The organism is Streptomyces sp. CAU 1734, assembly GCF_039888735.1.
GTDB lineage: Bacteria > Actinomycetota > Actinomycetes > Streptomycetales > Streptomycetaceae > Streptomyces.
In genome coordinates this window covers 1-115,343 of sequence record NZ_JBDQQP010000001.1, presented here as the reverse complement: position 1 = coordinate 115,343, position 115,343 = coordinate 1, and the positions used below count along the sequence as shown (strand labels likewise).

89 protein-coding genes and 2 pseudogenes (1 of these 91 running past the window's edge) are annotated in these 115,343 nt (G+C 71.2%); 54 read left to right on the top strand and 37 right to left on the bottom strand.

Annotated features, from left to right (window positions below):
* Nucleotides 1–236: the 3' portion of a mobilization protein gene (locus AAFN69_RS00455; RefSeq protein ID WP_347726185.1), read on the top strand. The gene continues 1,465 nt to the left of window position 1, outside the view; only the last 236 of its 1,701 coding nucleotides appear in the window; its start codon lies beyond the left edge, outside the window; its stop codon occupies nucleotides 234–236.
* A gap of 3 nt (nucleotides 237–239) precedes the next feature.
* Here AAFN69_RS00455 and AAFN69_RS00450 read toward each other — a convergent pair whose 3' ends face one another.
* The 6 genes from AAFN69_RS00450 to AAFN69_RS00425 all read right to left on the bottom strand — a co-directional run bounded on the left by AAFN69_RS00450 (nucleotide 240) and on the right by AAFN69_RS00425 (nucleotide 8,578).
* Nucleotides 240–1,337, bottom strand: a complete 1,098-nt coding sequence (locus AAFN69_RS00450) for a hypothetical protein (protein ID WP_347726184.1) — start codon at nucleotides 1,335–1,337, stop codon at nucleotides 240–242.
* A gap of 77 nt (nucleotides 1,338–1,414) precedes the next feature.
* A complete protein-coding gene (fxlM, locus tag AAFN69_RS00445) occupies nucleotides 1,415–3,496 on the bottom strand; it encodes a methyltransferase, FxLD system (protein ID WP_347726183.1) in 2,082 nt (693 codons plus the stop codon).
* Between the two features lie 22 nt (nucleotides 3,497–3,518).
* On the bottom strand, nucleotides 3,519–4,751 hold the full coding sequence (locus AAFN69_RS00440) for a lanthionine synthetase C family protein (RefSeq protein ID WP_347726182.1): 1,233 nt from the start codon (nucleotides 4,749–4,751) through the stop codon (nucleotides 3,519–3,521).
* Nucleotides 4,748–7,720, bottom strand: a complete 2,973-nt coding sequence (locus AAFN69_RS00435) for a lantibiotic dehydratase (RefSeq protein WP_347726748.1) — start codon at nucleotides 7,718–7,720, stop codon at nucleotides 4,748–4,750. Before AAFN69_RS00435 ends, AAFN69_RS00440 begins: the two co-directional genes overlap by 4 nt.
* A 177-nt stretch (nucleotides 7,721–7,897) precedes the next feature.
* Nucleotides 7,898–8,077 carry an FxLD family lanthipeptide gene (locus tag AAFN69_RS00430; protein WP_347726181.1) on the bottom strand — a complete coding sequence of 60 codons (180 nt, stop codon included), beginning with the start codon at nucleotides 8,075–8,077 and terminating at the stop codon, nucleotides 7,898–7,900.
* Between the two features lie 54 nt (nucleotides 8,078–8,131).
* Nucleotides 8,132–8,578: an ATP-binding protein gene (locus AAFN69_RS00425; protein WP_347726180.1), complete on the bottom strand. Its 447-nt coding sequence runs from the start codon at nucleotides 8,576–8,578 to the stop codon at nucleotides 8,132–8,134.
* A gap of 231 nt (nucleotides 8,579–8,809) precedes the next feature.
* On the opposite strand from AAFN69_RS00425, the gene AAFN69_RS00420 reads away from it, so the two are divergent.
* Both AAFN69_RS00420 and AAFN69_RS00415 read left to right on the top strand, forming a co-directional pair.
* The gene (locus AAFN69_RS00420; RefSeq protein WP_347726179.1) at nucleotides 8,810–10,093 is read left to right on the top strand and encodes an XRE family transcriptional regulator; all 1,284 of its coding nucleotides are present in this window, start codon (nucleotides 8,810–8,812) and stop codon (nucleotides 10,091–10,093) included.
* Nucleotides 10,090–10,629 (top strand): GNAT family N-acetyltransferase, encoded by a 540-nt coding sequence (locus AAFN69_RS00415; protein WP_347726178.1) that lies wholly within the window; start codon nucleotides 10,090–10,092, stop codon nucleotides 10,627–10,629. The genes AAFN69_RS00420 and AAFN69_RS00415 overlap by 4 nt, the downstream gene beginning before the upstream one ends.
* 61 nt (nucleotides 10,630–10,690) lie before the next feature.
* Here AAFN69_RS00415 and AAFN69_RS00410 read toward each other — a convergent pair whose 3' ends face one another.
* The 3 genes from AAFN69_RS00410 to AAFN69_RS00400 are packed head-to-tail and all read right to left on the bottom strand — an operon-like array spanning nucleotide 10,691 to nucleotide 19,534.
* The gene (locus tag AAFN69_RS00410) at nucleotides 10,691–13,690 is read right to left on the bottom strand and encodes a DUF499 domain-containing protein (RefSeq protein ID WP_347726177.1); all 3,000 of its coding nucleotides are present in this window, start codon (nucleotides 13,688–13,690) and stop codon (nucleotides 10,691–10,693) included.
* 55 nt (nucleotides 13,691–13,745) lie between these two features.
* Nucleotides 13,746–16,496, bottom strand: coding sequence for a DUF1156 domain-containing protein (locus AAFN69_RS00405; RefSeq protein WP_347726176.1), 2,751 nt, complete (start codon nucleotides 16,494–16,496; stop codon nucleotides 13,746–13,748).
* The gene (locus AAFN69_RS00400) at nucleotides 16,493–19,534 is read right to left on the bottom strand and encodes a helicase-related protein (RefSeq protein ID WP_347726175.1); all 3,042 of its coding nucleotides are present in this window, start codon (nucleotides 19,532–19,534) and stop codon (nucleotides 16,493–16,495) included. Before AAFN69_RS00400 ends, AAFN69_RS00405 begins: the two co-directional genes overlap by 4 nt.
* 1,047 nt (nucleotides 19,535–20,581) lie before the next feature.
* Here AAFN69_RS00400 and AAFN69_RS00395 point away from each other — a divergent pair.
* On the top strand, nucleotides 20,582–21,349 hold the full coding sequence (locus AAFN69_RS00395) for a hypothetical protein (RefSeq protein ID WP_347726174.1): 768 nt from the start codon (nucleotides 20,582–20,584) through the stop codon (nucleotides 21,347–21,349).
* A gap of 269 nt (nucleotides 21,350–21,618) precedes the next feature.
* On the opposite strand, the pseudogene AAFN69_RS00390 reads toward AAFN69_RS00395, so the two are convergent.
* A pseudogene (locus AAFN69_RS00390) lies at nucleotides 21,619–22,540 on the bottom strand (NAD(P)-binding domain-containing protein).
* A 99-nt stretch (nucleotides 22,541–22,639) separates the two neighbouring features.
* Here AAFN69_RS00390 and AAFN69_RS00385 point away from each other — a divergent pair.
* The 5 genes and pseudogenes from AAFN69_RS00385 to AAFN69_RS00365 all read left to right on the top strand — a co-directional run.
* The gene (locus tag AAFN69_RS00385; RefSeq protein ID WP_347726173.1) at nucleotides 22,640–23,080 is read left to right on the top strand and encodes a helix-turn-helix domain-containing protein; all 441 of its coding nucleotides are present in this window, start codon (nucleotides 22,640–22,642) and stop codon (nucleotides 23,078–23,080) included.
* A gap of 50 nt (nucleotides 23,081–23,130) precedes the next feature.
* Nucleotides 23,131–23,499, top strand: a complete 369-nt coding sequence (locus AAFN69_RS00380) for a BlaI/MecI/CopY family transcriptional regulator (protein ID WP_347726172.1) — start codon at nucleotides 23,131–23,133, stop codon at nucleotides 23,497–23,499.
* The gene (locus tag AAFN69_RS00375) at nucleotides 23,496–24,392 is read left to right on the top strand and encodes a M56 family metallopeptidase (protein WP_347726171.1); all 897 of its coding nucleotides are present in this window, start codon (nucleotides 23,496–23,498) and stop codon (nucleotides 24,390–24,392) included. The genes AAFN69_RS00380 and AAFN69_RS00375 overlap by 4 nt, the downstream gene beginning before the upstream one ends.
* A 1,456-nt stretch (nucleotides 24,393–25,848) precedes the next feature.
* Nucleotides 25,849–26,970 carry a PLP-dependent cysteine synthase family protein gene (locus tag AAFN69_RS00370; protein ID WP_347726170.1) on the top strand — a complete coding sequence of 374 codons (1,122 nt, stop codon included), beginning with the start codon at nucleotides 25,849–25,851 and terminating at the stop codon, nucleotides 26,968–26,970.
* Nucleotides 26,967–28,217, top strand: a pseudogene (locus tag AAFN69_RS00365) (MFS transporter); the annotation flags it as partial. The gene AAFN69_RS00370 and the pseudogene AAFN69_RS00365, both read left to right, overlap by 4 nt.
* A gap of 42 nt (nucleotides 28,218–28,259) precedes the next feature.
* Here AAFN69_RS00365 and AAFN69_RS00360 read toward each other — a convergent pair.
* The gene (locus AAFN69_RS00360; protein ID WP_347726169.1) at nucleotides 28,260–29,297 is read right to left on the bottom strand and encodes an NlpC/P60 family protein; all 1,038 of its coding nucleotides are present in this window, start codon (nucleotides 29,295–29,297) and stop codon (nucleotides 28,260–28,262) included.
* A 305-nt stretch (nucleotides 29,298–29,602) separates the two neighbouring features.
* Between AAFN69_RS00360 and AAFN69_RS00355 the strand changes: the two genes are divergently transcribed.
* The 4 genes from AAFN69_RS00355 (at nucleotide 29,603) to AAFN69_RS00340 (ending at nucleotide 40,486) form a co-directional block, all read left to right on the top strand.
* Nucleotides 29,603–30,487, top strand: a complete 885-nt coding sequence (locus tag AAFN69_RS00355) for a hypothetical protein (protein ID WP_347726168.1) — start codon at nucleotides 29,603–29,605, stop codon at nucleotides 30,485–30,487.
* 19 nt (nucleotides 30,488–30,506) lie between these two features.
* Nucleotides 30,507–33,668: a hypothetical protein gene (locus AAFN69_RS00350; RefSeq protein WP_347726167.1), complete on the top strand. Its 3,162-nt coding sequence runs from the start codon at nucleotides 30,507–30,509 to the stop codon at nucleotides 33,666–33,668.
* A gap of 244 nt (nucleotides 33,669–33,912) precedes the next feature.
* Nucleotides 33,913–39,090 carry a hypothetical protein gene (locus AAFN69_RS00345; protein WP_347726166.1) on the top strand — a complete coding sequence of 1,726 codons (5,178 nt, stop codon included), beginning with the start codon at nucleotides 33,913–33,915 and terminating at the stop codon, nucleotides 39,088–39,090.
* A gap of 1,183 nt (nucleotides 39,091–40,273) precedes the next feature.
* A complete protein-coding gene (locus AAFN69_RS00340) occupies nucleotides 40,274–40,486 on the top strand; it encodes a DUF4287 domain-containing protein (protein WP_347726165.1) in 213 nt (70 codons plus the stop codon).
* Between the two features lie 28 nt (nucleotides 40,487–40,514).
* Here AAFN69_RS00340 and AAFN69_RS00335 read toward each other — a convergent pair whose 3' ends face one another.
* Nucleotides 40,515–40,925: a hypothetical protein gene (locus tag AAFN69_RS00335; RefSeq protein WP_347726164.1), complete on the bottom strand. Its 411-nt coding sequence runs from the start codon at nucleotides 40,923–40,925 to the stop codon at nucleotides 40,515–40,517.
* A 336-nt stretch (nucleotides 40,926–41,261) separates the two neighbouring features.
* Between AAFN69_RS00335 and AAFN69_RS00330 the strand changes: the two genes are divergently transcribed.
* Nucleotides 41,262–41,747, top strand: a complete 486-nt coding sequence (locus tag AAFN69_RS00330) for a DUF1269 domain-containing protein (RefSeq protein ID WP_347726163.1) — start codon at nucleotides 41,262–41,264, stop codon at nucleotides 41,745–41,747.
* 6 nt (nucleotides 41,748–41,753) lie between these two features.
* Here the strand turns inward: AAFN69_RS00330 and AAFN69_RS00325 are convergent, their stop codons facing one another.
* From AAFN69_RS00325 to AAFN69_RS00315, 3 genes are all read right to left on the bottom strand, one after another.
* Nucleotides 41,754–43,868 carry an ABC transporter ATP-binding protein gene (locus AAFN69_RS00325; protein ID WP_347726162.1) on the bottom strand — a complete coding sequence of 705 codons (2,115 nt, stop codon included), beginning with the start codon at nucleotides 43,866–43,868 and terminating at the stop codon, nucleotides 41,754–41,756.
* A gap of 387 nt (nucleotides 43,869–44,255) precedes the next feature.
* On the bottom strand, nucleotides 44,256–45,956 hold the full coding sequence (locus AAFN69_RS00320; protein WP_347726161.1) for a bifunctional 3'-5' exonuclease/DNA polymerase: 1,701 nt from the start codon (nucleotides 45,954–45,956) through the stop codon (nucleotides 44,256–44,258).
* 102 nt (nucleotides 45,957–46,058) lie between these two features.
* Complete coding sequence (locus AAFN69_RS00315; RefSeq protein ID WP_347726160.1) at nucleotides 46,059–46,454, bottom strand: maltose acetyltransferase domain-containing protein; 396 nt, start codon at nucleotides 46,452–46,454, stop codon at nucleotides 46,059–46,061.
* A gap of 244 nt (nucleotides 46,455–46,698) precedes the next feature.
* Between AAFN69_RS00315 and AAFN69_RS00310 the strand changes: the two genes are divergently transcribed.
* The 7 genes from AAFN69_RS00310 (at nucleotide 46,699) to AAFN69_RS00280 (ending at nucleotide 54,613) form a co-directional block, all read left to right on the top strand.
* Nucleotides 46,699–47,271 (top strand): lipoprotein, encoded by a 573-nt coding sequence (locus AAFN69_RS00310; RefSeq protein ID WP_347726159.1) that lies wholly within the window; start codon nucleotides 46,699–46,701, stop codon nucleotides 47,269–47,271.
* A 345-nt stretch (nucleotides 47,272–47,616) separates the two neighbouring features.
* Nucleotides 47,617–48,519 carry an ABC transporter ATP-binding protein gene (locus AAFN69_RS00305; protein WP_347726158.1) on the top strand — a complete coding sequence of 301 codons (903 nt, stop codon included), beginning with the start codon at nucleotides 47,617–47,619 and terminating at the stop codon, nucleotides 48,517–48,519.
* Nucleotides 48,516–49,265, top strand: coding sequence for an ABC transporter permease (locus AAFN69_RS00300; protein WP_347726157.1), 750 nt, complete (start codon nucleotides 48,516–48,518; stop codon nucleotides 49,263–49,265). Before AAFN69_RS00305 ends, AAFN69_RS00300 begins: the two co-directional genes overlap by 4 nt.
* A gap of 7 nt (nucleotides 49,266–49,272) precedes the next feature.
* A complete protein-coding gene (locus AAFN69_RS00295; RefSeq protein ID WP_347726156.1) occupies nucleotides 49,273–50,547 on the top strand; it encodes a sensor histidine kinase in 1,275 nt (424 codons plus the stop codon).
* Nucleotides 50,540–51,178 carry a response regulator transcription factor gene (locus tag AAFN69_RS00290; protein ID WP_347726155.1) on the top strand — a complete coding sequence of 213 codons (639 nt, stop codon included), beginning with the start codon at nucleotides 50,540–50,542 and terminating at the stop codon, nucleotides 51,176–51,178. Before AAFN69_RS00295 ends, AAFN69_RS00290 begins: the two co-directional genes overlap by 8 nt.
* Nucleotides 51,179–51,294: 116 nt before the next feature.
* A complete protein-coding gene (locus AAFN69_RS00285; RefSeq protein WP_347726154.1) occupies nucleotides 51,295–52,407 on the top strand; it encodes a DUF2786 domain-containing protein in 1,113 nt (370 codons plus the stop codon).
* A 139-nt stretch (nucleotides 52,408–52,546) separates the two neighbouring features.
* Entirely contained in the window at nucleotides 52,547–54,613 is a 2,067-nt protein-coding gene (locus AAFN69_RS00280) for an FUSC family protein (RefSeq protein WP_347726153.1), read from the top strand.
* Between the two features lie 82 nt (nucleotides 54,614–54,695).
* Here AAFN69_RS00280 and AAFN69_RS00275 read toward each other — a convergent pair whose 3' ends face one another.
* Both AAFN69_RS00275 and rpmB read right to left on the bottom strand, forming a co-directional pair.
* Nucleotides 54,696–55,214 carry a hypothetical protein gene (locus AAFN69_RS00275; RefSeq protein ID WP_347726152.1) on the bottom strand — a complete coding sequence of 173 codons (519 nt, stop codon included), beginning with the start codon at nucleotides 55,212–55,214 and terminating at the stop codon, nucleotides 54,696–54,698.
* A gap of 150 nt (nucleotides 55,215–55,364) precedes the next feature.
* Entirely contained in the window at nucleotides 55,365–55,601 is a 237-nt protein-coding gene (gene rpmB / locus AAFN69_RS00270) for a 50S ribosomal protein L28 (RefSeq protein WP_347726151.1), read from the bottom strand.
* Nucleotides 55,602–55,702: 101 nt separating this feature from the next.
* On the opposite strand from rpmB, the gene rpmG reads away from it, so the two are divergent.
* The 4 genes from rpmG to AAFN69_RS00250 all read left to right on the top strand — a co-directional run bounded on the left by rpmG (nucleotide 55,703) and on the right by AAFN69_RS00250 (nucleotide 58,439).
* Nucleotides 55,703–55,867: a 50S ribosomal protein L33 gene (gene rpmG, locus AAFN69_RS00265; protein WP_347726150.1), complete on the top strand. Its 165-nt coding sequence runs from the start codon at nucleotides 55,703–55,705 to the stop codon at nucleotides 55,865–55,867.
* Nucleotides 55,868–55,873: 6 nt separating this feature from the next.
* Nucleotides 55,874–56,125: a type B 50S ribosomal protein L31 gene (locus AAFN69_RS00260; RefSeq protein WP_347726149.1), complete on the top strand. Its 252-nt coding sequence runs from the start codon at nucleotides 55,874–55,876 to the stop codon at nucleotides 56,123–56,125.
* A complete protein-coding gene (locus AAFN69_RS00255; protein ID WP_347726148.1) occupies nucleotides 56,122–57,300 on the top strand; it encodes a GTP-binding protein in 1,179 nt (392 codons plus the stop codon). The genes AAFN69_RS00260 and AAFN69_RS00255 overlap by 4 nt, the downstream gene beginning before the upstream one ends.
* Before the next feature lie 896 nt (nucleotides 57,301–58,196).
* Complete coding sequence (locus tag AAFN69_RS00250; protein WP_347726747.1) at nucleotides 58,197–58,439, top strand: DUF397 domain-containing protein; 243 nt, start codon at nucleotides 58,197–58,199, stop codon at nucleotides 58,437–58,439.
* A 215-nt stretch (nucleotides 58,440–58,654) separates the two neighbouring features.
* On the opposite strand, the gene AAFN69_RS00245 is transcribed toward AAFN69_RS00250, so the two are convergent.
* A complete protein-coding gene (locus AAFN69_RS00245) occupies nucleotides 58,655–59,176 on the bottom strand; it encodes an ATP-binding protein (protein ID WP_347726147.1) in 522 nt (173 codons plus the stop codon).
* Between the two features lie 323 nt (nucleotides 59,177–59,499).
* Between AAFN69_RS00245 and AAFN69_RS00240 the strand changes: the two genes are divergently transcribed.
* The 3 genes from AAFN69_RS00240 to AAFN69_RS00230 all read left to right on the top strand — a co-directional run bounded on the left by AAFN69_RS00240 (nucleotide 59,500) and on the right by AAFN69_RS00230 (nucleotide 62,666).
* The gene (locus AAFN69_RS00240; protein ID WP_347726146.1) at nucleotides 59,500–60,399 is read left to right on the top strand and encodes a helix-turn-helix transcriptional regulator; all 900 of its coding nucleotides are present in this window, start codon (nucleotides 59,500–59,502) and stop codon (nucleotides 60,397–60,399) included.
* Nucleotides 60,400–60,497: 98 nt separating this feature from the next.
* Nucleotides 60,498–61,955: an aldehyde dehydrogenase family protein gene (locus AAFN69_RS00235; protein WP_347726145.1), complete on the top strand. Its 1,458-nt coding sequence runs from the start codon at nucleotides 60,498–60,500 to the stop codon at nucleotides 61,953–61,955.
* Nucleotides 61,956–62,120: 165 nt separating this feature from the next.
* The gene (locus AAFN69_RS00230) at nucleotides 62,121–62,666 is read left to right on the top strand and encodes a DinB family protein (protein ID WP_347726144.1); all 546 of its coding nucleotides are present in this window, start codon (nucleotides 62,121–62,123) and stop codon (nucleotides 62,664–62,666) included.
* 46 nt (nucleotides 62,667–62,712) lie between these two features.
* Here the strand turns inward: AAFN69_RS00230 and AAFN69_RS00225 are convergent, their stop codons facing one another.
* Nucleotides 62,713–63,465: a VOC family protein gene (locus AAFN69_RS00225; RefSeq protein WP_347726143.1), complete on the bottom strand. Its 753-nt coding sequence runs from the start codon at nucleotides 63,463–63,465 to the stop codon at nucleotides 62,713–62,715.
* A gap of 60 nt (nucleotides 63,466–63,525) precedes the next feature.
* On the opposite strand from AAFN69_RS00225, the gene AAFN69_RS00220 reads away from it, so the two are divergent.
* Nucleotides 63,526–64,167: a PadR family transcriptional regulator gene (locus AAFN69_RS00220; RefSeq protein ID WP_347726142.1), complete on the top strand. Its 642-nt coding sequence runs from the start codon at nucleotides 63,526–63,528 to the stop codon at nucleotides 64,165–64,167.
* Between the two features lie 17 nt (nucleotides 64,168–64,184).
* On the opposite strand, the gene AAFN69_RS00215 is transcribed toward AAFN69_RS00220, so the two are convergent.
* Together AAFN69_RS00215 and AAFN69_RS00210 are read right to left on the bottom strand one after the other, a co-directional pair.
* The gene (locus tag AAFN69_RS00215; protein WP_347726141.1) at nucleotides 64,185–65,618 is read right to left on the bottom strand and encodes a glutamate decarboxylase; all 1,434 of its coding nucleotides are present in this window, start codon (nucleotides 65,616–65,618) and stop codon (nucleotides 64,185–64,187) included.
* A 555-nt stretch (nucleotides 65,619–66,173) separates the two neighbouring features.
* Nucleotides 66,174–66,542 carry a YbjQ family protein gene (locus tag AAFN69_RS00210; protein WP_347726140.1) on the bottom strand — a complete coding sequence of 123 codons (369 nt, stop codon included), beginning with the start codon at nucleotides 66,540–66,542 and terminating at the stop codon, nucleotides 66,174–66,176.
* 230 nt (nucleotides 66,543–66,772) lie between these two features.
* On the opposite strand from AAFN69_RS00210, the gene AAFN69_RS00205 reads away from it, so the two are divergent.
* Complete coding sequence (locus AAFN69_RS00205) at nucleotides 66,773–67,486, top strand: DedA family protein (protein WP_347726139.1); 714 nt, start codon at nucleotides 66,773–66,775, stop codon at nucleotides 67,484–67,486.
* A gap of 78 nt (nucleotides 67,487–67,564) precedes the next feature.
* On the opposite strand, the gene AAFN69_RS00200 is transcribed toward AAFN69_RS00205, so the two are convergent.
* Both AAFN69_RS00200 and AAFN69_RS00195 read right to left on the bottom strand, forming a co-directional pair.
* Complete coding sequence (locus AAFN69_RS00200) at nucleotides 67,565–69,352, bottom strand: threonine/serine exporter family protein (RefSeq protein ID WP_347726746.1); 1,788 nt, start codon at nucleotides 69,350–69,352, stop codon at nucleotides 67,565–67,567.
* A 164-nt stretch (nucleotides 69,353–69,516) separates the two neighbouring features.
* On the bottom strand, nucleotides 69,517–70,011 hold the full coding sequence (locus tag AAFN69_RS00195) for an inorganic diphosphatase (protein WP_108151010.1): 495 nt from the start codon (nucleotides 70,009–70,011) through the stop codon (nucleotides 69,517–69,519).
* 191 nt (nucleotides 70,012–70,202) lie between these two features.
* On the opposite strand from AAFN69_RS00195, the gene dacB (AAFN69_RS00190) reads away from it, so the two are divergent.
* The 6 genes from dacB (AAFN69_RS00190) to folE all read left to right on the top strand — a co-directional run bounded on the left by dacB (AAFN69_RS00190) (nucleotide 70,203) and on the right by folE (nucleotide 78,007).
* Complete coding sequence (gene dacB, locus AAFN69_RS00190) at nucleotides 70,203–71,591, top strand: D-alanyl-D-alanine carboxypeptidase/D-alanyl-D-alanine-endopeptidase (RefSeq protein ID WP_347726138.1); 1,389 nt, start codon at nucleotides 70,203–70,205, stop codon at nucleotides 71,589–71,591.
* A 213-nt stretch (nucleotides 71,592–71,804) separates the two neighbouring features.
* Entirely contained in the window at nucleotides 71,805–72,935 is a 1,131-nt protein-coding gene (locus AAFN69_RS00185; protein ID WP_347726137.1) for a zinc-dependent metalloprotease, read from the top strand.
* A 256-nt stretch (nucleotides 72,936–73,191) separates the two neighbouring features.
* Nucleotides 73,192–74,349 (top strand): tRNA lysidine(34) synthetase TilS, encoded by a 1,158-nt coding sequence (tilS, locus tag AAFN69_RS00180; RefSeq protein WP_347726136.1) that lies wholly within the window; start codon nucleotides 73,192–73,194, stop codon nucleotides 74,347–74,349.
* Between the two features lie 85 nt (nucleotides 74,350–74,434).
* Nucleotides 74,435–74,974 carry a hypoxanthine phosphoribosyltransferase gene (gene hpt, locus AAFN69_RS00175; RefSeq protein WP_347726745.1) on the top strand — a complete coding sequence of 180 codons (540 nt, stop codon included), beginning with the start codon at nucleotides 74,435–74,437 and terminating at the stop codon, nucleotides 74,972–74,974.
* 263 nt (nucleotides 74,975–75,237) lie between these two features.
* A complete protein-coding gene (ftsH, locus tag AAFN69_RS00170; RefSeq protein WP_347726135.1) occupies nucleotides 75,238–77,277 on the top strand; it encodes an ATP-dependent zinc metalloprotease FtsH in 2,040 nt (679 codons plus the stop codon).
* A 124-nt stretch (nucleotides 77,278–77,401) separates the two neighbouring features.
* Complete coding sequence (gene folE / locus AAFN69_RS00165; RefSeq protein ID WP_347726134.1) at nucleotides 77,402–78,007, top strand: GTP cyclohydrolase I FolE; 606 nt, start codon at nucleotides 77,402–77,404, stop codon at nucleotides 78,005–78,007.
* Nucleotides 78,008–79,130: 1,123 nt separating this feature from the next.
* Here the strand turns inward: folE and AAFN69_RS00160 are convergent.
* The 6 genes from AAFN69_RS00160 to AAFN69_RS00135 form a co-directional block, all read right to left on the bottom strand.
* Entirely contained in the window at nucleotides 79,131–79,619 is a 489-nt protein-coding gene (locus AAFN69_RS00160; protein ID WP_347726133.1) for a DUF3180 domain-containing protein, read from the bottom strand.
* Nucleotides 79,620–79,666: 47 nt separating this feature from the next.
* Nucleotides 79,667–80,254, bottom strand: a complete 588-nt coding sequence (gene folK, locus AAFN69_RS00155; protein WP_347726132.1) for a 2-amino-4-hydroxy-6-hydroxymethyldihydropteridine diphosphokinase — start codon at nucleotides 80,252–80,254, stop codon at nucleotides 79,667–79,669.
* The gene (gene folB / locus AAFN69_RS00150) at nucleotides 80,251–80,610 is read right to left on the bottom strand and encodes a dihydroneopterin aldolase (protein ID WP_347726131.1); all 360 of its coding nucleotides are present in this window, start codon (nucleotides 80,608–80,610) and stop codon (nucleotides 80,251–80,253) included. The genes folK and folB overlap by 4 nt, the downstream gene beginning before the upstream one ends.
* Before the next feature lie 186 nt (nucleotides 80,611–80,796).
* The gene (locus tag AAFN69_RS00145; protein ID WP_347726130.1) at nucleotides 80,797–81,261 is read right to left on the bottom strand and encodes a nuclear transport factor 2 family protein; all 465 of its coding nucleotides are present in this window, start codon (nucleotides 81,259–81,261) and stop codon (nucleotides 80,797–80,799) included.
* Nucleotides 81,258–82,097, bottom strand: coding sequence for a dihydropteroate synthase (folP, locus tag AAFN69_RS00140; protein ID WP_347726129.1), 840 nt, complete (start codon nucleotides 82,095–82,097; stop codon nucleotides 81,258–81,260). Before folP ends, AAFN69_RS00145 begins: the two co-directional genes overlap by 4 nt.
* A gap of 9 nt (nucleotides 82,098–82,106) precedes the next feature.
* Entirely contained in the window at nucleotides 82,107–84,011 is a 1,905-nt protein-coding gene (locus tag AAFN69_RS00135; protein WP_347726128.1) for a phosphatidylglycerol lysyltransferase domain-containing protein, read from the bottom strand.
* A gap of 145 nt (nucleotides 84,012–84,156) precedes the next feature.
* On the opposite strand from AAFN69_RS00135, the gene AAFN69_RS00130 reads away from it, so the two are divergent.
* Nucleotides 84,157–85,266, top strand: a complete 1,110-nt coding sequence (locus AAFN69_RS00130) for an alpha/beta hydrolase-fold protein (protein ID WP_347726127.1) — start codon at nucleotides 84,157–84,159, stop codon at nucleotides 85,264–85,266.
* 53 nt (nucleotides 85,267–85,319) lie between these two features.
* On the opposite strand, the gene AAFN69_RS00125 is transcribed toward AAFN69_RS00130, so the two are convergent.
* Entirely contained in the window at nucleotides 85,320–86,474 is a 1,155-nt protein-coding gene (locus AAFN69_RS00125; protein WP_347726126.1) for a betaine/proline/choline family ABC transporter ATP-binding protein, read from the bottom strand.
* A gap of 128 nt (nucleotides 86,475–86,602) precedes the next feature.
* Here AAFN69_RS00125 and AAFN69_RS00120 point away from each other — a divergent pair, with 128 nt between their 5' ends.
* The 4 genes from AAFN69_RS00120 to AAFN69_RS00105 all read left to right on the top strand — a co-directional run bounded on the left by AAFN69_RS00120 (nucleotide 86,603) and on the right by AAFN69_RS00105 (nucleotide 90,513).
* A complete protein-coding gene (locus AAFN69_RS00120; protein ID WP_347726125.1) occupies nucleotides 86,603–87,388 on the top strand; it encodes an ABC transporter permease in 786 nt (261 codons plus the stop codon).
* Complete coding sequence (locus AAFN69_RS00115; RefSeq protein ID WP_347726124.1) at nucleotides 87,389–88,123, top strand: ABC transporter permease; 735 nt, start codon at nucleotides 87,389–87,391, stop codon at nucleotides 88,121–88,123.
* Between the two features lie 42 nt (nucleotides 88,124–88,165).
* Nucleotides 88,166–89,134, top strand: coding sequence for an ABC transporter substrate-binding protein (locus AAFN69_RS00110; protein ID WP_347726123.1), 969 nt, complete (start codon nucleotides 88,166–88,168; stop codon nucleotides 89,132–89,134).
* A gap of 149 nt (nucleotides 89,135–89,283) precedes the next feature.
* On the top strand, nucleotides 89,284–90,513 hold the full coding sequence (locus AAFN69_RS00105) for a hypothetical protein (protein WP_347726122.1): 1,230 nt from the start codon (nucleotides 89,284–89,286) through the stop codon (nucleotides 90,511–90,513).
* A gap of 87 nt (nucleotides 90,514–90,600) precedes the next feature.
* Here the strand turns inward: AAFN69_RS00105 and AAFN69_RS00100 are convergent, their stop codons facing one another.
* Together AAFN69_RS00100 and AAFN69_RS00095 are read right to left on the bottom strand one after the other, a co-directional pair.
* Nucleotides 90,601–91,743 carry an NADH-quinone oxidoreductase subunit D gene (locus tag AAFN69_RS00100; RefSeq protein WP_347726121.1) on the bottom strand — a complete coding sequence of 381 codons (1,143 nt, stop codon included), beginning with the start codon at nucleotides 91,741–91,743 and terminating at the stop codon, nucleotides 90,601–90,603.
* Nucleotides 91,744–91,803: 60 nt separating this feature from the next.
* A complete protein-coding gene (locus AAFN69_RS00095; protein ID WP_347726744.1) occupies nucleotides 91,804–92,763 on the bottom strand; it encodes an SAM-dependent methyltransferase in 960 nt (319 codons plus the stop codon).
* Between the two features lie 108 nt (nucleotides 92,764–92,871).
* Between AAFN69_RS00095 and AAFN69_RS00090 the strand changes: the two genes are divergently transcribed.
* Together AAFN69_RS00090 and AAFN69_RS00085 are read left to right on the top strand one after the other, a co-directional pair.
* Nucleotides 92,872–94,074, top strand: a complete 1,203-nt coding sequence (locus AAFN69_RS00090) for a sensor histidine kinase (protein ID WP_347726120.1) — start codon at nucleotides 92,872–92,874, stop codon at nucleotides 94,072–94,074.
* A 46-nt stretch (nucleotides 94,075–94,120) separates the two neighbouring features.
* Entirely contained in the window at nucleotides 94,121–94,828 is a 708-nt protein-coding gene (locus AAFN69_RS00085; protein WP_347726119.1) for a response regulator transcription factor, read from the top strand.
* A 938-nt stretch (nucleotides 94,829–95,766) separates the two neighbouring features.
* Here AAFN69_RS00085 and AAFN69_RS00080 read toward each other — a convergent pair.
* Nucleotides 95,767–96,957, bottom strand: coding sequence for a beta-eliminating lyase-related protein (locus AAFN69_RS00080; RefSeq protein WP_347726118.1), 1,191 nt, complete (start codon nucleotides 96,955–96,957; stop codon nucleotides 95,767–95,769).
* A gap of 127 nt (nucleotides 96,958–97,084) precedes the next feature.
* Between AAFN69_RS00080 and AAFN69_RS00075 the strand changes: the two genes are divergently transcribed.
* From AAFN69_RS00075 to AAFN69_RS00030, 10 genes are all read left to right on the top strand, one after another.
* Nucleotides 97,085–98,269, top strand: a complete 1,185-nt coding sequence (locus tag AAFN69_RS00075) for a DUF2520 domain-containing protein (protein ID WP_347726117.1) — start codon at nucleotides 97,085–97,087, stop codon at nucleotides 98,267–98,269.
* Entirely contained in the window at nucleotides 98,266–99,276 is a 1,011-nt protein-coding gene (panC, locus tag AAFN69_RS00070) for a pantoate--beta-alanine ligase (protein WP_347726116.1), read from the top strand. The genes AAFN69_RS00075 and panC overlap by 4 nt, the downstream gene beginning before the upstream one ends.
* Nucleotides 99,273–101,009, top strand: a complete 1,737-nt coding sequence (locus tag AAFN69_RS00065; RefSeq protein WP_347726115.1) for an L-aspartate oxidase — start codon at nucleotides 99,273–99,275, stop codon at nucleotides 101,007–101,009. The genes panC and AAFN69_RS00065 overlap by 4 nt, the downstream gene beginning before the upstream one ends.
* Before the next feature lie 2 nt (nucleotides 101,010–101,011).
* Complete coding sequence (nadC, locus tag AAFN69_RS00060) at nucleotides 101,012–102,019, top strand: carboxylating nicotinate-nucleotide diphosphorylase (RefSeq protein ID WP_347726114.1); 1,008 nt, start codon at nucleotides 101,012–101,014, stop codon at nucleotides 102,017–102,019.
* A complete protein-coding gene (locus tag AAFN69_RS00055) occupies nucleotides 102,019–102,816 on the top strand; it encodes a type III pantothenate kinase (protein WP_347726113.1) in 798 nt (265 codons plus the stop codon). The genes nadC and AAFN69_RS00055 overlap by 1 nt, the downstream gene beginning before the upstream one ends.
* A gap of 480 nt (nucleotides 102,817–103,296) precedes the next feature.
* Nucleotides 103,297–103,953, top strand: a complete 657-nt coding sequence (locus AAFN69_RS00050; protein ID WP_347726743.1) for a hypothetical protein — start codon at nucleotides 103,297–103,299, stop codon at nucleotides 103,951–103,953.
* Between the two features lie 13 nt (nucleotides 103,954–103,966).
* Nucleotides 103,967–104,140, top strand: a complete 174-nt coding sequence (locus AAFN69_RS00045) for a hypothetical protein (RefSeq protein ID WP_347726112.1) — start codon at nucleotides 103,967–103,969, stop codon at nucleotides 104,138–104,140.
* A 356-nt stretch (nucleotides 104,141–104,496) separates the two neighbouring features.
* Nucleotides 104,497–105,213, top strand: a complete 717-nt coding sequence (locus AAFN69_RS00040; RefSeq protein WP_347726742.1) for a BlaI/MecI/CopY family transcriptional regulator — start codon at nucleotides 104,497–104,499, stop codon at nucleotides 105,211–105,213.
* A 9-nt stretch (nucleotides 105,214–105,222) separates the two neighbouring features.
* Nucleotides 105,223–105,744, top strand: a complete 522-nt coding sequence (locus AAFN69_RS00035) for an amino-acid N-acetyltransferase (RefSeq protein WP_347726111.1) — start codon at nucleotides 105,223–105,225, stop codon at nucleotides 105,742–105,744.
* A 177-nt stretch (nucleotides 105,745–105,921) separates the two neighbouring features.
* Nucleotides 105,922–106,257: an Lsr2 family protein gene (locus AAFN69_RS00030; protein ID WP_347726110.1), complete on the top strand. Its 336-nt coding sequence runs from the start codon at nucleotides 105,922–105,924 to the stop codon at nucleotides 106,255–106,257.
* A gap of 20 nt (nucleotides 106,258–106,277) precedes the next feature.
* Here AAFN69_RS00030 and AAFN69_RS00025 read toward each other — a convergent pair whose 3' ends face one another.
* On the bottom strand, nucleotides 106,278–106,919 hold the full coding sequence (locus AAFN69_RS00025) for an SCO3374 family protein (RefSeq protein WP_347726109.1): 642 nt from the start codon (nucleotides 106,917–106,919) through the stop codon (nucleotides 106,278–106,280).
* A gap of 431 nt (nucleotides 106,920–107,350) precedes the next feature.
* Between AAFN69_RS00025 and AAFN69_RS00020 the strand changes: the two genes are divergently transcribed.
* Nucleotides 107,351–109,876 carry an ATP-dependent Clp protease ATP-binding subunit gene (locus AAFN69_RS00020; RefSeq protein WP_347726108.1) on the top strand — a complete coding sequence of 842 codons (2,526 nt, stop codon included), beginning with the start codon at nucleotides 107,351–107,353 and terminating at the stop codon, nucleotides 109,874–109,876.
* Nucleotides 109,877–110,083: 207 nt separating this feature from the next.
* Here the strand turns inward: AAFN69_RS00020 and AAFN69_RS00015 are convergent, their stop codons facing one another.
* From AAFN69_RS00015 to dacB (AAFN69_RS00005), 3 genes are read right to left on the bottom strand one after another with little or no spacing between them, the layout of a single operon-like run.
* A complete protein-coding gene (locus AAFN69_RS00015; protein WP_347726107.1) occupies nucleotides 110,084–113,107 on the bottom strand; it encodes an NACHT domain-containing protein in 3,024 nt (1,007 codons plus the stop codon).
* Entirely contained in the window at nucleotides 113,104–113,496 is a 393-nt protein-coding gene (locus AAFN69_RS00010; protein ID WP_347726106.1) for a trypco2 family protein, read from the bottom strand. The genes AAFN69_RS00015 and AAFN69_RS00010 overlap by 4 nt, the downstream gene beginning before the upstream one ends.
* Before the next feature lie 41 nt (nucleotides 113,497–113,537).
* Nucleotides 113,538–115,154, bottom strand: coding sequence for a D-alanyl-D-alanine carboxypeptidase/D-alanyl-D-alanine-endopeptidase (gene dacB / locus AAFN69_RS00005; protein WP_347726105.1), 1,617 nt, complete (start codon nucleotides 115,152–115,154; stop codon nucleotides 113,538–113,540).
* Nucleotides 115,155–115,343 lie beyond the last annotated feature (189 nt).

Below are 115,343 nucleotides of genomic sequence, written 5' to 3'. Positions count from 1 at the left end.
CTGGCCATGATCCGGATCGGTTGCTCCGGCAGGCCACCGATCAGCGTGCCCTGGATGACGCCCGCCACCCCGCCCGAGTGCTGACATGGCGCGTACAGCGACTCAGTACAGGTCAGGCGCCCAGTAGCCGAGACCGTGTGGCTCGGGTACGCAGTACCGCCAAACCGAGTAGCGCTCCGTCTCGTCCAGCAGAGTTCATCCCGCCACAGCCGTCGGCGCCGGGGCGCCGACGCTGATCATCAGGGCACGAGGCTATCCCGGATCACCTTGTCGCTGGCGCGTAGGGCCGCTGTCAGTTCGCCGTGCAGATGATCCGGGATGGCTCCGGCTCCCAGAGCGCAGGCCCTGACCAGGGCGCGGCAGTTCTGGGCTTCCCGATCTGTGGCCAGGGCGAGGAAGAGAGGGTGGGCCAGGACCTCGCGGGCCGCGTAGCCGTCCTCGGCTTCGGTCGTCCTGCGGTGGAGGGCTTGCACCATGCGCTGCGCGGCGGGTGTTTCGGCGGGACCGACCGCGTCGAGAATGGTGAGACCCAGCCGGATGTCGAAGACGGTCATCCCAGGTTCCGGCGACCGCTGAAGGTAGGCCGTGATCAGTTCTGCCAGGTGTTCGTCGCATGCCTGCTGGGCGTCGCGGCGGCACAGGGCGGTCAGACACGCCGTGACGAGTTGTTCCCACGGATCGCCGGGCGTCGTGTCGTGGAAGAGCGCTGCTGCCGATGCCGTGTCGCCGGAGACGAGGGCGGCCAGTACGGCGACCTGGCGGCCGTCGAGCATCCGCTTGCCGACGCCTCGGTGCGACTCGATGTGCGTCAGGGCCTCGGCCCAGCGGCCGGCGATGGTCAGGGTACGGGTGCCGTCGGCAAGGAGTACCCGCCAGAGCCACGCGCGGACCTCTTGGCGGTCGGCTTCGGTCGCCGTGAGGTCCGCCGGTATCCCGACGCAGTCGAAGCGGGCGTGCGCGCCTGCCTCGACGGCTCCGTACAGGTCGAGCAGTCGTTGCCGTCCTTCGTCGGCGCGGCCGGCGCGGATCTGGAGGCGGGCGAGGTTGACGACGGGTTCGAGTCCTCGGATCGTGCTCATCCCTGGCAGCGGACAGGCATGGAGGTACGCGGCAGCGTGCTGGTGGCACAGCTCGCGCGCCAGGTCGGGAAGGCCGAGGTCGGAGGCGATGAGCGCGGCCTGGTTGTAGACGGCCGATGCCAGGCCCTGGTCGGCCTTCCGTACCGCGGTGTCGGCCAGATCGGCGAGCGCGCGGATGCGTTGGGGCAGGGGCAAGCAGGCGGGGCGGAATCGGGCGACGAGCGGGAAGCGCTGGGCTGTGGGTCCGTGCGGGTCCATGGGTCCCCCGGGGCGTGGTTCGGCGACGGTGCCCGCCCGCCGTAGGCCGACGGGCACCGTCCTCCATCTGTCGGTTGTCACCGCCAGTCGACGACGATCCGGTTCAGCGGGGTGTCGAGGGCGAAGAGACCGGGGCACTGTTCGATGGGCGGGGCGTCGAGAGGCTGGATTTCGAAGGTGGCTTCCCGGCCGCGGTACTCCCGGTCCCAGGTGCGGATGGCGTCGGCGACCGTCGCGGCCAGTTCGTCGCTGCCAGGGCCGTGGCCGATGACGCCGAACTCCCAGAGCTTGCCGCCCTCCGGGGTCCTCTTCTCCAGCAGCCGCCGGGCCAGATAGGTGACGGCGCCCTTCTCGACGGCCGCGGTGGACGAGGGGTACGGGTCCTCGGTGAGCAGCCCGCCCTTGGCGCTCTGAGGGAAAAGCATCCGGATCAGGCCGGAGGGCAGGGAGCAGGTGAGGAACAGCTCCATCCACTCCGGCGACTCCATGGCACGGACCGTCATCCCGGTCCATTCCGCGGTGCGCGGCTGCTCCAGAACGCGAGTGAGGGCATCGGCGTCAATGTCCTGGCTGGCGGGGGCCTGGAGCCGGACAGTGCCGTCGGCGCCGAGCGGGATGATACGGCGGTCGTCGTCGGCGATGCCCCGCCGGAGCGGCATGAAGGTGTTCATCTCGCTTCCGAGCGACACCCACCGGCCGTCGCGCTGTTCGTACGCGATGGAGCGGGCGACGCTGCCCTTGAGGCGCTGGGGGACGAGGAGCCGTCCGCCGGGGGCGAGCTGTTCCAGCCAGGCGTGCGGCACGCCGTGCGCGCCGACGGTCGCGATGATCCGGTCGTACGGTGCGCCCTCCGCGTATCCGAGGGCTCCGTCCCTGGTCACGGCCTCGACGTTGGTGATCCCGGCTGCGGCGAGATGTTTGCGGGCTCCCTCCACGAGGTCGTCGTCGACATCGAGGGTGGTGACGTGGCCGGCCTCGCCGACCAAGTGCGCGAGAAGTGCGGCGTTGTAGCCGCTTCCGGCGCCGAGTTCGAGGACGCGGTCGCCGGGACGGACGTCGAGCTGGTCCAGCATGAGGGCGACGACCCCCGGCTGGGAGGCGCAGGAGATGGAGGTGCCGTCGGTGTCGTACTTGATGTGCACCGGCGCGTTGGCGTAGGCGTCTTCGAGCGACGCGTCGGGCACAAACGCATGACGGGGGACGGCCCGCAGGGCGTTCTCGACGGCTGCGGTGCGGGCGTGTCCGTTCGCCCGGATCCGGTCGACCAGGGCGTTCCGGAGGCGCTCGGCCTCCGCCGAGTCGGCGGTGATCGTGTCGGTGTTCACCGCGCCGACGCTATCGACGTCCGCCGCTGCCCCGCTGGGCGACGCGGTGTTGTCACTGGTTCCCATGACTACCTCTCGTGCGATGTTGAACAGAGCGCTCTGATCGTCCCGGAGGAGACCGGCGCGGTTGGCGTGGAAGATCACGTGGTGGGCGAGTACCGCCCGCAGGCCACGGGTGAGACCACCGTGGTCCGCGAGATCGGCGAGCGCCGCCCCCGTCCCCTCGAAGGCAGTGACCCATTCGCCCTGCTTGTGGAACGGGCCGCCTGGGTGGCAGAGACCACGGGCGTCGGCCGTCATCAACTTCCGTACGGCGGGAGCAAGCTCGGCGACGCGTTCGGCTGTCAGCGGATCGGTGGCCGCTCGAAGGGCGGCGACCTTTGACCAGACATCCCCCTGCTCGAACCAGTCGAGCCCGGCACCGCGCAGCATGGCGCTCACCAGAAGGACGACGGTCTCTCGCCGCCCCAGGTGCTTCGGGCCCGGCTGGTATGTCAGCAGGTGGTGGGAGTCGCTGTGGAACAGTTCGTGGGCTGCGTCCATGGCTGCCCGGCCGCCGAACGCGTCGGTCTCGGGCTCGTACTTACCGGTCCGCCACGATGCTACTGAACCCTCACCGACCAGGTCGTCCAGCAGCGACTCCATGACTGAGGCCGTTTCGTCGGCGCGGTATCGGAGGGGCCAGGGCTGCTTGTTCATGAACCACCAGCCGGAGAGCTGCCCGGCCGCCTCGGCGGTGATCAGTGCTGGGGCGAGGCGTTTGGCGATGACGAGCTGGGCGCGTGAACGGTCGACGAAGGTGATGTTGTGCTGTTGCCAGCGGTCGGAGGGCATCGGGGTCCTTCGATCAGGCGGATCAGGCGATGAGAAGGCAGGAGTCCCAGGCGGATCGGGGCGGGGTGGTGGTGCTGGGCGCGATGAGCGCCAGGGCGACACCGGCGGCACCGTCGAGCAGGCCAGGATCTCCGCTCCCGAGCGCTGCGCCCGGTGGGTGGATTTTGTCCAGGAGCGCCGGGATCGCGGCGCGTATCCGGTCTGCGGTCGTGGCATGGGCGTCGTCGGCGACACGGGCCGCCAGGTGGGCAAGCCCTGCGAAGCCGTGGCAGAGGCCGTCGTCCGTGATGACCTTGAGCTGATCGGAGTCAGTGAGAGCGGCCACGAGGGCGTTCTCGGCCTCGATCCGGCGGTGGGTGTCGCCAAGGGCGAACGCCGCGAGCTGCTGAGCACGGGCGAGGCCAGCGGCCCCGTAGCACCACGACGGTCGCCGGCGCGTGGACGGGGTGAGGCGGCCGGTCCGTAGTTCGTCCCGAGTGATCCAGTACGGCCATGCTGGGCCGTCGTCGGCCTCCCAACGGTCCAGCCACGCCAGGATGGTGCGCATCGCCGTGTGGTGCCCGCTCACGACGGTGCCGCGCCGGGCCGCCAGGGCCAGAAGTGCGAGTACGCCGCCTATGCCGTGCGCCATGCCGCGGTTGGCGTGACCGCCGGGGAAGCGGTCGTCCGGCTTGCCTGAGGGGCCGGTCTCCGTCCACCAGCCGGGCAGGGTCTCGCTCTGGTCGGTCAGCGGTTCGGTGAGGCGTACGCAGTAGTCGAGCACGGCACGCGTCGTGGTGCCGTCGGGACTGCGGCGCAGAAAGCAGGCCCCGTATCCGGTGAGCCCTCGGATGGCATCGAACTCGGCGAGCTGCGGCAGGCGCCCGGCGTCGATACGGCGGTGGGCGGCGTCCAGGCGACGGCTGACGTCGATCAAAATCTGCTGGTCCATTGAGTCCAGGGCGCGTTGGTAGGACCCGGGGAGTTGGTCCGCCGCGCAGGCGAGGGCATGGGCGAGGGCGGGCAACCCGTAGAAGGGGTGGCTGTCGGGACCGCTGGTGAGGGGTTGCCGGGAGGCGGCGGCGAGCCAGTCGTGAGCGCGTTGCCATGGTCCGAGGCCCCGCGCGGCCCGTTCGATGTGCAGGAGTGCGATGCCGGGAGGGCCGTAGGCCAGGTGTTGCCCGTACGCAGGCATGGCCCAGGACCGGGGCACATCGGGATCGGCGAGCTGGGACGCGATGGCGTCGACCAGGCCAAGGGCAGGGTGGGTGATCATGACGGCCTCCCCTTTGTACGGGCGGTCCAGGCGAGAGCGGCAGCGCGCGCCAGGTAGAGGCACACCTCTTCCTCGGGGAAGTTCACCGCGACATGCCGTACGAAGTGGACGTGCAGGAGGGACGTCAGAACGTCATCGACGGCGATGCCCTGAGTGTCCGGGCCCGGCAGATGGGGCCGGTAGGCGGCAAGGGCCGCGTCCCGTTCCGCCCACCCGGACACGATGGCGTCCCCGCCCGGGACTTTGCGAAGCGCCGCCCAGTTGTCGCGGGGGTCGGCCAGTCGTACGGCCTCCGCGAACTGCGGGCGCGGTACGGGTGCGGGAGCCGTCGGTTGAATGTGATCGACCAGCCACCGCATCCCGGCTTTCGTGCTGCCGAGGAAGGCGGAGACGATGGCGACGGAGTGCGCCGCCACCAGGGCACGTTGGCGGAGACGCTGCCGCTGCGCGAGCTGCGCCACCACGGCGCGCGAGTCGGTCCGGAAGACATCCTCGGCAGCGTCCCACGCCGCTCCGGAACCCCAGCGGCCCATCTCGCGGTACGAGGTGGGATAGCGCAGATCGGCCAGCAGGCCAGCCTGGCGCAGTTCGTCGGCCCACTCACTCACCGTACGGGCGGTCTCGCCGAAGGCCCCCGGATGGGGAAGGGCGATACGGAGGCGGAGGTGCTGGGCCGGGTCGCGGAAGCGGATGAACCACCAGGGTGGGTTGCCGAGCCGCTCCAGCAGGCCGGGCAGGTGCTGGGCGAGCACGACGTCCTGGCGGCGGGCATCCCCGTACAGGGCGGCCAGGAGTACGGAGGAGGCTGCCGGCGGCTGCATCTGCGCTGGTGAGAGGGAACGAGCCGGGGTGGGGGCGGGTAAGGACGGCCACGCCGTCGGCCGTACCGCCTTGAGCGGCAGGACCACCTCGTGGGCACGTCCACCGCACCAGCCGTACCCCTCCGGGGCTTCGACCAGCACGGCGATGTGCGTCCGGTCGAGGTGCTCGCGGAGCAGCGTTCGGTGACCGGGCTCGTCGAGGTCGAGGAAGAGGTACTGGTCCCCCTCCACGAGATAGACCTGCCGCGGCAGCCGCCGTCGGACCCGCCAGTCGGATAGGGCCGCATCCCACTCGGCACCGCTGGCCAGCTCCGAGGATTCGAGTCGCCAGCGCGCCGGAGCCAGCACGGTACGTCCGTAGCGGAGACGCGGAAGGAACGGCATCGCCGCGGCTATGCCCCAGTCGAACACGGTGACCTGTGCGCACTGGGCCCGGGACAGTTCGGTGAGCAGCCGCACTGGCGGTGGGGTGTGCGTACGCAGGTTCAGCGCGTTCATCCCCACGGCTTCGACACGGTGGCCCCGCCCGGGAGCGGCTAGGTACATCCGGCGTCCGTCGCACGCGACCGCGAGCTCGTCGAGGGTGAGAACGCCCAGGCCCGGGGCGCGATGCTCCTGGAGGCTGATCACGGTGGGCAGGACCTGAGGCGTACGAGTGACGTGGGCGCTTTCGGGGAGGAGCGGCGGGAAGGAGAGCTGCGCGGGCACGGTGTCGCTGTCCGCGGTCGGGAGACCGGCCAGCTCGGCGCTCAACGCCTCGCGATCACCGGGCTCCAGCACACCGAGGAAGCGGCCCGTGGAGACACCGGCCCCGCGTGACACGCTCACGATCTCCAGCCGGAACCGCCCGCGCCGCAACTCCTCCAAGCCGGCCGAGTGCACCCGTACGCCCACTTCCAGGTGTGGTGGGACGCGCGGTTCGTCGGGGCCCACGTCGAGAGCGCCGATCAGTTCGTCGGTGAGGACGACCTCCTCCTGGCCTTCGAGCGCGGCCTGCTGCGCCAGGCGTACGAGTGCGTCGTCCCGAGCGGAGCCCCGAGGCCGGCGCGCACCGGCCGGAGTGCCCGGGTAGCCGTCGGGATAGCCGATGCCGCTGTCCGCCACGACCTCCTTGAGAGGCACCATCGTGCCGATGCCATACCGCTCGTAGAAGCGCTGGTGGTACTCACCCCAAGCAGCGGTTCCGTACGGGCGGACGCTCAACTGGGTCAGGACGAGCGTGGCACGTTCGACTTCGCGGGCCACCGCCTCCGGCAGGACGAGCTTGGCGTTCAGCCGTAGGTCGAACGCGATGGGGTGGCGCTTCCCGTCCGGCACGAGTTCCCGCATCCGCGCGGCGGCTCTGTCCCGACTGCCATGCGTGGAGCACTCGCTCAAGGCTGACCGGATCGTGCGCAGCTCGGCCACCGTCTTCGAGATCCGTGCAATGCTCTCGGCTTCAACGGCGTCGAGCTGGTCGAGGAGGTACCCGAGAGCGTCGGTCTCCGTACTCGGGGCGTGCAGGCTGGTGATCAGTACCCGCCGTTGGATCAGCTCCGCCAACAGCCGGCGAGTCTTCTCCGGCCCGGCCTCGGGAAACTCCGCTTGGAGCTTGCTCAGAAGCATGCCCATCCTGATCGGTGCCTCGGCCGCAGTGAGGGCCGCCTGCACTGGTGCGGTAAGGGCCAGCGATGCCTCGACAGCGCGGGTCTCGTCGCCTCGGTCATCAGACTGAAACGGCACGATGAGCCGGTCCCCACGGATCAATGCGGTGCTGTTGGCGACAACGGCCAGTCGTTCGAGCAGCTCCGCGCACGACTCCAGCCGCTGTACGACCGTGGCCAGCCACTCGGCCCCGGCCCTGCCGACGAGCACGTGCTCCTCGCCCCAGCCCGCACTTGCCCGTGACCTGAACGTCGCGGTGGTTACACCGGCGAGCAGCCCAAAAGGAGTCGCTCGGTGCTGGGCCCGCAACAAATATCGGATCACGGAAAACACCGCGCGCCGGAGAGCCCGTGGATCGGGCCGTTGAGCTGTGCACAGGCCCTGCACTTGCACGGCCAGGGCAGGGCTGGAGTGCTGCAAGGTCTCGGCGAAGTCCTCGTCCGCCAAGACTGCACGCAGCCAAGCCGCATGATTTGCTGTGGCATCGGGCAGCCCGTCGTCCAGGTCGGGCCACGGAGGGACCGCCAGCGACGGCTGGGCGACGGCGCGTACGAGGGCGGTCCTTCCGGCGCGAAACGCCGCGGTCACGGTAACCACCGACTACCTCCGCAGGGTGCGGGAACGGGCGGCTGGTGCCGCCGCATCAAGGCGGCGGCACCAGCCGAACTGGTCACAGACAGGTCAGGCGACGTTGGTCGTGCAAGCACCACAGGTGGTGCCGCAGTTGTCGTCGGTCAGGTTGACCAGCCCAGCCGGGTCGGCGATCTCGACGAGGGAGACGTCCAGGTCGAAGCCGTCCGACGCCTCCCGTGCCTGGGGGCGGACCTGGGTGAGACTGGGGACCACGATGTTGCGCGTCATGGTGACTACCTCCTTGTTTCGTGGGTTCACTGATTGATGCAGCCGACGGGTCGTTCATCTGTCGCTGGTGAGCTGAAGCTCGGCCCAGACCTCCTTGCCCCATGGGCACCTGTCCGAGCCGTACAGGTCATAGCCCCAGCAGTCCGACACCGCGTCGATGAGGAGCAGGCCGCGGCCCGACTCATCACAGTGGTCTGCGTGGCCGGCGGCGGGCAGACGCTCCGGTTCCCAGTCCACGACGCCGACCCGGACTCGCGACGCGCTCGGGCGTCCCACGGTCAGACGGATGTCGTGGCACGAGGTGTGCTTCGACGCGTTCGCAATCAGCTCCGTGACGATCAGCACGGCACAGTCGGCGAGTTCATCCAGGCACCACGCACCGAGTACACGCTGGACGAGCTTGCGGCAGGTCTCAGCGGTGGACGGCTGGCACGGGATGGTCTGGCTGTAAGCGGGGCACCCGACACGGGCGGCATGAACAGGTGTGTTGAGACTCGTCATGGGGATGGAGCCTTCGGGTTGTCTCGGCGCCCGGTCCGCCCCTTGCGATATGTGAGCGTGCGGACCGGGCCGTCAACAGCCGCCCGGGATGGTGGGCGGCTGACACCAAGACAACCCCTTCTTCCGTTCGGCTGATTAGGACCATCAGACATGCGCTCAACGGGCCGACCTAGGGCGATTTGACCCAGCGTTTACCTGACGATCGGGCGACGCGAGCGCTACCGTGCCGGGATGGATGCCACGCGCAACACCGTTCTTGAGGCGTGGATGGCCGAGCACGGCTACAGCTCCAACAGCCTCGCCGACGCTGTGAACAGGTCCTTAGAGCAGTTGACCGGAAGGTCCGGAGGGCTCGACGGATCATCCGTCCGGGGCTGGAAGGCCGGCCGTGTGAAGTGGCCGAAGTCGGCCACCCGCAAAGCGCTTGAGGACATCGCCGGTCTGCCCGCCACCGCTTTAGGGTTCGTTCCACGGGGCAGGACTCCGTCGGCCCTGGTTCCACCGCAGCAGGAGGACCCTGACATGAAGCGCCGCACACTCGTCGGCGGGCTCGCGACGGCCGCCGTCGCCGCGGCCTCACCCGGCGCCGCGTCGCCACGCAGAATCGGCATGAGCGACGTCGACCGTCTCCAGAAGCGCTTCGCCGAGATCATCGCCAGCGACCACCGTCACGGCGGCCAGCTCGGTATCGAACAGCAAGCCGCCGCCCTCGCCGACGAAGCGCTGAATCTCCAGAATGCGGGAAGCGCCACCCAACGCGTACGCAGCAACCTGTACGCCTCCGCAGCAGCATTCCGCTCCTCGGCAATGTGGGCCGCCATCGACGGCCGTCGCTACGACGACGCCAAGACCCACATGCGGGAGGCCCAGACCCTCGCCGAGATGTCCGGAGACCAGGCGATCAAGTTCCGCATCTGGAGCCACACCGGAACCATGTACCGACACCTCGGCCGCCCCGCAGACGCACTCGCCGCGAACGACGTGGCCCGCAACCTCTTCCTCACCCGACGCGACCCCCTGTTCGCATCCCTCGGCCTGGCCCGGCAGGGAGCCATCCTGGGCACAGCCCAGGACCGCAGCGGCATGCGTCGAACATTCGACCAGGCGCAGGAAGCCATGCTGCGCTCCGACCCCACGGACTACCGCCCCGTCTGGATGCTCGCCTTCTACGACCAGGCCGAGCTGGACTCCCTGGCACTGTCCGCAAACCTGGCCCTGGGCGACTACCCGACCGCCGAATACCACGCCCACCGCTGCCTGGCCGCACTCCGCCCCCACATGATCAGATCCCGCGCCATCGCGACAACCCGCCTCGCCCACGCCCAGCTCGCCCAAGGGGCTGCGGACGCCGCCACGGCCACCGCGATGAAAGTCCCCACCGACGTCGCCACCCACCACGCCCGGGTAGCACGCATGCTCCAGGAGTTCGGCGCCGCCCTGCGCGCCACCGCCCCCGGCAGCACCACCGCGCAGACCTGGACCGAGCACGCCGCCACCTGGAGGACCACCGCATGACCACGGCCCCCACCATCGAACTGCGCACCTTCACCACCCTCGACCCCGTCCGCGGCGACCTCCTCGACGTCTACGCCGACGTCCGCGCCCCACTCCTCCACCTGCCGAACTACGCGGTCACCACCTTCGGCGAACGCCTGGACCGCCACGGCACCGAACCGGGCTTCGTCGCCGTCCTCGCCTACGCAGACGAAGAACCGGTCGGCTACGCCTACGGCAACACCATCGAACGAGGCGACCGCTACTGGCAGCGCATCACCCCGGAGCCGGCCGAGAAGTACACCGAGCGCCCGGCCCTGGCCCTGAAAGAGATCGGTGTTCGTCCGGCCTGGCGAAAAACCGGCACGGCCCGCCGCATCCACGACGCCCTCCTCGCGGCCAGCGATGAGCCGTACGTGACGCTGATGGTCAACCCGACCGCTGGCGACGGAAAGGTCCACGCGCTATACCGATCATGGGGATACGAAGACATCGGCGCAAGTCAGCCATCAGCGGCTTCGCCAGTACTTACAGTGATGATCCATTCCATCCGCTGATTGGCCGCACGAAAAGAAATCCTCAATTTGGCAAGCAACCCTCCACCGGTAGGTGGTCTCGTCAGATCTCCTTGAACGTCCCGCTTATGCCGAGTTCTTCCAGGCGCTGCTGGATCTGTTCCGCTTCATCGGACTGTATGACCAGCTGGAGCGTGCCCTGCAGATAGCTGATCTGTCTTTCGTCCAAGGCTATGTAGAACGCCCTGAAGAGTGCAGCAAAACCGTCGGCGCTGTCAGTGTTGGCCAGAAGGTTTTTGGTGAACGAGAAGGCGACCTGCTGGTCCCTGACCTGCTCCCTTTTCGATGATTGGTCCGAACTCTGCCTATCGGCCTCCCGCTGCTGGGGCACGCTCTGCTCTTCGGACCCCGGGCTGTCTCGCTTGCGCGTCGAGCCGTTCTCGACGGAATCGTCGGCGCTCAAGGAGCATTGACCTTCGTGAGCTGGTTGGTCGCAGTCAGTACACGTCTTGAGCTGTGGCTTGGCGAGGCGCAGGCCCGTGCTTGCGAGGTTGACCTGTCCGGGTGCTGTGACCTCAACCTCGGTGCCCGCTCCGTCGACGATGCTCAGCAGGCCCTGGTTGGCAGCGTCGTAGATCGCCTGCTGAAGGTCGCGGTCACCTCCGTACAGCAGCGGCAATCGTGGGGCGCTGTAGAAGGCGGATCGGATATCGGAGAGGGTCTTGCCGTAGTCGTGGTCGCGAAGGTTGTGAAGGAGAGCCTTGGCACTGAACTGGCCAGTGTCGAAGACCTTGTCCCGAGCAGCGAGGCCTTTCCAGACGAGCATGCCGTCGAGGGCGGTGATGTTGTCCTTGTCGAATGTGAGTTGGTCGAGATACCGCTCGCCGTCCGGGTCGGGCTGGGCCAGGTAGGCGACATGCTGGTACGCCCGCTTGAGCGCCCTTTCCAGCTGAGTCTTGGCCTCGGCGAGCTCCTTGGCGCCGATAGCCTTGAGTTCGTCGTCGTTCTGAATTTCGGGCGCCTGCAGGGCCTTCTGCCTCGCCAGATACTCCACCGCCAAGTTCCTTGCAAGGGCGCGCTGCTGGGTGTTCACCACGGCGTATACCGCGCTGCTGGCCCACTGGACGGGGAGCTGCTGCGCACCTTGCCCGAGCCCCATGGCGACGGTGAGTGCCTCGAGGGTCGGCTTCTCCATGCCGTTGCGCAGGCTGTATTGCGCCGGGTCGAGGACGATGAGCCGGGTGGTGTAGGCGGTGTCCAAGCCGGCCGTGGCGAGGACGTCGGCGGGAGCACGCTGAGGGTCAGCCGGGACGAACTGCAGGTCGCGGAATGGGCCGCTGCTGGCCAGCCTCTTCGCGATGTCGGCGATGACCTGGTCGCGTTCTGCCTCGGTGATGGTGCGCCGGATGTTCTTCACCAGCATGCGGTGGGTGAGCCGGGTGGAGAGGAAGTAGCGGGCCGGCTTGTTGTTGCCCTGACCGGGAGTGATGTCGAGCGCGCTCATCCCTTGGTTCGGATTGACCAGCTCATCAACGACGCTATCGGCGTCAGTGACGGTGTACGTGGCCTCCGGCACGCTGGTGGCCGCCTTGACCTCAGGAGCACTGGCTCCACGGCCCCGCCCCGGGCGCAGGGTGCCGACGACACTCGCCAGGAAGATGAATGTGGCCGCCCGCTCAGCCGCGCGGGGATTGTTCGTACCCCAGGTGCTGGACTGTCGCTCGAGGTCCTGGCGGCGCGCGGCGCCTGACGAGCCGTCGTGGTTGATGACCTCGATCTCGGCCAGACTCCGATAGTTCGCGATGGTGCGGTCGTCCTCCACCAGACCACTGCCCAGGAGCGCCTCTCGGACGGTGCTGTCCGACAGCGGCAGGTCTCCGGGCCCAATGAGCGCCGGCACCCACTCGCCTGCCCTACCGCGTTGCTGCAGTGCATATACCGTGGCGGCGAAGATGCGGATCGTGGACCGGACTCGTTGAAATCCGGTGACCTTGCTCCACTCCGACTGCGCCAGGCTCATCAGCATGGGGTGGAAAGGGTAGCAAGATGTCATCTCTGCACGCCAGTTGCGGCGCCACGCAGCTCCGATCGGGTCCCAGACCTGCTTGCTCCAGGTCTTGTCCGTCAGCGCCTTTTCGTAGAGCGCAGCAGTCGCAGCGAGGACCTCACCGGCGGGTTCAGCGTCGAACAGCCGTCGGCGGAGGATGTCGGCGAAGTCGCCCACGCCGGTCACGGTGGTCGGCAGGCCGTTGCGGTCGAGCAGGCTATTCAGGTCGTCGCGGCGGGCTTGAGCGTCAGGCGAGAGCGCGGTCTTGTCGATGTCGGAGGCGATCATTACGACCAGCATCGCGACATGAGAGACATCATTGACGACATCGAGGAGAGCCCGTAGGAACGCCATGTCCTGGGCCGCCAGGTCGGTCTGGTTTGCGCCGTCCAGTCCGTTGCCGATGTAGTCGAGCACCTCGTCGACGATGATCAGAACGGGTCGGTTCACGGCGCCGATGGCCTCAGCGATCTTGTGCTTGTCGCTCCAGAACCGCCGGTAGCGCTCGAAGAGGGTGTAGTCCCTGGAGAATAGACGCCACAGGAAACGCTCGTAGAGGTTGACTGCTGGCCCGTCGAGCTCTTGTACCCCGGCCCCTGGGGTCATGTTGTCGCAGGGCAGTACGACGACATGCGGACGTCCGAGGCCGTCGGCAAGCGGGTTGCCGATTCTTGCCCTCGCGCGCTCGGTTACCTTTTTGCCGAGCTCGGTTCCCAGCAGTGCCCTTGGATTGGCGGCCAGATGGTAGGCGCCGATGCACGCGTGCGACTTACCGCCGCCCATGCCTTGGTCGAGCCGGGTGACCGCTCGCGCTTTCAAGTAGTCGTCGCCACCACCGATGCGGACTGCGATTTCCGTGAGCAGGTCAATGAGCCGTTCGGTCGGGTGCGTGATGTCACCGTAGTAGTGGGCGTCTGCATAGGGCGGCCGGTCCGCTCCCGTGGCGTGAACGGCTCGAAACAGCGACATCTGTACGTCATCGATCTGCCCGGAAGCGCTGTGGATCTCCTGGCGGAGCTTGAGTGCCTTCCACCACGGCGTCACGTTGGTCGTCATGGCTGCTCTCCTGGGCTGGTGGACACGAGGATCATGGGGGTGGTGTTGGTCGTCATCACGTGAGCCGCAACTCGGCGTCGTCGATGAGTTGGAGCTGGGATTTTTCGTAGTTGTTCGCAGCGACTGCCTCGGTGGCACTGACTACGCCGGCCCGGTTGCGCAGCACGCGGGTGAAGCGGACTGCGTCTGGGTCGTTGTCGGGCAGTCGGTCCGCGAGGAACTGGACTGCGGCCCATAGGAAGGTGTCGTCGGGTGTGTGCTCGGCGTCCGCCAGTACCTGACCCATGGCCTGCAGGCCGTCCTCCGAGGCCGCTGCGAGCGCGAGGGCGACGTCGATGACGGTTGAATCCCCGTCGATCTTGCCCTTGTAGTCGCGGGCAGCGATGAATCGCACACCCTTGTCGGCATCAGGGACCAGGTCGCGTATCGCTGCGAGGTCGAGCGAGGAAGCTAGAGCCTGCCAGCGCAGTTCGGACTTCGCCCGGATCTGGCGGTTGTAGAGAGTGATCCACCACAACGCGAACCGCGTTCGAGCGTCGAAGGTCTCCAGAGGCTGGTGGTTGATCTCGACGGCCATGGCTTCTTGGACTGCCGCTCGCGCCAGCGGAAGAAACGTGTAGATGTCGACGGGCTCGCCCTTGGCGTCGAGGACCTCGCTGTATCGACCGACTACCTCCATGGCCGGTCCGGCAGCGGCCATCAGCATGTCCGCAGGGGCCAAGCCCCACCGCTCCCAGTCCGGGTAACGCTGCTTGATCTCTGCCTTGATCTCGGCCTCGACCGCGCCCTTGCGCCCGGGGGTTCGTCCGGGCGCCATGGGGCGGCACGTCATGGTCAGGGTGGTCTCGATGTTCGCCTTGCCCTGATGGTTGCTGGCCTCGGTGTTCGCAGGCCAGGACCCTGTCATCACCAGGCCGGCCTTCTCGATGGCCGTGAGTAGGCGCTGCCAGACCTCCGGGTCTCCGGATCCGAACACGATGGTCACCAGCCCGTCGTCGCGGACCACGCGACGCATCTCGCCGAACGCCCGGGCGATCATCGTGTCGTAATGCTCGCGAGTTCGGTGCTCGTTAGGCGCCTCTCCTCGGACCCGCTTGACGATGATCTCTTCCGATTTCTCCTGGCAGCCGTGTTCGTCGGAAGTGACGACGAGCTCGGGCCAGGTGCTGTGCAGGGCGCGCTTCAGCCAGGCGTAGATCAGATCGGAGGAGTCGGCATACGCGATCATCTCGTCGTACGGCGGGTCAGTCACCACAGCGGTGATGGACGTGTCCCGCAGGTTCATCGACGTAGCGGACCCCCGCGTCACGTTGACCGGCGTCCCCTGGATGTCGGTCATCAGGTTCGAGAGCGTCGACAGGCTGCTTTTACACAGTGACGACCACGACCCCGCACCGGTGCCGATTCCTACTTCAAAGAAGTCCTGTGAAAACGTGATTGATCCCTGATTTGCATATATGTCGTGAACCCCTGCGCGACTGATGTCGATCGTGCACCCACGGGTAGCCCGCCGAAGCTTCCGGGCGACGACCGACGCGGCGTATCCGCTAAGCGCTCGGGCATAGTCAGAGCTCACCCCTGCCTTGTGTATGAGCTCGTCGGCAACCTCGGCGATGGACCGGGTGAGCATGACGAAGGCCAGGGTCTGCCGATCGCACATGAAATCGCCGTAGGTGCGCGCCCCGTATATGGACGGCCCGATGATGTTGTTGTTGCCCGGCGCGATCCGTTCGTCTGGCACGGCACGCAGAAACGGACTCGGGTCGGACAGTGCATGTAGTGCTGCGGGCGCTGCGGCGACAGCTGTGAGCTCCGCCTCGGTGGGCTCCCGGTACTCCTTGCCTGAGTCGTCCGAGTGGTCGGCCACCACCAGGAGCATGTCTGTGGCGCGCCTCTCGTCGGTGAGTCGTCGATGCACATCGAGCGGGTGCACATGACTGCAGAAGGGGCAGATCGCAGACTTCCCCGGCAGCGTACGACCCTCAGCCGTACGAGCACGCGTCAGTGTTGGAGTGCGCCTTGGAGGGCCCTCGTGCACCACCGCAGCGCAGGTGCCGGCAGCCGGGTCGGCTTCTATGTAGAACGACTGGCCGGGATCCATGACAGGCGGAGCGCCCTTGCGACCGCGCTTCTGACTCCGCCTTCGCAGCTCGTACGAGCCGACCAGAGGAAACCGGTTGCCGCACTCCTGGCACGGTATGGCGATGGCCCACAGATACCCCCAGGGCCGTTTGCCGTTGACCTCGGGGTAGTAGTCCGACATGGCTGCCGTCCAACGGCGTCCCACCTCATCGAGAGTCGCGCGCACGTCAACAAGCAGCCTGGGGCGGTCGTCGTAGAGGGTGTCGCTTTCCTCGGCAAACGGCAGACTTGGCTCCTGTGACCAGTCCCGGAGAGGGAAGTCTGTGAGGAGTGTGCCAGCCAGTACCGCGACCGGGCTGTAGTCGACACCGTGGGCCTCAAGCCCGAGCCGCCCCGCTTCGAGCGGGATCATTCCGCGCCCGCTGAACGGGTCCAGGACTGATGCGCCCCCAGGGTTCGCCTTGAGGATCTCGTCGTGGAGCATCTGCCAGGCGCCGTAGCGCCCGGACATGGCCCTGTGTACTAGCTCTTGAAGGCGCTGTTGCTCAGCCTGATCCTCCGGCCAGGGCAGCAGCGAGCAGACCACCGCAGCCTTGGCCTGTGCGACTGGACGCTTTGCGAACCACGGAAACAGCCCGATCTCGGTCGCACCGCTTCCCCATCCCGCTGAACTATTCGCCGATACCTCGGCACAGGGGAACCAGCGTTCAATCATTCGGGTCATGCGTTGCTCCCGGGGGCGTTCTTGAGGCTGCTGCCCGGGACACGGAACACCGCGTTCCCGGTCATGACGTTCGCGAAGAGGGTGGCGGGGTCTTGGTAGGCGCCGAAGAATCGGCCCTTGCCGTCGGCGCACTGGTCGACGACGTAGAGCCAGTACTCCTTGCGGTGCTGGGTCGCGATGAGGACTTCGTTGCCTGTCATCCGGATGCCGTCGCCGGCCGCGCTGCCGAGCACGCCCTTGACCTCGACATGGCGAACCTGGCTGTGACGGCGGGCCTCCAAGTCGTAACCGCGGCCCTCGGTGTGAACGTCGGCCACCGTCCAGCCATCCTCTTCAAGGAGCTGCTGCACGCGCCGCATGGAGACCAGCTCGGCGTCGATCTCAGCCTGGACGCTCATGTCGGCGGTGGCCAGGACCCGGATTCGACCCACGTGCTTGGGTTCGGTCAGCTGCACGTCAGCGAGCCGCTCGAGTTCTTCGAGCCGCTGAGCGGTCTGGGTCTGAAGCCGGTGCCGCAGTTCAAGGCGGGCACGACGGTCATCGATACGGTCGGTCAGGCTTAGCGGCAGGTTAGTCAGATCGCGGCGGGCCTGGGCGAACCAGTCGGTGCGCACCCTCCGGTGCTCGGCGACGGTTGCGGCGGCCACCTCGCGCGCCGCTGTGAGCGCGTGCCCCTCCCGGGCCGGATGCGGTGAGCCGCCGTTCTCGTCGGTGGGCACGAGGTTGGCCAGGGACTCCCATCGGACCGGGCGGGCATTGCCGCTGTCATCTACCTTGATCAAGGTGGCCCATACGCTGGCGCGCTTGCCATTGCTTTCGGTCATCGTCGCCTCGTACGCGTACAAGTCGTACGGGGTGAGGCTGGTGGGGTCGGATGCGGCGCCGGACCGGTACAGGTCCTCGGCCAGGTTGTGCTCGGCTGTGTTGATCAGGTCGCTGAAGCCGGGCTCACCGGGGCCAAGGGTGACAGTGTCACCGATGTCGATGCTCTCCGAGGCTTCGCGCACCACGTCCCCGCTGGTGGCGACGTGAACCTCGTTTCGTCCGCCCAGAGTGGCCGGAAACGTGGCCTTGCCACTCAGGGAGAGTCGCCGGAACCCGGGCCCGGCTGCGGTTGGAGCGGACTTCAGCACGCCGGCTGCCGCGAGCCGGTCGAGGTATGCCTCGACGATGGCCGGGTTGATGCGTGCGAACAGATCACGCTGAAGCAGTGTCAGTGCGGCGACCGCGTCCACCTGGCTGGCCAGACGTCGCTCGTTGTCCCGAACCTTCCGGGCTGCCCGGCTGAGTTCCTGCGCTTGGACCGCCTGGGCGGCGTCGATGGCCTGCTGCTTCTTCAGCTCGTCGTTGCCATAGAGGTCCGACAGCCACTTGTCGTAGTCGACGCCAGTGATTTCGGCGACCACCGAGAGGCTGTCGAACATCTGGCCGCGCAGCTCGTTCGCAGCCGTAACAAAGTTGTCCAGGAGGCGGAGCAGGGTCTTGCCTTCCCGGGTGTCGGTGGCGACCAGGTTGTAGAGGTAGACGTCGCGCTGCTGACCGACGCGGTGGATGCGTCCCATCCGCTGTTCGAGGCGGACCAAAGACCACGGGATGTCGTAGTTCACGAGCACGTGCGCGGCCTGCAGGTCGATACCCTCGTTGCCAGCGTCAGTGGTGACGATGATCTGGAATTCGCCGCGCATGAATGCCTTACGCACTGCGTCGCGCTCGGTCCTTCCTTGGCGGCCGGAGTAGAGCTGGGCCGTGTATCCCTGGGCCTGGAGCCGCCGGGCGATCCACTCGGCCGAGTCTGCGTACTCGGTGAAGACAACGGCCTGTTCACCGTTCCCAGGGTGAATTCTGTGCGCGCCCATGCAGTCGTCGGTGAGCCGCTTCCACTTCGACGGCTGCCAGTGGGAGTCGCTGACCGTTGCTTCGATCTGCTGCAGAAGGCTGTTAATCGCGGTCCGCTCAGCCCTGGTCGAGGCTGAAACCGTGTGAATCACCTTTGCCTCATCGACCTCGGCCTCGTCACCGTGATCCTCGCGGTCGGCGATCAACGCCGCCTCCGCCTCGCTCATCGCCCCCATGTGCTCATGCCGCCGGCGTAGCGTCTCAGCCAGTGCGTAGAGACTGGAGGCTGCTCGCTTGGCATAGACCATGCGGGCAAGCGGCTGCGCCACCGGGGGGAAGAACCGGTCGACCATATCTAGGGCTGCTCTGTAGAAGCCATACTCGGTCTGCGACAGCGGGACGCTGTGGTTGCGCGCGGTGCGTCCCTTGAACAATCGGGTCGTGCCGTCGTAGTCAACCAAGTCCTCCTTCATTCGCCGCAGGAAGTGGATGGGGCCCGGGCGCAGCGCACTGAGCTCGATGTTGGGGTCGTTGCCCGGATCCGGGTAGATCTCTGGGTCGACCAGATGCAGCAAGTGTCGGAAGAGCCACTCTTTGCCCCGGTGCGGCGTTGCCGTCATCAGCAGCGCCCGAGGGGTGTTCTTGGCCAGCAGCCGTCCGACCTGGTGGAATCCGGCGGCAGTCGGAGTCAATCGGTGCGCCTCGTCGAAGACGACCAGATCCCAGCCAGCTTTGTCCGGCCGGATGGCGTCTTGCACTGTGGGGTTAACCGCTGCCAATTCCAGCGACACCACCCACAGGTCGTTGGAGTTGAGAGCGTCCTCCCGCACCGTGGCCGAGGTCAGCTGTCGCAGCCCACCGCCCAGCAACCGCTGGAAGTCGTCGACCCACTTGGTGGCGAGGTTCGCCGGGCACACGATGATCGCCCGCTTGATCAGGCCGAGCCTCTGCATCTCACGTAGGTACAAGCCGGCCATGATGGTTTTGCCGGTACCCGGCTCGTCACAGAGGAGGAAACGCAGCAGCGGTTGGGGGAGCATCGCTCCGTAGACGGCAGTCGTCTGGTGCGCGTACGGCTTCAACGGCGTGGCTGCCATCGCACTTGACTCGGCGTTGGTCGCCGCGGCATTCATCCACTGGGTCCACATCGCGGCCAGCACACGGGCGGAATCAGCTCGCCCGTCGCTGACGAGAGGTCGCACGGTCTCAGTATCCCCGGCTACCAGATTCACTTCGTGCCGACGGTCATCGTCATCGACCAGGATGAGATCCCATGACCCCGAGTGGTCTCCGGGCAGGGCGAACCTGACTGTGGCGAACTCCGGGACGCCGACGGCTCGGACCCGTACCCGCTGGCCGCGCTCAAACATGCCTTGGGGCTGCATGGTTATGCGTCTGCGACAAGGTGCGCCGGAACCCAGCTGATGAGACTGGCCCCAAGCCAACCCGCTGGACGTGGACAAGCCATGCCCTGGTTCCTCCCCCTCGGCCCCCATGGGTCCCCAACCTGGGCCGACTAACGGGTGATCAAATTACCGTAGCCAACTGATAGTTCCAATACGCAGAACATGAGGATGGCTACTTAGCGACGGTTTCTAGCCAACCAAGTCTGGATCGCGTCCAGATGGGCCTCAGAGAAGGTCATAGTGACGCCCTTCCCTCAGTGAGGCAGGCGCCTGATGTTGTCGCGGAGCCATCGTTCCCTGACGCGGAGGACCTCGGCAGCCTCGGGATGGGTGTAGCGATGCTTCGGGCCGCCTTCCGGCAAGTCCGTTTCACTTCCCATTGGTCGCCTTCCTGGCCCGCCTGGCCTGCGCGGACAGGAGGGCGAGCCTCGCGTGGTGCGCCTTGCGCAGCGACTGGGCGGCGTCATCGATCTGCTTTGGCGTACCCGTGGGGTGGAGTTTTCGAGCCTCGCTCAGAAAGCGGGACTCGCGATTTGCGTGCCGCTTCGGTGCGGGCGGGACGGTCTACTGTGTTTGCCCAGCCGAGGTGGGCAGCGAGGCGACTGCGAAGCGAACGTTCCGTGGGGTCCACCACCGTTGGGCCTTCTTAACCGATCTTCTGTGGTGGATGGTTCCTTGTGAGGTCGCAGCACGGGCCTGATGGGCAGTCGGATCACGCTTTAGGGTGAAGGGTCGATCGTTGCGTCACGGGTTGTGTGTTCGGTCCTGTATCTTCCCCGTCGGCCGCACAGGCGCACTAGCCTTGTAGGCCCCCGTACGCGTCGTGCCCTCCGAGGGGAATCGATGGCCAAGCTCACTGATGAGCAGAAGGCGAAGCGTGCAGCTGCGCGAGCGCGCCGCGAGGCTCTTGCCGTCGAGGAGGAGGATCGCCGGGACACCGAGCGGCGTGAAGCATGGGCGCGTGAAGGTACACGGCTCACCTGGGACGAATACAAGGCTGGGGTGCCATGTCGGGGATGTGGCGAACCCATGTATGACGGCTTGGGGAGCTGGCCGGGGCTCATGTACCTCACCGAAGAGGAGAAGCGCGACTACGACGTCATGGAAGAGCGGTTCCGGGAGCTGCACCCAGACTGCAAAAGTGGCCGCTGGGGCACAGGCGGGTCGCGCGTGAGGCACTGCTGTCTATGCTGTCCGCCGCCACCGATGGGGCCGGCGCAGATCGAGAAGCTCACTCGACTCTTTCAGACCTTCCCCTCCGCCGAGGACCGCAAGAAGGACCTGGATACCTGGGAGCTGATCCTCACCTGCGATCACGTAACCACCTTCATCCAGCACCGGGAGAACACCTACGTTCGGCGAGTGGTCGACTGCCCGGAGTGTCAGACGCGGCGCGGGGTTGTCGAGAGCAAGCGGCTCGGACCCGCATATACCGACGATGGTGTGGAGGCAGCCCGGAGTGAGGTGAAGCAGGCACGTGTTATTGCCGAGCTGACCAAGGCGGAGGAGCAGCTCCGCCGCCAGCAGCAGCGTGCTGCTGCTACGAGCAGCCGGATCGAGGAGCTCCAGAAGCAGCTCAGCCCGACTGCCCGGGACGACGGAATTGCGTGAGCGGTGCGTGAGCGGACTGGGTGGGACAGGGTGGATTGGGTGGCACGTGGGGGCCGGGCCGTACATTGCTGACCTGGGGAAACGGGATTTTGTAGCACCGCCCGGCACCAGTCGGGATGATCTTGTGGGCCCTCGTAATGCGTAGGTCTCGGGTTCGAATCCCGAAGGCGGCTCTGAAGAACCTCAGGACTCACTCGCCGTGACCTGGGGTTTTTCGTTTTTCCGGAGGCGATGGCCGCCGCGGGAGGCCACGTGGGTCGGAGGCCGGGTCAGGCGGCCGGGTCCGTTCGCAGCAGTTCCGTCAGGCCCGTCACCCCCTCGTCGCCGCGGCCCGCAGCGGCCCGGCGTTTCATCAGGTCGAAGTAGGGGGTCAGCAGTTCGGGGCTGACGCCCTGCTCGCGCGCCGTGCCGGTGAAGGTCTTGACCCCCGCCACCTGCATGGACAGCGAGGCGACGACATCCTCGCCGTGCTCCCCGCTCTCCAGCCGGCCGGAGAATTCGTGGACCGCGGCGGACATCGATGTCAGCCAGTCGGCCAGTCTCGGTGCGAAGTCCTTGAGCGCGATGCCCTCCTCCCGGTGGACCAGTGCGAAGGCGTGGGTGATGCCCGCGAGCGCGCCGTACATCCCGCTCAGCAGGGCCACGTCCTGGAGGGCGGCGTGTCCGGCGTCCGGGCCGGTGAATTCCGTGCCGAGCGGGATGGCCAGCGTGTCCCGGTGGGTGTCGAAGACCTCCCGCGACCCGCTGTAGAGGACATGGCCGCCCGCCTCCGGGACGCCCGCCATCGGCGGCACGGCCATGATCCCGCCGCTCAGGAAGCGGGCCCCGCGGGCCCGTGCCCACGCGTCGCGGGCCCTCGCCTCGCCCGGAGTGCCGGTGGTGATGTCGATCAGGTCCTTGCCGGCCAAGGCGGTGTCCTCCAGCGTCCGGCCGACCGATGCGTCGTCCAGCAGGCAGGTGACGACCAGAGTGTTCGCCGCGACCGCCGCCGCGGGGCTCGGCGCGAGGGCCGCGCCCTCGGCCACCAGGGCGTCCGCCCGGCTCGCCGTGCGGTTCCCAGACGGTCACCGAGCAGCCGGCGGCGAGCCAGGCGCGGGCCAGTGCCGTGCCCATGCGGCCGAGGCCGAGAATCGAGAGTGACGGGGCGCAGGTGCAGGAAGGTGAAGTGGTCTCAGAAGTGTTGTGGGACATGACGATCAGGCTGGCCGCACCGCCCGGTGGCGACAAGTACCCACTTTGAAGTGGGTGGTTTCCCCGAGGTGGGCGTCCACTTCGGGGAGGCGGACGACGATGGTGACCGTGGGCAGGCCGGGCGGGCCGGATGCGTACCACTGCGGGATCGACGCGGCCATGGATGTGACCGGCGGGAAGTGGAAGGTGCTGATCCTGTGGGCCCTGGAGGGGAGCCCCCGCCGCTTCGGCGAGCTGCGCCGGATGCTCCCCGGTGTCACGGAGAAGGTCCTCACCACTCAGCTGCGCGAGCTGGAGGCGGACGGAGTGGTGGTCCGTGAGGCTTATGACGAGGTCCCGCCACGGGTCGAGTACGCGCTGACCGGTCCCGGCGCCGCCCTCGGGGACGCGCTGGTGCCGCTCGGCCGTTGGGGGCGGGCGCATGTGCTCGGGCAACCGCCGTTGTACGAGGACGAGTCCCGGGCGGGGAGCCCGGCCGGGCACGCCGGGGGCGGCACCCCCGGCGACTACGATGAGCAGCCACGGAAACCGGGGTCTTGAGAGTCGCATCCATACCCTCGCATCCATACCCGGAGTCGAAGGGAGCCGGCATGCGACAGCTCGGTGAGCTGGAGGCGGAGATCATGGACCGGCTCTGGGCCTGGGGCCGGTCCGCGACGGCCCGAGAGGTCCGGGACGATCTCAACCGGAAGCGGCCCATCGCGTACAGCACGGTCAAGACCGTGGCCGACATCCTCTTCACCAAGGGCCTGCTCAGCCGCGAGAAGTACGGCCGGGCCTGGGCCTATCTGCCCACCTGCAGCCGTCAGCAGTACACGGCCGCCCGGATGCAGCACGCCCTGGAGGGCAACCCCGACCCCGCGGGGGTGCTGCTGAGCTTTGTGGAGCAGATCTCGGCCGATGAGGTGCGGGCGCTGCGGGCCGCGCTGCGGTCCGCCAAGCGGCCGGGCGGTTCGTGATCACCGCGGTCGCCCTGGCCGGGTACGCCCTGCTCCTGGGCGCGGTGGTGCCGTACGCCCTGGCCAGGGCCCGGTGGGCGCACCGGGCACCCGTGGCGGCCCTGCTGGCCTGGCAGGGGCTGACGCTGGCCTTCGTGGTGACCGCCGCCCTCGCCGCGTACCACCTGGTCCTCTCCGACCAGCATGTTCACGATGGTCTCACCGGACTGCTCAGCGCCTGTGGTCTGGGCGCGGGAGCCCCCGCCGCCCCCGCCCCGGGCGCCGGCGCGCTGGCGGCGCCCGCCGCGATGGTGCTCCTCCCGCTCGGCCGGCTGGCCCACACGGCGTGGCAGGCGCGCCGCGAACGGCGGAGCCATGCCGGTCTGCTCGCCATGATCGGTACGGAGTCGGCCCGTTACGGGGCCACCGTCGTGGAGTACCCGGTTCCCGCCGTGTACTGCCTGCCCGGCCGGGACCGCCGGATCGTGGTGACGCGGGGCGCCCTGGAGGCGCTGAGCGGCGAGCAGTTGAGGGCGGTGCTCGCCCACGAAGAGGCCCATCTCCGGGGCCGGCACCATCTGCTCCAGGTCGCGACCAAGGGCTTCGCCCGCGCCTTCCCCGGTCTGCCGCTCGCCCGCCTGGCCAGGGAACAGACCGCGCTGCTCCTCGAAATGGCCGCGGACGACCGCGCCCTGCGCTCCCATTCGCGTACGGCGCTGGCCTCGGCCATGTGCGAGGTCGCGGCCGGGCGGGCACCGCGCGGCGCGCTGGGCGCGGGCGGCCAGAGCGTACTGATCCGGCTGCACCGCATTCTGACCCCACAGGCCGGCGCGGGCCGGGCCGCCTGGCCCGCCGCCGCCGCGTCCGTGGCGGCACCGCTGCTGCCACTGCTGCTGACCTGTGGGCCCGTCTGAGGGAGTCGCGACCCGGCGCCGTACACCTGCCGGTCCACCGCCGGTGTCCCGGGCGGAATGCGACGGGAAATGCCCGGTGTCCGACCGAAAATTCATCCATCCGAACCTTTCCCGCCGACTGGGCGGCTGAATTCCGGACATCCGGGAACCATGCGCCCCGGTAAAGATATTGACGGTCCGTCATGCGGGGCGGCGTTTTCCCATCGCGTGAATGAGGCGCTAGGATCACGGCATGATGACAGTCCGGTCTCATCGGCATGCAGGAAAGGCCCGTTCGTCAACGGGTCCGCTGCGCCTGGCCGGACTGGCTCTTCTGCTCATCGGTCTGCTCTGGGGGCATGGAAGCGCGCCGAAGAGTTCCGCGGTGAGCGCCGCCCCTCAATTCCCCGCCGTGTCCGCCACCCTCACCGCATCCGCCGCCGATGACGGCGGTACGGGCGGCGCGGTCATGCGCCCGCCCCACTCCGGCGCGCACGGACCGGCCCACTCGGCGCATCAGGGGCCGGGGCACCCGGCACACGAATGCGCACCCGGAGCGGACTCGCGGGGAGTCGTCGTGGAGGCGCCCTGCCCGGCCCCTTCCGCCGGTGCGCCTGCCGCCTCCCGCCGGGCTGCCCCGGGCGGGTTCTCGCAGGCCACCGGGCCGGCCGCCCCGCCGGCGGCGCATTCCGGAGCACCGGCCGTACTCAGGGTGTAGACGGCCGGGCGGATTCCGGACGGCCCCGTGCCGCCGCGACCGAGGAGCCCCTGAGGCCCGCGCCCCCGCACACCCCGCCCCCGCCGTGTTCCGGCGGACAGCTCGCCCCTCCCCGGGCTGTCCTCCCCCGCACCGCGCCGCCGCGGATATCACCGCCGCCGCCCCGGGCCGGGAATGCGACTGCCCTGTGAAGGACACATGTACCGCCTTCCTCCCTTTCACCCCGTACGCCGGAAGCGGCCCGCCCCGGGCCGATTAGTGGCCGGAATTCTGGGCTTTCTCCTGCTCGCGGCGTTCCACTGTTCGTCCCCTTTCCTCCCGGCCGGTGATTCGCCTTCCGGTATGCCCGCACATCCCGTCGGACATGCCGATACCGCCGGCCCCGAGGGCATCTCCGCCGCGGCTGAATTCACTACACACCATTCCGCGGGCGACCCCGCGCATTCACATCACCACGGCGCCTTCGACTGTGCCTTCCCCGGATTCGTTCCGCAGGCTCCGGGCGAGACACGGTCCGCACCGGAGACGGCTCCGCCCGCCGCCGCCACGGACGCCGCCACGGACGCGGGTACGGCCGCGGGTACGGCCGCGGAAGCCGGCGCCGTACCGCCGAACCGCGGCAGACCCCATCTGTCCGGATCCGGCCGCGCGACCCTCACCGCCGTCTGCCGGTGGCGCATCTAGGCCGCTCGCCCGCGCAGCCCGCACGGCTGCCCCTCAGCGAGTACCCGACGCGCACCACCGAACGAGAGCGAAGCCATGCATTCCCCCATCACCGATACCACCCCTCCCGCCCGCTCGGCCCTCTCCGGGCTGGTCGGCAACACCCCGCTGCTCCGTATCTCCGAGCCACTCGCCCCGGCCGGGCGCGGATTCTGGGCGAAGCTGGAGGGCTTCAACCCCGGCGGCATCAAGGACCGTCCCGGACTGCACATGGTCGAACGCGCCCGGGCCCGCGGCGAGCTGCGGCCCGGCGCCCGCATCATCGAATCCACCAGCGGCACCCTCGGCCTGGGCCTCGCCCTCGCCGGCATGGTCCACGGGCATCCGGTCACCCTGGTCACCGACCCCGGCCTCGAGGCGTCCATGACCCGGCTGCTGACCGCGTACGGCGCCCAGGTCAATGTGGTCTCCGAGGCGCACCCCACCGGGGGCTGGCAGCAGGCCCGCCGCGACCGGGTGGCCCGGCTGCTGGAGCAGCATCCGGGAGCCTGGTGCCCCGACCAGTACAACAACCCCGACAACACCAGCGCCTACACACCGCTCGCCCTCGAACTCGCCACCGAGCTCGGGCACATCGACGTCCTGGTGTGCAGTGTGGGCACCGGCGGACACTCCGCGGGCGTCTCCCGTGTGCTGCGGCAGCTCTACCCCGAGCTCACTCTGGTGGGCGTGGACACCATCGGGTCCACCATTTTCGGCCAGCCCGCCCGCACCCGGCTGATGCGCGGGCTGGGCTCCAGCATCCACCCCCGCAATGTCGCCCACGACAGTTTCTCCGAGGTGCACTGGGTGGCCCCCGCCGAGGCGGTGTGGGCCTGCCGTCAACTCGCCGGCTCCCACTACGCCACCGGCGGCTGGAGCGTCGGCGCGGTCGCCCTGGTGGCGGGGTGGCTCGCCCGGACGCTGCCGGCGGAGACCCGGACGGTGGCCGTCTTCCCCGATGGCCCGCAGCGCTATCTGGGCACCGTGTACGACGACGACTACTGCGCCGCGCACGGTCTGCTCGACTCGCCGCCGGCCTCCGAACCCGAGGTGATCGGCCGGCTGGACGAGAAGGAGGTCACCCGCTGGACCCGCTGCGCCACCGTGGTGGATCCGCTCTCCCTCCCGGCCTCAGCGCGGGACGACGTCAAGGACACGAGGGGCGAGGACGGATGAGGGGGACCATCGCACAGGTCCGCACATACGAGCGGAGCGTGCAGCTGCTGATGGTGAATCAGTTCACCATCAATCTGGGCTTCTACATGCTGATGCCCTATCTCGCGACCCATCTGGCGGGTCCGCTCGGGCTCGCGGGCTGGATCGTCGGACTGATCCTCGGAGTGCGCAATTTCAGCCAGCAGGGCATGTTCCTGTTCGGCGGGGCGCTGGCCGACCGGTTCGGCTACAAGCCGATGATCATTTCCGGAATGGCGCTGCGCGTCGCCGGGTTCGCCACCCTCGGGCTGGTGGACTCCGTCCCCGCGCTGATCGCCGCCTCCGCCGCCACCGGGCTGGCCGGGGCCCTCTTCAACCCGGCCACCCGGGCCTATCTGGCGGCGGACGCGGGGGATCGCAGAGTGGAGGCGTTCGCCCTGTTCAACGTCTTCTACCAGGCCGGAATCCTGCTGGGGCCGCTGGTGGGCATGGTGCTGACCGGGGTCGGATTCCGGGTCACCTGTCTGACGGCGGCGGGGATATTCGCCGTGCTGAGCGCGGTGCAGATCCGGGCGCTTCCGGCCCGCCGGGGCGGTGACGCGCGGGAGCGTCCGGACGGCCGGCGGGAGGGGCTGCTCACCCAGTGGCGCGGCATTCTCGCCAACCGGCCCTTCATCCTCTTCTCGCTGGCCATGGTCGGCTCGTATGTGCTGACCTTCCAGGTCTATCTCGCGCTCCCGCTGGAAGTGCGGCGCCTGGGAGGGGACGGGCGGTTCGGCACGGTGGCGGTGGCGGTGCTCTTCGCCGTATCGGGGCTGAGCACCATCGCCTTCCAGACGAGGATCACCGCCTGGTGCAAGGCACGGATGACACCGGGCGCCGCGCTCTCGCGGGGTGTGCTGATCATGGGTGCGGCGTTTGTGCCCCTGCTGGCGGCGACCGCGCTTCCGGTGCCGGACGCCGGCCCGGGCCGGTGGCTGACGGCCGCCGTGCCGCCCGCGCTCGCCGCCCTGCTGCTGGCGCTGGGGACGATGATCGCGTACCCCTTCGAGATGGACACCATCGTCAGGCTCTCCGGGAACCGGCTGGTGGCCACCCACTACGGGCTCCACAACACCATCTGCGGCATCGGGATCACCCTCGGGAATCTGCTCACCGGGGCGGCGCTGGACGCGTCCCGGGCCGCCGGGATGTCCGCACTCCCCTGGCTGGCGCTGATCGCGCTCGGCCTCGGCTGCGCCGCCGCCCTCCTCGGGCTGGCGCGCACGGACCGCCCGGCCTCTCCCGAGCCCGCGCCCGGGGCCCGTACCTCAGATGCGTACGCCCCACATGAACGGCATCCCGCTCCGGGCGATCGACTCGTAGCGGACCTGCGCGCCCGGCTTGGGGGAGTGCAGGATCTGCCCGTTCCCGGCGTAGAACCCCACATGGCTCAGGTCGGTGCGCATGATGATGAGGTCGCCCGGCTTGAGCGCGCTCAGCGAGTTGATCCTGGTGCCGATCTGGGCCTGGGCCTGTGACGTACGGGGAATGGAGACATTCGCCTGCTTGAACGCCCATGAGGTCAGCCCGCTGCAGTCGAACGAGCCGGGACCCGTGGCCCCCCAGACATAGGGCATCCCGACCCGGCTCTTGGCCGCGTTGAAGGCGGCGGTGGCCCGCTGGGTGGCACCGGCCTCATTGCCGAGGTCGGCACGGTCGCTGTCCCGGTTCGCCCGCTCCTCCTTGGCGGCCCGCTCGGCCCGCTCGGCGGAGGTGAGGGAGTTGAGCAGCCGCTGCGCCTTCGCCAGCTTGTCCTGGATCTCCCGCTTCTTGTCCCCGAGCTCCTCGCGGGTCTCGCGCAGCCCGTCCAGCTTCCGGGTGGCCTGCGTCCGCTGCCGCTGGAGATCGAGCTGCTGCGACCGGTACTGCGCCAGCTCGGACGCCTGCTGGGCGCTGAGGTTGTCCAGCGCGGAGGCCCGGGCGAGGTACTCGTCGGGATCGGAGGAGAGCAGCAGCTGCATGGAGGGGTCGAGCCCGCCGCTGCGGTACTGGGCCGCGGCGATCGAACCCAGCCGGTTCCGGAGCTGGTTGAGCCCGTCCTGCTGGCGGGCGGCGGACGCCTGGAGGTCCCTGACCTGCTTCTGGAGCCGCTCGGCGGACTCCTTGGCTCCGTTGTACTCCTCGGTGGCCTGGGTGGCCTCCTCGTAGAGCCGGTCTATCTGCGCCTGGGTCCCCTTCTTGGTGGGGTCCGGCAGGGGGTCGGCCGAGGCCGTCTGCGCCGACACGGCGACGGCCGCGGCGGCTGTCGCGGTGATCACGGACGCGTACACGGGACTGGGCTGTTTGGCACGACGGTGGGACGCCACGGTGCTGGGCTCCTTATTCCTCGACCGCCGGCCGGGAGGATCCCGCCGCCCCGGCCCCGGCCAGGAGACACGGACGCGGCGGCACCTCCGCCGCCACCCGGGAGGGTGTCCGGCTTCCGGGGAAGACTAATCCGCTTAGCTGTTTGGATTCAACCGCCGGCCGCGATGACCGGCGGCGGGAGGGAAGGGAATGAAGTGACGGAAGGGCACGAAGAGAGTCCGATACCCGGCGGAACCCTGTCCGGATCCGCCCCCCGGCATCGACAACAAGCCTATAATTCTCGGGCATTGACGGGGGGAACGGCATGACCGAAGTAGTCCTGTGCCACGGCATCGGATACCAGTTCAAACACCGCGAGACAGCTCTCACCGACTGGTACGAGGCGCTGCGCCTGGGCATGACGGACACCATCGTGCCCGTGCCCGCGCCCGAGCGGGTCGACGCCGTGTTCTACGGCAACTGCTACCGCAGCCGGAATGCCAAGGGAACCATCCCCGAGGACGAGTTCGCCGGGATTCCGCCCCTGCGCGCCGGGGATGTCCGCGACCCCTGGGAGAAGCGGTTCCTGGAGGTGCTGGCGGACGGGGCGGAGGATCCGTCCCCCGGCGGCGAAGGACCCAAGGGCAAGGGGCCCAAGGGGCACACCCAGGACTTCCTGCGGAAGCTGGAGGGGTCGGACCGGCTCGGCAGGCCGCCGGCCAGGGTGGTCATCCATCTGGCCCGCCAGGTGCGCCGCTATCTCGACGAGAACGACACGGTGCGGGCCTGCGCCCTGGAGCGGTTCCGGCGGGTGGTCACCCCCGAGACCCGGGTGATCATCGGGCACTCGCTCGGCTCGGTCGTCGCGTACGAGGCGCTCTGCGCCCACCGCCGCGACTGGAATGTCGACACCTTCATCACCCTCGGGTCGCCGCTCGGAATCCGGGAGATCCAGGACCGGCTGCTGCCCGGGCTGGAGCCCGACGGGCGCCGCGAGTGGCCCAAGGTCAAGCGGTGGATCAATGTCGCCGCCGAGGACGACCCCGTCGCCCTGGTGAAGGAGCTGGCCCCCGCCTTCGGGGACCGGATCGAGGACCGGTCCGTGGTGAACTCGGGGATCGGCCGGATCATTCTCGGCGGCCACAACGCGCTGCGCTACCTCACCACCACCGAGGTGGCCGAGGGAGTCGCCGACGCCCTGAGGCGCTGAGGTGCCGGGGGAGACACCCGTGCCGTACGAGGGTCCGTCCGGGCAGGTCGCGTCCGGGCAGGTCGCGTCCGTGAAGAGCCCGACCGGGCGGGGTTCCTCCGGGAAGGGTTCGTACGGGCAGGGCTTGTACGGGGAGAGCGCGGTCCGGCGGTCGGGCCGGGTCGCCCTCGTGGCCGGGACCGGCACCTTCGCCGAGGGGTTCGACCCCCTGTGGCGGGTGCCGGACGAGCTGCGCCTGATGCGGGCCGTGTTCACCGAGACCGCCGAGCTGTCGATCCACCCCGAGTCCCGGCTCAACCCCACGGTCGCCGAGCTCAGACACGGGCTGGAGCGGGCCGTCACCGGCGGCGACGCCGGGATCCCGCCCGATGTGCTGGTCTTCTACTACTCGGGCCACGGAGTCATCCACGACGAGCAGTTGTGGATAGCCGCCGCCGACAGCAGACTGCGGCAGCGCGCCACCCAGCTCACCGTGGAGGACCTGGTCTCGCTGCTGATCCGGGCCGAGGCCGACAGCCCCCGCGAGATCGTCGTCCTGCTGGACTTCTGCTTCGCCGGCATGGCCGTCGAGGTCTTCGACCGGGAGCTCGCCCGGCTGCGCGCCCAGGGCCGCTGGCTGCCCGTCATCACCGTCATCGCGGCCGTGGAGCGGACCGACCAGGCGCAGCAGCTCCACTTCGCCTCCTCCCTCGCCGCCGCCCTGCGCAATCCGCCCGCCGGTGAGCAGCAGCCCTGGATCGGCCAGCAGGAGCTGTACAAGGAGCTCGAACGCCGGATGGGGGATCTCTCCGGGGTTCCCGTGCCGGTCCGCAACATGCTGCCCGCGGGGGAGAGCCGGGCCTTCCCCAATCCCCGGTACGAACCTCCCACCGTGCGCCGCCCGCAGGAGGAGGGGCCGGGCACCGGCTGGGCGTTCTGCGGACGCGCCGCGGCCTCCCGGCGGATCGTCGCCCACCTCACCTCCGAGACCGCGCGGCCGGGCGGGCTCGCGGTGACCGGGGCCGCCAGCCGGGGCAAGTCGGTGCTGCTCGACTGGGTGCACACCGCCTCCTGCGGCGAGCCGCTCACCCCCGGCCCCGGGGCCCCCGAATTCCCGCCGGAAGGCTGTGTCGATGTACTGGTGGACGCCCGGGGCATGCCCGTGACCTCCGTCGCCCGGAAGCTGGCCGCCCACTACCGCACCGGCACGAAGACCGATGTGCCGGGCCTGGTGGCCGCCCTCGCCGAGCTCCCCGGGCCGCTGCGGATCTGTGTCGACTCGGTCGAGGCCGCGGCGGACGAGGACGAGCTCGTGGGGGAGCTGCTCGAACCCCTCGGCCGGATCCCGGGGGTACGGCTGGTCATGGCCTGGAGCCGGGTCCTGCCCGGGTTCACCGGGGAACAGCTGGCGCTGGACGGACCGGAGTTCACCGAGGACGGCGATATCGCGCGCCTGGTGCAGCAGATCCTCTGCCATCGCCGGGACTCCCGGTGGGGCGGGGTGGGGCGCGAGGCGATCACGGCCGTCGCGGAGGCCGTCGCCGAGGCCGCCGGCGGATCCTGGCTCCAGGCGTATCTCTTCGCGATCCGCCACAGTCCGAGCGATCCCGCGGTTGTCGGAGTCTATGCGGAGCGTTCCTCCGCGCAGCTATTCTTCGAGAAACTGGAGTCGCTCGACGCCGATGGAGTCGATCCGGACGACCACCGGTGGGCCAGGGATCTGCTGCTGCCGGTCGCGTTCGGCCAGGGGGGCGGCCTGCCGGCCGACGGCGAGTTGTGGGCCGCGGTCGTACGGGCCTCCGGCCGGCCGAAGGTGGGCGAGTCCGACCTGAAGCTGCTTCAGGAACTGGCCGGTGAGTTCCTCGCCGTCCCGGAGGACGAGATGCACGGAGCCGGCTGGCGGTTCGAGCGTGCGCCGATCGGCCGCTATCTGGTCCAGGCGGCCGAGGCGCCCTCCGTGCATGCCGCCTTCGTCCGCGCCATGTGCGAACGGCTGCCGACCCGCTCTCCCGGCTCCCACGACTGGTCCGCCGCCGACCGCTACACCCGTGACCACTTCCCCCTCCACGCCTGGCTCGCCGGGGTGCTCGACTCCTATCTCGACGATCCCGAGTTCGTCCTCGCCATGAACGCGGAGACGCTGCGCCGGGCCCTGATCCGGGCCTCGGACCACCCGGACGACAAGGCGGGCCGGGTGCGTTCGCTCTGCGAGCAGCTGTACGGGACCAATCGCTGGGACGGGCACACCCTTTCCCGTATCGCCCTCCTCGCCCAGATCCACTCGCTGGGCGAACTGGCCGTCCGGGCCGCCGAGTGGACCTCCGGCTGGCGGCCCTCCCTGGTCGAGCGCCATCCCTCCGCCGCCGTCTTCTGCGTGGACGAGTCCACCCTGCTCACCGCGACCGACTACGGCTTCTGGCGGACCGGCCGGGGCACTCCCGAGGAGGCGCGGGCGCCCGGCTGGTCCCGGCTCGGCACACCCGGCCGCTCCCCGGTCACCACCGCGTCCGTCATCGATCTCGCCGGGCGGCCCTGTGTCTTCGCCGGGCAGATCGACGGTTCGGCCTGGATCCAGAGCCTGGACGACAACGGCGGATTCAAGGTCATCGACGGCCTCGGCCTCAACTGCCGTCTCGTCACCTGCGCGCAGTCGGGCGGCGGGCTGCTCATCGCCGGCACCGAGGGCTGGCAGTGGCGGGAGGCCAAGGTCACCGGGGCCGTCGTGCCGCGCGTCGGGCGCCGGCTCGGCGGCGCGGCCACCGCCCGGGTGGGCGACACCGATCTGGTGGCCGGGATGACCGCCACCGATGTCAGCGTCTGGCGCTCGGACGGCGAATGGCTGCGGACCTTCACCCCGCCGCAGGGCCAGGCGCTGAAGGCCATCGCCGCCGACAGCGCCGGCGTCTTCACCGGCGCGGGCGACGGCACGGTCCGCCGCACCCCCTGGAGCGGACACGGCGGCCGGCAGATCGCCACCCACAGCGGCCCGGTCGCCGAACTGCGCGTGCGCGCCGGGCGCCACGGCCGGGTGCTGGTGAGCACCGGGCAGTACGGCGACATCCAGCTGACCCCGCTGGACGGCGGCGGGAGCACCCCGTACAGCCTGGAACTGGGCATCGGCGTCAATTCGGCCGACCTCAGCCCCTCGGGCGACCGGGTTCTGGTGGGCACGGATGCCGGGGTGGTCGACATCACCCTCTGATCCTCCGAGCCCTGTGAACCCTCCGACCCCGGTGAGCCGCGCGTCCTGTGAGCCCCGCAAGCCCCCGTGGACCCTCCGTATTCCGTGAATCCCGCGGGCACCGCGGGCCCTTCGAACTCTCCCATTCCGCCGCATACCGCCGGGCGGCGGCACCCTCCCAGCGCCGAGACCGCTGCCCGGGCGCGGCGACCGCTCTGTCAGCAGTGACGGGCGACCGAACGACCGCACAGCCGAGGAGAACATCGTGACGGCAGAACAGCTCCGCCCGCGCCCCGCCCGCGACGGGAGCGCCACCGCCCAGGAGCTGCGGATGGCCCTGCACGCCCTGGCGACCGTCGTCGCCGGACCGCAGCCGCCGGACCCGGCGCGCACCGAGCAGCTGCTGAGAACCGTGATCGACACCGGGCGGCGCTCGCTGCGGCACGGGCCGCTGCCCGTGCGCCCCTTCGAGTACGAGGGCGAGAAGCGGCGGCTGATCGGCCCCGGCGCCCTGCTGGCCGACTACCTCGATCCGGCCTCCGCCGACTCCGGCTCCGCCGCCCCGGCCTCGCTCTCCGCCGGACTCGACGGCGAACTCCTCGGCGAGCTCTGCGATCTGCTCACCGCCGGGGAGGACGAGGCGCCCGGCACGGCCCCGGGGGAGTACGAGGAACCCCCGGCGCACATCCCGGAGCAGCGGACCGGATCCCCCGACACCCCCGCCACCGTCCAGCTGCTCCTCGAACCCGTCGCCGACTGGACGGTGACCACCCGCGCCGGTGTCGTCTTCGGCTCCGGCGCGGACGACAGCCCCCGGCCCGGGTACAGCGCGGTGCGCGCCGCCTGGAGCGCGCTGCCCCCCGCCGTCGTCGGCGAGATCGAGCGGGCGCTCGATGTCACCCGCGGGTTCATCGCCGACCTCGGCCGCCCCCAGCCGCCCCGGGTGACCGCCGATCTCGACCCGGACGGTGTGCTCAATCCCTCCGTCGTCGCCCCCGGCGCCTGCGCCGCCGCGCTCGCCCTCGGCTATCTGGCCCGGGAGGCGGAGCTCCCCACCCCCACCGCACTGCGCGTACTGCCCGTCGCGGGCTGCTCGGACGACGGCGCGTGGACGGTGTACCCCCGGCTCGGCGGGATCCACGAACCGGTGGCGGCGGACGGCACCGGCATTCTCTGGCGCGACGAGGACGGCTGGCGGATACGGACCGGCGGCGAGGTGCGCGCCGACGCCGACCCGTCACTCGCCGGCGCCGCCCGGCTGCTCTGGGGCGAGAGCTGGGACGATGCCCGGCGCCGCTGGGCCCGGGACACCCTCGCCACCCACCAGTGGGAGATCCTGCACCCCGCGGCGTCGGCCGCGGACGGCACGGACTGGCTGCGCGGCGACGGACACCCCCTCGTCGAACTGGAGCACACCGGCTGGCTCGCGGACCGGTTCGCCGAACGGCCGCTCGCCGGGGTCATCCAGTCCGGCACCCGCAACAGCGGAAAGTCGGTCTGCGCCCGGCAGCTCACCGCCCGGCTGGAGGCGGCGGGCTGGCGCACCGTCGTCATCTCGCCCACCCGCCATCAGCTGCCCGACCCCGACGACCTGCCCCGTATCGTGCGGGCCGCGCTCTGGGCCACCGACACCGACAGCGGCGGGCGGACCCTGGTCGTACTGGAGGATCTGTACGCCATCGGCGGGGGCGACATCGGACAGGCGCTGTCCTCGCTCCGCCGGCTCAAGATCGGCGTACTCGCCCTCACCCGTTATGTCGGCGGCGCCACCACCGACTGGGACAACCACGGGGTCACCGCGTATGTGACCCAGGTCCGGAACGAGGACCGGCGCGCGCTCGCCGACCGGCTCGTCGCCGAACACCCGGAGGTGTACGGACTCCCCGGCGAGGAGCGCATCTCCCTCGCCGTCGAGGCATGCCAGGGCGATCTGCGCGTACTGACCGATCTGCTCCGGGCGGACGCGGAGGAGATGGCACCCGGGGAGACGGCCGCCGGGCAGGCCGAGGGGGCCGACGGCGGGCCGGCCGCCGCCCCTGAGCCGGACGGAGCCGTGGCCTCCGTACCCGCCCAGCGGTCGTCCGGCCCGGGGCGGACCGGCGGGGCCGCCGAGGGGCTGCTGCGGCGCCAGGCCGCCAGGGTCCGCGGCACACTCGGCCCGGACGAGATCTCCGCCGTCCGCATGCTGGCCGCCGTGTCGATGCTGGACGAGGCGGTGCCCGACGCCTATGTGAGCACCCTCTCCGGCACCGCCCGGCGCTCCCTGGGCGTGGCCTCATCGGGCGGGCTCACCCAGATCGCCAGCCGGGTCCGCGCCGAGGCCGTACTGGCCGAGTTCAGCCCGAGCGGCACCGGCGGTCTGCTCGCGCACACCGAGGAGTATCTGGTCCGGCTGCTCGCCGACGACCACCAGGAGCGCGTCCGGGCGCTCATCGTCAACTGCGCCACCTACTCGCCCGAGCGGCTCTCCGAACTCCTCGACCGTCCCGCCCTGCGGGCCGCCGTCATCGACTGGGCCTCCCGCGCCCATCCGCCCACCGCGCTGGGGCTGCTGCGGCTCTGCAAGAAGCACAACGAACCCACCTGGATCGCGGCGGCGCTGCCCGGGGTCATCGCCCGGATCCCCGACACGCCCGCACTGACCGTGAGCGAGCTGACCACCGCCCTCAAGGTGCTCTGGGACTTCCAGTACTGGCTCCCGGACCCCTCCGTGACCAGCACCCTCTTCACCTGGGCCGGCACCGGCGGGGGGCTGGACGCCGTACTCGGCCGGGCCTCCACCATCTCCGAACGCTATGGGCTCAGCAGGGCCCTGCTGCGGCTCGCGGGCGACGACACCGCACCCCCCGAGACCGTCTGCTCCTGGCTGGAATCCCGGGCCGACGCCCTGATCCGGGCCGCCGACCCGCGCAGCCAGTCCGACCTCAGCCACATCCGGCGGCTCGACAACGAACTCTTCCACCGCACGAGGGAGGCATGGGACGCCGCCGAGCCCGAGCCCCGGGTCTACCGCAGCCCGCCCCGCCCGCTGCTGAAGCCCGCCCAGGAACTCCTCTCCCACCACCCTACCCATGACACCCCGCTCGGCGCGGTGCTCTCCTGGATGGCCCTGCGGCTGCACTTCGACGGCGGCGCGGACTGGAACAGCCTGATCCAGTCGTACGAGGGCCAGATCCGCTCCGGACTCGCCCGCGCGGACGCCATCCAGATCAGCACCGCCCTCGCCGATCTGGCGCGGATCAACCGCGGCCTCTGCAACCGGCTGCTCAACCGCCTCAGGCCCGCCCGGCTGCTGGCGCTGACGCTCAAGGCGGCGTCGCCGGCCGAGGCGGCGATCCTCATCGACACCGTCCGCAACATCCACGGCGCCACCGTGAAGTCCCTGCTCTACCGCACCTCCGGGACCGGCCTCGTCGCCGACGCCGGCCTCGTCCGCGACCTCGCCCGGACCGTCGACAGCCTCGACGACGGCCGCGGCGCGGGGATGCTGCTCAGCGCGGCCAGCCGCGCCGACGACCTCTACCGGGACACCAAGGAGGGATTCGCCTACCGGCTCAGCCGCGAGCTGGGCGCGGACTTCGCCCGGCGCATCCTGGAGAACGAACGCCGGCCCTCCGTGGCGTACCACCTGCTGCACGGATTGTGGGAGGCGGGCGCCGACTACCGGGGCGACCTGGAGGAACACGCCCTGCGGCTGGTGGTCTCCAGCCTGCGCGCCCAGCGCGGCGCCGCCCGCCCCTGGGGGCCGAGGCTGGCGATGCTGCTCATCGAGGACGACTACTTCGGCCAGGACTTCCTCGCCCGGCTCGCCGGGCTGCTCGAATCCCAGCTCCTCTGCTCACGGATGGTCAACCCCGGCATCGACCCGCAGAGCATGGTGTACACCCACCGGCTGGCCCTCGCGATCGACCCGGGCATCGGAAAGGAGTTCGGCCGCCGGATCTCGCTGGACCGCGCCGTGCAGGGCATGATCTCCGACCACGCCTCCCATGTGGCGCAGAAGCTCCGGATCATCGCCGAGACCCTGCGCACCGGCGGCCACCGCGACGCGACCGCGATCGTGCTCAAGGAGCTGTCCCGCGCGGACCCCGGCCGGGACTGGGCCAAGCTCATCCGGGACAGCCGCAGGACCGGCTCCTTCACCGACACCCTCACCAATCTGCGCAAACTCGACCCCTCGGCCGCCGCCGTCGCGGTGGAGCGGCTCACCCACGACAACGGCCAGAAACTCACCGACGCGCAGGACCGGCTGGTCAGCAGCGTGATCGAGCCGGCACTGACCGCGGATCTGCTCTCCGCCCTGGACAAGTGCGTCCCCGGCACCGGCCGGAAGTCGCTGGAATCCCTGCGCGCGATGGGCAGCCGCTGGCGGACCTTCCGGGAGATCTTCGGGCATGAGCAGGACCCCATCCTCCAGGGGAACATCGGCCGCCGGCTCGCCCCGATGGGCCTGATGCCGCGGGAGGAGCGGATCAGCTGGATGAAGAACCTGGTCAACAGCCGCTGGGCGGTCACCCTTCCGCTGATGGCCGGTCCGCGCGCCATCGAGGAGGTACTCACCCTGAGCTATGTCTGGGAGCCGCTCTGGGGGGAGCAGCTGGCCGCCTGCATCGATGACGGCAAGCTCTTCCGGCGCCTGGATCTCGCCATGCGGCCCGATCTGCGGGTACTGCCCCGGCTGATCACCATCATGCGGCTGACCGGCCGGCAGGACATCGTCGACCGGATCGCGGATCTCCTCGCCTCCAAGGAACCCCGGATCCTGGCCGAGTCGCTGGGGCTGGGTGACGGGGTGCGGCTGCTGCGCTCCCTGCACCACGCCGACGAGCCGGTGGACCTCTTCGCCCCCGCGCTGGGGGAGCTGCTGGCGAAGACCGCGGACCGCGCCCTGGTCGTGAACCCGCGGGGGCACTGGGCCACGATCGGCTGGGCGGCCCAGCTGCTGACGGAGACAGGGTACGGGCACTGCGTCCCCGATACGCCCCCGGCGCTGGCGCCCAACACGGTGCCGCATGCCGCCGCGATCTCCTGGGCGGCGACCTGGCTGCCGGCCGGCGACTGGAGCCGGCGTGCCCTGGAGGAGTCACTGGCCGAGGTCGAACGCGCCGGGGTCGACCCCTGGCATCCCCAGGAGACCGGCATGGCCCTGATCGCGGCGGCCCGCTCCGGCCGCCTCCCCTCGGACGCCCCGCTCGACCCGCTCTGGTACTCGGCGACCGGCGGCACACCCGATCTGCTCACCCTGCTCTGCCGCGAGGCCCTGAAGACCCCCCCGGTCAGGGAGTACCTCGCGACTCCGCCGGTCGCGGATCAGCTGCGGGCGGTGGTCTCCGCGCCGGGCGCGGGGGTGCGGCTCTGCCGCCAGGAGCTCTCGTCGCTGGTGTCGCGGCTGTGCCCGGAGGTGGAGCCGGAGGAACGAGCCGGGGGGACACTGGACATCTGAGGCGCGGGTGCCTCCGGCGGGGCCGGATCTTGTGCACCCTCGCCCCGTGGTGCGGGTGCCTCCGGCGGGGCGGGGTGTGGTGCGCCCTTGCCCGGGGTGCGGGTGCTCTTCCGGGGCTCCGCCCCGGACCCGGCGCCTCAATCGCCGGCGGGGCTGAGTTTGGTGCTGCTGTCTGTTGGTGCGGGCGGTGTCGCGTCCTCGCCCGCGTCGTTCGGGTCGCCCGGGGTGCGGGTGCTTTTCCGGGGCTCCGCCCCGGGCCCGGCGCGGGTGCCTCCGGCGGGGCGGGGTGTGGTGCGCCCTTGCCCGGGGTGCGGGTCCTTTCCCGGGGCTCCGCCCCGGCCCCGGCGCCTCAAACGCCGGCGAGGCTGAATTTGCTTGCTCTCGTTCGCGGGTGCGGGTCGGTGTGGGGGCGGTGTCGCATCGTCGCTTGTGTTGTTCGGGTTGCCGGGGGTGCGGGCTTTCAGACGCCTTCGGCGCCTTGCGGTGCCTCGGGGTCTTGTCCAGCCCGGTCGTGTCCGGTGCGCGGGTACGGGGCGGGACGCCTTGCCCTATGGCGGCCCGGGGGTCCTCCGGGCTCGACTCCTCAGAGCCGGCGGAACTCGGGTCCTTGCTTTGCGTACCCGGGTCTTACCGCCGGCTCTTCCGGGGACGACCCTGCACACCCCCTCCACGAGCGTTGCCCGATAAGCGGCCCCCCACCGCCCCCGGGCTTGTTCTCGTACGGGAGCGCCCGCCCAGAAGCACCCGCCCACTCTGACGCCCCTCACCCACCCACCCACGGGTGACCTTCCGGACCGGGGTTCCCCGCCTTGTGAAACCGTCCCGGAACGCGCGGACGGGCAAAGCACCGTCATCACGCACTGGGCTTACTCGCGGAAGGGGGGACGCGCAGGAGCGGTACTGGGGCGTCAAGCGTGATTTGTGGCGCACAGGAGAAAGACCAAAACAAGGGCGGTACATGCGCCGTAAATCATGCAGCCCCAGTGCCGAACCGGAGCGGCACCCAACCCGCACCAACAAGCACCCCGCCCGGGGATACGGGCAACCCGCACACACAAGAGCCCCGCCGGCGATTGAGGCGCCGGGCCCAGGGCGGAGCCCCGGACAACGCACCCCGCAAGGCGTCACCCGCACCCCGCCGCAAGCACACCGCACTGTCAGTGGCAGATGCCAGACTCACGGTATGACGGAAACAGTGAAGGGCCCCGCCTCCTACTTCCCCTCGATCGAGAAGAAGCACGGCCGCCCCATCGCGGAGTGGAAGGACTTGATCCGCTCCTCGCCCCTGACCAAGCACATGGAGCTCGTCGCCTGGCTGAAGTCGGAGCACGGCCTGGGGCACGGTCATGCCAATGCCCTGGTGGCGCACACCCTCGCGGAGGACAAGGGCGATTGAGCCGGCGGCGCGGTGCTCCGGGGCGGCGTCAGAGCAGCCGGACGAAGACCCGGGCGCTGTTGTGGAACCGGACGGTCACCCCGGCATAGCCGGGCCGCATGTCCTCCCGCACCGACCAGCGTTCGACGCCCGCGATCTCCGGCGACTGCGCCCGCGCGAGCAGCGCGGCCAGCCATGCCTCGGGTTCGTCGCCGGTCCGCGGCCCGTCGCCGGGCGCGACCGGCTCGCCGTGCACCGGAGTGTCGTCGAAGCCGTCGTGCTTGGCGCCGTCCGGCAGTTGTCCGAGGATCCCCCACTCGGATTCCTCGCCGCCGGTGCCGATGGCCACCCCGCAGGGCACCACGGCACCTCCCGCCTCGGTGAGCAACCGCGCGCCGGTCGCGGCGCCGCTGCTCTCGGCCAGTCCGATGACGAATTCCTGAAACCTGCCCGGACGCATGACAGCCGCTCTTCCCCTTGCCGGATACCCGGCTCTCCCCGGCCGGGCACGGTCAAGGGGATCACCGGTGCGACATCAATTCCGCCGGTGGCCGGGTGAATTCACCCATACGGGTGAGGGCGCGGGACCGGGTGAAGGGGGGGCGGCCGGTCCGGACGCCCTGGTCGCGGGAGCCGATACCGGCGGCGTACAAAATGCGCGAAACGTCCACCGGTGCTGAGATGGTGCCGTGCGACCGCGGCGGCCCGGCACCGAGGCGTGCGGTGCGGCGAGGGATGGCCGCGCCCGCCGTGATCCGCGCGGCCTTCACCGGACCAGCCCCCAGAAGGAGACACCGTGGCCACGCTCACCGCCTGGAAGTTCCCCACCCCCGAGGGCGCAGCCCAGGTGGAGGAGACCCTGCTCTCGCTCCAGAAGCAGAGTCTGATCCAGATCCATGACGCCGCGGTGGTGACCTGGCCCGCCGGAGCCAAGAAGCCGAAGACCAAGCAGCTCCACAACCTCGCCGCCACCGGCGCGCTCTCCGGCACCTTCTGGGGGATGCTCTTCGGCCTGATCTTCTTCGTGCCGCTGCTCGGTGCGGCCGTGGGCGCGGCGGCGGGGGCGCTCGGCGGGTCGCTGGCCGATGTCGGGATCGACGACGACTTCATCGCCGGTGTCCGCAACGAGGTCGAGCCCGGCACCTCCGCGCTCTTCCTCCTCACCTCGGACGCGGTGGTCGACCGGGTGCACGAGTCATTCCCCGCCGGGAGTGCCGAGCTGATCCGCAGCAATCTCTCCAAGGAGGACGAGGCGAAGCTGCGGGACCTCTTCGAGGCCTGAGCCGCCCTACCCGCCCGTGCCCGTGTCCGCGGGGGCGCGCCCCCGCTGCCCGGGTACGGGGGCCGCGCCGTCCTCCTCGTACAGATACTGGCTCGACTGGATCAGATACATCCGGCGGAAGACTCCCTCGGCCGCCATCAGCTCGTCGAACGAACCGCGCTCGCTCACCCTGCCCTCCTCCAGTACGCAGATCTCGTCCGCGTGCCGGACGCTGTGCAGCCGGTGGGTGATCAGCAGGACCGTCTGCCCCTCCGCCGCGAGTGCCCTGATCCGGTCGAAGACCCGCTGTTCGGCCTCCGCGTCCAGGGCGCTGGTGGGCTCGTCCACCACCAGGATCCCGGCATCGCGGTGGCGGGCCCGCGCGATGCCGAGGCGCTGCCACTGGCCCCCGGAGATCTGGTGACCGCCCTTGTAGCCCCGGGCGAGCAGGGTGTCCCAGCCGCGCGGGATGTAGCCCCGGGCGAGCAGGGTGTCCCAGCCGCGCGGGAGGGAGGCGATCGTCTCGCCGGCCCCGGCGTACTCCGCCGCCGCGTCCAGCCGGGCGTCCTCGCAGGGCGCGCCGGGGCGGCCGATCGCCACATTGATCCGGGCGGTGAAGGGCCAGCGGTAGAAGTCCTGGGCCACCACCGCGATCCGGTCGAAGAGCTCGTGCCGGTCGGCCCCGGCCGCGTCCACCCCGTCCCACATGATCCGGCCCGAGTCCGGTGCGTACAGCCCGCAGAGCAGCTTGGCGAGGGTCGACTTGCCGCTGCCGTTGCTGCCGACGAGTGCGATGATCCGGCCCGCCGGGATGGTGATGCTCACCTTGTCCAGCGCCGGCCGCCCGGCGGCACCCGGGTAGGTGAAGGAGACATCCTCGAAGCGGATCGACCGCACCTCGGCGGGGAGCGGGCAGCCGTCCGACGGGATCAGCCGGCGGTCCGCCTCATGGCAGAGCCGCTCCAGATCCGCCACGAACAGGCTCTCCTCGTAGAGGTAGTTGACCTGGACGACCAGCGCCTCCAGATTCGCGGACCCGGTGCGGATGGCGATCACCGCCGTACCCGCCACCGCGAGATCCATGGCGCCCGTCCACAGCAGCAGACCGAGCGTGCCGTACGCGGCGGCCGTGGTGACCCCGGTCCAGCCGGAGGCGACCAGACCGGTGCGGGCCGCCAGGGAGGCCAGCCGGGTCTGCTCCCGTTCGCCGGTCTCCGCCATGGTGCGGAAGTGCCGCAGCAGGAACGGGCCGATGTTGTGCACCCGCACCTCGGGCGCCGCCTGCGCGTCGATCAGCAGCCGCCCCAGCAGCTGGCCGGCGCGCGCGTGCTGTACCCAGGTGTGGAAGGAGACATAGCGGCGGCGGGCGATGGTCAGCGAACTCCAGGCGCTGGGCAGGGTCATCAGCGCGAGCAGCGGCAGCAGCGCGGGGTGCAGCACGGTCAGCACCCCGGCCGCCGCGATCAGCGAGATACCGGCGCCCGCCACCGAGGTACAGAATCTGATCATCCGGCGGGCGGACTCCGCGCCCCACTGCGCCGAGTCCAGCAGCTTGTGGAACTCCTCGTCCTCCACCGCCTCCAGCTCGACCCGGGCCACCCGCTCCAGATACTCCTCGGTGGCCACCCGGAACACCTTCGGCTCCAGCCTGCCCGTGCCCGCCGTGGAGACCGACCGGAGCACCGCGCCGATCAGGGCGGTCACCGCGACCGCGGCGAAGGAGGGGAGCGCGGCGGCGAGCCGGTCGCCGGTGTCACCGCTCCCCAGCAGATGGACGAGGACCTGATTGACCGCGACCAGGCCGACCGCCTGGGCGACCCCGCCGCCCAGCTCCGCTCCCGCGACCCGGCGCAGCGCGCGCGGGTCGGCCCGGTCGGCGAGCCGGATGGTGGAGGCGATCAGCCGCGGCATCCGCGCCACCATGGAGCGGAGATTCAGCTCCAGGAAGGAGCCGCTGTGGCGGCCGTACCCCGAGTCATGGCGGAGGGGCCCGCCGAAGAGCAGCCGCTCGGAGTCGGAGATCTCCTCCGATTCGCCGGACTCGTTCCTCTCCGCGGCGCCGGCCTCGTCGGTCTTCTCGCCCCGGCGCCGTTTCCGCTCCGGTTCCCGCTGATCCGCCGGCCTCGTGCCGCGCTGTTTCATACAAGCCCCGTCTCGGTGTGCCTGTTTCCTGGCGCATGGCCAACGCCGCCGGTCCGCGCCGCGTCACGGCCGATCTCCTGATGGCCGGATCTCCCGATGCACTGATGCACTGATGGTCTGCACGGATGGCCGGGTCATCCGGCGGTGCTCCGCCCGCGCGCCGTCGAGCGCGGGCGCGCGCGGGCCGGGCGGAGGGCTCCGGCACCCGGACCGGCGCGGGCACACCACCGCGCGCCCCGGACCCGGCGCCCCGCACCCCGGACCCGGCGCCCCGGACTCAACGCCCCGCGCCCCGGACTCAACGCCCCGCGCCCCGGACTCAACGCCCCGCGCCCCGGACTCAACGCCCCGCGCTGCGGACCCGGCGCCCCGGGCCCGCCGCCCGGCTCACTTCGCGTCCGCGTAACACTCCACCACCGCCGTGGTGAAGGTGAACCGCACCGGGGTCTCGCCGAAGACGATCCGCCCCGCCAGATCCCCCGCCTCCCCGATCGCCCTCACCACCGCGTCCGCCTCCTCCGCCGGACAGTGCACGATCACCTCGTCGTGCTGGAAGAAGACCAGCTCCGCCCGCATCCCGGCGGTCGCCCGGCGCACCGCGGCGAGCAGCACCAGCGCCCAGTCGGCGGCACTGCCCTGCACCACGAAATTCCGGGTGAACCTGCCCCGCGCGCGGGCGTCGGACGAGGAGTGGCCCGGTACGAAGCCCCGGCCCTCGCTCTCTCCGCCGGCCCCCGGATCCTCCTGTGGCAGGCCCGCCTCGCCGGTGTCGCCCGCGCCCGCCGCCGGGGGACTGGTCCTGCCGAGCCAGGTCCGTACGAGGCGGCCCTCCTCGCCCGCGCGGGCCGCGTCGTCGACATGGGCCACCGCCGCCGGGAAGCGGCGCCGCAGCGCCGCCAGATTCTTGAGGCCGTCGCCCGATGTCTGCCCGTAGACCGCGCCGAGCAGGGCGAGCTTGGCGTGTTCGCGGTCGCCGGAGAAGGCCCGGTCGGAGAGGACCGTGTACAGATCGCCGCCATGGCCCGCGACCTCCATCAGCCCCGGATCGCGGGAGATCGCGGCCAGCACCCTGGGCTCCATCTGGTCGGCGTCGGCGACCACCAGCCGCCATCCCTCGTCCGCGACCACCGCGCGCCGGATCACCTTGGGGAGCTGGAGCGCCCCGCCGCCCTTGGTCGTCCACCGCCCCGAGACGGTGCCGCCGGGCACATAGCCGGGCCGGAACCGGCCGTCGCGCACCCAGTCCTGGAGCCAGCCCCAGCCATGGGCCACCCAGAGTCGGTAGAGCTTCTTGTACTCGATCAGCGGACGCACCGCCGGATGGTCGATCTCCTCCAGCTCCCAGCGGCGGGTGGACCGGATCCGCACCCCGGCCCCCGCGAACGCCTTCACCACCTCGGCGGGCAGATCGGGCCGGACCCGCCGGCCGAAGGCCGCCGACACCTCGTCGGCCAGCTCCGCCAGCCTGCGCGGCTCGCCCCCGCCCGCGTACCGCTCGCCCAGCAGCTCCGTCAGGACCCGGCGGTGCACATCGGCCCGCCAGGGCAGCCCCGCGCGGTTCATCTCGGCGGCCACCAGCATCCCCGCCGACTCGGCGGCGGTCAGCAGCCGCAGCCGCCCCGGATGCTCCGCCGTCTCGTGCCGGCGCAGCTGCTCGCCGTACACCTCCAGCAGGGACTCCAGCGGGACCGGCACGGGCTGCGGCTCGAAGAGCGAGGACTGCGAGCCGGGCTCGGCCGCCCGCTGCGGCGGATCCGGCGGCACCGGCTGGTGCCGCAGCCGGGCCAGGGCCGCCGCCGCGGACCGGGGCTCCCCGAGCCGCCCTTCATGGGCGAGGAGCAGCTGCTCCGCGCACTCGATGTCGTAGCACCGCTCCACCCGCACCCCGGCCGCCAGCAGCCGCGGATAGATCTCGGCCGTGGAGCGCCACACCCATCGCTCCACCCAGGGCCGCGACCGCACCGCCGCCACCAGGTCGGGCTCCGTCACCACCGGGCCCCCGGCCACCCCGCCGGGGCCGAGGGGGACGAGCCGCGCCCCGTCCCCCTCCGCCGCCGTCAGGGCCCAGCGAGCCCGTGGTTCGTTCATGGATTCGAGTCTGTCAGCAGGGTCTGACAATCCCCCGCACCCCGCGCGGGGGCGGCGGCGGGCACCGGGGCGATCGGGCAGACGATCCCCCGCCGGACGCCGTCACCTGTGGTGAGGGGCTCCCACCCGGCCCTTCCGCGCCCGGCGTTCAGCTCGGGCGAGGGTGTGAGGAGCCGCACGTTCGGACCGATCCGCACGTCCGAGCCAATACTGATCGGTGCAGTGTCCAGGAAAACCGCGGTGGAGTTGACAAAGGATACGATCACCGATGGTGATATATGCCCCGTAGTCGCACGGGAACGGCGGCCGGATATTGACGTTCTCGCCGATCGACCCAAACAATTCGGCCAGAATTCCGGCCCGCGCCTCAAAGTGATCGCCGCCGTCCGCGTTGTGAGCCGCGCACAAAGCGAAGCGCCGTTGAGTGTCCTCCGCCAACTCTGGATCGTTTGGTATATACCAATGGCCGTCCAGCATGCGAACCTTGTTCTCGGCCACCTGCTAGCTCCTCAAACTGGTACGGCGCATCGGCATCCCTAGGATCAGCCAAAAACTGTCTGAACTGACACCAGGGCGGAGAACGATGGCACGAAATGTGCACAGAGTCGTGCGGGGATGGGGAGCACGGGTTGTCCCGGCCGCATTGCTGACCGGGCTCGTCGTCAGTTGCTCCATGGACTTCCCGTCGGAACCGAGCGGCCCCCAGGCGACCGGGAGAGGCGCCGAAATAGCGGAGGCCGGCATGTCCTCCCCGAGACACAACCGGGCCCCCGGCGGTGAGGCCGAGGCCGAGGGCGACGGTGACATCCCGGTGGCCGCCGCCGCCCGCGGCGGCTCCGTCGGCGGTCGCGGCTCGGCCTGCTCCCTCCCCGTGATCTTCGACTTCGCCGAGAGCTGGAAACCGCACACCATTCCGAAGCACGACGGCGGACCCGCCCCGTTCACCTACGGATCCGTCTCCCCCGTCTGCGAGATCGACGCCAAACCGGCCGGGCACATCGGCTATCTCCGCGTGTACACCAGCGATTTCAAGGGGGAGAACCCGCGCAAGGCCCTGGAGAACTTCGTCACCGAGAGCAGCGAGAAGGTGAAGGACGCCATGTACACCGAAGTCAGGGCGGGTGCCTTCGACGCCATCGAGGTCGCCTACGTCGACGAGAGTGAACTGCTCGGCCAGGACGTCAGGAACCGGGCGCTCGCCTTCGCGATTCCGCAGGGGGTCCTCGTACTGGAGCTCGGCGGCCTGGACTCCGAGGAGCACAACGCGATGCGCCCGGCGTTCGAGCTGGCGAAGGAGACCCTGAAGGCCAACTGACGGGCCACCGGGGGAACCCGCACCGATCGGCCGGTCCGTCCGGCCGAAAGGGAGAGCGCATACGCCCCCGGTGACCGCACGCAGCAGCAGCCGGCCCCGATCGCCGCCGACCCGATCCGGCCCCGCCCCCCCCGCCGCCGCCCGCCCCCGTACAAAAGCCCGGCCGTGCCCCGGCCCCGCCCGTGCCCCGGCCCCGCCCGCGCGCCTGCGCCGGCCCCCGCGCCCAGCGCCCCGCGCCCGCCGCCCGCACCGCCCGTCGTACCCCGCCATCGGCCGATCGGCCGATGTCCTTTCGAGCGCGAAGGCCGATGCCCGACCCTGTCCCGTCGCGACACCCTCGTACGCATGGCAATCGTCGAAGTCACCGAACTGCGCAAGGCGTACGGGAAGAAGAGGGCCGTCGACGGCGTCTCCTTCGATGTCCGGGAAGGGGAGATCTTCGGGATCCTGGGCCCCAACGGCGCGGGCAAGACCACCACTGTCGAGTGCGTGGAGGGGCTGCGGCGCCCCGACGGCGGCCGTGTCCGTGTCGCCGGGCACGATCCGTTCGCCGAACGCGGCCCCGTCACCCGCATTCTGGGCGCCCAGCTCCAGGAGAGCCGACTGCAACCCCGGATCACCGTCCGCGAGGCGCTCGAACTGTACGCCGCCCTCCACCCGGACCCCGCCGACTGGCGCGAACTCGCCGACCGTCTCGGCCTCGCGGGCCGGCTCCGCACCCGGTTCGCGAAGCTCTCCGGCGGTGAGAAACAGCGGCTGTCCATCGCGCTGGCCCTGGCCGGCAGGCCGCGCATCGTCGTCCTGGACGAGCTGACCACCGGCCTCGACCCGCGCGCCCGCCGCGACACCTGGCGGCTCATCCACGACATCCGCGCCACCGGGGTCACGGTCCTGCTGGTCACGCACTTCATGGAGGAGGCGCAGCGGCTGTGCGACCGGATCGCCCTGATCGACCGGGGCCGGATCACCGCCCTGGACACCCCGGCCGGGCTGATCGGGCGCACCGCGACCGGCACCGCGGTCTCCTTCACACCCTCGGCCCCGCTCGACGCCCGGCTGCTGGCCGGGCTCCCCTCCGTCGCCTCCGTGACGCGCCAGGACGGCCGGTTCGTGGTCAACGGCACGGACGAGACCGTTCACGCGGTGCTCTCGCTGCTCGCCGGGCGGGGCCTCACCGCCCTCCGGCTCCGGGTCACCGAGGCCACCCTGGACGACGCCTACCTCAATCTGACGGGACCGGACGCATGACCACCCTCACCACCTCCGTCGCCGTCCTGCGGGCCGAGGCGCGCCTGTTCCTCCGCGAACCCGCCTCCCTCTTCTGGATCGTGGCCTTCCCCACCCTTCCGCTCTGCGTACTGGGCGCCATCCCCTCCAACCGGGAGCACTCGGCCGGCCCCGGCGGTCTGCGCGTGGTGGATCTGTACGTCCCCGTCGCCGTCCTGCTCGCGGTGCTCATGGCCGGACTCCAGTCCATGCCGCCCGTGCTCACCGGCTACCGGGAGCGCGGCATCCTCCGCCGCATGTCCGCCACCCCCGTACGGCCGAGCTCCCTGATCGCCGCTCAGATCACCCTGCACGGCGCCGCCGTCGCGGTCTCCGCGCTGCTCGCCGTCGCCACGGGGCGGATCGTCTTCGATGTCGCGCCGCCCCGCGAGTTCGCCGGCTTCCTGCTGGCGCTCGCGCTCGCCGCGCTCGCCGGCCTGGCGCTCGGCTCGGTCGTCTCCGCCGTCTGCCGCACCACCCGAATCACCCAGGCCGTGGCCTCGGCGGTGTTCTTCCCCGGGATGTTCACCGCGGGCGTCTGGCTGCCGGTGGCCGCCATGCCCGACACCGTGCGGAACATCGTGACCCTCACCCCGCTGGGCGCCGCCGCCCGTGCTCTCGACGACGCCGCCGCGGGACAATGGCCGAGCTGGACGCATCTGGGAGTCACGGCGCTCTGGGCGGTAGCGCTGATCGCCGCGGCCCGGCGCTGGTTCAAGTGGGAGTGAACACACGATGACGCCGCCGACGGTCGAGGAGCGCTGGGCGCAGTTCTTCCGTTACGGGCCCTACGCCCTGCTGGGCCTCGCCACGCTCCTCGGCGCCGTGGCCGCCCCCCTGGTGATGACCCGCCGGGAGATGTACGCCGCCGGGGTCCTGCTCATCGCCGTACTGGCCGTGCACATCCGGTGGTCCCGGGCCCTGCCGCGGCTGTCCGCGGCGGCCCCGGCCGGCACCGGGCGCCGGGGCGGCCCTCCGGTACTCCCCGAGGGAACCACCGCCGGCCGGGTCCACTTCGTCCTGCGCACCGCCCTCGCGTTCGCCCTGACCTGGCTCAATCCCTTCTTCGCGATCCATGCGTGCCTCGGCTGCTTCGACGCCGTGCACCTGCTGCCGCCGCGCGCCGCCCGGGCCGGGCTCGTGGTCACCGCCCTCACCCTGGCGGGTGCCCAGTCCGGCGGTCTGCCGCCGGACTCACCGGCGCGGTGGCTGGTGCTCGGCGCGATGTTCGTCTTCAACACGGCCCTCGCCCTCGGCCTCGGCCACCTCGCCGCCGAGGAGGCCGAGCGGGCCGAGGAGCGGGCCGGGACCATCACGGCCCTGGAGCGGGCGCTCGCCGAGAACGCCGCCCTCCACGCCCAGCTCGTCCTCCGGGCGAGGGAGGCCGGTGTCGCCGACGAGCGCCGCCGCCTCGCCGCCGAGATCCACGACACCATCGCCCAGGGGCTGGCCGGGATCATCACCCAGCTCCAGGTGGTCGCCGCCGCCTCCGACCGGGACGCGGCCCGCGAACACCTGGACCGCGCCCAGGCGCTGGCCCGGCACTCCCTGGGCGAGGCCCGGCGCTCGGTGCGGAACCTCTCCCCGGCCGCCCTGGAACACGACACGCTCTCCGGGGCGCTGCGGAAGACCGCGGCGGAATGGTCCGAGCGCACCGGGATCACCGCCCGGCTCACCGTCACCGGCACCGAGGAACCGCTGCACGGCGAGGTCGCCGCCACCCTGTTGCGGATCGCCCAGGAGGCCCTGGCCAACACCGCCCGGCACGCCCGCGCCACCCGGGCCGGCGTCACCCTCTCCTACATGGGCGACGAGGTCACCCTGGACATACGCGACGACGGCCGCGGCTTCGACCCCCTCGCGGCGGTGGAGCGCACCGGCGGCGGCGGTTTCGGTCTCGACGGCATGCGCGCCCGCGCCGAACGCATCGCCGGCACCGTCGCCGTCGAGTCCGGGACCGGCCAGGGCACCGCGATCAGCGCCCGGGTACCGTTGGTGCCCCATGGCTGACCGGATCATCACTCTGCTGATCGTCGACGACCACCCCGTCGTCCGGGACGGCCTGCGCGGCATGTTCGCCTCGGATCCCGGCTTCGAGGTCCTGGGCGAGGCCGCGGGCGGCGTCGAGGGGGTGGAGCTCGCCCGGCGCCTCGACCCGGACGTCGTCCTGATGGACCTGCGCATGCCCGCCGGCGGCGGAGTCCGGGCGATCGCCGAGCTCACCCGGCTCGGTGCCCGCGCCGGAATCCTCGTCCTCACCACCTACGACACGGACTCCGACACCATCCCCGCGATCGAGGCGGGCGCCACCGGCTACCTCCTCAAGGACGCGCCCCGCGAGGAGCTGTTCGCGGCGGTCCGCGCGGCCTCCGAGGGGCGCACCGTGCTGTCGCCTGCCGTCGCCTCCCGCCTCGTCGGCGCGGTCCGGAACCCGGCCGGCCCCGGGGCGCCGCTCTCGGCCCGCGAGCGCGAGGTGCTCGCCCTGGTCGCCAGGGGCACCTCCAATCGCGAGGTGGCCCGGGAGCTCTTCATCAGTGAGGCGACGGTCAAGACCCATCTGACCCATCTGTACGGAAAGCTTGGAGTGAAGGACCGGGCGGCGGCGGTGGCCGCGGCGTACGAGCGCGGCATTCTGGGATAGGCCCGCGTGCCGGATGTCCTGTCCACAGCCTGTGGGCGAAAGCGCGGACTCTCCCCCTCCCGTACCACCGCACCCCTTCCCGCCTGCGATGATCGAAGCAGAAGGAGGTGCCGTCGATGACCCTGGTGGATGACGCGTTCGCGGCCGCCCTGTACACGGACGGCGACGCCGGTCTCGACACGGCGGCTTCCCTGCTCGCCGCCGCCCCCGCGGCGGACGCGGAGCTCGCCCGCCGGGGCGAGGAGTTCCTGCGCCGGGCGTGGGAGCGCGGCTGGCAGCCGGCCGATGTCGTGCGCCTGGTCCGCCGGGACCTCGCCGACCATCACGTACGCCTGCTCGCGGCCCTGATCACCGCCGAGACCGGGCGGTACGCGGGTCTCCCGCCGCGCTGGGACGCCCAGCTCGCCGAACTCCCCGCGCCGGAATGGCGCACCGACCGCTTCTCGTACGCCACGGCGGTCCTGGAGCTGTACCGCCTGCTGATCCGCCTCCCCTCCATCGAGGCGGTGGCCCCGCCGCCGGGCGAGGTCTTCGCGGTGCCGGACGGCATCGAACCGCGCATGCTCGCCCGGATACGCGCACTGCTGGCGAAGGCGGAGGCCACCACCTTCCCGGAGGAGGCGGAAGCCCTGACGGCGAAGGCCCAGGAGCTGATGTCCCGCCACAGCGTGGACGAGCTGCCGGCCTCCCCCGACCGCCCCGGTGCCCCCTCCGCCCGCCGGATCGGCGTCGACGCCCCGTACGAGACGGCCAAGGCGATCCTGCTCGACGCGGTCGCCGCGGCCAACCGCTGCCGGGCCGTGTGGAACAGCGCCTTCGGCTTCTCGACCGTCGTCGGTTTCGAGGCGGATCTCGAAGCGGTCGAACTCCTCCACACCTCCCTGCTGGTCCAGGGCACCACCGCGATGACCCGGGCCGAGGCCGGCCAGCGGGCGTCCGGCCGCAAACGCACCAAGACCTTCCGCCAGTCCTTCCTCATGGCCTACGCCGCCCGCCTCGGCGAGCGCCTCTCGGCCGCCGCCGAGAGCGTTCCGGTGGCGCCGGATCTCCTCCCCGTCCTGGCCGGCCGCGACATCGCGGTGACCTCCCGCGCGGACGAGATGTTCCCCCGCACCACCAGCGCCCGGGTCCGGGGCGTCAGCGACGAGGCGGGCTGGGTCCAGGGCCGCGCGGCGGCGGACGGCGCGCGGGTGTCGGGGGAGCGGCGCGCGGTACGGAGGGGGAGTTAGCGGGGCGTACGGAGCGGGCGCCCAGCGACGCGGTACGGAGCGGGCGAGCGGCCTCCGGACCCGCACGGCGCCCCACCATCCATCGCCGAACGGAGTGAATAGCGCCTCATGTCCGCATTGTCGGGCTACTCTCGGCCCCATGACCTGGCTCCGGGCGCTGAAGGAGACCACCCGTTCCGGGTTCACCCTCGAACGGCAGCGGCTCGAACCCCTGGTCGCCCTGCGCGCGGCGGCCGGGCTGGCGATCGTCGTCGGGGCGGCGCTCGCGCTCTTCGGGCCCGCGGTCGCCGTCAGCAGCGCCTTCGGGGCGCATCAGGCGGCCATCGCCACCTTTCAGCGGAGCTGGCGGCCCCGGCCCCTGCTGGCGCTGGCCTCCGGGGGGAGTCTGGCCGTCTCCACCTTCCTCGGATATCTCGTCGCCGGACGGCTCCCGCTCTTCACCGCACTGCTCTTCGTCTGGACCTTCGCGGCCGGGCTCGCCTGGGCGCTCGGCCCCACCGTGGGCATCATCGCCGCGTCCAATGTGGCGATCATGCTGGTCACGATCACCCTCCCCAGCTCCATCGCGACCGCCGCCGGCCACGCCGCGATGATCGCCGTCGGCGGCCTGGTGCAGGCCGCGCTGATCGTGGTGTTCCCGGTACGCCGCTGGGGGGCGCAGCGGGACGCGCTGGCCGACGCGCTCGCGGCCGAGGCCGACTACGCGCGGCGGCTGCGCCAGGACCCGACCGCCTCCTTCGACCCCGAGCCGCTGATGCTCGCCCGCAGCGCCGCCGCCCTCTCCCCCCGGCAGGCCCGGCGCAGACCCGCCGAACTGCACGGCGCGCGCGGGGTCGCCGAGCGCATCAGGCCCGTACTCGCCTCGCTCGCCGATCCGGCCGTCGGGGTCCCCGCCGACGGGCCCGAGCGCGACCGGTGCCGGGAGCTGCTGGGCGCCGCCGGCACCGTGCTCGACGCCGCCGCGCATGCGATCCGGCACGGCGAACCGGTCCGTATCGACCGGCGCATCATGCGCACCCTGAAGTCCCCCGACACCCTGCGCATCCTCAGCGGCCCGCCGCGCCGGGCGGTGATCCGGCTGGTCGCGCTCCTGGACGATGTGGTGGAGGAGGCGGAGGGGGAGGGCACCGGCGAGGGATCGCACCGGGACCGGCCGCCGCTGCGCGAGCTGCTGCCCGGGGCGGTCGCCACCATCCGGGGCGAGTTCCGCCGGGGCCGTCCGGTGCTGCGGCACGCGGAACGCGTCTCGGTGGTCGTCTGCGCCGGATACATCCTCGGCACGGCGCTGCCGCTGGGGCACGGCTACTGGGTGCCGATGACCGCCGTGATGGTGATGCGGCCGGACTTCTCCCAGACCTACGCCCGCTCGGTGGCCCGTTTCGGCGGCACCCTGATCGGCGTCGGGGTGGCCACCGGCATCGTGCAGGCCGCCCACCCCGGCACCTATCTCTCCTGCGCCCTCGCCGTCCTCTGCGCCTTCGGCATGTATCTGGTGACCCGGACCGGCTATGTGGCCGCCCAGGTGTTCACCGCCGCCTATGTCGTCTTCCTGCTCGGCATGGGCGGCGAGGACACCGGGCAGACCGTTCCCGAACGCGTCCTGCTCACCCTCTTCGGCGGGGTGCTGGCGATGGTCGCGTACGCCGTCTATCCGGCCTGGGAGACCCCGCGCCTGCGCCATCGTCTCGCCGACTGGCTGCTCGCGGACGGCCGGTACGCGGCCTGTGTGGTCGACCACTACGCCGTCCCCGCCGTCACGGCGAAGCAGGACATCCGCCAGGCGCTGCTCGGCGCCCGGGACGCCCGGATCGCCTGGCAGGACGCTCTCGCCCTGGCGATCCACGAGCCGGTGCGGAACCGGGGCCTCACCCGTGTCCAGGCCGAGGCGGCGGAGCACGCCCTCGCGCACTTCGGGCGCAGCGCCATGCTGATGGAGGCTCATCTCCCCGAGCACGGCGCGCCCATGGTGCCGGCCGCCGCCGCGCTCTCCGAGGCGCTGCGGCGGGACACCGAACGGGCCGCCAAGGCCGTGCGGGAGCGGCGCCCGCTCCAGTGGGACCGGGTCAAGGCGGCGCTCGCCGAGTGGCAGGCGCAGGATCACGCGGTACTGGAGAGCGGCACCGCGCTGCTGGGCGAGGCGCTGGACGAGCTGGCCGACGCACTGGACGACGGCCGCCGCCGGCGGAATGACGGCGGCGGCCACTGAGCCCGGCGGCGCGGGCGGAAGCGGCGCGGGCCGAGGGGGTACGCGACCGGTCGCGTACCCCACGACATCCCCGCGGGCCCGCCTACTGGGCCGGCAGCGACGGCATCTCCGGGAGGTCCGTCGGGAGCTCGGTCTTGATGTCGGGCATCTCGGGCAGGTCGGGAAGCTGGGGAATGTCGCCGGCCTCGGCCTTGGTCAGCGTGTCCCTGGCCCCCTTGTCCCAGGAGATGACGAGGGTCTTGCCGTCGGCGGACTCGATCGTGCCCATGGTCCGGTCCTTGCTGCCGTCCGCGCACACCATCGTCAGCATCTGCTGTCCGTGGTCCTCCACCCGGCCGCTGCACGCGGTCTTGTCGGCGAGCAGCGCGGCCGTGGTCCCGGTGACGGCGAGGGTGACGGACTTTCCGTCCGTCTTGCCCGTCCAGGTGCCGGCCATGTCCCCGCCGGCTCCGTCCTTCCCCGTCTCCTTCTCCTGGGAGGCGGCCGGGGAGCTCTTGCCCTTCTCGGCGGAGTCCTTGGCGTCATCGCCGCCGCATCCGGTCAGCGCGAGGGCGGCGGCGGTGACAAGTCCGGCCGCGGTCAAGGAAGTACGTACACGCACGAGCAGTCCCCTTGGATCGGTGAAACGACCCGCGTCAAGCTACCAGGGCGTATTTCCCCCTCCCGGGGGATGGTCCGGCGCGTGACCACCCGCCCCGCCCGGCCGGATCCCCAACTCGGTCCGGGCGGGGCGCCGTTCGGCGGGGGTCGGTCAGACCTTCTCCCCGCGGGCGCGGATCCGGGCCACGGCCGCCTCGATCCCGAGGAGGTCGATGGTCTTGACCGCGCGGGCGCTGAGCGTGAGCCGGACATACCGCCCCTCGCCCGGCAGCCAGTACCGCTTGCGCTGGATATTGGGGTCGAAGCGGCGGGAGGTGCGCCGGTGGGAGTGGGAGATGGCGTTGCCGAAGCCGGGCCTCGCCCCGGTCAGCAGGCAGTGGGCGGACATGGTTCATCCCTTTCGTTCCCCGGCGTGCGGCCCTGGACGATCACCAGGGCCCGTCGCCGGAGCCAGTTGTTAATGGAAATCATTTCCATATACTAGCCCCCATGGCACGCAATGAGCTCCGTCCGATCGTCAAGCTCCGGTCCACCGGGGCCACCGGCTACACCTATGTCACCCGCAAGAACCGGCGGAACAACCCCGACCGGCTGACCCTGCGCAAGTACGACCCGGTCCTCGGCCGCCACATCGACTTCCGAGAGGAGCGCTGACCCGTCGTGAAGCCCGGAATCCACCCTCCGTACCGGCCCGTCGTCCTCCGCGACAAGGCCGCCGGATGCGCCTTCCTCACCCGCTCCACCGCCACCGGCGACAAGACCGTGACCTGGGAGGACGGCCATGAATACCCCGTGATCGACGTCGAGATCTCCTCGGCGGGCCACCCCTTCCACACCGGTACCGCCCGGGTCCTGGACACGGCCGGACGGGTGGAGCGCTTCGAGCGCCGGTACGGGCGGGGCCGGGAGTGACCGGCACACCGCCCCCTGCCGCCGGGCCGCTGCCCGTCGCGATCGTGGCGGGGCTCCACGCCGACGCCCGCGCCGAGACCGTGGAACTCCTGCTCGCCGCGGTCCCCGGCAGCGTCGCGCTCCACCACGATCTCCGCGACGCCGCCGAACACGGCACGGTGGTGCGCACCGTCCGCGACACCCTCGGGGAGCGGGACCGCTCCGAGACCGTCCTCGTGGACGACTGCGCCTGCTGCGCTCTCCGCGAGGACCTGGTTCCGGAGCTGCTCCGGCTGGCCGGCGGCGGCCCGGGCGGCACCCCCGTCCGGCTCGCGGTCGTCGAGCTGTGGGACTCCGTCGAACCGCGCTCGACGGCCGAGGTGATCGCGGAGCACGGCCGGGGCGATCTCACCGTCACCGCCGTGATCACCGCCGTGGATCCCGTCCTCGTACTGCCCTGTCTCGGCAATGGCGACGACCTCGCCGACGCCGGACTCGCCGCCGCCCGGACCGACCGCCGCACGGTCGCGGACACCTTCGCCCGCCAGCTGGAGTACCCGCCGGTGCTGGCGGTCGCGGTGCGCGAGGAGGCCGACGGCCGGGATCACGCGCTGCTGCGCCGGCTCCACCCCACCGCCCGGCGGATCCCGCTGGACGCGCCCGGGGAGCTGGCCCGGGCCGCCTTCGCCGGATTCGACCCGGAGGCGGCGGCCGCCGCCCAGCACCCGGCCTCCGCGCTTCTGCCGCAGAACGCGGCCGGCCACGGGGCCGACACCCTGGTCTGGCACCGGACGCGGCCCTTCCACCCGGAGCGCCTCCTCGCCGCGCTGGAGGCGGTGACCTGTGCCGCGCTGCGCAGCCGGGGGCGCTTCTGGCTCGCGGACCGGCCGGACACCCTGCTGGCCTGGGACGCGGCGGGCGGCGCGCTCTGTGTGGAGAGCGGCGGACCCTGGCTGGCCTCGCTGCCGGACGCGGCCTGGGAGCTGGTCTCCCCGTACCGCCGGGCGGCGGCGGCCGTGGACTGGCATCCCGAGCACGGCGACAGCTGCCAGCATCTGGTCTTCACCTCGCCCGGTCTGGACCGCGAGGCGCTGGAATCGCTGCTGGACTCCTGTCTGCTGACGGACGAGGAGTACGCGGCGGGGCGGGACGCCTGGAAGCGGCTGCCCGCCGCCTTCGACGCGTATCTCTCCTGAACCCGCCGCCGCCGAGGGGCCGTTGGGTGTGAGTCCGGTCACCGGCCGGCGGCCCCGGAAGGGCGTCCGCCGATTCCTTTCGGTCAGATGCGGGCGCCGTTCGGGGCCCGAAACGGGGGCCTGTGTTCCTCTTGTTCCCCCCGGGGCGGCCGGGTCCGGCCGGTCCCCCGTGACAAGTGGGGGAGAGCGCCGCAGAACCTCCCGTGCGGGAGCCGCCGCACGGCGTTCCCTGCGGAGCGCGGCACCGCCCGCCGCCGACCCTGCGGCGGGCCGGCCCGCCCGGGATCCGGTGAGGCGCGTCGCGTTACGGCGCGTGAGGGCCGGTCGCGTCCGGGACCGGGGGCGCGCGGCACGTATGCTCCCGCGCGAATCGGTCTCCGGGCGCGGGGGATTGCGCGCCGGTGATTGCGCTGCGGGAGAGGGCATACGGGAGAGGCGTGCGGGAGAAGGCGCCCGCCCGGTCCGGTCCGCCGATTTCGCCGCGCCCATCGGCGGTGGAGAGCTCTTCGCATACGCCGGTGTCGGCATGGGCGCGGTCCGCCGATTGGCCCCCAACGGCCCTGCCGGTTCGGTGAATTCGGCTATCACGTGGACACTGGATCCACGGACGCGCGCAGTGCGTCTCTTCCTTGTGCGCGAGGGAATCGACCCGGCCGCCCCGGACCGTATGAGAGAGAAACCACTCATCGGGCGGCGGACCGGAGTTCGCCCTCCCTCCCGCACCGGAGCAACGCTCGAACGGCGAGAAACGTCCCTGGTAACGGCTGGAACTGTAACCATGGGAACACCGCGCGTGCACGTGCATATGCGCGTGCTATCGCTTATGCAGACGCACGTGAAACAGAGCTATGATCCGGGACAGTTGACACTTGCACCTTGTACCCCGGGAGCGACTCGTGCACCACGCGTACAACGGCATGGCGGCCACACAGCTCCATGAGGTCGTGTGGCAGAAGAGCAGACACAGCAACTCCCAGGGTTCCTGTGTGGAGTTCGCCAAGCTGCCCGGCGGGAATGTGGCGATGCGGAACTCACGGCATCCCGATGGACCCGCACTCGTCTATACGCCCGCCGAGATAGAGGCGATGCTTCTGGGCGTCAAGGACGGGGAGTTCGACCATTTGATTGCCGGGGGCTGACCCGGATCCGGCGCCGGCCGCCGCGCGCCCGTGGTGACCGGCGCTCCCGGTGAGCCGCCCGTCCGGCGATCCGCCCGCCCGCGCGGAGAACGCGTGGACGCGCGCGGGGAACGCGCGGGGAAGAGAAGCAAGCGGAGTGAGAAGAAAGGAGAAGCGGGCCCGCCCCCCGAAGCCGGGCCCGCTCTCCGGCTCGATGGCCCGGCTGTTCCCCTGTCTCAGCTCAGCCTGAAGAGCGCCCACACGACCTTGCCGTGCAGCGCCCCGGCGAGCGGGTGCCACCCCCAGCTGTCGCTGAAGGAATCCACCAGGAACAGCCCTCTGCCGGACTCGGCCGTGCCCTGGGGATCGGGAAACGCCGAGCCGCCCTTCCGGTCGAAGGGAGTCGCGGATGAACCCGGCCGCTCCGGGCTGGGGTCGCGCACCGCGCACACCAGCCGCTCCGGCCAGCACATCAGATGGAGCCGCACCGGCGAGTCCCGCGTCTCCGGGGAGGCGTCCTCGGGAAGCGCGTGCCGCAGTGCGTTGGTGACGAGCTCGGAGACGACCAGCGAGACATCGTCGAAACGGTCGCCGAGATTCCACTGGGCGAGCGTCGATCTGGTGAAGTGCCGTGCCCCGCGCACCGCTTCGTACCGGGCGGCGAGCGAACAGGAGGCCGAGGTGGAGACCCGTGCGGGATCGATCGGGGGTAGCCCCTGCCGTAACGGCTCTAGCATGGTCGATCCATTCGTCCCCATGCGAGGCACTCCCCGGGAATCGCGGCTGTGGCGCTACAACACGAACGAGCACGCAGGTGCGGCGAGGACCATGGTTCCGAATGCTTTCGGCAGATGCAAGGGCAGATGCACGTGCACGCGACTGGTATGTACCAGTATGAATTGAATACTGGTTATATCTTTCTTTGGGCTCGTCCATGCGATCCCCAAGGGCTTCTCATTTCCGTAACTGAACGAGTACGCCCTGGAGTGTTTTGGTGGCAGAATCCCGCACTTGGGGTCGCGGGGGTGCCTCAGTCTGTAGGTGACCGAGCGAGACGGACTACCGAGACGGATGGCGAAGGATGGGGAGGGTTGGAGTCGTGACCGCAGGCGAGTCGTGGGCCGAAGGGCCGGGTGGGGGTTCCGTGGTGCGGCGCATCCTGTTGGGCTCTCAGCTGAGGAGGCTCCGCGAATCCCGCGGGATCACCCGTGAGGCGGCCGGCTACTCGATCCGCGCATCGGAATCAAAGATCAGCCGTATGGAGTTGGGCCGGGTGAGCTTCAAGGCGCGAGACGTCGAGGATCTGCTGACTCTCTACGGGGTCGCCGACGAAGTCGAGCGCGGCGCCCTGCTGGGCCTCGCCAAGGAGGCCAATGTGGCGGGCTGGTGGCACAGTTACGCCGCCGTCCTGCCGGGCTGGTTCCAGACGTATGTGGGTCTGGAGGCGGCGGCCTCGCACATCAGGATCTATGAGGTCCAGTTCGTGCACGGACTGCTCCAGACCGAGTCGTACGCCCACGCCGTCGTCGCCCGGGGCATGCCGAACGCCGGCCCGGCCGATATCGACCGCCGGGTCGCGCTCCGGCTCGAACGCCAGAAGGTGCTGGTCTCCGAGCGGGCACCCCGGCTGCACGCCATCCTGGACGAGGCGGCGCTGCGCCGTCCGTACGGTGACCGCGCGGTGATGCAGGGGCAGTTGCGGCATCTGATCGAGATCTCCGAACAGCCGAACATCACCCTCCAGGTCATGCCCTTCAGCTTCGGCGGTCACGCCGGCGAGAGCGGCGCTTTCACCATGCTGCGGTTCCCGGAGTCGGACCTGTCCGACATCGTCTATCTGGAACAGCTCACCAGCGCGCTCTATCTCGACAAGCGCGAAGAGGTCGCGCAGTACGAGAAGGCCATGGCCCGGCTCGCGGAGGACAGCCCCGATCCGGCCGAGAGCCGGGATGTTCTGCGTGGTCTACTCCAACTCACCTAGTCCCTCAGTATAGTGACGTCGCATCAGGCATGTGTGTTTTGTGAGGCTCTGACGTCACTGATGTTTCCGGCGTTCTGACGGGTAAGGGATCGGGTCATATGTCCTTGTTCACCGAGCTGGCCTACCAGTACATCGATGGCGAGTGGAGGCCCGGGAGCGGTTCCTGGGACATCATCGATTTCAATCCGTACGACGGAGAGAAACTCGCTTCCATCACCGTCGCCACGGCAGCCGAGGTGGACCTGGCCTACCGCGCCGCCGAACGCGCCCAGCCCGCCTGGGCGGAGACCAACCCGTACGCCCGGCGGGCCGTCTTCGAGAATGCGCTGCGCGTCATCGAGGACCGTGAGCAGGAGATCACCGAGGCGATCATCGCGGAACTCGGCGGCACTCACATCAAAGCCGGATTCGAGCTCCATCTCGCCAAGGAATTCCTCCGCGAGGCGATTCAGCTCGCACTGCGCCCCGAAGGACGGATTCTGCCCTCCCCGGTGGACGGCAAGGAGAACCGTGTCTACCGGCTGCCCGTCGGTGTGGTCGGTGTCATCAGCCCCTTCAACTTCCCCTTCCTGCTCTCCATCAAATCGGTCGCGCCCTCACTCGCGCTCGGCAACGGCGTTGTTCTCAAGCCCCACCAGAACACCCCGATCTGCGGTGGCGCTCTGGTCGGCAAGGTCTTCGAGGAGGCCGGTCTCCCGCCCGGTCTGCTCAATGTCGTCATCACCGACATAGCCGAGATCGGGGACGCGCTGATCAGCCACCCGGTCCCCAAGGCGATCTCCTTCACCGGCTCCGACAAGGTGGGGCAGCATGTCGCCACCGTCTGCGCGGCCAATTTCAAGCGGGCGATCCTGGAACTCGGCGGGAACAGCGCGCTGATCGTGCTGGACGACGCCGATGTCGACTACGCGGTCGATGCCGCGGTCTTCAGCCGCTTCGTGCATCAGGGGCAGGTCTGCATGGCCGCCAACCGGGTGCTGGTCGACCGCTCCGTCGAGCGGGAGTTCACCGAGAAGTTCGTCGCCAAGGTGCGCACCCTCAAGGTGGGCGACCCGGCCGATCCGACGACCCATATCGGCCCGCTCATCAACTCCCGCCAGGCCGACGCCGTCACCACCCTGGTGGAGCAGACCATCGCGGCGGGCGCCACCGCACTGCTGCACGGCGGCTCGGACGGCAATCTGGTGGAGCCCTCGGTGCTCACCGGGATCGCCACCGACTCACCCGTACTCGGCCAGGAGATCTTCGGCCCGGTGGCACTGATCGTGCCCTTCGACGGGGAGGAGGAGGCGATCCGGATCGCCAATGACACCCCGTACGGGCTGAGCGGCGCCGTCCACACCGCCGACATCGAGCGCGGGGTGCGGATCGCCCGGCGGATCAACACCGGGATGATCCACATCAATGACAGCACCGTGCACGACGAGCCGATCGTGCCCTTCGGCGGCGAGAAGCACTCGGGCAGCGGCCGGCTGAACGGCGAGTCGATGATCGAGGCGTTCACCACCCAGAAGTGGATCTCGGTCCAGCACGGCCGCTCGCACTTCCCCTTCTGACGTCCTCCCCCGGCTTCTTCGCGATTGCGCGCTTGAGGGAGTATTTCCCGCCCACGGGCCCTTGAGGACAGCACCTGTCCGCAAGGGCCCGTAGCGTTTGCGGTACCAGAAGGAGGGCGGGAGCCTCTCCTTGAGCGGCTTGAGCCACAGCGAAGGGCGGACACCATGGTCACGCACGTACCCTCCGAGGCCCGCGGCGACGAGCGCGGCGCACTGCTCAACTTCGTCGAGGCCCAGCGCGGTGCGATCCGCCGGTCGCTGCTCGGCCTCACGGAGGAGCAGGCCGCGAGCCGGCCGAGCGTCAGCGCGCTCTCGCTCTCCGGGCTGCTGAAGCATGTCGCCGAGGTCGAGCTGAACTGGCTCCGGCTCGCCCAGCGGAAGCCGAACGAGAACGAGCGCAACCAGGAGAACTGGGGGGACAGCTTCCGTCTCGTCGACGGGGAGACCATCCCCCGGACGCTGGAGACCTGGGCCGCGATCTCCGCCGAGACCGAGGAGTTCATCCGGGCCGTCCCCAGCATGGACGACACCTTCCCGCTGCCGCCGGCGCCCTGGTTCCCCAAGGACACCGAGGTCTCGATGCGCTGGTTCCTCGTCCACCTCACCGAGGAGATCGCCCGCCACGCGGGCCATGCCGACATCATCCGCGAATCCCTGGACGGGAAGACCGCCTTCGAGCTGGTGGCGATGGACGCCGAGGCATCGGCCTAGGATCGCCGCCGGCGAAAGCCGCCGCCCTCCCCGGGCGGCGGCTTCGTCATGCCGTTCCCGGCCCGTCCCGGCGCAGCTCCGCCAGCCGCGCCAGGGCGTCCTCCACCCCCGCCGCCGCGCGGTCCGCCGGGGTCAGCGCCACCCCGGCCGCCCGCGCCAGCAGTTCCGCCGCGAGCTCGTCCTCGCCGAGCCGCCGGGCGATGTCGCCGCGCAGCACCAGCAGCCGCAATTCCTGCCCCGGGGAGGGCTGTCCGGACCCGGTGCGCTCCCGGCCGGACGTCCCCGCCGGCACCCGGTCCAGGATCCTGGCCGCGCCGGGGAGATCCTCCTTCGAGTCCGCGAAGAGATCCGCCAGATGCAGCGCCCGGTCCCAGGGGTCCTTCGGCACCGGCCGGTGCGACGGGTCCTCACTGATCGGCTGGCCGATACGGATCGAATTCCCGGTCGGATCGGTGAGCAGGAACTGCCGCACCCCGTACGACATGTCCTTCAGCGGCCCGATCCGGGGCAGACCGCGCGCCGGGATCCGCCCGTACGCCGCCTTCAGCCCGGCCCGGAAGGTCTCGTACAGCTCGTCGACGGCCCCGGTGGTGACATAGCAGCCGGAGTACGAGCCGGCCGGGTCGTACTCCTTCATGCCGTGGAACTGGAGCTCCACCGTGCCGCGTTCCACGACGGCGTAGGCATAGGGGCTCTTCTGCCGGAAAGTCGTCTCGAAGCCCAGCGCGGTATAGAAAGCGATCACCGAATCGAGGAGTTCGGTGCGACACGGGAGGAGCGGAATGGTCTTCTCGGTCATGGTGTGATGTTAGTCAAGATTGACTAGGATAGTCAAAGTTGAATAGAAGGGATCCGAACGATGTCAGCGATCCGTCTGCTGGTCCTCGGAGCCGTCCGCCGGCACGGGCGGGCGCACGGCTACCAGGTCCGCAACGACCTGGAGTTCTGGGGCGCGCACGAGTGGTCCAACGCCAAGCCCGGCTCGATCTACCACGCACTGAAGCAGATGGCCAAGCAGGGCCTGCTCAGGGCGCACGAGATCGCGCCCTCCACGGCGGGCGGCCCGCCGCGCACCGAGTACGAGCTCACCCCCGACGGCACGGAGGAGTATCTGCGGCTGCTCCGGGAGGCGCTCACGGCGTACGACCAGAAGCTCGACGTGCTCTCGGCGGGCGTCGGCTTCATCGTCGACCTCCCGCGCGAGGAGGCCGTACGCCTGCTCAGGGAGCGGGTGGAGGGCATCCGGGAGTGGCGTTCGTCGGTGACCGAGTACTACACCCCCGAGGCCGGGCCCGAATCGCTCGGGCACATCGGCGAGATCATGAACCTCTGGGTCTCCTCGGCGGACTTCGGGGCGGAGTGGACGCTCGGGCTGATCGCACGCATCGAGGCCGGTGCCCATGTCTTCGCGGGGGAGGGGGAGCAGCCGGCCCTGGTCCTCGCCGAGGGCGAGCCCAATCCCTACGCGACCGGCGAGCGGCACCCGGGGGACTCCGCCTGAGCCGGCCGGCCCGCCGCTCAGTGGTGAAAGGCCGTTGCGCCGGACTCCCGGCCCAGCGGATGCGGCTGGCGCCGGAGTTCCGGCAGCAGCCGGTCCAGATCCTCCATCAGCAGCTCCCCGAGATCGGCGGAGAAACCATTGCGGCAGACCACCCGCAGCACGGAGAGATCCTCCCGATTCGCCGGGAAGCTATAGGCGGGAACCAGCCAACCATGCTCCCGCAGCCGCCGTGAGACGTCGAAGACGTCGAAGGCGGTCACCCCTTCGGCCGTGGTGAGGGCGAAGACGGGCAGCTGATCACCCCGGGTGAGCAGCCGGAACTCCGGGAGCGCCGCGAACTTCGCCGCGAGACCGGTCGCCAGATCCCGGGCGGACTGCTGCACCGCCCGGTAGCCCTCCCGCCCCAGCCGCAGAAATGTGTAGTACTGCGCCACCACCTGGGCGCCGGGCCGGGAGAAGTTCAGCGCGAAGGTCGGCATGTCGCCGCCCAGGTAGTTGACCCGGAACACCAGCTCCTCGGGCAGCTCGGCGGAGGAGCGCCACAGGGCCCAGCCGACACCCGGATAGACCAGTCCGTACTTGTGGCCCGAGGTGTTGACGGACGACACCCTCGGCAGCCGGAAGTCCCAGATCAGCTCGGGATCGACGAAGGGCGCCACCATCGCCCCGGACGCCCCGTCGACATGGACCGGGATGTCGAGCCCGGTCCGCTCCTGGAGCGCGTCCAGCACCGCGCAGACCTCGGCGACCGGCTCGTACGACCCGTCGAAGGTCGAACCGAGCACGGCGATCACCCCGATGGTGTTCTCGTCGCACAGCGCGGCGGCGGCCTCCGGATCCAGATGGAACCGCTCGCCCTCCATCGGCACGAGCCGCGCCTCCACCTCCCAGAAGTTGCAGAACTTGTCCCAGCAGACCTGCACATTGACACCCATGACCAGATTCGGCCGGACCCGGGAGGGATAGCGGTCGGCGTTCCGCTTCGCCCAGCGCCGTTTGAGCGCCAGCCCGGCGAGCATGCACGCCTCGCTCGACCCGGTGGTGGAACAGCCCACGGCGGCGGCCGGATCCGGCGCGTGCCACAGATCCGCGAGCATCGCCACACAGCGCCGCTCCAGCTCGGCGGTGCGCGGGTACTCGTCCTTGTCGATCATGTTCTTGTCCCGGCACTCACCCATCAGGACCCCGGCCTGGGGCTCCATCCAGGTGGTCACGAAGGTGGCGAGATTGAGCCGGGCGTTGCCGTCGAGCATCAGCTCGTCATGGACCAGCCGGTACGCCGTCATCGGCGGCATCGGCCCGTCGGGCAGACAGTGCGTGGGCGGCGCCACGGACATTCCGCCGACCGGGTCCGCCTCCCCGTAGAACGGATTGATCGACAGCCTCCGCCGCTCCCGGTCCCGCCCGGATTCCTGTCCGGTGGGCTTCTCCGCGCCCTGATGCAGTGGCATCCCGTCCTCGCCGCCTCTCCACCCCCCTCAAGGGCCCCCTCCCACGCTCACCCGCCCCACCCCACCCCGCAACCCCACCCGGCCACCCCGTCCCGTGAAACCCGGCCCGCTCGGCACACCCTCCAGCCGCGGCCCGAGAGCCCGGGCCCGATCCGGCACACCCGCAGCCTCGGGGTGCGTCCCCTGCCCGTCCGCGCACCCTCTGCCGGGTCCGGCGCACTCTCAGTGCGGTGCGGCGCACTCCCAGCCCGTCCGGCGTTTGAGGACGGACCCGTACTCCGGGCTCGGGTGACCGACCCTTGTCCGTCCGCGCACCCCCTGCCGGGTCCGGCGCACTCTCAGCGCGGTGCGGCGCACCCCCAGCCCGTCCGGCGCTTGAGGACGGACCCCGCACCCCGGGCTCGGGAGACCAACTCCGCCCGGCCCCCGCCCCGCACCCCCCAGCCCGTCCGGCGCTCGAGGACGCACCCCGCACCCCGGGCCGGGGCGCGAAAACCCAGCCCGTCCGGCGCCTGAGGACAGAACCCCCACCCCGGGCGGCCGGCACGCACCCCGTCAGGGATGCGGCGCGATCACCACCGCCGTCCCATACGCACAGACCTCCGTCCCCACCTCCGCCGCCTCCGTCACATCGAACCGGAACATCAGCACCGCATTCGCCCCCCGCGCCCGCGCCTGCTCCACCAGCCGCTCCATCGCCTGATTGCGCGTCTCCACCAGCGTCTTGGTGAGCCCCTTCAACTCCCCGCCGATCATCGACTTCAGCCCCGCGCCGATCTGGCTGCCCAGATGCCGGGAGCGGACCGTCAGCCCGAAGACCTCCCCGATCACCTGCTGCACCTGATGGCCCGGCACATCATTCGTCGTCACGACCAGCACATCCGCATGCGGCCCCTGCCCGCCGCCGTAGTCCTCGATGCCCATCTTCGTCCGCCTTCCTCCGGAAGCCTCTCCCCGACAGCTTTGTCGCAGCCTCGGCACAGTGCATCCCGAGAGCGCCGTCGCGACGCCCGCGCCGGCCCGCGCGTTGGTAGCTTGGGCGGCGGCCGACCCTCCCGGCGCCGACCCCTCCCGCACCGCCCCCCTCCGCGCCGGGCGGCCGATCGGGCCGATCGCCCGCCCGCCCGCCTCATGACCTCAGGAGCACGGACCTCGTGACCACCCTTGCGCTCGGACCGAGCTGGCTGGACCCGGACTATCTGATCAACACCTTCGGCCTCATCGGTGTCCTGGTCATCGTCTTCGCCGAGTCGGGGCTGCTCATCGGGTTCTTCCTGCCGGGTGACTCGCTGCTCTTCACCACCGGCCTGCTGGTCACCTCCGGCACCCTGGACAGCCTCCCGCTCTGGGCGGTCTGCTCCCTGATCGTGCTGGCGGCGGTCGTCGGTGACCAGGTCGGCTATCTCTTCGGCCGAAAGGTGGGCCCCGCACTCTTCAAGCGGCCCGACTCCCGCTTCTTCAAGCAGGAGAACGTCGAGAAGGCCCATGACTTCTTCGAGAAGTACGGGCCCAAGTCGCTGATCCTGGCGCGCTTCGTGCCCATCGTGCGCACCTTCACCCCGATCATCGCGGGCGTCAGCCGGATGAACTACCGCCTCTTCGTCATCTTCAACATCATCGGCGGCGTGCTCTGGGGGGCCGGTGTCACCCTTCTGGGCGCGGCCCTCGGCAAAATCGACTTCGTTCACCAGCACATCGAGAAGATCCTCATCCTCATCGTGCTGCTCTCGGTTCTGCCCATCGTGATCGAGGTGCTGCGAGCCCGCTCGAAGAACAAGAAGGAAGCGCTCCGGGAGGCCCCGGCCCCCGGCACCGGCGCCGACGGCCACCCCCTCGCGCCGGATGCCGGCCGGTCCGCCCAGCGCTGACCGCCCCGTGCCGGGCGCGTTCCCCGTACTGCCGGTACGGGAACGCGCCCGGCACGGACACCGGACACCGCCACCGGGTCAGAAGCCCCTGGTCCGCTTCGCCGCCCGCCGGGAGGAGGGTTCCTCCGACCCGGCCGGCATCCGGACGAAGAGCCGGGACACCTCACCGCCCAGATTCACCCCGATCGCGATGGCCAGCGCCAGCGCCGCCGCCTTGGAGAGCGAGGCGAGCCCGGTGTTCAGCTCGCCGCGCGCTATCGCCAGCAGACCGAAGTAGGTCGCGCTGCCCGGCAGCAGCGGCCCGATCGCGGCCGTGACATACGGCAGCGCCGAGGCGAAGCGGTACCGCGCCAGCATCTGCCCGAAGGTCCCGACCAGCCCGGCCGCGGCGGCCGTCGCCGCCACCGGGTGCACATCGGCGGTGTTGGCGAGTGCCCCGTAGACGACCCACCCCACCCCGCCGTTCGCCGTCACCAGCAGCACCGTCTCCCGCTCCTGCTGGAGCAGTACGGCGAAACAGAGCGACAGCCCCATCGCCGCCAGCAGCTGCACCTCGGGGCGTTCCACCGCATGCAGCGCCGTCTCCGGGGTGAGCCCCGCGCCCAGCGCCAGCCCGAGATAGAGCACGGTCAGCACCCCTATGACGATGCCGACGATCAGATAGACCACTTCCAGCAGCCGGGCCGCCGCGGTGATGTAGAAGCCGGTGAGACCGTCCTGCACCCCCGCGACCAGCGCCCGCCCCGGGATCAGCGCGAAGAGCCCGCCGGTGATCACCGCCGAGGCGCGTACATCGAGCGGCGAGAGGGTCAGCGCGACCCCCATCGCCGCCGACGGCATGGCCGCCGCCACGAACTGGTAGAACTCCGGCAGCCCCCGCCCGGCGCAGAGCCAGGCCAGCCGGTCGCCGAGCATGGCACTGACCGCCGCGGCCAGGAAGACCAGCACATTGCCGCCCACCAGCACGGCGGCGGCCCCCGCGAGCAGCCCGCTGGCCAGGGTGAGCGCCCAGCCCGGGTAGGGGTGCCGGTTGCGGCGGATCTCCGCCAGCCGGCGGTACGCCTCCTCCAGCGAGATCTCCGTGTCCGGTGAGCTGATGTCGTGGACGAGCCGGTAGACGGCCGCCAGCCGGGTGTAGTCGGTGCCCCGGCGGCGTACGGTCCGGTTGGCCGTCACCGGGTCGTCCACCAGCGACGGCTGATACGTGATCGACAGCAGCGTGAAAGTCACCGTGGGCTCGCAGCGGTCGAGCCCGTACGAGCGGGAGATCGCGAACATCGCGGCCTCCACGTCCTCGGCGCCCTCGCCGCCGGCGAGCAGCAGCTCACCGATCCGGAGCGTCAGGTCGAGCACCCGGGGGACGGCCGGGCCGCCCTCCTCGTGCTTCTGCACCGACTCCGGCACCGGCCGCTCGCCGACCGGCATCCGCAGCATGGTCCGCATCCGGTCCTGCCAGGGCGCGTCCTTGGTCAGCCGGACCACCGGGATGCCGTGCGAGGGGGTGAAGGCGGGCGGCGAGCGGCGGAAGCTGTAGGTGCTCGGCGGCGCGAAGGCGGAACCCTCCTGCTCGGCCGGGGCCTCGGCGGTGGTGCCCGGCGGGGCGGTGAACTCCGAGGTCGGGTGGTCCTCCTCGGGCGGCTCCGGCCGGTCCACCCCGGCCGGCCGGCTGAAGGCGCTGTGCGCCTCGTCGGAGTGCGGCTTCCGGTCCTCCGCCGGGTGCGCGGGGGAGGGCTGGACCTGCGGAGGGCGTGCACCGCCGCCCCCGTCCGCCCCGTCCGCCGGCCCCTCCGCGCGCCGCGCGCCCGGCGCGTCCGCGTCCTGTGGGCCATGGGGGTCCCGTTCCCCCGGAACCTCCGGCTCCGCCACCACGTGCTGCCCTCGCTCCCTCTCGTGTCGCCGGTGTCAGCTCAGTATGTGCGTGGACATGCCGACGTACGACTGGGGGTACTTCTGCCCCGCTCAGGGCGCATGCACCACGGGCGGGACACCTTCGAAGGTGTCCCGCCCGCGGTGTGTTCAGCGGTGTGGCGTCAGTGCGCGCCGCCCTGCGCCTCAAGGCGCTTGTACGAAGCCTCGATCTCGGCCTCGGCCTCGGTGCGGCCGACCCAGTTCGCGCCCTCGACGGACTTGCCCGGCTCCAGGTCCTTGTAGACCTCGAAGAAGTGCTGGATCTCCAGGCGGTCGAACTCCGACACGTGGTGGATGTCGCGCAGGTGCTCCACCCGGGGGTCCGAGGCCGGGACACAGAGCAGCTTGTCGTCGCCGCCGGCCTCGTCCGTCATACGGAACATGCCGATGGCGCGGCACTTGATCAGGCAGCCGGGGAAGGTCGGCTCGTCGAGAATGACCAGGGCGTCCAGCGGGTCGCCGTCCTCGCCGAGGGTGTTCTCGACGAAGCCGTAGTCCGCCGGGTAGCTGGTCGAGGTGAAGAGTCGACGGTCCAGACGGATGCGACCCGTCTCGTGGTCCACCTCGTACTTGTTCCGCGAACCCTTCGGGATCTCGATGGTGACGTCGAACTCCACGGGTGGCTCCTCCAAGATCAACACAATCGGCAGGTCATGCTGTGCCTTCCGGGGGGAAACCCCGGCCCCCGGTCGGGGGTCGCCTGTGGCGACCGGGTGGTGACCGGGGTGCCGTGCTCACGGCAAGACGCAGTTCTGGTGATTAAGTGTCCCTCACGCAGGTGTGTGATCGCGAAAGGGGCTGGTTCGAAGTGCCGGCGATCAGAACGTGGCAGCTCGCGACAGGTGCGGCCACAGTCGGTCTGGCGCTCGCCGCCGGCGCGGTGGCCGCGGCCGGCCCCTGGGAATCCGGACAGCGCCTGGCCGAACGGGAATGGGCCGCCGCACAGCGCCCGGAAGGCACCGACCAGCGCGTTCCCGGACGGAAGCGGCCCGCGCCGGCGCCCAGCGCGCCCGCCGTACTGGCCGGACTCGGCGCCGCCCCGGCCACCGCCCCGGCCGACGCCAAACCCGCCGGACCCGGCGCCGGACTGGCGAAGCTGATCAAGGACCCCGGGCTCGGCCCGCTCCGTACCGCCTCCGTGGTGGAGGTGGCGACCGGCCGCACGCTCTACGCGCGGGAGGCCGGGAAGGCGATGCCGCCCGCCTCCACCATCAAGATCGCCACAGCCGTCGCGGCGCTCACCGCGCTCGGTCCCGACCACCGCATCCCCACCACCGTGGTCGCGGCCGGCCGCCGGATCACCCTGGTGGGCGGCGGTGACGCGAGCCTGGACCGGGCCGCCCTGCGGGCCCTGGCCGACCGCACCGCCCGCGCCCTCAGAGCCAGGGGCGCCGACTCCGTACGCCTCGCCTACGACACCTCGCTGCACCGGGGCAATCCGCTCCACCCCATCGGCATGAACGGGAACCTGGCACCGGTCGTCGCCCTGATGGTCGACGAGGGCCGCGAGGACCCCGACTCCACCGGCTACGGAGCGCGCAGTGACGATCCGGCGGGGGACGCGGCCCGCCTCTTCGCCAAGCTGCTCGGGGAGCGCGGGGTGCAGATCACCGCCTCCCCCGCGCCCGGCCGCCCGGCGCCCGGCTCCCGCCCGCTCGCGGTGGTCCGCTCGGCGCCGCTCTCCGCGCTGGTGGAGCGGATGCTGACCGACAGCGACAACGACCTGGCCGAGGCGCTGGCCCGGCAGACCGCCCGGGCGAGCGGCGAGGAGATGAGCTTCGCCGGGGCGGGACGGGCGGTGCGCGAACAACTGGCACGGCTGAAAATGCCCCTGGCGGGCAGCCGGTTCGCCGACGGCAGCGGACTGAACCGCAAGGACCGGGTCTCGGCCGGCCTGCTCACCGCGCTGCTCACCCGGGCGGCCTCCCCGGACCATCCCGGACTCCGGCCGGTCCTGACCGGACTGCCCGTCGCCGGCTTCAGCGGAACGCTCCGGGACCGATACCCGGGCAGCTCGCCCGGCGCCGGCCTGGTCCGTGCCAAGACCGGCACCCTGACCGGCGTGAACTCGCTCTCGGGCACCGTGGTCGCCTCCGATGGCCGATTGCTGGCCTTCGCCTTCCTGGCGGGCGACACGCCCTCCCGGGACGCCGCGCAGTCCGCGCTGGACCGGCTGGCCGCCTCCCTCGTCTCGTGACGCCTCCGCCCGTCCGGTGACACGCCTCCCGGCTCCTCCGGCGAACCGCCCCCGGAATCCTCACGGCGCCCCGGACCGACACCTCGGCGCCCCCTGGACCAACACCCCCGGAACCAGCGCCGCCGGACCCCTCCCGGGACGCCGCCGGAACCAGGGAAATGTCCGGGACGCAACACCTCACCACCCCCGCGGCCCACCACGTACGGTTGACGCATGACGAGCATCGGTGGTGTCGAGATGGTCGACTGGAACCTCGCGGTGGCGACCGCGACCCGCTTTGTGCGGCCAGGGCCCGAGGTGAGCAAGGACGAGGCACGCGCCGTCGTCGCCGAGCTGAGGCGGCACGCCAGAGCCTCCGAGGAACACGTGCGCGGGTTCACCCGGATGATCCCGGAGAGCCATCAGCCCGAGGACACCCCCATCCTCGTCGTGGACCGGGCGGGCTGGGTCAGGGCCAATGTCGCCGGCTTCCGCGAGCTGCTGAAGCCCCTCCTGGAGAAGATGCAGGAACGCCGCCCCGGCGGCCCCACCGGCGCCGTGCTCGGCGCGGTCGGCGGCAAGGTCACCGGCGTCGAGCTGGGCATGCTGCTGTCGTTCCTGGCCTCCCGGGTGCTCGGACAGTACGAGACCTTCGCCCCCGCCACCCGCGAACTGCCCGCGGGGGCCAACGGCGGCGGACGGCTGCTGCTGGTCGCCCCCAACATCGTGCACGTGGAGCGCGAGCTGGAGGTCGACCCGCACGACTTCCGGCTCTGGGTCTGCCTCCACGAGGAGACCCACCGCACCCAGTTCACCGGCGTGCCCTGGCTCCGGGACCACCTGGAAGGCGAGATCCAGTCATTCCTCGGGCAGACCGATGTCGACCCGATGACCATCCTGGAACGCCTCCGCGAGGCCGCGCAGTCCCTCGCCGGCGCCCGCCCCGAGGGCGAGGAGAACGACAGCGGGAAATCCATCGTCGAGCTGGTCCAGACCCCGGCACAGCGCGAGATCCTCGGTCGGCTCACCGCCGTCATGTCCCTTCTGGAGGGGCACGCGGATTACGTGATGGACGGCATCGGCCCCGATGTGGTGCCCTCGGTCGCCGAGATCCGGGAGAAGTTCCAGCAGCGCCGGGCCCGCGGCGCGAGCCGGCTCGACCTGGCACTGCGCAAGCTCCTCGGCCTCGACGCCAAACTGCGCCAGTACCGGGACGGCGAGCGTTTCGTCCGGGCCGTCGTGGACGAGGTCGGCATGGACGGCTTCAACCGCGTCTGGACCTCGCCCAACACCCTCCCGACCAAGGCGGAGATCGCCAAACCCGCCGACTGGGTGGCGCGGGTGCACCGCAAGGCGGATTCCTGAACACAGGGTGAGCATGCGCCGGCCGCACGCCCGCCGCGCGCCCTCCAAGGGCGGGGAGACGCCCCTTGGAGGGCACAGCATCACCCATCCGAGGGACCCTGGGGCGCAGGCAAGGCGTGCGATGCTCGGAGAACGACTCGGTTCTGTCACCATCGACGCACTCTGAGTGACTGAGCTCCCGTCGCTCTGGTCGCTTCAGCCGGCTTCACCGAGTTCACCCGAGGCACCCCCAACCTCTCCACGAAGGGCACCGGACATGGGTCCCCATCCTGCGGTCGCAGCGATACGCCTGGCGGTCCGCCGCGTACTCCACGACGTACTGAACGAGCACACCCGACACGGCACACCGCGCACCGATCGCACCGACCGGGGCACCAGGCAGGGCCATCCGGCCACCCCCTCCTGCCCCGGCGCCTCCTCCGCCGCCCCCCATGGCGGATCCTCCCCCGGCGGCTCCCCGCTCAGCCCGCCCCCGCCCGGCCCCCTCCCGGGCGCCGGCCCCGACCCCCTGGTGCTGGTGGCCTGCTCCGGCGGTGCCGACTCCATGGCCCTCGCCTCCGCCCTCGCCTTCGAGGCGCGCAAGCTCTCCCTGCGGGCCGGTGCCATCACCGTCGACCACGGCCTCCAAGAGGGCTCCGACCTCCGCGCCGCCGAGGTCGCGGCCCGGCTCACCCTGATGGGTCTCGACCCCGTCGAGGCCATCGCCGTACGCGTCGGACGCGACGGCGGGCCCGAGGCCGCCGCCCGTGACGCCCGCTACGCGGCGCTCGACGCCGCGGCCGAGCGCCACGGAGCCACCGCGATCCTTCTCGGCCACACCCGCGACGACCAAGCGGAAACCGTCCTGCTGGGGCTCGCCCGCGGCTCCGGGATCCGCTCCCTCTCCGGCATGGCGGCCGTCTCCGGCGCCCATGGCCGCTACCGCCGCCCCTTCCTCCAGCTCGACCGGCAGACCGCCCGCAAGGCGTGCATGGCCCAGTCGCTGCCCGTTTGGGACGACCCCCACAACGCCGATCCCGCCTTCACCCGCTCCCGGCTGCGCCACGAGGGCCTGCCCGCCCTGGAGAAGGCGCTGGGCAAGGGCGTCGTCGAAGCCCTCGCCCGTACCGCCCAGCTCTCCCGTGACGACGCCGACGCCCTCGACACCTGGGCCGCCGACGCCGAGAGCTCCGTACGCGACGAGAGCGGGGAGCTGGAGTGCGCCAAGCTGTACGCGCTGCCGCCCGCCGTGCGCCGCCGGGTGCTCCGCCGGGCCGTGATCGATGCCGGGGCTCCCGCCGGGTCCCTCTTCGCCCGCCATGTCGAGGAAGTCGACCGGCTGATCACCGGCTGGCGGGGCCAGGGAGCCATCAATCTGCCCGGCCGCGTCGAGGCGCGGCGGCAGAGTGGCAGACTTGTCATCCGGCAAGGCTGACGCAGCCGCGGCGCGAGCACGGCGGCTGAGGTCGCCTCCGGACACCCCGGCGACAAAGGAAAGCGACCGCGTGAACGAGAAGGACATGGGCACCGACCTCCAGTCGGTGCTCATCACCAAGGAAGAGATCGACGCGAAGCTGGCCGAGCTGGCCGCGAAGATCGACGCGGAGTACGCGGGCAAGGATCTGCTCCTCGTCGGTGTCCTCAAGGGCGCGGTGATGGTGATGGCGGACCTGGCCCGCGCGCTCTCCTCCGCCGTCACCATGGACTGGATGGCGGTGTCGTCCTACGGCGCGGGCACCCAGTCCTCCGGCGTCGTGCGGATCCTCAAGGACCTGGACACCGACATCAAGGGCAAGCACGTCCTGATCGTCGAGGACATCATCGACTCCGGACTGACCCTGTCGTGGCTGCTGTCGAACCTCGGCTCCCGCGAGCCCGCCTCCATCGAGGTGTGCACCCTGCTGCGCAAGCCGGAGGCCGCGAAGGTCGCGATCGATGTGAAGTGGATCGGCTTCGACATCCCCAACGAGTTCGTCGTCGGCTACGGGCTGGACTACGCGGAGAAGTACCGCAACCTGCCCTTCGTCGGCACCCTGGCGCCGCACGTCTACGGCGGCTGACCCGGCCGGCGGCGCACCCGCGGTGCGCCGCCGCCCCGTTGCCCGGAAGCCGCGCGGCGTGCCGCTCGGCACACCGGGGGCACCGGAGCGGCGGGGACGGGAACCAAGACCCCTCTCCCGCCGTTGGAGCATGGGAGGACGGGTTTGTCAGCCGTACCGTGCGGTCACGGTGGCGATGCTGGGGTACCGTCCGAAGAACAGTCTTTTCTCACAGCAGCATTTACCTACGGGCAGGAGGGACGGGGCGAATTCGCTCCGTATGGATGGACGTGAAGCGATACTTCCGTGGGCCGGTCATGTGGATCGTGCTGGCCGTCCTCGCCGTGGTCGTGTTGATGCAGGTCGTCGGCTCGTCGGGCGGCTACAAGTCAGTGGACACCGGTCAGGTCGTCCAGGCGATCGACAAAAACCAGGTCGACCAGGTCAAGCTGACCACCGGCGACGAACAGATCATCAAGGTTGATCTGAAAGACGGCGTCAAGGTCAAGGGCAGCAACAAGATCCAGGCGAGCTACATCGGCACCCAGGGTTCCGACCTCGCCGAGAAGCTCCAGGCCAAGTACGATGCCGGCGACATCGAGAAGGGTTACACCGTCTCGCCGTCGAAGCAGAGCCCGTTCATCTCGGTCCTGCTCTCGCTGCTCCCCTTCGTGCTGATCGTCCTGGTCTTCCTCTTCCTGATGAACCAGATGCAGGGCGGCGGCTCCCGAGTCATGAACTTCGGGAAGTCCAAGGCCAAGCTGATCACCAAGGACACCCCCAAGACGACCTTCGCCGATGTGGCGGGATCCGACGAGGCCGTCGAGGAACTCCACGAGATCAAGGAGTTCCTCCAGGAGCCGGCCAAGTTCCAGGCCGTCGGCGCCAAGATCCCGAAGGGCGTGCTGCTCTACGGCCCGCCCGGCACCGGCAAGACCCTCCTCGCGCGCGCCGTCGCCGGCGAGGCGGGCGTCCCGTTCTACTCGATCTCCGGTTCCGACTTCGTCGAGATGTTCGTCGGTGTCGGCGCCTCCCGGGTGCGCGACCTCTTCGAGCAGGCCAAGGCGAACGCCCCGGCGATCGTCTTCGTCGACGAGATCGACGCCGTCGGCCGGCACCGGGGCGCGGGCCTCGGCGGCGGTCACGACGAGCGCGAGCAGACCCTCAACCAGCTCCTGGTCGAGATGGACGGCTTCGACGTCAAGGGCGGCGTCATCCTGATCGCCGCCACCAACCGGCCCGACATCCTCGACCCGGCACTGCTCCGCCCGGGACGGTTCGACCGGCAGATCGCCGTCGACCGGCCCGACATGCAGGGCCGGCTGGAGATCCTCAAGGTCCACCAGAAGGGCAAGCCGGTCGCCCCGGACGTCGACCTCGGCGCCGTCGCCCGGCGGACGCCCGGCTTCACCGGCGCCGACCTGTCCAATGTGCTCAACGAAGCCGCGCTCCTCACCGCGCGCGGCGACAAGAAGCTCATCGACAACGGCGCGCTGGACGAGGCGATCGACCGGGTGGTCGCGGGCCCGCAGAAGCGGACCCGGATCATGTCGGACAAGGAGAAGAAGATCACCGCGTACCACGAGGGCGGACACGCCCTGGTCGCGGCGGCCTCACCCAACTCCGACCCGGTCCACAAGATCACCATCCTCTCCCGCGGCCGGGCCCTGGGTTACACCATGGTCCTCCCGGACGAGGACAAGTACTCGACCACCCGCAATGAGATGCTCGACCAGCTCGCCTACATGCTGGGCGGGCGCGCCGCCGAGGAACTGGTCTTCCACGACCCGACCACCGGCGCCGCGAACGACATCGAGAAGGCCACGGCCACCGCTCGCGCGATGGTCACGCAGTACGGCATGACCGAGCGTCTGGGCGCGATCAAGTTCGGCGGCGACAACACCGAGCCGTTCCTGGGCCGCGAGATGGCCCATCAGCGGGACTACTCGGAGGAAGTCGCCGCACTGGTCGACGAAGAGGTCAAGAAGCTCATCGAGACCGCCCACAACGAGGCGTGGGAGATCCTGGTCGAGAACCGCGACGTCCTCGACCAGCTCGTTCTCCAGCTCCTGGAGAAGGAGACGCTGGGCAAGGAGCAGATCGCGGAGATCTTCGCCCCGATCGTCCGCCGCCCGGCCCGCCCCGCGTGGACCGGCTCCTCGCGCCGCACCCCGTCGACCCGTCCCCCGGTGCTCTCGCCGAAGGAACTGGCCCTGACGAACGGCGCCACGGCCACCACGGGCGCCACCGGATCCAACGGCTCCACCCCGGCGGAGGCGGCCCCGGCCGCGGAAGCCGTCCCGGAGGAGCGCCCGGAGAGCTGATCCCGGCCGTCCGGGTGCGATCCACCCCGGCCCCGGAATGAATGCGGCGTCCCCCCAGGTTCTAGCCTGGGGGGACGCGGCATTTGCATGGGCGTGGGCCCTGAGCACGAGGAACGAGGCACAGATGACCGACCCGGTGACGCTGGACGGCGAGGGCAAGATCGGCGACTTCGACGAGAAGCGGGCCGAGAACGCCGTGCGGGAACTCCTCATCGCGGTGGGCGAGGACCCCGACCGCGAGGGCCTGCGCGAGACCCCGGCCCGGGTGGCCCGCGCCTACAAGGAGATATTCGGCGGGCTGCGGCAGCGCCCGGAGGACGTCCTCACCACGACATTCGACATCGGCCACGACGAGATGGTCCTCGTGAAGGACATCGAGGTCACCTCCTGCTGCGAACACCACCTCGTCCCCTTCCGCGGAGTCGCCCACGTCGGCTACATCCCGGCCGTCACAGGCAAGATCACCGGCCTCTCGAAGCTCGCCCGCCTGGTCGACGTCTTCGCCCGCCGCCCCCAGGTCCAGGAGCGCCTCACCACGCAGATCGCGGACTCGCTGATGGAGATCCTCGAACCGCGCGGGGTGATCGTGGTGATCGAGTGCGAGCACATGTGCATGTCGATGCGGGGGATCCGGAAGCCCGGCGCGAAGACGATCACCTCTGCGGTGAGGGGGCAGCTCAGGGATCCCGCGACGCGCGCGGAGGCGATGAGTTTGATCATGGCCCGCTGACTCTGCTCGGGCGGGGTTTGGTGACCCTGGCGCGGGGTGGGCGCCGCCTCAATCGCCGGCGGGGCTCCTGTTGGTGCGGGTTGCCCGTATCCCCGGGCTGGGTGCTTGTGTGTGCGGGTTGGGTGCCGCTCCGGTTCGGCACTGGGGCTGCATGATTTACGGCGCGCGCACCCGGTCTTGTTCTGTGCACTCTCCTTTGCGCCACAAATCACGCTTGATGCCCCAGTACCGCTCCTGCGCGTCCCCCCTTCCGCGAGTAAGCCCAGTGCGTGATCACAGTGGTCTGCCCGTCCGCGCGTTCCGAGACGGTTTCACAAGGCCGGGAACCCGGGTCCGGAAGGTCGTCCGGGGGTGGGTGGGTGAGGGGCGTCAGAGTGGGCGGGTGCTTCTGGGCGGGCGCTCCCGCACCAGAACAAGCATGGCTGCGACCGGGGGCCGCTTATCGGGCGACGCCCGTGGAGGGGGTGTGCAGGGTCGTCCCCGGAAGAGCCGGCGGCAATACCCGGGTACGCGATACAAGCGGGCCGGTTTCCGCCGGCTCTGAGGAGTCGAGCCCGGAGGACCCCCGGGCCGAACCAATGCGAAGGTGTCCCGCCCCGTACCCGCGCCCCGGACACGACCGGGCTGGACAAGACCCCGAGGCACCGCAAGGCGCCGAAGGTGCCTGAAAGCCCGCACCCCGGACAACCCGAACAACACAAGCCACGACGCGCACAAGAAGAGCCCCACACCCCGGGACCCCGAACAACACGGGCGAGGACGCGACACCGCCCACGCACCGACCCGCACCCGCGAACGAGGGCGAGCAAAATCCAGCCTCGCCAGCGATTGAGGCGCCGGGTCCGGGGCGGAGCCCCGGAAAGACACCCGCACCACGGGCGAGGGCGCACCACACCCCGCCCCGCCGGAGGCACCCGCGCCGGGCCCGGGGCGGAGCCCCGGAAAGGGACCCGCACCACGGGCGAGGGCGCACCACACCCCGCCCCGCCGGAGGCAGCCGCGCCGGGTCCGGGGCGGAGCCCCGGGAAGGGGCCCGCGCCCCGGGCAGGGGCGCACAAGACTCGGCCCCCGCCGGAGGCAGCCGCGCCGGGTCCGGGGCGGAGCACCCGCAGCCGCCCAGGGCCTAGGCGCGAGCCGCTCCCGCGCCCCCCGCCGCGTCGCCGTCTTCGGGCAGCTTGCAGACCCGCTCGAGGAAGAGCGCCGCGGCGATCACCGCGACCCCCGCCAGGACGGAGAAGCCCGCGAAGATCGCCTGGTCCCGGCGGGCCGGGATGTCCAGCGAGCCGAGCAGGAATACCCCGACGCCCCCGTACATCCCGCTCACCAGCGCGGCGACCAGCGCACTCGCCTGGCCGAAGACCAGCGCGCGGGCCGCCATCAGCGGCTCCACGCCCTTCGCGCCGGGGCGGCGCTCCCGCTGGGCCTTGAGCCGGGAGCGCAGCGACACCGCCGTCGCCAGCAGCACCGCGGCGATGGCGGCGAGGACGATCGGCGCGGCCAGCGGCACGCTCGGCAGGCTCCCGAAGGAGTCCCACAGCCGCGCGCCCGCCCAGGACAGCAGGCCGGCCCCGGCGAAGAGGCCGGCCAGTACGCCGAGCCGTAGTTGCTTCACGGAGAGAGCCGCCCTTCGGTCACAGTGCCCACGCTTGAGGTTAACGACTACTCCGGCAGACGGAGTTCCAGGTCGGCACGGGCGAGTACGCCGTCACGGCCGACCTCGGCCAGCAGCGCGGCGACCGGCCCGCGGCCCGGGAGCTCGGCCTCGGGGTCGATGTCTGACCAGGGCGCGAGGACGAAGCCGCGCTCATGGGCCCGGGGGTGGGGGAGGGTGAGGACCGGGTCGCCGGAGACGACGTCCGCGTACGCCACGATGTCGACGTCGAGGGTGCGCGGGCCCCAGCGCTCGTCCCGTACCCGCTCGAACGCCTCTTCGATGGCGTGTCCCCGCTCCAGCAGGGACTCGGGCGGCAGGGTCGTCTTGATCAGGACGACCGCGTTGAAGTACGACGGCTGGGAGCCGGGCTCGACGCCCCACGGCGCCGTCTCGTAGACCGGGGAGACGGCCTTGACCCGGACACCGGGAGTGTCCTCCAGGGCGTCGATGGCCCCCTGGAGGGTCTCCAGGCGGTTGCCCAGGTTGGAGCCGAGGGAGATCACGGCCCGGCGCGGGTTGGAGAGGGTGACATCCGCCGCGTCGACCTGCTCGACCACGGACGCGGGCACGGGCTGCACGGTGGGGTCGCTCATACTCGGCTCCGGGTGATCGTGACGGTCACATCGTCGAAGGGCACGGTGATCGGCGCGTCGGGCTTGTGCACGACCACCTCGACCTCCTGGACACCGTCGTGTTTGAGGCATGTCCCGGCGATCCGCTCGGCGAGGGTCTCGATGAGATCGACCGGCTCGCCCTCGACGACGGCCACGACCTCCTCGGCCACGATGCCGTAGTGCACGGTCTTCGCCAGGTCGTCGTCGGCCGCCGCCGGGCGGGTGTCCAGGCCGAGCGTCAGGTCCACGATGAAGGTCTGGCCCTCCTCGCGCTCCCGGGGGAAGACGCCATGGTGCCCGCGGGCCTTGAGGCCGCGCAGCGCGACACGATCCACGCGAATCACTCCTGCTGTTGTAGTTCTTGCGGGTATACGGCCGTCTGCCGCGGCTCGTGTCCCGGCCCCGAATCTACCTGCGGGCACGGACACCACCCGCGCGCGGGGCCGCGCGGGCGCGGTGAGCGGCGTGTATCGGCCTCTGCCCGGGGACAGGGCACTCACACCAAGACGGCCGGGCGGTCATCAGGACGAGGGAGAGGGCCCGCTCTCGCCGTCGCCGTCATCGTCGTCGGCGGACTCGGTCAGCACCGGGGAGCCGTGGTGCGACCAGAGCTTCCAGCCGTCCGCGGTGCGCCGGAACACATTGGTGGCGACCACCAGCTGCCCGACGAGCGGCCCGAGCTCGCCGGCCTCCTCGGCGGGCCCGCCGCTGAGGATGTTCTCCGTACAGGTCACCAGCGCGGTGTCGCCCGCGAGATTCACCTTCACATCGGTGAGGAAGAACTGGATGTACTCCGTGTTCGCCATGATCACGGCGTAGGAGCGGAGCACCTCGCCGCGCCCGGAGAGCACCGGCCAGCCGGGGTGGACGCAGGAGATCTCGTCGTCCAGCCAGAGGCCGGAGAGTGTCTCGAAGTCGCCGCGCTCCACCGTCTCGTAGAAGGTGGTGTTGGCTTCCTCGACCAGTTCGATATCGGTACGGCTCACCGGGCGGCCCCGACCGCGCGGGCGACCCGGACCGCGTCCGCGGTGGCCCGTACCTCGTGGACCCGGACGGCCCAGGCGCCCTCGTGCGCGGCGATCGCGGACACGGCGGCGGTGGCGGCGTCCCGCTCACGGGCCCGGGGCGGAGTGCCGTCCTTGGCGAGGACATGCCCGAGGAACCGCTTGCGGGAGGCGGCGACGAGCAGCGGGCGGCCGAGCGCCCGCAGGTCGCTCAGATGGGCGACGAGCGCCAGATCGTGCGCGGCCTCCTTGGCGAAGCCGAGCCCCGGGTCGATGACGATGCGCTCGGGCGGTACGCCGCCGTCCACCACGGCCTCCATCCGGGCGCGCAGCTCGGTGACGACCTCGGTGACGACATCCGCGTACACCGCCCGGCTGTTCATGTCGTGGCTGAAGCCGCGCCAGTGCATCACGACGAAGGGGACCCCGGCGGAGGCCACGGCGGCGACCATGCCGGGGTCGGCGAGCCCGCCGCTGACGTCATTGACGAGTACGGCCCCGGCGGCGACGGCCCGGTCGGCCACCCGGGCGCGCATGGTGTCGACCGAGACGGCGACCCCCTCGGCGGCGAGGCCGCGCACCACGGGGACGACCCGGCGCAGCTCCTCCTCCTCGTCCACCCGGCTGGCGCCGGGTCTGGTGGACTCACCGCCGACATCGATGAGGTCGGCGCCGTCGGCGACGAGGTCGAGGCCGCGTTTGACCGCGACGGTGGTGTCGAACCAGCGCCCGCCGTCGGAGAAGGAATCGGGCGTCACATTGACGACCCCCATCACCCCGCAGCGATCCCACTCGGGCAACCCGCTCAGCGTACTCATACGCCCAGCCTAGGCCCGGGCCCGGACACCCGTGGTTCCCGGCCCGCCCCGCCCGATGTGATCGGGGGCGGGCTCCTGCCGGGGCGGCCGGATGTGGGCGCAGGGCCGGGCCGGGCGCGGGGTCCGGCGGCTCGCCGGGAGGCGGGGGAGGGCCAGGTTCACAAAGCCCTCCGCGCGCATCGCGGCGAGGCCGATGCGCGGCAGATCGCCGCTCTGCCGGAAGACGATGAAACGGGGCTCCCAGCGCGGCTGGAATTTTGCGTTGAATTTGTACAGCGATTCGATCTGGAACCAGCGGGAGAGGAAGACCAGCAGCCCGCGCCAGGCCCGCAGCACCGGCCCGGCGCCGATTTTCTCGCCGCGGGCGAGGGCGGCGCGGAACATCGCGAAGTTGAGCGAGACGCGCTCGACCTTCAGCCCGGGCGCGGCCCGGAGCGCGGCGACGATCAGGAGTTCGTTCATCCCGGGGTCGGCCGAGCGGTCGCGACGCATCAGTTCCAGGGACATTCCGTCACTGCCCCAGGGCACGAAGTGGATGATCGCCTTCAGATCGCCGTGGGGGGAGTCCCCGGCGGTGTCCGGATCGGTCCGGTGGGCGGTGGCGATCACCGCGTCGCCGTCCCGGGGGTCGCCGATCCGGCCGAGGGCCATCGAGAAGCCGCGTTCGGTGTCGGTGCCGCGCCAGTCGGCGGCGGCCCGGCGGATCAGCGCGAGCTCGTCGCCGGAGATGTCATGGGCGCGCCGCACCCGGGTGGTGTAGCCGTTGCGCTCGATCCGCTTCACCATCTGGCGCACATTCCGCATGGCCCGACCGCCGAGCGAGAAGCCGGCGACGTCGACCACCGCCTCATCGCCGAGCTCCAGGGCGTCCAGGCCGGTCTCCCGGGTCCAGACCTCGGCGCCGGTCTCCGAGCAGCCCATCACGGCGGGGGTCCAGGAGTGCGCCCTGGCCTCGTCCATGAAGCGCTCGATGGCGCCCGGCCACGCCTCCACATCGCCGATCGGGTCGCCTCCGGCGAGCATCACCCCGGAGACCACCCGGTAGCAGACGGCGGCCTTGCCGCTGGGGGAGAAGACCGCGGCCTTGTCGCGGCGGAGGGCGAAGTGCCCGAGTGAGTCGCGTCCGCCGTGCCGGGTGAGGAGATCGCGCAGCCGCCGTTCGTCGTCCTCGCTCAGCGAGGCGGTCGGGTGCTCCGGCCGGAAGGCGAGGAAGGCGGTGGTGACGGCGGTGAGCAGGCCGAGCGCGCCCAGCGAGTAGCCGACGGTCCAGGAGACGTCCCCGGTGTAGCGGATGGGGCCCTCCATGCCGACGAGCCCGTACAGCGTGTGCTGGAGCCGGTCCACCAGGCCGGGGCTGCCGGCCGTCTCGCCGGGGTGGGCGCTGACGATCACCAGCCCGAGGCCGAGCGAGCCCGCGCTCATCACCACGAGATTGGCCAGCGCCCGCCACCGGCCCCGCGGGTCCGGCAGGGCCGAGAACTCGCGCCGGTTGGCGAGCAGCAGCCAGAGGGCCGCGAGGGAGATGAGCGCGCCGACGACCGAGTGCCGGTGGACGAACTGCGCGACGGCTCCGGCGGGGAGCAGCAGTACGGCGGCCCGCCACGCGCGGCGCTTGTGGCGCTTGAGGCCGTGGGCGAGCAGGAGCAGCAGCACCCCGGCGCTCAGCGAGAGCGCGGCGGCGAACGGGCCGGTGGCGCCGGGGAGCACCTCGGCGAGGCTGTGCGCCCTGCTGTGCCGGAAGGCGGGGACGACACCGGCGGCGATGTCGATCAGGCCGATCAGGGTGCAGGCCGTGCCCGCGATGGCGGGCACGGCCTCGGGCCGGGGCCCGCGCAGAGCGCGCCGCAGCCGGGTGAGTCGGCGGTTCCATGTCGGAACCAATACTGATTTGTCCCCATCTAGCGTTACAGACATTGCTTCCCGTGGTTCCGCCGGAGGTCGTCCGCAGGGCCGGGAGTGGTCATCCGGCGCGGGACGTTTTGCTCCCTCTAGGACGAATCTCGCCGAAGCCGGGTTCATTCGTTCTCAGAGGATTCTCAGAAAGGGAGATCTTTTCGGTATGGGTCTGACCAGCGGCAAGGTTCTGGTGATCGCCGTCGCGGGCGCCGCGGCCCTCTTCGCGGCCACCGTCTGGCTCTGGCCCCGGCTCGCGGGCCGCGGCCCGCGAGCGGTGGCCGGCCGGATCGGGCTGCTGCTGGCGACCCAGTTGGCGGTGTTCGCCGCCGTGGGCCTGGTGGCCAACAACGCCTATCTGTTCTTCGGCTCCTGGTCGGATCTTCTCGGGCGGGAGCAGAAGCTGGGCACGGTGGTTGACCACACACCCGGAGCGGAACGCATACGAGTGGTCGGAACCGAGCCCCTCGACGTGCCCGGCCCCGGGTGGCCCGAGCGGGCGGGCCGTATCGACAAGACCGTGGTCACAGGGGAGAAGTCGGGGCTCCGCAGCCCGGCGTACATCTATCTGCCGCCCGAGTACTTCCAGCCGCAGTACCGGAAGCGGAACTTCCCCGCGGCGGTGGTGCTGACCGGATATCCGGGGACCGCCGAGAATCTGATCAAGGCGCTGGACTACCCGGCCACCGCACTCGAACAGGCCAGGGCCGGCCGGATGCAGCCCATGATCCTGGTCATGCTGCGCTCCACACCCGCCCCGCCCAGGGACACCGAGTGTGTCGACATACCGGACGGCCCGCAGGCCGAGACCTTCTTCGCGGTGGATCTGCCGGACGCCGTCTCCCGGAGCTACCGGGTCGGCACGGAGGCCCGGAACTGGGGCATCATCGGCAATTCCACCGGCGGCCACTGCGCGCTGAAGATCGCTCTCCACCACCCGGGGCGGTATGCGGCCGGAGCGGGGCTCTCCGCGTACTACCGGGCCGCCGAGGACATCTCCACCGGGGATCTCTTCCACGGCGACCAAGCGCTCAGGGAACGCGCCGATCTGCTGCTGAGCCTCGACCGGCTGCCGCCCCGCGCGTCGTCGTTCCTGGTCACCAGCTCACGCGAGGGCGAGCCCAATCTCCGGGACACCCTGCGCTTCATCGGCAAGGTGCGCCCGCCGGCCAGGGTCTCGTCCATCCTGCTGGACAGCGGCGGGCACAACTTCAACACCTGGCGCCGGGAGATCCCGCCCGCGCTGGTGTGGCTGAGCGGCCGTCTCGGCGCCTGAGAGGGATGCCGGTACCGGGGCGGGAACGGGAGCCGCGGTACGGGGCAGGGGTTCTACGCCTCCCCCGCCGTGGCGATGGACTCCAGCGCCACGGCCGTACGCGGGACGTCCCGCACATCCGCGTCGATGGAGCGCCGCAGCGCCTCGTGCAGCCGCGCCGGGGTGAGGACGCCCAGGAAGCGCCCGCTCCCCTCCCCGTCGGTGACCGCGATCCAGCCGGCGTCGTGCTGGAGCATCGTGGCGAACGCCTGCTTCAGCGAGGCGCCCAGCGGCAGCCGGGCGTCCATCCGGCGGGCGTGCTCCCGTACGGTGCCCTCTCCCCCGGCCCGCGCGGCGGAGAGCCAGCCGTGCAGATCGCCGTGCTCGTCCAGGACCACCGCCCACCGCGCCGACAGCTCCCGGGGCAGCGGATCGTCCAGCCGGATCACGGGCGGCTGCTCCAGATCGCTCTCCTCGATCGGGGTGACGGAGAGCCGCTTCAGCCCCCGGTCCGCGCCCACGAAGTCGGCGACATAGGGGGTCGCGGGGGTGCCCAGCACCGCCGCCGGGGCGTCGAACTGCTCGATCCGGCCGTCTCCGTACACCGCGATGCGGTCGCCGAGGCGCACGGCCTCCTCGATGTCGTGGGTGACGAAGAGGATGGTCTTGCGGACCTGGGACTGGAGCTTGAGGAATTCGTTCTGGAGGTGCTCGCGGACCACCGGGTCGACCGCGCCGAAGGGCTCGTCCATCAGCAGTACGGGGGGATCGGCGGCGAGCGCCCGGGCCACCCCGACGCGCTGGCGCTGGCCGCCGGAGAGCTGTTCGGGATAGCGGTCGCCGTACACCGACGGGTCGAGCCCGACCAGATCCAGCAGCTCGGCGGCGCGCTCCCGCGCCCGGCCGCGCTTCCAGCCCAGCAGATGGGGGACGGTGGCGGTGTTCTCCAGGACGGTCTTGTGCGGAAAGAGGCCGACCTGCTGGATCACATAGCCGATACGGCGGCGCAGTTTCACCGGGTCGATCGCGGATATGTCGTCACCGTCGAGAAATATCCGGCCGCTGCTCGGCTCGATCAGCCGGTTGACCATTTTCATCGTGGTGGTCTTGCCGCAGCCGGACGGACCCACGAGGGTGACCAGTTCACCCTCGGCCACCTCGAAGGAGAGGTCGTCGACGGCCGTCGTCCCGTCCGGATATCGCTTGCTGACCTGCTCGAAACGGATCATGGGTCCCCATTGTGACGAGTGTCGTGTGAAGGGCGTGTTGCCGGCGTGTGGCGGTCGTCGGTGATTGTCAGTGGCCAAGGTTAAGGTCATCAGACATACGTTCGGCATGGGTGGGGAGGAGGGGAAGCATGAGTACGGGGGCGGCGGCGCGGAGCTGTCTGGCGGCCAATGACTGGATCTGCGGCGAGTATCTGCGCACACGGAGCGAGGAGTTGACCGAGGCCACGATCGAGCATGTCTGGATCACCGTGATATCGGTTCTGATCGGGCTCGCCGTGGCATTCCCGCTGGCCCTTCTCGCCCGTGCGAAACCGGCTTTCGCCGGACCGGTGCTGGGGCTGACGACCCTCCTCTACACCATTCCCTCACTGGCCATGTTCTCGCTGCTGCTGCCGGTGTTCGGTCTGTCGGCGGCACTGGTCGTCACCGGCCTGGTGCTCTATTCCCTCACCATTCTGGTGCGGAACATCCTGGCCGGGCTGGAGGCCGTGCCCGCCGAGGCGCGCGAGGCCGCGCGCGGGATGGGATACGGCCCGGCCAGGCTGCTCCGGGAAGTGGAAATACCGCTCGCGCTGCCCGCGCTGATGGCGGGTCTGCGGATGGCCACCGTCTCCACGATCGCGCTGACCACCGTCGGCGCCCTCGTGGGCAAGGGCGGGCTCGGCAATCTCATCGACGACGGGGTGCAGACCACCTTCAAGGCGCAGGTGCTGACCGCGTCGGTGCTCTGTGTGCTGCTGGCGGTGGTGGCGGATCTGCTGCTGCTCGGCGTGCAGCGGCTGCTGACACCCTGGACCCGCATACGCGGCGGACCGGCGGGGACCGTCACGGACGCGCCGGCGGGCGGGCGGCCCGGGCGGCCCGGGCGCTCCGGAGCGCCCTCCGCGCCCGCCCCGGCCGAGGGGGCGGTCTGAGTGGGTGTGATGGCGGACGCCTGGACCTGGCTGACCACGGGGGCGAACTGGTCGGGGGAGAGCGGTGCCTGGAACAGACTGATGGAGCATGTGTACGTCAGCGGGGTGTCGCTGGTGCTCGCATGCGCCATCGCGCTGCCGGTCGCGCTCTGGCTCGGACATCTGGGCAAGGGGGGTGCGCTCGCGGTCAACATCTCCAACGCGGGCCGGGCGATACCCGTCTTCGCGGTCCTCGGGCTCTTCATGCTCACTCCGCTGCGGAGCGCCGGATACACCCCCACCGTCATCGCCCTCGTGCTCTTCGCGGTACCGCCGCTGCTGACCAACGCCTATGTCGGGATGCGCGAGGTGGACCGGGCGGTGGTGGAGGCCGCGCGCGGGATGGGGATGTCGGGCCCGCAGGTCTTCCGCCGGGTCGAGCTTCCGCTGGCGTATCCGCTGCTGATGACCGGGCTGCGGTCGGCGGCGGTGCAGATCGTGGCCACCGCCACCATCGCCTCGATGGTCGGCCAGGGCGGTCTCGGCCGCATCATCACGGCCGGCTTCAACACCTACAACACCGCGCAGGTGGTGGCCGGGGCGCTTCTCGCGGCGGCGCTGGCGCTGCTGGTGGAGGGCGTACTGGTGGCCGTGCACCGGCTGGTCGACCCCCTCCGCGCGGCGTCCTCCCCCGCCCGCTCGCCCGCCGGCGCCGGGCAGCACCACCGAGTACCGCTGAGCACTGAGCAGCACTGAGCACCACCGTGAACCTGTTGGGACCCTGGACGGAGAACCTTGATGCGCATCACCTCTCGGATCGCGGGAGCAGCACTGGCCGCGGCGGCCCTGACGGGGTCTCTCGCGGCCTGCGGCGGCGGTGACAGCCTGGAGAAGTCGAAGGGCGGCGGAAGCGGCGGCTCCGGGGACAAGGGCTCGCTCGTCATCGGCTCCGCGTCCTTCACCGAGGCCAAGGTGCTCTCCGAGCTGTACGCACAGATCCTGGCCGATGCCGGTTACAAGACCTCCATCACCACGGTCAAGAACCGCGAACTCTACGAACCCTCGCTGGAGAAGGGCGAGATCGACATCGTCCCGGAATATGCCGCGACGATTGCCGAATTCCTCAATGCGAAGGTGAACGGACCGAAGGCGCCGGAAGAGAAGCCGGTCGCGTCCGGCGATGTGAAGGCCACCGTCGCCGCACTCACTCAGCTCGCGGAACCGCGCGGACTGAAGGTGCTTCCGCCCGGCGGCGCGGTCGATCAGAACGCCTTCGTCGTGAGCGCGGAATTCGCGGAGAAGAACAAGCTGAAGACGCTTTCCGATCTCGGCGCCTCCAAGCTCAAGGTCCGGATCGCGGCGGGCGACGAGTGCGCGGTGCGGCCGTTCTGCGCGCCCGGGCTGAAGGAAACGTACGGCATTGACGTCACGGGCATCGACCCGAAGGGCGTGGGCACCCCGCAGTCGAAGCAGGCGGTGCGGGACGGCTCCGTGCAATTGGCACTCACCACGACCACCGACGCGGTGGTCGACGGTCTCGTCTTCCTGGAGGACGACAAGAAGCTCCAGAACGCGGACAACATCCTCCCCGTCGTCAATGCCAAGGACGCCGGAAGTCCGGCGATAGCCGCCGCTCTCGGCAAGCTCACCGCCGTGCTGACCACGGAGGATCTCGCGGAGTTGAACCGCAGGGTGGACGCCGAGCGGGCCAAGCCCGAGGACGCGGCCAAGGAGTATCTGGACTCCAAGGGGCTGGTGAAGAAGTAGGAATCGGCATCGGAAACCGCTCCCGGACCCCTTGACAGGCTCCGGGAGCGGTGAAAAAAGAAGGAGTTGTGGTTGGCCGGGCGTTCCCGGTTCCGAGTTTTTCCGGGCCGATATCCCCATCGGCTTCCGCACACGGTAAATTTCGGGCCATGCCACGTGGACGCCACCGCCATTCCCCTCCCCTGCACAGGCTGCTGCCGCCGATCGCGGTCGCCGGAGCGTCGGTGGTCTGCGCCGCCGGCGCGTGGCTGCTGACGGATCCCGTCGTACTGCGGACCCTGGTCGCCGCCGCCGCCGCGGCGGCCGTCACCGGCGCGGTCCTGATGCGCACTTGGGACCGCGCGGCGGGGCTGCGGGTCGCCGATCTGACCCGGGGCCGGGCCAGCGACGCATGGCAGACCGAGGAACGGACGGCCGAGCTGGAGGCACAGCTCGACGACGCCCGCGAGCTGCGGACCAAGGCCGAGGCCAAGCTCCGCACCAAGCGGGTCGAACTCGCCGCCCTCCGCGGTGAGCACGCCGATCTGCTGCGCCGTTACGCCACCGCCGAGACCGAGCGGGCCGGAGTCCTGGAGGACCGCCGCCGTCTCGTCGTGGAGACGGCCGCGACACCCGCGACGGCCGGCGCGTCCGACCCCGCCGGGCGGCCCGCCTCGGATTCCGCCGGGGCGCCCGGCTCCCCGGCCGGTCCCGCGCCGGCCGCTCCGAGGGCGCTGCCCCCGGCCGGGGCCGGCCTCACCGCCGCCGCCTTCCTGCGCGCGGCCAAGGCCCTGGACGATCTCGCGCGCACCGCCGCCGCCCAGCGGACACCGGCGGTCCCCGGGCAGTCCCGCGAGCGCACACCGGCCGTGGCGGCCGGAGAGGCGGATGAGTCGCGGGGGAAGCTCCCGGCGGGCGCCGGGGAGCACACCCGTCCGGCGGCCGCCGTCCCCGCCAGGCGTTCCCTTCCGTCCGCCGAGCGGCCCGCGATCGCGGCACCCGCCCCGGTCACGGGCCCCGACAAGGCCCCCGTCCCCACACCGGCCCCGGCCGCCATCGTTCCGTACGGCCCGGCCCGCCGGCCCGCCCAGTCCAAGCAGGAGGGCGGCTTCGACTTCTTCGGCACCCAGGCCCCCGGCACGGGCGGCGCGGGCGGTGTGGAGAAGGCCATAGAGGCGGCCCAGCAGGAGGATCTGGCCGATGTGGTCGGCGAGGAGGCCCTGGCCGAGCGGCGCCCCCAGGCTCCCGCGGCACCAGCGCCTCAGGCGGCACCCGCGGCACACACGGACCCCGCGCCGCCCGCCGCCCCCGGGGCCGTCGGTGATGTCATCGATCTGACCGCCCACGACGAGACGGAGAAGCTCGACCTGGGCGGACTGCGGAACGCGGTCGGCTCCTGAGCCCCGCCCCGTCCCGTACACACCGCGAGGGCCCGGCCGGAACACATCCGGCCGGGCCCGTCCCGTGTCCGGTCCGAAAAGGACCACCTACTTGTCGATGTCGCCCACGACGAAGAAGAGCGAGCCCAGGATCGACACCATGTCGGCCACCTGAGTGCCCGGCAGAAGCTCGGTGATCGCCTGGATGTTGTTGAACGAGGCCGAGCGGAGCTTCAGCCGGTACGGCGTCTTCTCGCCCTTGGAGACGAGGTAGTAGCCGTTGACCCCGAGCGGATTCTCCGTCCAGGCGTAGGTGTGGCCCTCCGGGGCCTTCAGCACCTTCGGCAGCCGCTGGTTGATCGGCCCGGGCGGCAGTTCCGCGATCCGGTCCAGACAGGCGTCCGCCAGCTCCAGCGCGTTGTGCGTCTGGTCCAGCAGCACCTCGAACCGGGACAGACAGTCGCCCTCCTGCCGGGTGACCACCTTCAGCGTGTTCTTCAGCTCCCCGTACGCCAGATACGGCTCGTCCCGGCGCAGATCGAAGTCGACCCCCGAGGCACGGGCGATCGGGCCGGTCACCCCGTACGCGTGCACCGCCTGCTGTGACAGCACACCCACGGAGCGGGTGCGGCCCCGGAAGATCTCATTGCCGAGCACCAGCCGGTCGTACACATCCATCCGCGACCGCACATCGGCGACCGCGGCCCGGACCCGCCCCGTCCAGCCGGCCGGCAGATCCTCCTTGAGGCCGCCGACGCGGTTGAACATGTAGTGCATCCGGCCGCCGGAGATCTCCTCCATGACGGCCTGGAGCTCCTCCCGCTCGCGGAAGGCGTGGAAGACCGGGGTGATACCGCCCAGCTCCAGCGGATAGGAGCCGAGGAACATCAGATGGTTGAGCACCCGGTTCAGCTCGGCGAGCAGGGTGCGGGTCCACACCGCGCGCTCCGGGACCTCCATGCCGAGCATCCGCTCGACCGCCATCACCACACCCAGCTCGTTGGAGAACGCCGACAGCCAGTCGTGCCGGTTGGCGAGCATGATGATCTGGCGGTAGTCGCGCGCCTCGAAGAGCTTCTCCGCACCCCGGTGCATATAGCCGATGACGGGTTCGGCGTGCTGGATGATCTCCCCGTCCAGGACCAGCCGCAGCCGGAGAACGCCGTGCGTGGAGGGGTGCTGAGGGCCGATGTTGAGCACCATGTCGGTGCTTTCCGCGGCGCCGCCGATGCCGAACGTGGTCTCCGTCATGGAGTCAGTATCCCCCGGCCGTCCGCCGCCGGGTCCCGGGGCCGCCCCTCCCCGGCCGGCTCATCCCGCCGGCGCCGCGACCGGCTGCCGCAGCCAGAGGAAGTCCCCCAGCCCGCCGCCGGCCAGCAGCTCCGCGGCCTCCCCGGCGGCGGAGAGCGCGCGGACATAGCCCGCCGGATCCGACGAGGCCAGCGCGAGCGGCGGGCGCCCCGCCGAGACGCCCAGGGCGCGCAGGGCCTCGCGCTGGGTGGTGATCGAGGCGCCGGGCAGCGCGCAGGCGTCGAGTGCCACATGGGCCGTGATGTCCGCGCTCCCGTCGGGCACCGGCGGCACCTCGCGGCCGGCCCGGAAGCCGGTCAGGGTGCCGAAGAGGGGCCGGCTCCCGGCGGTGTGGGCGTAGTCGGCGGCCACCGCGAGCCCGGACCGCAGACATCCGACCGCCGCCGCCCACGCCTCGTCGCGGGGCCGGCCGATCTCCGCGCGGGCCCCCGGTTCGGCCAGCGGCCACCAGCGCTCCAGCCACCGGGCGTCGGCGCCGGTCACCGGGGGGCCGAGCCGTTCGGTCCCGTCGCGGCGGACCAGCACCAGCCGGACCACCCCGTCCTCGTCCATCTCCGCCACGTCGACCGGCACATTGTCGAGCCACTCATTGGCGAAGAGCAGTCCGTGGACGCCGGAGGGGGGCTCGGACGTCCAGACGATCCGCGGGTCCAGCCCCGGGGGGCGGGCGGCGCGCTCGACCGCGTACGCCCGTACCGCGAAACCGGTCGGCAGCGCGGCGAGCACCCCGGTCAGCAGCTCCCCCCGGCCCGCCCCCATGTCGATGATCACCGGACCGTCCGCCGCGTCCGTTTCCTCCGCCGTGGTCAGCAGCAGCCGGGCGACAGCGGCGGCGAAGAGCGGCGATGCGTGTACTGATGTACGGAAATGTCCTGCCGGACCCTCGGGGCGCAGATAGAAGCCGCCCGGTCCGTAGAGCGCCGATTCCGCCGCTTCCCGCCAGCCGCGCCATTCACACATCTCGTCCGTCACGGTTCCCAGTCTCCACCTTGGGGAGTACGCCTCCGCCGCCCGGATCGCTCTGGCGGTTGACCCCTACACCTGTCGCCTTTCCCTACCCTGGGTTACGTGCAGCGCGTCTATGACTTCATCCGCAGACACCCCACGGGCGTCGACACCTTCTGGGGTGTCGTCCTCCTGGCGCTTTCCCTGCTCGGCGAGACCGCCGACGGGCAGCCCTCCACGGGGGGGAACGGCTGGATCGCGGTGCCGGTGACCCTCGCCATGGCGTCCGTCGTCGCGCTCCGCCGCCGGATGCCGGAGAAGATGCTGCTCCTGGCGGCCTTCACCGGTGTCGTCCAGCTCGTCTTCGACGTCGATGTGGTCCTCGCCAACTTCGCGATGCTGATCATCATCTACACCGTCGCCGGCCACGACACCTCGCGCTGGGCCCGCAGACTCGCCCTCGTCGGCGGACTGCTCGCGGGCCCGCTGGCTCAGCTGCGCTGGCCCGACGACGCGCTCACGACGGGCCAGAAGGTGGCCTTCACCTTCTTCCTGATCGTGCCGTTCGCGCTCGCCTGGGTGCTCGGTGACTCGATACGCACCCGGCGCGCGTACTTCCAGCAGCTGGAGGAACGCGCCACGCAGCTGGAGAAGGAGCGCGAGGCGCAGTCCAAGGTGGCGGTCGCCGCCGAGCGCGCCCGTATCGCCCGTGAGCTCCACGATGTGGTGGCCCACAATGTCTCCGTCATGGTGGTGCAGGCCGACGGCGCCGCCTATGTCCTCGACGCCGCCCCCGACCAGGCCAAACAGGCCCTGGAGACGATCTCCACCACCGGCCGCCAGGCGCTCGCCGAGATGCGGCGGCTGCTGGGGGTGCTGCGCACGGGGGATGACCAGGAGAGCGGCGAGTATGTGCCGCAGCCCGATGTGCAGCAGATCGAGGAGCTGGTCGAGCATGTGCGCACGGCCGGTCTCACCGTCGACTTCCGGATCGAGGGGACGTCCCGGCCGCTGCCGAGCGGGGTCGAGCTGACCGCCTACCGCATCGTCCAGGAGGCCCTCACCAACACCCGCAAGCACGGCGGCCCCGAGGCCGGCGCGAGCGTACGGCTGATCTACTTCGACGACGGCCTCGGGCTGCTGATCGAGGACGACGGGCGCGGTTCGGCGCACGAGCTGTACGAGGACGGCGGCGTCGACGGCAAGGGCCACGGCCTGATCGGCATGCGCGAGCGGGTCGGCATGGTCGGCGGCACCCTGGACGCCGGACCCCGGCCCGGCGGCGGCTTCCGGATCAGCGCGCTGCTGCCGCTGAAGCAGTCGTGATCACCGCCGGGGCGGCCGGGCCCGCCGGACTACGTACCCTGGCGTCATGACCGACGCCACCGCGGGCAGCCCCGCAAATCGCGTAAGAATCATGCTCGTCGACGATCAGGTGCTGCTGCGCACCGGCTTCCGGATGGTGCTCGCCGCACAGCCGGACATGGAGGTCGTCGCCGAGGCGGGCGACGGTGCGGAGGCCATCGACAAACTCCGGCACACCACCGTGGACGTCGTCCTGATGGATGTCCGGATGCCCCGCCTCGACGGTGTCGAGGCCACCCGGCGGATCTGCGCCGAGCCGAACGCCCCCAAGGTCCTCATCCTCACCACCTTCGACCTGGACGAGTACGCCTTCTCCGGGCTCAAGGCCGGGGCCAGCGGCTTCATGCTCAAGGACGTGCCCCCGGGTGAGCTGCTGGCCGCCATCCGCTCCGTCCACAGCGGCGACGCGGTGGTGGCGCCGTCGACCACCCGCCGGCTCCTGGACCGGTTCTCCCCCATGCTGCCCAGCGGCGCCTCCGAGCCCAGGAACAGCGCGGTGGACCGGCTCACCGAGCGGGAGCGCGAGGTCATGATGCTGGTCGCACAGGGCCTGTCGAATGGCGAGATCGCCGGCCGGCTCGTGCTCTCCGAGGCCACCGTCAAGACCCATGTCGGCCGGATCCTCACCAAGCTCGGCCTGCGCGACCGGGTCCAGGTCGTGGTGCTGGCCTACGAAACCGGCCTGGTCCGCGCGGGCGGCGGCCCCGCCCGCTGACCCCCTTCTCCGCGCCGCGTCCACCGCCAGGTGTCCGCGGGGTGCGGGTCCTTTCCCGGGGCTCCGCCCCGGACCCGGCGCGGCTGCCTCCGGCGGGGCGGGGTGTGGTGCGCCCTCGCCCGGGGTGCGGGTGTCTTTCCGGGGCTCCGCCCCGGGCCCGGCGCCTCAATCGCCGGCGGGGCTGAATTTGCTTGCTGTTGTTCGCGGGTGCGGGTTGGTGGGTGGGCGGTGTCGCGTCGTTGCTTGTGTTGTTCGGGTTGCCGGGGGTGCGGGCCTTCAGGCACCTTCGGCGCCTTGCGGTGCCTCGGGGTCTTGTTCCGTTTGCGCCCCTCCGGGGCGCGGGTACGGGGCGGGACACCTTGCCCTATGGCGGCCCGGGGGTCCTCCGGGCTCGACTCCTCAGAGCCGGCGGAAACCGGCCCCCTTGTTTTGCGTACCCGGGTATTGCCGTCGGCTCTTCCGGGGACGACCCTGCACACCCCCTCCACGAGCATCGCCCGATAAGCGGCGCCTCGTGCCCGGGCTCTCCGCAGGTGCGGGAGCGCCCGCCCAGAGGCACCCGCCCACTCTGACGCCCCTCACCCACTCACCCCCGGGTGACGTTCCGGAGCGGGGTTCCCCGCCTTGTGAAACCGTCTCGGAACGCGCGGACGGGCAGAGCACCGTTCATCACGCACTGGGCTTACTCGCGGAAGGGGGGACGCGCAGGAGCGGTACTGGGGCGTCAAGCGTGATTTGTGGCGCAAAGGAGAAAGACCAAAAAAAGGGCGGTACATGCGCCGTAAATCATGCAGCCCCAGTACCGAACCGGAGCGGCACCCAACCCGCACCAACAAGCACCCCGCCCGAGCAAACGGGCAACCCGCACACCCAAGCCCCGCCGGCGATTGAGGCGCCGGGCCCAGGGCGGAGCCCCGGACAAGCCACCCCGCAAGGCGTCACCCCACCCGCCCGAGAAAGTCGTGGAGCGCGGCGCGCACATCCTCCGCCCCCCACGACACCCCCTCCTCCGCCACCGTCACCTCCGTCGCCGAAACCCCCGGCACCCCCGTCTCCTCCGACCAGAAGCGGAAGAGCGTCACCCCCGTCTCCTCCGCCTGCCGCAGCGACGCCTCGTTCAGCGTGTCCGCCGCGTACGGCAGGAAGAGCTGGAACTGGTGGGTGTGCGGGACCTCCGGGAGGAGGCGGAACCAGGGGACGCCGCCCGCGCGCAGGGCGTCGGAGAGCGCCGACGCGACGAGCTTCGCGTGGGCGACGTACGACGGGAGCCGGGGCAGCTCGCGCTCCAGGCCGAGGAGCGCGGAGACGGCGACCGGGTACTGCTGGAACGGCAGCCCGCCGTAGCGGTGCCGCCAGGCGCGCGCCTCGGACATGACGTCGGCGGGGCCGGCCAGCGCCGCGCCCGACAGGCCGCGGAGGGATTTGTAGAAGGAGACGTAGACGCTGTCCGCGAGGGACGCGATCTCGGAGAGCGAGTGGCCGAAATGCGGCGGGCACTCCCAGAGCCGCGCGCCGTCGAAGTGCACGACCGCGTCCCGTTCGCGCGCCGCGCCGACGACGGCCACCAGCTCGTCCCAGGTGGGGAGGGAGAAGCCGGCGTCGCGCAGCGGCAGCTCCAGCATCAGCGCGCCGAAGGGCTCCTCGAAGCCGCTGACCTCGTCCGCCGTGGGCAGCCGGGGCTCCCGGGTGGGGTGGACGGTGCGGAGTCCGCTGACCGCGCTGAAGGCGCCCCGCTCATGGCGTTCGGGGTGGGCCAGGGGGTGCAGGGCGACCACCGGGTTCCCGGTCCGGCCGGCCCAGCAGCGCAGGGCCACCTGCTGGGCCATGGTGCCGGTGGGGAAGAAGACGGCTTCGGGGAAGCCGAGCAGGGACGCGACCCGCCGTTCCAGGCCGGCGACGATGCCGTCGCCGTAGAAGTCGGCTGCTTCGTCCGGGTCGCAGACCAGGGCCGCGTCCGCCGCCAGCGCGGTCAGCTGGTCGGCTATGACGCGGTCGGCCCCGCCTCGCCACAGCAGCCGGTCCGAGGCCCGCCAGGCGGCGAGTCTGCGCCGCCGCAGCGCCGCCTCGGTGTCGCCCGGACCGGTCTCGCCGGGTGTTCCGCCGCTTGTCTCGGGAGCAGTTTCCGTCATCCCCCGATCATCCCGCACGCCTCGTCCACAGGGTGTGGACAACTACGGGGGCGACTGTGGCGCTGGCGTAGCATGACGGCACATCGTCCGGTACCCACCGCGGACTGGAACGGAAGGTCTGCACCAAGTGAATCCCACCGCACCACATGAATCGCCCGACGCACGCGACCGCCCCGCCCGGCTCACCGTCGGGGTCGTCGGCACGGGGCGGGTAGGGCCCGCCCTCGCCGCCGCGCTGCGCCTCGCCGGACACCGGCCGGTCGCCGCGTCCGGTGTCTCCGACGCGTCCCGGCGCAGAGCCGCCGAGCTGCTTCCCGGTGTTCCGCTGGTCACGCCCGCCGAGGTGCTGGCCCGCGCCGAGCTGGTGCTGCTGACCGTTCCCGACGACGCGCTGCCCGGCCTGGTCGAGGGGCTGGCCGAGACCGGCGCCGTACGCCCCGGACAGCTGCTGGCGCACACCTCCGGCCGGTACGGCGCCCAGGTGCTGGCCCCGGCCACCCGGGCCGGCGCGCTGCCGCTCGCGCTGCATCCCGCGATGACCTTCACCGGTACGAGTGTGGATGTGCAGCGGCTCGCCGGCTGCTCCTTCGGGGTGACCGCCCCCGATGAGCTGCGGCTCGCGGCCGAGGCACTGGTCATCGAGATGGGCGGCGAGCCGGAGTGGATCGCGGAAGAGGCCCGTCCGCTCTACCACGCGGCGCTCGCGCTCGGTGCGAATCACCTGGTCACCCTGGTGGCCCAGTCGATGGAGCTGCTGCGCACGGCGGGGGTCGCCGCCCCCGCGCGGATGCTCGGCCCCCTTCTCGGCGCCGCCCTGGACAATGCCCTGCGCTCCGGCGACGCGGCCCTGACCGGCCCCGTCGCGCGCGGTGACGCGGGCACCGTCGCCGCGCATGTCGCCGAGCTGCGCAGGCACGCCCCGGCCGCCGTCGCCGGATATCTGGCGATGGCCCGGACCACCGCCGACCGGGCCCTCGCCCATGGACTGCTCAAGCCCGAGCTGGCCGAGGCGCTGCTCGGGGTCCTCGCGGAGGACCGTCAGCACCCGGACGGCGACGGCCGGCACCGCGCCCACGGGGACCGCCCGCGCCCGCACGGCGACCCCCGCCGCACCGCGGGCCGGCGCCACCCGGAGGACGATCCGCGCCGTGCGGGCCCCCGGCCGCCGCAGCATGCCGAGGACGACGGCTGCCGTGGCGGACGCCGGCATTCCGACGGTGACCAGCGGTCCCCGGAGGAGCCGCGGGACCCCGGCGCGGAGCCCCTCGACGACACGGGCGACGGCGAGAAGGGCCCGGAGGGGGACCGATGACGACCACCCGCACCCCGTCGTTCGCCCTGGTGCGGACCGCCCGTGAGCTGGCCGCCGCCGGGGCCGGCACCCCCACCGCCGTGGTCATGACCATGGGAGCCCTCCACTCCGGCCACGCCGCCCTGATCCGGGCCGCCCGTGAGCGGGTCGGCCCCGCCGGATTCGTCACCGTCACCGTCTTCGTCAATCCGCTCCAGTTCGGCGCGGGCGAGGATCTGGACCGCTACCCCCGTACCCTCGACGCCGATCTCGCCACCGCCGAGGCCGCCGGTGCCGATGTCGTCTTCGCGCCCCCGGCCGCGGAGATCTACCCCGGCGGGGAGCCGCTGGTCCGGATCAGCGCCGGGCCGATGGGGGAGCTCCTAGAGGGGGCCAGCAGGCCGGGCCACTTCGACGGCATGCTCACCGTCGTGGCCAAGCTGCTCCACCTCACCCGGCCCGATGTGGCGTTCTTCGGGCAGAAGGACGCGCAGCAGCTGGCGCTGATCCGCCGGATGGTCCGCGATCTGAACTTCCCGGTGGAGATCACCGGCGTGCCGACCGTCCGCGAGGAGAGCGGTCTGGCCCTCTCCAGCCGCAACCGCTATCTCTCCGCCGCCGGCCGGGAGACCGCGCTCGCCCTCTCCCGGGCGCTGTACGCGGCCCGCGACCGGCTCGCGGCCCAGCAGGCACTGCACGCCAGGGCCGAGGCGATCCCCGGCACCCCCGGCCGCGCCGCCGCGCTCTCCGCGATGGGCGAGGCCCGGGCCGCCGCCGACGCGGCGGCCGTGGCCCAGGCGGGTCCCGGCGGGGCCGGCGCGGTGCGCGCCGCCGCCCGTACCGTGCTGGAGGAGGCGGGCCGCGCCGAGCCGCCCCTGGTCCTGGACTATCTGGCCCTGGTCGACCCGGAGGACTTCACCGAGGTCGCCGACGACCACCGGGGTGAGGCGGTCCTGGCGGTGGCGGCCAGGGTCGGCACCACCCGGCTGATCGACAACATCCCCCTCTCGTTCGGAGCCACCTCGTGAGCACCGCCCGGCCGCACACCGGCACCGGTATACGGCTCAACGCCCCCGCGCCGGGCTGGGCCATCACCGCCGATGTCGTGGTGGTCGGCTCCGGCGTCGCCGGGCTGACCGCCGCGCTGCGCTGCGCCGCCGCCGGTCTGGCCACCGTGGTCGTCACCAAGGCGCGGCTGGACGACGGCTCCACCCGCTGGGCCCAGGGCGGCATCGCCGCCGCGCTCGGCGACGGCGACACCCCCGAGCAGCATCTGGACGACACCCTGGTCGCGGGCGCGGGCCTGTGCGACGAGGAGGCCGTACGGGCTCTGGTCACCGAGGGTCCGGGGGCGGTGCGCCGGCTGATCGACACCGGCGCCCGCTTCGACACATCGGAGAGCGGGGACATAGCCCTGACCCGCGAGGGCGGTCACCACCGGCGCCGGATAGCGCACGCCGGGGGCGACGCGACCGGCGTCGAGATCTCCCGGGCCCTGGTCGAAGCGGCCCGCGACGCGGGTCTGCGCACCATCGAGAACGCCCTGGTCCTGGACCTCCTCACCGACGCCGACGGCCGCACGGCGGGTGTCACCCTGCATGTCATGGGCGAGGGCCAGCACGACGGCGTGGGGGCCGTGCACGCCCCGGCCGTCGTCCTCGCCACCGGCGGCATGGGACAGGTCTTCTCCGCCACCACCAACCCCGCCGTCTCCACCGGGGACGGAGTCGCGCTGGCACTGCGCGCCGGGGCGGAGGTGTCGGACCTCGAATTCGTCCAGTTCCACCCGACGGTGCTCTTCCTCGGTACCGACTCGGAGGGCCAGCAGCCGCTGGTCTCGGAGGCGGTACGGGGTGAGGGCGCGCATCTGGTGGACGCCTCCGGCACCCGTTTCATGCTCGGGCAGCACGAACTGGCCGAGCTCGCGCCGCGCGACATCGTGGCGAAGGCGATCATGCGCCGGATGCGGGAGCAGGGCGCCGACCACATGTATCTGGACGCCCGCCACTTCGGGGCGCGGATGTGGGAGCAGCGCTTCCCCACCATTCTGGCGGCCTGCCGGGCACACGGCATGGACCCGGTCACCGAGCCGGTGCCGGTCGCCCCGGCCGCGCACTACGCCTCCGGCGGCGTACGCACCGATCTGCGCGGGCGGACCACGGTGCCGGGGCTGTGGGCCTGCGGCGAGGTCGCCTGCACCGGGGTGCACGGTGCGAACCGGCTGGCGTCGAATTCCCTGCTGGAGGGGCTGGTCTTCGCCGAGCGCATCGCGGCCGACATCACCTCGGCCGTACGCCCGGGATCGGCCGCGGCCCCGGGATCCGCCGTGCCGCCCGCGGACACCGCGGGCACACTGCTGCCGCTGATCGACCCCGCCGTCCGCGCGGACATCCAGCGGATCATGTCCCACGGCGCCGGAGTCCTGCGGTCCGCCGCCAGCCTGACGGAGGCCGCCGCCGCGCTGGAGGCCGTCCACCGCAAGGCGGCCGACGGCGGCCCCGACGGCGGCCGTACCAAACCCGCCGAACCCGGGGTCGAGTCGTGGGAGACCTCCAATCTCCTCTGTGTCGCCCGTGTCCTGACCGCCGCCGCGCTGGCCCGCGAGGAGACCCGCGGCTGCCACTGGCGCGAGGACCACCCCGACCGCGACGACGCCGCGTTCCACCACCATCTGGTGGTCCGTATCGCCCCCGACCGTTCGCTTCTCGTCACCCGCACCGAGAGCACCGCTTTCCCGCCGACAGCCTTGAGGGAGCAGTAGTTGTGAGCACGCCCGAAGACCGTCCACTGCCCGTGGACGTCCCCCTGATCCAGAATGGCTGCGGGGACTCCTGCGGCTGCGGCCACGGCGGAGTCGAGGAGGGGGAGGGGGAGTACGAGTGCGGGCTCGATCCCGCGCTCGCCGTACTGCTCTCCGAGGCGGGGCTCGATCCCGTGCTCATCGAGGACATCGCGCATCTCGCGATCGGCGAGGATCTCGACGGCGGTGTCGATGTGACCAGCACCGCGACCGTCCCCGAGGACGCGGTCGCCACCGGCGACTTCACCGCCCGCGAGGCCGGGGTGGTGGCCGGCCTCCAGGTCGCCGAGGCGGTGCTCTCCGTCGTCGCCACCCGCGAGTTCACGGTCGAACGCCATGTCGCCGACGGCGACCGGGTCGAGGCCGGCCAGAAGCTGCTCACCGTCACCGCCGGGACCCGCGATCTGCTGACCGGTGAGCGCAGCGCGCTGAACATCCTCTGCCGTCTCTCCGGAGTCGCCACCGCCACCCGTGCCTGGGCGGACGCCCTGGAGGGCACCGGCGCGCAGGTCCGCGACACCCGTAAGACCACCCCCGGCTTCCGCGCCCTGGAGAAGTACGCGGTGCGCTGCGGCGGCGGGGCAAACCACCGGATGTCCCTGTCGGACGCGGCCCTGGTGAAGGACAATCACGTGATCGCCGCGGGCGGTGTCGCGGCGGCCTTCAAGGCCGTGCGGGACATGTACCCGGGCCTCCCCGTCGAGGTGGAGGTGGACACCCTCCACCAGGTGCGCGAGGTGCTCGACGCCGGCGCGGATCTGATCCTGCTGGACAATTTCACCCCCGCGGAGACGGCGGAGGCGGTGACCCTGGCCGGGGGCCGGGCGACACTGGAATCCTCCGGGCGGCTCACCCTCGCCAACGCCCGCGCGTACGCCGAGACCGGTGTCGACTATCTCGCGGTCGGGGCGCTCACCCACTCCTCGCCGATCCTGGACATCGGGCTCGATCTGCGTGAGGCGGACGTCTGATGCTGCTCACCATCGACGTCGGCAACACCCACACGGTGCTGGGGCTCTTCGACGGGGACGAGATCGTCGAACACTGGCGCATCTCGACCGACGCCCGCCGCACCGCCGATGAGCTGGCCGTGCTCCTCCAGGGCCTGATGGGAATGCATCCACTGCTGGGCGTGGAGCTCGGCGACGGCATCGAGGGCATCGCGATCTGCTCGACCGTCCCCTCGGTCCTGCACGAGCTGCGCGAGGTCACCCGCCGCTACTACGGCGACGTCCCGGCGGTCCTGGTCGAGCCGGGCATCAAGACCGGCGTCCCGATCCTGATGGACAATCCAAAGGAAGTCGGCGCGGACCGCATCATCAACGCGGTGGCGGCGGTCGAGCTCTACGGCGGCCCCGCGATCGTCGTCGACTTCGGCACCGCGACGACCTTCGACGCGGTGAGCACGGCGGGCGCGTACACCGGCGGAGTGATCGCCCCGGGCATCGAGATCTCGGTGGAGGCGCTCGGGGTGAAGGGCGCCCAGCTCCGGAAGATCGAGCTGGCCCGCCCGCGGAGCGTGATCGGGAAGAACACGGTCGAGGCGATGCAGTCGGGCATCCTCTACGGCTTCGCCGGCCAGGTGGACGGCGTGGTCCGCCGCATGAAGGCCGAGCTGGCCGACGACCCGGACGAGGTGACGGTGATCGCCACCGGCGGCCTGGCACCGATGGTGCTGGGCGAGTCGTCGGAGATCGACGAGCACGAGCCCTGGCTGACACTGATCGGCCTGCGCCTGGTGTACGAACGCAACATCGCCCGCATGTGACCACCAGGGAGGGGCCGCCTCACCCCCGACCCCTCCCACTCACCGCCGTGCTCCAACCGACACCGGCCACACACCCGGCGCGGTCATCTTCAGCCTGTCCGGCGTTTGAGGACGGACCCGAACCCCGGGCGACCCGCGCCGCCCGTCCGCCTCCGGTCCGTCCGCCGTCCGGGGCAGACCCGCACCCTGGGGTAACGCGGCCCGGTCGTCTTCAGCCCGTCCGGCGTTTGAGGACGGACCCGAACCCCGGGCGACCCGCGCCGCCCGGCCGCCTCCAGCCCGTCCGCCGTCCGGGGCAGACCCACACCCCGGGCAACCCGAGCCCGTCCGGCGATTGAGGACGGCCCGCCCCGGCCCCCGGGCCCCCCACCCCCGCCCCCCGCAGGGCAAACGCCGCGCCCGACTTGCTTAATAAGTCGATTTTGTCCAACCCGCACGTATCGTCGGGCCATGCCCACGCCATACGGTTCCCGCGGCGGCATGGCCTTCAGCGCAGACGAGCTGCGTGTGCTCCGACGCGCCCTCGCCGTCGCCCTCCATCCCACCCCTCTCCATGACGAGGACATCCAGGACTGTCTCCGCCTGGCCGGCTCGGTCGACGAGGCCGCACTTGAGGCCGGGCGGATGCGGGCCTTTCTCCTCGCCGACCTCACGCGGTATCGCGCGGCCCTCCCCGGCGCCGCGACGAGCTATCTGGAGCTCCTCCAGGACGCTCTCGCCGCGGGGTACGACCCCCGCCCCGAGGACCTGGCGGCGCTCCGGACCCTCCGCGCCACGCCCGTCGGCGCCGCGCTGCTGGAGCGCTGCCGGATTCTGGCCGAACGGTCGGTACGGGCCAGGCTCGCCCTGCGGTCGGTCTCCGCCGGCTCCCTGTCCGCCCCCGCCACCGCCCCCGCCGCCCCGCCCACCACGCCCGCCCCGCGGACCCGGCTGCTCGCGCTGCCCGGGGGCCGGGCGGCCGACGACTCCGGCGAGAAGTCCCGGCCGCAGCCGAAACCGGCGCCCCGGCCCGCGGGCCCGTCCGGGCCTGAGCCCCGGCCGGCCGAGCCGGGGGAGCGGCCGGTGCCCAAACCGTCCGAGGTCTTCCCGCCCCGGCGCAGACCGGCGCCCCCGCCGGAGAGCCGCGCCGCCGGATAGTTACCCTGGGGCCATGGACTACGTATCCGCCCTGGTGCCTCCCGTGGTGATGGCCACGCTCTTCACCGCCTTGATCGTGACGATCGTCAAGAGCCAGGGCGGCCCCAACAAGGCCAAGGAGGACGCGATCGCGGACGCCGTGATCGCCCGCGAGGCCGCCGCCCGCGGCACCTCCCGCGACAACTGACCCGCCTGCCCCGAAGGCGCCGGCCCGGCCCCTCCGCCCCGCCCGGGGCGCGGTCCGGGACCGGCGCTTTCGGGCCACTCGCGCTCACGGGCGCCGCGGGTTCGGAGCACCGCCCGGCCGGGCCCGCCCCCCGGACGGGCGGTGCGTTTCCGTGCCCCGGCCGCGCCCCGCCGCACCTCGCCCGCACCCCCGGCCGCGACCCGCGCCCGCTCTGCCGGGCCTCCGCCCGCCCCGCCCGGATTGCCGGCGCCGGCGCCATGGACGAAGCGCCTTACCCGATACACTTACGTCCTTTTTGTTACGTCATTACCGAGAATTCCGGATTCTCCGACTATGGTGGCAATGTGCCCCGCCAATTGGGAGAGCTCGAAGACGCGGTGATGACCCGCGTGTGGCAATGGAACCGACCGGTCACCGTCCGGGAAGTACTGGAAGACCTGCAACAGGAACGGTCCATCGCGTACACGACAGTCATGACCGTAATGGACAATCTCCATCAGAAGGGCTGGGTCCGCAGGGAAGTCGAGGGCCGCGCCTATCGATATACGGCGGTCTCCACCCGTGCCGCTTACTCCGCCGCACTGATGAACGAGGCATGGTCCCGGAGTGACAACCCCGCCGCCGCACTCGTCGCCTTCTTCGGGATGATGTCGGCCGAACAGCGAGAAGCACTGCAAGTCGCCGTCCGTATCGTTCAGGACGATGTCGTTCCCGGTGAACCGGTACAAGGCGGTCCGGAAGGCGATGCCGGTACGGAAGAGACCCGGGAAGAAGGCCCTTCTCCGGAAGAACCTGTTCCGGGATCCGCGGAGGGCGCCCCCGAAGAGGACGGTGCCGCGCGCGGAGCGGCCGGCGGGGGTGAACGGGCCGGTGAAGTGCCCGCTGAAGACATCGCGGAAGACGCTCCGGAACCGACCTCGGAAGGCGGCCCGGAAGGCGGCCCGGAAGGCGACCCGGAAGAGACTCGCGAAGAAGGTCCCGAAGTGGCAGGGCAAGGCGACCCGGAACGACAAGATGACCGGGGAGTTCGCCCCCAGCGGGCCGCCGGTGGCGGGACATCCGAGGGGCGATAGCGTCACCGCATGCCTTATGCCGCAGCAAATGCCGTCACCGTACGGCGCGCCAGGACGGGCGATGTGCCCTCGGTCCGCAACCTCGTCGATCCGTACGTGACGGAAGGCATCCTGCTCGACAAAGCGACGGTCACTCTTTACGAGTCCATCCAGGAGTTCTGGGTCGCCGAACGGGACGAAGACGGTACGGTCGTCGGTTGCGGTGCTCTCCATGTGATGTGGGAAGACCTCGCGGAAGTGCGCACTCTCGCGGTCGATCCGCGCCACAAGGGACACGGCATCGGCCATCAGGTCCTGGACAAGCTCTTGCAGACAGCGCGATGGCTGGGTGCCCGCAGGGTTTTCTGCCTCACCTTCGAAGTCGACTTCTTCGCCAAGCACGGCTTCGTCGAGATCGGTGAGACTCCGGTCGACACAGATGTCTACGCGGAGCTGCTGCGTTCCTATGACGAGGGTGTCGCCGAGTTCCTCGGGCTCGAACGCGTGAAGCCGAACACCTTGGGCAACAGCCGGATGCTTCTGCACCTGTGATCACCACTGGATCCGGTAGATGCGGGGTAGATCAGGGGAAGCGGAGCCGGATCCCTATGTCCGAATCGCGCACGTTTCCCGCGTTCTCCGGGTTCTGAACCTCTCCCAAGGGTTTGTGTTTTCCCGGGAAAAGCGGTTTCCTTTCCGCGTACTGCATTTTCGATGAAAGGAAATCCGGTGGCACAGAAGGTTCAGGTCCTTCTTGTCGATGACCTCGACGGCGGCGAGGCGGACGAGACGGTGACGTTCGCGCTCGACGGCAAGACCTACGAGATCGACCTCACCACGGCCAATGCGGACAAGCTTCGCGGTCTCCTTGAGCCGTACGCGAAGAGTGGCCGGCGCACCGGTGGCCGCGCCGCTTCGGCGCGCGGCAAGGGCCGTGCCGCGGCGAGCGGGAACAAGGACACCGCGGAAATCCGCGCATGGGCCAAGGCGAACGGCTACGAGGTCAACGACCGCGGTCGTGTGCCCGCGACGGTCCGTGAGGCGTACGAGAAGGCCAACGGCTGAGCAGCCCACTCAGCGGACTCTTAATCGGCCGAGTATTCGCAGGCTGTGTATTCGTACGCGTTCGTACACGCATACGCGCGCGCATTCATGTCCAGCAAACGGGCCCGGTGGCACTCGGTTGCCGCCGTGGCCAGGAGCCGTACGAGATCGGGGCAGGTGCCCCGGCCCGTTTCCGGCCCGTGCCCGAACGGCGCGGCGGCCGGAAGCGACGGCTCCACCTCGCGACCCGGCACGGGGGGCCGCAGCCAGACGGCGGCCTCCCGGGAGCCGGCCCGGCCGGGAGGCGGCGGGGCGGTCATCCGGCCACCCGCTCCGATGGCGGTCAGATCCAGTGCGATCCCGCCCCATTCCAGCCACTCCAGGAGCTCCGGGAGCTCCTCGGCGCTCCCCGCGGCCACCAGCAGCCGCATCCGCGTCCCCGTGAGCGCGACGGGCCCCGTGCGGGGCGTCCGCCGCAGCAGGGCGGCTCCGGCCCCGGCGGGCAGTTCCAGCACATCGAAGCGCACCCCGGTGAGCAGCTGCACGGGCGGCCCCTCCGCCACCGCCCAGCCGAGCTCGGTCTCGTACCAGCGGGCCCGCTCCGACGTCTCCGCGGCCGTCCCGGGGGACGTCCGGGGGGCGGATCCACGGGGGCGGCGCGGGCGCGGGACGGTCGATGCCATGCCCCGGGAACTCTCCCGCCCGCCCGATGGTTACGAAGAGTGGGCGTCCGGTGGCGCCATGTGTCCGGAAGTGGGGCGTCCGGATGCATCCGGGGGTGCGATGTTGTTCGCCCGTAGCGGAGGGAGTGGGTGTGCGCCGCATGGACTGTCGGTGGTTGCGGGTAAGACATCCCTAGTGGGGAGGGGCGACACGCCTGCTCGGCGGTCTCACGTTCGCCATCGGCGTAGTGATGGGGAGCGTAACTGCCTGGCCTGCGGGAACATCGTCTCGCACCATCGGGTTGGAGCAGTTGTCGGCGTTCAGGGGTCAGGAGGCCACAGACGGGTGTCGGCAGTTGGAACGAGCGGTCCCCGCTTGCGGGACTAAGCTGCGGAAGGACAGGGAGGGGACCGACCCCTTACTGCCTGACCGCTCTGAGGAGCGATTAACGATGTTCGAGAGGTTCACCGACCGCGCGCGGCGGGTTGTCGTCCTGGCTCAGGAAGAAGCCCGGATGCTCAACCACAACTACATCGGCACCGAGCACATCCTCCTGGGCCTTATCCACGAGGGTGAGGGTGTCGCCGCTAAGGCCCTGGAGAGCCTCGGGATTTCGCTCGAGGCGGTCCGCCAGCAGGTGGAGGAGATCATCGGTCAGGGCCAGCAGGCCCCGTCCGGGCACATCCCCTTCACCCCCCGTGCCAAGAAGGTCCTGGAGCTCTCGCTCCGCGAGGCCCTTCAGCTGGGCCACAACTACATCGGCACCGAGCACATCCTGCTCGGCCTGATCCGCGAGGGCGAGGGCGTCGCCGCCCAGGTCCTCGTGAAGCTGGGCGCCGACCTGAACCGGGTGCGGCAGCAGGTCATCCAGCTGCTCTCCGGGTACTCGGGGAGCAAGGAGGCCGCCACCGCCGGCGGTCCCGCCGAGGGCACCCCCTCGACCTCCCTGGTCCTGGACCAGTTCGGCCGGAATCTCACCCAGGCCGCCCGTGAATCCAAGCTCGACCCGGTCATCGGGCGCGAGAAGGAGATCGAGCGGGTCATGCAGGTGCTCTCGCGCCGCACCAAGAACAACCCGGTGCTCATCGGCGAGCCCGGCGTCGGCAAGACCGCCGTCGTCGAGGGCCTGGCGCAGGCCATCGTCAAGGGCGAGGTGCCCGAGACCCTCAAGGACAAGCACCTCTACACCCTGGACCTGGGCGCCCTGGTCGCCGGATCCCGCTACCGCGGTGACTTCGAGGAGCGGCTGAAGAAGGTCCTCAAGGAGATCCGCACCCGCGGCGACATCATCCTGTTCATCGACGAGCTGCACACGCTCGTCGGCGCGGGTGCCGCCGAGGGCGCGATCGACGCGGCCAGCATCCTGAAGCCGATGCTCGCCCGCGGTGAGCTCCAGACCATCGGTGCCACCACGCTGGACGAGTACCGCAAGTACCTGGAGAAGGACGCGGCCCTTGAGCGCCGCTTCCAGCCCATCCAGGTCGCGGAGCCCTCGCTCCCGCACACCATCGAGATCCTCAAGGGTCTGCGCGACCGGTACGAGGCCCATCACCGGGTCTCCATCACGGACGAGGCCCTGGTCCAGGCCGCCACTCTGGCGGACCGGTACATCTCGGACCGCTTCCTGCCGGACAAGGCGATCGACCTGATCGACGAGGCCGGATCCCGGATGCGCATCCGCCGGATGACCGCGCCGCCGGACCTCCGCGAGTTCGACGAGAAGATCGCGGGTGTCCGCCGGGACAAGGAGTCGGCGATCGACTCCCAGGACTTCGAGAAGGCCGCTTCCCTGCGTGACAAGGAGAAGCAGCTGCTGGCCGCCAAGGCCAAGCGCGAGAAGGAATGGAAGGCCGGCGACATGGATGTCGTCGCCGAGGTGGACGGCGATCTGATCGCCGAAGTCCTCGCCACGGCGACCGGCATTCCCGTCTTCAAGCTGACCGAGGAGGAGTCCTCCCGGCTGCTGCGCATGGAGGACGAGCTCCACAAGCGCGTCATCGGCCAGAAGGACGCCATCAAGGCGCTCTCGCAGGCCATTCGCCGTACCCGTGCGGGTCTCAAGGACCCGAAGCGTCCCGGCGGCTCGTTCATCTTCGCCGGTCCGTCCGGTGTCGGTAAGACCGAGCTCTCCAAGACGCTCGCCGAATTCCTCTTCGGCGACGAGGACGCGCTGATCTCCCTCGACATGTCGGAGTTCAGCGAGAAGCACACGGTTTCCCGTCTCTTCGGTTCCCCGCCCGGATACGTGGGTTACGAAGAGGGCGGACAGCTCACCGAGAAGGTGCGCCGGAAGCCGTTCTCCGTCGTCCTCTTCGACGAGGTCGAGAAGGCCCACCCCGATATCTTCAATTCCCTTCTCCAGATCCTGGAGGACGGTCGCCTGACCGACTCTCAGGGCCGGGTCGTGGACTTCAAGAACACGGTCATCATCATGACGACCAACCTCGGGACCCGGGACATCTCCAAGGGATTCAATCTCGGCTTCGCGGCCCAGGGCGATGTGAAGACCGGCTACGACCGGATGAAGGCAAAGGTCAACGAAGAGCTCAAGCAGCACTTCCGGCCCGAGTTCCTCAACCGTGTCGACGACACGGTCGTCTTCCACCAGCTCACCGAGGAGGACATCATCCAGATCGTCGACCTGATGGTCGACAAGGTGGATGAGCGGCTGAAGGACCGGGACATGGGCCTTGAGCTCAGCCCGTCGGCCAAGTCGCTTCTCGGCAAGAAGGGCTATGACCCCGTGCTGGGCGCCCGGCCGCTGCGCCGGACGATCCAGCGCGAGATCGAGGACATCCTCTCCGAGAAGATCCTCTTCGGTGAGCTGCGCCCCGGTCACATCGTGGTCGTGGACACCGAGGGCGAGGGTGAGGCGAAGAAGTTCACCTTCCGCGGCGAGGAGAAGTCCGCACTGCCGGACGTCCCCCCGATCGAGCAGGCGGCGGGCGGCGGCCCGAACCTCTCGAAGGAAGCCTGAGCCAAGAGGGCGTGAGCCCTCGCCGGAGGCCCTTCCCGGGCGGCTGACGCCGGGGAAGGGTGCTCCGGCACCACGCGAGAAGGGGGCTGCCCCGGATCCGTACCGACAGGTGCGGGCCCGGGGCAGCCCCCTTTTCCGTGACCGGAGCGGCTCCCTTCCGGGGGCGGCGGGCCGGGAAGGGCTCCCTTCCGGGCCCGGTCCCGGGGCTCAGGGATGGAGAGTGAGCCGGGAGCCCAGTTCCCCGGCTCCGATGATCTGGTCCGGCGGGACCTTTTCGACGCTGATGCGCAGGCCCGGGACGGAGTGGAACGGGGTCAGGTCCAGTGGCTCTCGCGGCCAGGGGCCGTCGATGGCGAGGGTGCGCAGCCGGAATCGTGACGCGATCAGTTCCAGATCCGCCGGGCGGGCCGGCGTCGCGGAGAGCGAGAGCCTCTCCAGCGCCGTGAGCTCGGTGATGCCCGTATAGCTCTCCAGCCGTGGACAGCCGGAGATCGTGAGTGCGCGCAGCCGCTCCCCGCAGGGCCGGAGGCCGGTGAGATCGGTGAGCAGACGGTTGTCGTGCAGCTCGACCGTCTCGCAGCGCCCCTTGGCGAGGGCGGCTGCCAGCTCCCCGGCACCGAGGTCGGTGGCGAAGTGGAGATGGCGCGCGTGGGGCAGCCGGGGCAGCAGGGCTGCCCGCTCCGGGTTCACGACGGTCAGTGCCGTGAGGCCCAGGTCCAGATGGGCGAGCACCTCCGTGGCGTAGGCCTCGGCCGGAAAACGGTGCCAGTCCCGGCTCAGCGCATGGCGCAGGCTGCTGTCGATCGCCCGGCTCCGGGCGAGCCGGCCGATGTAGGAGACCGCTTTCGGCCCGCCGAGTCTGCTGACCAGTTCGATGGTGTTCACACGCTGCCGCTCCGTCAGTGTTCCGGCTTCCGGCAGCAGCTCCACCACCGCCGAGCCGAGCGGCACCAGAGCCTCCATCTCCGGCAGGGTGCCCGGCGGCAGCAGACCGCGCACCGCCCGCCGGACCCTGTCGTGCACGTCGCTGTCCAGCCAGACTCCGTGCTGGGCGCAGAGGGCGGCCAGGACGAGGAGTCCGGACCGGCCCGCGCCGCGCTCCGGCTTCGCCCGGCCCCCGGCCTCCAGCAGTCCGGTCACCAGCTCCGGGAGATCACGCCGGGTGCAGTGGCCGGCCGCCAGCTGCACCACGTCCTGCCACTGGGGCTCGGCGGCGTTCCTGACCAGCTCGCGGACGCCGCCCCCGTCGATGAACTCCTTGGCCGCGAGGAAGTCCTGGAAGGTGCGGTGGGCGAATTGATAGACCCCCTCCGACCGCTCCTGGAGCAGCCCGCTGCGGTTGAGGAGATGGGTCAGCACCCGGTCGGCCGAGCCCTGCTCCCGTACCCGGGGCATGCCCGCCAGGGCGTCCTCGATCCTCCTCAGGGCGTCCTGCCGCCCGAACTCGGCCAGACCGTTCCGCACCAGCCAGGCCGCGATCCGCTGGAGCAGCTCCTCCTGCTCCCCGGCGTCCAGCCGGATGCCCTCCGGCGCACTGGCCCTCCGGCGCTGATCGCGCTGTCCGAGGAGCATGTTCAGCGCCGAGCGGTAGAGCTCCCAGCGGGTCTTCGGCAGCAGCCCGGCGTTCTTCCGGTGCAGGGCGCAGATGACCGCGCAGAGCAGCGGGGTGCCGGCGAGGCTCCGCAGGGCCGGAGTGCGGGCGAACTCCCCGGTGAGATTCCGCTCCAGCTCGTCCAGGGTCCGGTGGTCCCGGTCCTCCAGCCGGGCCGCGTCGTGCCAGGCCGCGGTGAAGGCCGCGATGTCCTCCCCGTCCATGCGCAGCAGGGACAGCTCCTCGAACCCCTCCGACCGCAGCCAGTCCGGTGCGACCGCGAGCGGGCGCACCGTCACCACACACCGGGTCCCGGGGAACCGCCGCAGTAATTGGGCCAGCCAGCCGTGGGCGTCCTCCCGGTCGGCCTCGGGGATCTCGTCCAGGCCGTCGACCAGCAGCAGCGCGCGGCCGTCGGTCAGCACCCGGCTCGCCCAGCCGCCGGGTGCCGCGCCGACCTGGAGCGCGGAGACACCGGAGAGCTCGTCGGGTGCCGGGAAGCGGATCGGCGGCGGGGCGGAGTGGAGTGCCGCCGAGCTCTCCGCTCCGCCCGCCCGGGCGCGCAGGGTCCGCAGCGGGACGACGAACGGCACCTTCCCGTTGAGCACCCCGAGCCGTGAGTCGAGGGTGCCGGCGGAGGCATGGGCGGCCAGCCAGGACAGCAGGGTGGTCTTGCCCGCCCCCGCGGCGCCGCGCAGCAGCACCCGCCGCCGGGAGGCGAGCAGGGTCTCCACCCGCTGCGGCACGGTGTCGGCGCCCGGCTCGGGCGCGGGGCCGCCGGCGGGGGCCGGTCCGTCCTTGGGCTCGGCCGCCAGGCTCAGATAGGCCGTGTCCAGATCCCACTCCGCCTCGGCGTGCGCGAGATCGTCGAGCCCGAAGATGCGTGTCTTGCGGTGAGCGGCGCCGAGGGCGTCGGCGTACTCCTCCTCGTACCGGGAGTCGTCCGGGCGGGGATGGGTGATCCGCTCCAGCCGGGGCAGCGGCCCGGAGAGGAGCGTCGCCTGGTGGAAGGCGGTACGGAAGCGGGCGCGGCCCAGCACCTCGCTGAGGGGCGCGCACTCGACCCGGCGGTGATCGCGTCCGCGCGGTACGGATCTGACGATGCCGATCAGGGTGCCGCCCGCGAAGACCGGCGCCCCGGAGAGACCGGCGAGCGGCGAGGTGCCGTCGGTGCGCTCGGCGGCGGGCGGCCGGTCGAATTCGAGGACCATGGTCCGGCGGACCAGGCCCGCCAGCGGCAGTACGGTGCCGGTGTACTGGTCGAGGTCGAGCCGGTTGCCGTCGTACCGCTGGATCCGGGGGAAGCCCAGGATCAGACAGTCCGCGACCGGGTGCTCGGTGGAGACCATGCCCAGCCGGACCGCTCCGTCCAGCCGGGTCATATGGGCGGGGAGCGCCGATCCGCTCCGCGGCGGCGCCTGGAGCAGGGCCACATCGAGCCGGGCGTCGGACCAGAGCACCGGCCAGTCGAGCCGCTCGGTGCCGCCGGGGAAGGCGACCCGGGCCGTGTCATCGCCGCCGACCACATGCGCGCAGGTGAGCAGGGCGGTGGGGTCGACCAGGACACCGCTGCCCTGCCGGCCGTCCCCGCCGGTCACCACCGCGCAGGCCGGGGCGAGCGCGTGCCGGCCGGTGCTCACGGCAGCGGCCGGCCGCTGCCGTCGCCGTCACCGAAGCCCTCGAAGCTCCCGAAGTCGCCGGTGTCGCCCTGATCCGGGTTGCCCACCAGCAGGGGATCGCCGGTCAGGGCGTTCCGGGGGGAGAGGGTGAAGGCGACCCGGTGGGTGCGCCCGGCGGCCCGGGTGTGGTCCGCGCCGCCCTCCAGCACCCATGCCTTGAACTTCGCCCCGCCACTGGTCTCCCGGCGCAGCTCCACCGTGAACTCCATCTCGATGTCGCCCACTTCGAAGAGGACGGGCCGGCCGGTGGCGCGGCCCGCCGCCTCGATGAGCTGGTCGCGTACGGCCTCGATGGCGTCGGCGAGCTCGATGTCGCCCACGGGGTGCGGGGAGTTGGCGCTGTCGGTCATGGCCCGGACCGTACCGGATACGGTCCGGGCCGGCGGACGAATCAGCAGAAGGCCGGTTTCCGCCAGGAGCACTCGATCCCGGTGGAGGTCCCGGCGCCGCGCTCGGCCGCCGCCGCGGGGGCGACGGCCGCGATGGTGCCCGCGGCGGTGTCCGAGCGGGCGAGGGTCACCACGATCGCGTCCTCGATGCTCTTCACCGAGGAGGCGAGGTACTGATTGAGGACGATGCTGTACGCCAGCTCCCGTCCGCCCGCGTCGGTGACATATCCGGAGAGCGCCGAGGCCCCCGTCAGGGAGCCGGTCTTGGCGCGGGCGTTGAGGGCGGCCGGGGTGTTGCACATCCGGGTGCGCAGGGTGCCGCCGGTGGGCCGGTCGGCGGCGCAGGCGACCGGGAGGGAGGCGTACCAGTCGGCGTACCAGGACGCGTCCCGGACGGACAGCAGCAGCCGGGTGAACTGCTCGGCGGGGAAGAGGTTCATCCGGGAGAGCCCGGAGCCGTCCGCCTGGCGCAGGGTGCTGGTGGCGACCCCCTGCCCGCGCAGAAAGCCGTCGATGGCGGCGAGCCCCGCGCTCCAGGTGCCCCGGCCCGACTCCTCGTGCCCGATGGTCTTGGTCAGCGCCTCCGCGTGCATGTTGTTCGACAGCTTCATGAAGGGGAGCATCAGCTCCCGCAGCGGCATGGAGCTGTGCCCGGCCAGTTTCCTCGCCCCGGCCGGGGTGGCGGTGCCGAGCCGGGTCTTCCCGGCGACGGTGACCCCGTGCCGGACGAGCGCGTCGGAGAAGACGGCCGCGGCGTAGCCGGTCGGCTCCCAGACGGTCACCCACTCCTTGGTCGCGCTCCCGCCGAGCGGGATGTTCCCGCTGACGGCGATGGTGTTGGTGCCGTGCCGCCGCTCGACGCCGAGGGTGTCGCCCTGCCCGGCCGCCACGGTCCGGCCGGTGATGTCCAGGCGTACGTAGGCGGTCTTCGGCGTCACCGTCACCTTCGGCCGGTCGCCCGCCCTCGCCCCGGGAACCACCTCCACGATCACGGTCCCGGAATCGTAGTCGGTGTCGGGGGCGACGGTGAGCGGGGAGATCTGCGCGGAGTAGTACGACGACTGGTCGTCGGCGGCCCAGGAGCGGCCCAGGCGCTGGGTGTCGAACCGGGTGTCGTCGGCGATCAGCCGCCCGGTCACCTTCTTGATCCCGGCGGCGGCGACCCCGGCCGCGAGCCGGTCGTAGTCGGCGGCGAGAGTGGTGGGGTCGCCGGTGCCGCGCAGATAGAGATCCCCGCGGAGGGTGGCGCCGTCCCGGGTGCCGGGGGAGAGCACATCGGTGGTGAACCGGTAGCCGGGGCCGAGGAGCGCCATCGCGGCGGCTGAGGTGACGAGCTTGGTGTTGGAGGCGGGGGTCAGCCGGTCGGTCCCCGCGTGCTGGTAGAGCCGTTCGCCGGTGTCCGCGTCGGCGATGACGACGCTCGCCGCCCCGCCGTCCATCCGGGTGTCGGCGAGGAGCGTGTCGACGGCCTTCTTGAGCCCGGTGTCGGAGGGCCCGGCTCCGGCGGGCGCGCTCCAGAGGAGGGTGGCGGTCAGGGTGGTCGCGAGGATTCCGGTCAGCCCGATGAGCAGCGGCCGGCGGGTGGGGTGTCTGCGGCTGGGGGTGTGGGGTCCCGTCATGGGACAGCAGGATCCCGGAAGCGGGGGGCGGGGAGAAGGAGGCGTGCGGGGCCTGTGCCCGTCAGTCCGTCTCTTACGGATCTTGCTGGGCTCGCGTGCCCTGGCACCGCGCCTCGCCGCGTTGTCGTCAATCACCAATGCTCCGCAGTGGCTCAATCCTCCGCCTTGCGATCCACGGCACCAGACCCC

What these genes read in the sequence shown, in the direction of transcription:
- AAFN69_RS00450 (WP_347726184.1), bottom strand. Translation starts at nt 1,337, where the DNA reads ATGGACCCGCACGGACCCACAGCCCAGCGCTTCCCGCTCGTCGCCCGA.
- fxlM (WP_347726183.1), bottom strand. Translation starts at nt 3,496, where the DNA reads ATGCCCTCCGACCGCTGGCAACAGCACAACATCACCTTCGTCGACCGT.
- AAFN69_RS00440 (WP_347726182.1), bottom strand. Translation starts at nt 4,751, where the DNA reads ATGATCACCCACCCTGCCCTTGGCCTGGTCGACGCCATCGCGTCCCAG.
- AAFN69_RS00430 (WP_347726181.1), bottom strand. Translation starts at nt 8,077, where the DNA reads ATGACGCGCAACATCGTGGTCCCCAGTCTCACCCAGGTCCGCCCCCAG.
- AAFN69_RS00425 (WP_347726180.1), bottom strand. Translation starts at nt 8,578, where the DNA reads ATGACGAGTCTCAACACACCTGTTCATGCCGCCCGTGTCGGGTGCCCC.
- AAFN69_RS00420 (WP_347726179.1), top strand. Translation starts at nt 8,810, where the DNA reads ATGGATGCCACGCGCAACACCGTTCTTGAGGCGTGGATGGCCGAGCAC.
- AAFN69_RS00415 (WP_347726178.1), top strand. Translation starts at nt 10,090, where the DNA reads ATGACCACGGCCCCCACCATCGAACTGCGCACCTTCACCACCCTCGAC.
- AAFN69_RS00410 (WP_347726177.1), bottom strand. Translation starts at nt 13,690, where the DNA reads ATGACGACCAACGTGACGCCGTGGTGGAAGGCACTCAAGCTCCGCCAG.
- AAFN69_RS00405 (WP_347726176.1), bottom strand. Translation starts at nt 16,496, where the DNA reads ATGACCCGAATGATTGAACGCTGGTTCCCCTGTGCCGAGGTATCGGCG.
- AAFN69_RS00395 (WP_347726174.1), top strand. Translation starts at nt 20,582, where the DNA reads ATGGCCAAGCTCACTGATGAGCAGAAGGCGAAGCGTGCAGCTGCGCGA.
- AAFN69_RS00385 (WP_347726173.1), top strand. Translation starts at nt 22,640, where the DNA reads ATGGTGACCGTGGGCAGGCCGGGCGGGCCGGATGCGTACCACTGCGGG.
- AAFN69_RS00380 (WP_347726172.1), top strand. Translation starts at nt 23,131, where the DNA reads ATGCGACAGCTCGGTGAGCTGGAGGCGGAGATCATGGACCGGCTCTGG.
- AAFN69_RS00370 (WP_347726170.1), top strand. Translation starts at nt 25,849, where the DNA reads ATGCATTCCCCCATCACCGATACCACCCCTCCCGCCCGCTCGGCCCTC.
- AAFN69_RS00355 (WP_347726168.1), top strand. Translation starts at nt 29,603, where the DNA reads ATGACCGAAGTAGTCCTGTGCCACGGCATCGGATACCAGTTCAAACAC.
- AAFN69_RS00340 (WP_347726165.1), top strand. Translation starts at nt 40,274, where the DNA reads ATGACGGAAACAGTGAAGGGCCCCGCCTCCTACTTCCCCTCGATCGAG.
- AAFN69_RS00335 (WP_347726164.1), bottom strand. Translation starts at nt 40,925, where the DNA reads ATGCGTCCGGGCAGGTTTCAGGAATTCGTCATCGGACTGGCCGAGAGC.
- AAFN69_RS00325 (WP_347726162.1), bottom strand. Translation starts at nt 43,868, where the DNA reads ATGAAACAGCGCGGCACGAGGCCGGCGGATCAGCGGGAACCGGAGCGG.
- AAFN69_RS00320 (WP_347726161.1), bottom strand. Translation starts at nt 45,956, where the DNA reads ATGAACGAACCACGGGCTCGCTGGGCCCTGACGGCGGCGGAGGGGGAC.
- AAFN69_RS00310 (WP_347726159.1), top strand. Translation starts at nt 46,699, where the DNA reads ATGTCCTCCCCGAGACACAACCGGGCCCCCGGCGGTGAGGCCGAGGCC.
- AAFN69_RS00305 (WP_347726158.1), top strand. Translation starts at nt 47,617, where the DNA reads ATGGCAATCGTCGAAGTCACCGAACTGCGCAAGGCGTACGGGAAGAAG.
- AAFN69_RS00300 (WP_347726157.1), top strand. Translation starts at nt 48,516, where the DNA reads ATGACCACCCTCACCACCTCCGTCGCCGTCCTGCGGGCCGAGGCGCGC.
- AAFN69_RS00295 (WP_347726156.1), top strand. Translation starts at nt 49,273, where the DNA reads ATGACGCCGCCGACGGTCGAGGAGCGCTGGGCGCAGTTCTTCCGTTAC.
- AAFN69_RS00290 (WP_347726155.1), top strand. Translation starts at nt 50,540, where the DNA reads ATGGCTGACCGGATCATCACTCTGCTGATCGTCGACGACCACCCCGTC.
- AAFN69_RS00285 (WP_347726154.1), top strand. Translation starts at nt 51,295, where the DNA reads ATGACCCTGGTGGATGACGCGTTCGCGGCCGCCCTGTACACGGACGGC.
- AAFN69_RS00280 (WP_347726153.1), top strand. Translation starts at nt 52,547, where the DNA reads ATGACCTGGCTCCGGGCGCTGAAGGAGACCACCCGTTCCGGGTTCACC.
- rpmB (WP_347726151.1), bottom strand. Translation starts at nt 55,601, where the DNA reads ATGTCCGCCCACTGCCTGCTGACCGGGGCGAGGCCCGGCTTCGGCAAC.
- rpmG (WP_347726150.1), top strand. Translation starts at nt 55,703, where the DNA reads ATGGCACGCAATGAGCTCCGTCCGATCGTCAAGCTCCGGTCCACCGGG.
- AAFN69_RS00245 (WP_347726147.1), bottom strand. Translation starts at nt 59,176, where the DNA reads ATGGGGACGAATGGATCGACCATGCTAGAGCCGTTACGGCAGGGGCTA.
- AAFN69_RS00240 (WP_347726146.1), top strand. Translation starts at nt 59,500, where the DNA reads ATGGGGAGGGTTGGAGTCGTGACCGCAGGCGAGTCGTGGGCCGAAGGG.
- AAFN69_RS00235 (WP_347726145.1), top strand. Translation starts at nt 60,498, where the DNA reads ATGTCCTTGTTCACCGAGCTGGCCTACCAGTACATCGATGGCGAGTGG.
- AAFN69_RS00230 (WP_347726144.1), top strand. Translation starts at nt 62,121, where the DNA reads ATGGTCACGCACGTACCCTCCGAGGCCCGCGGCGACGAGCGCGGCGCA.
- AAFN69_RS00225 (WP_347726143.1), bottom strand. Translation starts at nt 63,465, where the DNA reads ATGACCGAGAAGACCATTCCGCTCCTCCCGTGTCGCACCGAACTCCTC.
- AAFN69_RS00220 (WP_347726142.1), top strand. Translation starts at nt 63,526, where the DNA reads ATGTCAGCGATCCGTCTGCTGGTCCTCGGAGCCGTCCGCCGGCACGGG.
- AAFN69_RS00215 (WP_347726141.1), bottom strand. Translation starts at nt 65,618, where the DNA reads ATGCCACTGCATCAGGGCGCGGAGAAGCCCACCGGACAGGAATCCGGG.
- AAFN69_RS00210 (WP_347726140.1), bottom strand. Translation starts at nt 66,542, where the DNA reads ATGGGCATCGAGGACTACGGCGGCGGGCAGGGGCCGCATGCGGATGTG.
- AAFN69_RS00185 (WP_347726137.1), top strand. Translation starts at nt 71,805, where the DNA reads ATGACGAGCATCGGTGGTGTCGAGATGGTCGACTGGAACCTCGCGGTG.
- tilS (WP_347726136.1), top strand. Translation starts at nt 73,192, where the DNA reads ATGGGTCCCCATCCTGCGGTCGCAGCGATACGCCTGGCGGTCCGCCGC.
- hpt (WP_347726745.1), top strand. Translation starts at nt 74,435, where the DNA reads ATGGGCACCGACCTCCAGTCGGTGCTCATCACCAAGGAAGAGATCGAC.
- ftsH (WP_347726135.1), top strand. Translation starts at nt 75,238, where the DNA reads ATGGACGTGAAGCGATACTTCCGTGGGCCGGTCATGTGGATCGTGCTG.
- folE (WP_347726134.1), top strand. Translation starts at nt 77,402, where the DNA reads ATGACCGACCCGGTGACGCTGGACGGCGAGGGCAAGATCGGCGACTTC.
- folK (WP_347726132.1), bottom strand. Translation starts at nt 80,254, where the DNA reads ATGAGCGACCCCACCGTGCAGCCCGTGCCCGCGTCCGTGGTCGAGCAG.
- folP (WP_347726129.1), bottom strand. Translation starts at nt 82,097, where the DNA reads ATGAGTACGCTGAGCGGGTTGCCCGAGTGGGATCGCTGCGGGGTGATG.
- AAFN69_RS00135 (WP_347726128.1), bottom strand. Translation starts at nt 84,011, where the DNA reads ATGTCTGTAACGCTAGATGGGGACAAATCAGTATTGGTTCCGACATGG.
- AAFN69_RS00130 (WP_347726127.1), top strand. Translation starts at nt 84,157, where the DNA reads ATGGGTCTGACCAGCGGCAAGGTTCTGGTGATCGCCGTCGCGGGCGCC.
- AAFN69_RS00125 (WP_347726126.1), bottom strand. Translation starts at nt 86,474, where the DNA reads ATGATCCGTTTCGAGCAGGTCAGCAAGCGATATCCGGACGGGACGACG.
- AAFN69_RS00120 (WP_347726125.1), top strand. Translation starts at nt 86,603, where the DNA reads ATGAGTACGGGGGCGGCGGCGCGGAGCTGTCTGGCGGCCAATGACTGG.
- AAFN69_RS00110 (WP_347726123.1), top strand. Translation starts at nt 88,166, where the DNA reads ATGCGCATCACCTCTCGGATCGCGGGAGCAGCACTGGCCGCGGCGGCC.
- AAFN69_RS00105 (WP_347726122.1), top strand. Translation starts at nt 89,284, where the DNA reads ATGCCACGTGGACGCCACCGCCATTCCCCTCCCCTGCACAGGCTGCTG.
- AAFN69_RS00100 (WP_347726121.1), bottom strand. Translation starts at nt 91,743, where the DNA reads ATGACGGAGACCACGTTCGGCATCGGCGGCGCCGCGGAAAGCACCGAC.
- AAFN69_RS00095 (WP_347726744.1), bottom strand. Translation starts at nt 92,763, where the DNA reads ATGTGTGAATGGCGCGGCTGGCGGGAAGCGGCGGAATCGGCGCTCTAC.
- AAFN69_RS00085 (WP_347726119.1), top strand. Translation starts at nt 94,121, where the DNA reads ATGACCGACGCCACCGCGGGCAGCCCCGCAAATCGCGTAAGAATCATG.
- AAFN69_RS00080 (WP_347726118.1), bottom strand. Translation starts at nt 96,957, where the DNA reads ATGACGGAAACTGCTCCCGAGACAAGCGGCGGAACACCCGGCGAGACC.
- panC (WP_347726116.1), top strand. Translation starts at nt 98,266, where the DNA reads ATGACGACCACCCGCACCCCGTCGTTCGCCCTGGTGCGGACCGCCCGT.
- AAFN69_RS00055 (WP_347726113.1), top strand. Translation starts at nt 102,019, where the DNA reads ATGCTGCTCACCATCGACGTCGGCAACACCCACACGGTGCTGGGGCTC.
- AAFN69_RS00050 (WP_347726743.1), top strand. Translation starts at nt 103,297, where the DNA reads ATGGCCTTCAGCGCAGACGAGCTGCGTGTGCTCCGACGCGCCCTCGCC.
- AAFN69_RS00045 (WP_347726112.1), top strand. Translation starts at nt 103,967, where the DNA reads ATGGACTACGTATCCGCCCTGGTGCCTCCCGTGGTGATGGCCACGCTC.
- AAFN69_RS00035 (WP_347726111.1), top strand. Translation starts at nt 105,223, where the DNA reads ATGCCTTATGCCGCAGCAAATGCCGTCACCGTACGGCGCGCCAGGACG.
- AAFN69_RS00025 (WP_347726109.1), bottom strand. Translation starts at nt 106,919, where the DNA reads ATGGCATCGACCGTCCCGCGCCCGCGCCGCCCCCGTGGATCCGCCCCC.
- AAFN69_RS00020 (WP_347726108.1), top strand. Translation starts at nt 107,351, where the DNA reads ATGTTCGAGAGGTTCACCGACCGCGCGCGGCGGGTTGTCGTCCTGGCT.
- AAFN69_RS00010 (WP_347726106.1), bottom strand. Translation starts at nt 113,496, where the DNA reads ATGACCGACAGCGCCAACTCCCCGCACCCCGTGGGCGACATCGAGCTC.
- dacB (WP_347726105.1), bottom strand. Translation starts at nt 115,154, where the DNA reads ATGACGGGACCCCACACCCCCAGCCGCAGACACCCCACCCGCCGGCCG.